106 protein-coding genes and 1 tRNA gene (1 of these 107 cut by a window edge) are annotated in these 112,069 nt (G+C 66.3%); 53 read left to right on the top strand and 54 right to left on the bottom strand.

The window, feature by feature from the left end:
* The 5 genes from HUX88_RS13150 to HUX88_RS13130 form a co-directional block, all read right to left on the bottom strand.
* Positions 1-82, bottom strand: partial view of a transposase gene (locus HUX88_RS13150; RefSeq protein WP_176362062.1) — the start only. It extends 620 nt beyond the left edge of the window; the window shows 82 of its 702 coding nt (coding positions 1-82); the start codon lies at positions 80-82; its stop codon lies off the left edge, out of view.
* Between the two features lie 57 nt (positions 83-139).
* Positions 140-1,735: a methyl-accepting chemotaxis protein gene (locus HUX88_RS13145; RefSeq protein WP_176362061.1), complete on the bottom strand. Its 1,596-nt coding sequence runs from the start codon at positions 1,733-1,735 to the stop codon at positions 140-142.
* Positions 1,736-1,840: 105 nt separating this feature from the next.
* Positions 1,841-2,521 carry a response regulator transcription factor gene (locus HUX88_RS13140; RefSeq protein WP_117012214.1) on the bottom strand — a complete coding sequence of 227 codons (681 nt, stop codon included), beginning with the start codon at positions 2,519-2,521 and terminating at the stop codon, positions 1,841-1,843.
* 55 nt (positions 2,522-2,576) lie between these two features.
* Positions 2,577-3,710, bottom strand: coding sequence for an ATP-binding protein (locus tag HUX88_RS13135; RefSeq protein WP_176362060.1), 1,134 nt, complete (start codon positions 3,708-3,710; stop codon positions 2,577-2,579).
* Positions 3,711-6,839 carry a DEAD/DEAH box helicase gene (locus HUX88_RS13130; RefSeq protein WP_117012216.1) on the bottom strand — a complete coding sequence of 1,043 codons (3,129 nt, stop codon included), beginning with the start codon at positions 6,837-6,839 and terminating at the stop codon, positions 3,711-3,713.
* Positions 6,840-7,042: 203 nt separating this feature from the next.
* On the opposite strand from HUX88_RS13130, the gene HUX88_RS13125 reads away from it, so the two are divergent.
* On the top strand, positions 7,043-9,391 hold the full coding sequence (locus tag HUX88_RS13125) for a Tex family protein (RefSeq protein WP_176362059.1): 2,349 nt from the start codon (positions 7,043-7,045) through the stop codon (positions 9,389-9,391).
* Here the strand turns inward: HUX88_RS13125 and HUX88_RS13120 are convergent.
* Both HUX88_RS13120 and HUX88_RS13115 read right to left on the bottom strand, forming a co-directional pair.
* Complete coding sequence (locus HUX88_RS13120) at positions 9,388-9,939, bottom strand: DUF2812 domain-containing protein (protein WP_147330373.1); 552 nt, start codon at positions 9,937-9,939, stop codon at positions 9,388-9,390. The genes HUX88_RS13125 and HUX88_RS13120 overlap by 4 nt on opposite strands.
* Positions 9,940-9,948: 9 nt before the next feature.
* Entirely contained in the window at positions 9,949-10,272 is a 324-nt protein-coding gene (locus tag HUX88_RS13115; protein WP_176362058.1) for a PadR family transcriptional regulator, read from the bottom strand.
* Positions 10,273-10,421: 149 nt separating this feature from the next.
* Here HUX88_RS13115 and grxD point away from each other — a divergent pair, with 149 nt between their 5' ends.
* On the top strand, positions 10,422-10,733 hold the full coding sequence (gene grxD / locus HUX88_RS13110) for a Grx4 family monothiol glutaredoxin (RefSeq protein ID WP_028819582.1): 312 nt from the start codon (positions 10,422-10,424) through the stop codon (positions 10,731-10,733).
* Positions 10,726-11,322: a UbiX family flavin prenyltransferase gene (locus HUX88_RS13105; protein ID WP_176362057.1), complete on the top strand. Its 597-nt coding sequence runs from the start codon at positions 10,726-10,728 to the stop codon at positions 11,320-11,322. The genes grxD and HUX88_RS13105 overlap by 8 nt, the downstream gene beginning before the upstream one ends.
* A gap of 15 nt (positions 11,323-11,337) precedes the next feature.
* On the opposite strand, the gene HUX88_RS13100 is transcribed toward HUX88_RS13105, so the two are convergent.
* From HUX88_RS13100 to HUX88_RS13090, 3 genes are all read right to left on the bottom strand, one after another.
* The gene (locus tag HUX88_RS13100; protein WP_020703835.1) at positions 11,338-11,508 is read right to left on the bottom strand and encodes a hypothetical protein; all 171 of its coding nucleotides are present in this window, start codon (positions 11,506-11,508) and stop codon (positions 11,338-11,340) included.
* 247 nt (positions 11,509-11,755) lie between these two features.
* Positions 11,756-12,163 carry a hypothetical protein gene (locus HUX88_RS13095; RefSeq protein WP_028819584.1) on the bottom strand — a complete coding sequence of 136 codons (408 nt, stop codon included), beginning with the start codon at positions 12,161-12,163 and terminating at the stop codon, positions 11,756-11,758.
* Between the two features lie 243 nt (positions 12,164-12,406).
* A complete protein-coding gene (locus tag HUX88_RS13090) occupies positions 12,407-13,447 on the bottom strand; it encodes an MBL fold metallo-hydrolase (RefSeq protein WP_117012221.1) in 1,041 nt (346 codons plus the stop codon).
* 88 nt (positions 13,448-13,535) lie between these two features.
* Here HUX88_RS13090 and HUX88_RS13085 point away from each other — a divergent pair, with 88 nt between their 5' ends.
* The 6 genes from HUX88_RS13085 (at position 13,536) to HUX88_RS13060 (ending at position 20,198) form a co-directional block, all read left to right on the top strand.
* Positions 13,536-13,940 carry a MerR family DNA-binding transcriptional regulator gene (locus tag HUX88_RS13085; RefSeq protein ID WP_117012222.1) on the top strand — a complete coding sequence of 135 codons (405 nt, stop codon included), beginning with the start codon at positions 13,536-13,538 and terminating at the stop codon, positions 13,938-13,940.
* A 112-nt stretch (positions 13,941-14,052) separates the two neighbouring features.
* Complete coding sequence (locus HUX88_RS13080; protein ID WP_117012223.1) at positions 14,053-15,237, top strand: isovaleryl-CoA dehydrogenase; 1,185 nt, start codon at positions 14,053-14,055, stop codon at positions 15,235-15,237.
* A gap of 120 nt (positions 15,238-15,357) precedes the next feature.
* Positions 15,358-17,181 carry a bifunctional isocitrate dehydrogenase kinase/phosphatase gene (gene aceK, locus HUX88_RS13075; protein WP_176362056.1) on the top strand — a complete coding sequence of 608 codons (1,824 nt, stop codon included), beginning with the start codon at positions 15,358-15,360 and terminating at the stop codon, positions 17,179-17,181.
* Positions 17,174-18,373: an acetyl-CoA C-acyltransferase gene (locus HUX88_RS13070; RefSeq protein ID WP_117012225.1), complete on the top strand. Its 1,200-nt coding sequence runs from the start codon at positions 17,174-17,176 to the stop codon at positions 18,371-18,373. The genes aceK and HUX88_RS13070 overlap by 8 nt, the downstream gene beginning before the upstream one ends.
* A gap of 4 nt (positions 18,374-18,377) precedes the next feature.
* Positions 18,378-19,046 (top strand): SDR family oxidoreductase, encoded by a 669-nt coding sequence (locus HUX88_RS13065; RefSeq protein ID WP_176362055.1) that lies wholly within the window; start codon positions 18,378-18,380, stop codon positions 19,044-19,046.
* A 24-nt stretch (positions 19,047-19,070) separates the two neighbouring features.
* On the top strand, positions 19,071-20,198 hold the full coding sequence (locus HUX88_RS13060; RefSeq protein WP_176362054.1) for an acyl-CoA dehydrogenase family protein: 1,128 nt from the start codon (positions 19,071-19,073) through the stop codon (positions 20,196-20,198).
* 129 nt (positions 20,199-20,327) lie between these two features.
* Here HUX88_RS13060 and HUX88_RS13055 read toward each other — a convergent pair whose 3' ends face one another.
* The 7 genes from HUX88_RS13055 to HUX88_RS13025 form a co-directional block, all read right to left on the bottom strand.
* A complete protein-coding gene (locus HUX88_RS13055) occupies positions 20,328-20,903 on the bottom strand; it encodes a flavin reductase family protein (protein WP_176362053.1) in 576 nt (191 codons plus the stop codon).
* Entirely contained in the window at positions 20,903-21,607 is a 705-nt protein-coding gene (arsH, locus tag HUX88_RS13050; protein ID WP_117012229.1) for an arsenical resistance protein ArsH, read from the bottom strand. Before arsH ends, HUX88_RS13055 begins: the two co-directional genes overlap by 1 nt.
* A gap of 9 nt (positions 21,608-21,616) precedes the next feature.
* The gene (locus tag HUX88_RS13045; protein ID WP_117012230.1) at positions 21,617-22,897 is read right to left on the bottom strand and encodes an arsenic transporter; all 1,281 of its coding nucleotides are present in this window, start codon (positions 22,895-22,897) and stop codon (positions 21,617-21,619) included.
* Positions 22,897-23,370, bottom strand: coding sequence for an arsenate reductase ArsC (locus HUX88_RS13040; RefSeq protein ID WP_176362052.1), 474 nt, complete (start codon positions 23,368-23,370; stop codon positions 22,897-22,899). The genes HUX88_RS13045 and HUX88_RS13040 overlap by 1 nt, the downstream gene beginning before the upstream one ends.
* The gene (locus HUX88_RS13035; protein WP_117012232.1) at positions 23,367-23,681 is read right to left on the bottom strand and encodes a helix-turn-helix transcriptional regulator; all 315 of its coding nucleotides are present in this window, start codon (positions 23,679-23,681) and stop codon (positions 23,367-23,369) included. Before HUX88_RS13035 ends, HUX88_RS13040 begins: the two co-directional genes overlap by 4 nt.
* A 373-nt stretch (positions 23,682-24,054) precedes the next feature.
* Positions 24,055-24,972 (bottom strand): YihY/virulence factor BrkB family protein, encoded by a 918-nt coding sequence (locus HUX88_RS13030; protein ID WP_176362051.1) that lies wholly within the window; start codon positions 24,970-24,972, stop codon positions 24,055-24,057.
* Between the two features lie 20 nt (positions 24,973-24,992).
* Positions 24,993-26,702, bottom strand: a complete 1,710-nt coding sequence (locus HUX88_RS13025) for an ABC transporter substrate-binding protein (RefSeq protein ID WP_229219329.1) — start codon at positions 26,700-26,702, stop codon at positions 24,993-24,995.
* Positions 26,703-26,810: 108 nt separating this feature from the next.
* Between HUX88_RS13025 and HUX88_RS13020 the strand changes: the two genes are divergently transcribed.
* Together HUX88_RS13020 and dacB are read left to right on the top strand one after the other, a co-directional pair.
* Positions 26,811-28,049 (top strand): nucleoside recognition domain-containing protein, encoded by a 1,239-nt coding sequence (locus HUX88_RS13020; RefSeq protein WP_117012235.1) that lies wholly within the window; start codon positions 26,811-26,813, stop codon positions 28,047-28,049.
* 11 nt (positions 28,050-28,060) lie between these two features.
* A complete protein-coding gene (gene dacB, locus HUX88_RS13015) occupies positions 28,061-29,653 on the top strand; it encodes a D-alanyl-D-alanine carboxypeptidase/D-alanyl-D-alanine-endopeptidase (RefSeq protein WP_176362049.1) in 1,593 nt (530 codons plus the stop codon).
* Here the strand turns inward: dacB and HUX88_RS13010 are convergent.
* On the bottom strand, positions 29,620-30,519 hold the full coding sequence (locus HUX88_RS13010) for a LysR family transcriptional regulator (protein ID WP_176362048.1): 900 nt from the start codon (positions 30,517-30,519) through the stop codon (positions 29,620-29,622). The two genes, dacB and HUX88_RS13010, sit on opposite strands and share 34 nt — an antisense overlap.
* 106 nt (positions 30,520-30,625) lie before the next feature.
* Here HUX88_RS13010 and HUX88_RS13005 point away from each other — a divergent pair, with 106 nt between their 5' ends.
* Positions 30,626-31,603 (top strand): aldo/keto reductase, encoded by a 978-nt coding sequence (locus tag HUX88_RS13005; RefSeq protein ID WP_176362047.1) that lies wholly within the window; start codon positions 30,626-30,628, stop codon positions 31,601-31,603.
* Positions 31,604-31,625: 22 nt separating this feature from the next.
* Here HUX88_RS13005 and HUX88_RS13000 read toward each other — a convergent pair whose 3' ends face one another.
* The 7 genes from HUX88_RS13000 to HUX88_RS12970 form a co-directional block, all read right to left on the bottom strand.
* Complete coding sequence (locus HUX88_RS13000) at positions 31,626-32,237, bottom strand: M15 family metallopeptidase (RefSeq protein WP_176362046.1); 612 nt, start codon at positions 32,235-32,237, stop codon at positions 31,626-31,628.
* A 17-nt stretch (positions 32,238-32,254) separates the two neighbouring features.
* Positions 32,255-33,127, bottom strand: a complete 873-nt coding sequence (locus HUX88_RS12995) for an N-acetylmuramoyl-L-alanine amidase (RefSeq protein ID WP_176362156.1) — start codon at positions 33,125-33,127, stop codon at positions 32,255-32,257.
* Between the two features lie 22 nt (positions 33,128-33,149).
* The gene (locus HUX88_RS12990; RefSeq protein WP_176362045.1) at positions 33,150-34,049 is read right to left on the bottom strand and encodes an N-acetylglucosamine kinase; all 900 of its coding nucleotides are present in this window, start codon (positions 34,047-34,049) and stop codon (positions 33,150-33,152) included.
* Between the two features lie 18 nt (positions 34,050-34,067).
* Positions 34,068-35,708 (bottom strand): glycoside hydrolase family 10 protein, encoded by a 1,641-nt coding sequence (locus HUX88_RS12985; RefSeq protein ID WP_176362044.1) that lies wholly within the window; start codon positions 35,706-35,708, stop codon positions 34,068-34,070.
* A gap of 43 nt (positions 35,709-35,751) precedes the next feature.
* A complete protein-coding gene (locus tag HUX88_RS12980) occupies positions 35,752-37,014 on the bottom strand; it encodes an MFS transporter (RefSeq protein ID WP_176362043.1) in 1,263 nt (420 codons plus the stop codon).
* A gap of 118 nt (positions 37,015-37,132) precedes the next feature.
* On the bottom strand, positions 37,133-38,011 hold the full coding sequence (murQ, locus tag HUX88_RS12975) for an N-acetylmuramic acid 6-phosphate etherase (protein WP_117012245.1): 879 nt from the start codon (positions 38,009-38,011) through the stop codon (positions 37,133-37,135).
* A 10-nt stretch (positions 38,012-38,021) separates the two neighbouring features.
* Positions 38,022-38,762, bottom strand: coding sequence for a GntR family transcriptional regulator (locus tag HUX88_RS12970; RefSeq protein WP_117012246.1), 741 nt, complete (start codon positions 38,760-38,762; stop codon positions 38,022-38,024).
* Positions 38,763-38,919: 157 nt separating this feature from the next.
* Here HUX88_RS12970 and HUX88_RS12965 point away from each other — a divergent pair, with 157 nt between their 5' ends.
* The 11 genes from HUX88_RS12965 to HUX88_RS12915 all read left to right on the top strand — a co-directional run bounded on the left by HUX88_RS12965 (position 38,920) and on the right by HUX88_RS12915 (position 51,040).
* Positions 38,920-39,354: a YchJ family protein gene (locus HUX88_RS12965; protein WP_176362042.1), complete on the top strand. Its 435-nt coding sequence runs from the start codon at positions 38,920-38,922 to the stop codon at positions 39,352-39,354.
* A 46-nt stretch (positions 39,355-39,400) separates the two neighbouring features.
* Positions 39,401-41,023 (top strand): carboxyl transferase domain-containing protein, encoded by a 1,623-nt coding sequence (locus tag HUX88_RS12960; RefSeq protein WP_176362041.1) that lies wholly within the window; start codon positions 39,401-39,403, stop codon positions 41,021-41,023.
* A 7-nt stretch (positions 41,024-41,030) separates the two neighbouring features.
* Positions 41,031-41,906 (top strand): dienelactone hydrolase family protein, encoded by an 876-nt coding sequence (locus tag HUX88_RS12955; RefSeq protein ID WP_176362040.1) that lies wholly within the window; start codon positions 41,031-41,033, stop codon positions 41,904-41,906.
* A 2-nt stretch (positions 41,907-41,908) separates the two neighbouring features.
* Positions 41,909-42,694, top strand: coding sequence for an enoyl-CoA hydratase/isomerase family protein (locus HUX88_RS12950; RefSeq protein ID WP_117012252.1), 786 nt, complete (start codon positions 41,909-41,911; stop codon positions 42,692-42,694).
* 18 nt (positions 42,695-42,712) lie between these two features.
* Positions 42,713-44,041, top strand: a complete 1,329-nt coding sequence (bioA, locus tag HUX88_RS12945) for an adenosylmethionine--8-amino-7-oxononanoate transaminase (protein ID WP_176362039.1) — start codon at positions 42,713-42,715, stop codon at positions 44,039-44,041.
* A 2-nt stretch (positions 44,042-44,043) separates the two neighbouring features.
* Positions 44,044-45,228 (top strand): 8-amino-7-oxononanoate synthase, encoded by a 1,185-nt coding sequence (bioF, locus tag HUX88_RS12940; RefSeq protein ID WP_176362038.1) that lies wholly within the window; start codon positions 44,044-44,046, stop codon positions 45,226-45,228.
* A gap of 1 nt (position 45,229) precedes the next feature.
* Positions 45,230-46,012: a dethiobiotin synthase gene (gene bioD / locus HUX88_RS12935; RefSeq protein ID WP_117012255.1), complete on the top strand. Its 783-nt coding sequence runs from the start codon at positions 45,230-45,232 to the stop codon at positions 46,010-46,012.
* Positions 46,013-46,029: 17 nt separating this feature from the next.
* Positions 46,030-47,079, top strand: coding sequence for a biotin synthase BioB (bioB, locus tag HUX88_RS12930; protein ID WP_117012256.1), 1,050 nt, complete (start codon positions 46,030-46,032; stop codon positions 47,077-47,079).
* Between the two features lie 64 nt (positions 47,080-47,143).
* A complete protein-coding gene (locus HUX88_RS12925; protein WP_176362037.1) occupies positions 47,144-49,183 on the top strand; it encodes an acetyl/propionyl/methylcrotonyl-CoA carboxylase subunit alpha in 2,040 nt (679 codons plus the stop codon).
* 11 nt (positions 49,184-49,194) lie between these two features.
* Entirely contained in the window at positions 49,195-50,127 is a 933-nt protein-coding gene (locus HUX88_RS12920; protein ID WP_117012258.1) for a glyoxylate/hydroxypyruvate reductase A, read from the top strand.
* Between the two features lies 1 nt (position 50,128).
* Positions 50,129-51,040 carry a hydroxymethylglutaryl-CoA lyase gene (locus tag HUX88_RS12915; protein ID WP_176362036.1) on the top strand — a complete coding sequence of 304 codons (912 nt, stop codon included), beginning with the start codon at positions 50,129-50,131 and terminating at the stop codon, positions 51,038-51,040.
* Between the two features lie 7 nt (positions 51,041-51,047).
* Here the strand turns inward: HUX88_RS12915 and HUX88_RS12910 are convergent, their stop codons facing one another.
* The 3 genes from HUX88_RS12910 to HUX88_RS12900 all read right to left on the bottom strand — a co-directional run bounded on the left by HUX88_RS12910 (position 51,048) and on the right by HUX88_RS12900 (position 56,571).
* Positions 51,048-53,402 (bottom strand): beta-galactosidase, encoded by a 2,355-nt coding sequence (locus tag HUX88_RS12910; RefSeq protein ID WP_176362035.1) that lies wholly within the window; start codon positions 53,400-53,402, stop codon positions 51,048-51,050.
* Positions 53,403-56,168, bottom strand: a complete 2,766-nt coding sequence (locus tag HUX88_RS12905) for a TonB-dependent receptor (RefSeq protein ID WP_176362034.1) — start codon at positions 56,166-56,168, stop codon at positions 53,403-53,405. It abuts the gene before it with no gap.
* A gap of 326 nt (positions 56,169-56,494) precedes the next feature.
* Positions 56,495-56,571: transfer RNA gene (locus HUX88_RS12900), tRNA-Pro, on the bottom strand.
* Positions 56,572-56,694: 123 nt separating this feature from the next.
* Between HUX88_RS12900 and HUX88_RS12895 the strand changes: the two genes are divergently transcribed.
* Both HUX88_RS12895 and HUX88_RS12890 read left to right on the top strand, forming a co-directional pair.
* A complete protein-coding gene (locus HUX88_RS12895) occupies positions 56,695-57,192 on the top strand; it encodes a hypothetical protein (RefSeq protein ID WP_176362033.1) in 498 nt (165 codons plus the stop codon).
* Positions 57,176-57,340, top strand: a complete 165-nt coding sequence (locus HUX88_RS12890; protein ID WP_176362032.1) for a hypothetical protein — start codon at positions 57,176-57,178, stop codon at positions 57,338-57,340. Before HUX88_RS12895 ends, HUX88_RS12890 begins: the two co-directional genes overlap by 17 nt.
* Here HUX88_RS12890 and rsmI read toward each other — a convergent pair whose 3' ends face one another.
* Complete coding sequence (rsmI, locus tag HUX88_RS12885; RefSeq protein WP_176362031.1) at positions 57,341-58,249, bottom strand: 16S rRNA (cytidine(1402)-2'-O)-methyltransferase; 909 nt, start codon at positions 58,247-58,249, stop codon at positions 57,341-57,343. It lies immediately after the preceding gene.
* Between the two features lie 12 nt (positions 58,250-58,261).
* On the opposite strand from rsmI, the gene HUX88_RS12880 reads away from it, so the two are divergent.
* The 6 genes from HUX88_RS12880 (at position 58,262) to cynS (ending at position 62,423) form a co-directional block, all read left to right on the top strand.
* A complete protein-coding gene (locus HUX88_RS12880) occupies positions 58,262-59,680 on the top strand; it encodes a penicillin-binding protein activator (RefSeq protein ID WP_176362030.1) in 1,419 nt (472 codons plus the stop codon).
* Between the two features lie 7 nt (positions 59,681-59,687).
* Positions 59,688-60,038 (top strand): YraN family protein, encoded by a 351-nt coding sequence (locus tag HUX88_RS12875; protein WP_117012265.1) that lies wholly within the window; start codon positions 59,688-59,690, stop codon positions 60,036-60,038.
* A 57-nt stretch (positions 60,039-60,095) separates the two neighbouring features.
* Complete coding sequence (locus HUX88_RS12870) at positions 60,096-60,692, top strand: phosphoheptose isomerase (protein WP_117012266.1); 597 nt, start codon at positions 60,096-60,098, stop codon at positions 60,690-60,692.
* Positions 60,685-61,335: a BON domain-containing protein gene (locus HUX88_RS12865; protein WP_117012267.1), complete on the top strand. Its 651-nt coding sequence runs from the start codon at positions 60,685-60,687 to the stop codon at positions 61,333-61,335. The genes HUX88_RS12870 and HUX88_RS12865 overlap by 8 nt, the downstream gene beginning before the upstream one ends.
* 50 nt (positions 61,336-61,385) lie before the next feature.
* A complete protein-coding gene (locus HUX88_RS12860; RefSeq protein WP_161099023.1) occupies positions 61,386-61,904 on the top strand; it encodes a peroxiredoxin in 519 nt (172 codons plus the stop codon).
* 75 nt (positions 61,905-61,979) lie between these two features.
* On the top strand, positions 61,980-62,423 hold the full coding sequence (gene cynS / locus HUX88_RS12855; protein ID WP_117012269.1) for a cyanase: 444 nt from the start codon (positions 61,980-61,982) through the stop codon (positions 62,421-62,423).
* Between the two features lie 96 nt (positions 62,424-62,519).
* Here the strand turns inward: cynS and HUX88_RS12850 are convergent, their stop codons facing one another.
* The 8 genes from HUX88_RS12850 to yfcF all read right to left on the bottom strand — a co-directional run bounded on the left by HUX88_RS12850 (position 62,520) and on the right by yfcF (position 73,004).
* Positions 62,520-63,827 (bottom strand): DUF3034 family protein, encoded by a 1,308-nt coding sequence (locus tag HUX88_RS12850; protein WP_373886787.1) that lies wholly within the window; start codon positions 63,825-63,827, stop codon positions 62,520-62,522.
* A gap of 4 nt (positions 63,828-63,831) precedes the next feature.
* Positions 63,832-64,260: a PaaI family thioesterase gene (locus tag HUX88_RS12840; protein ID WP_176362029.1), complete on the bottom strand. Its 429-nt coding sequence runs from the start codon at positions 64,258-64,260 to the stop codon at positions 63,832-63,834.
* A gap of 61 nt (positions 64,261-64,321) precedes the next feature.
* Positions 64,322-67,537: a TonB-dependent receptor gene (locus HUX88_RS12835; protein ID WP_176362028.1), complete on the bottom strand. Its 3,216-nt coding sequence runs from the start codon at positions 67,535-67,537 to the stop codon at positions 64,322-64,324.
* Between the two features lie 44 nt (positions 67,538-67,581).
* A complete protein-coding gene (locus tag HUX88_RS12830; RefSeq protein ID WP_176362027.1) occupies positions 67,582-68,856 on the bottom strand; it encodes a hypothetical protein in 1,275 nt (424 codons plus the stop codon).
* A gap of 136 nt (positions 68,857-68,992) precedes the next feature.
* Positions 68,993-70,477 carry a tryptophan halogenase family protein gene (locus HUX88_RS12825; RefSeq protein WP_176362026.1) on the bottom strand — a complete coding sequence of 495 codons (1,485 nt, stop codon included), beginning with the start codon at positions 70,475-70,477 and terminating at the stop codon, positions 68,993-68,995.
* 178 nt (positions 70,478-70,655) lie between these two features.
* Positions 70,656-71,642 carry a lipoyl synthase gene (lipA, locus tag HUX88_RS12820; RefSeq protein WP_117012274.1) on the bottom strand — a complete coding sequence of 329 codons (987 nt, stop codon included), beginning with the start codon at positions 71,640-71,642 and terminating at the stop codon, positions 70,656-70,658.
* Positions 71,643-71,673: 31 nt separating this feature from the next.
* Positions 71,674-72,402, bottom strand: coding sequence for a lipoyl(octanoyl) transferase LipB (gene lipB / locus HUX88_RS12815; RefSeq protein ID WP_373886618.1), 729 nt, complete (start codon positions 72,400-72,402; stop codon positions 71,674-71,676).
* A complete protein-coding gene (gene yfcF / locus HUX88_RS12810) occupies positions 72,375-73,004 on the bottom strand; it encodes a glutathione transferase (protein WP_176362025.1) in 630 nt (209 codons plus the stop codon). The genes lipB and yfcF overlap by 28 nt, the downstream gene beginning before the upstream one ends.
* Positions 73,005-73,126: 122 nt before the next feature.
* Here yfcF and gcvA point away from each other — a divergent pair, with 122 nt between their 5' ends.
* Positions 73,127-74,026 carry a transcriptional regulator GcvA gene (gene gcvA / locus HUX88_RS12805; RefSeq protein WP_176362024.1) on the top strand — a complete coding sequence of 300 codons (900 nt, stop codon included), beginning with the start codon at positions 73,127-73,129 and terminating at the stop codon, positions 74,024-74,026.
* Between the two features lies 1 nt (position 74,027).
* Here the strand turns inward: gcvA and HUX88_RS12800 are convergent, their stop codons facing one another.
* The 4 genes from HUX88_RS12800 to HUX88_RS12785 all read right to left on the bottom strand — a co-directional run bounded on the left by HUX88_RS12800 (position 74,028) and on the right by HUX88_RS12785 (position 76,566).
* Complete coding sequence (locus HUX88_RS12800; RefSeq protein WP_117012278.1) at positions 74,028-74,303, bottom strand: DUF493 family protein; 276 nt, start codon at positions 74,301-74,303, stop codon at positions 74,028-74,030.
* 79 nt (positions 74,304-74,382) lie between these two features.
* The gene (locus tag HUX88_RS12795; protein WP_117012279.1) at positions 74,383-75,195 is read right to left on the bottom strand and encodes a hypothetical protein; all 813 of its coding nucleotides are present in this window, start codon (positions 75,193-75,195) and stop codon (positions 74,383-74,385) included.
* A gap of 26 nt (positions 75,196-75,221) precedes the next feature.
* Positions 75,222-76,007, bottom strand: coding sequence for a DUF2491 family protein (locus HUX88_RS12790; RefSeq protein ID WP_176362023.1), 786 nt, complete (start codon positions 76,005-76,007; stop codon positions 75,222-75,224).
* 1 nt (position 76,008) lies between these two features.
* Positions 76,009-76,566 carry a hypothetical protein gene (locus HUX88_RS12785; RefSeq protein ID WP_229219328.1) on the bottom strand — a complete coding sequence of 186 codons (558 nt, stop codon included), beginning with the start codon at positions 76,564-76,566 and terminating at the stop codon, positions 76,009-76,011.
* On the opposite strand from HUX88_RS12785, the gene HUX88_RS32290 reads away from it, so the two are divergent.
* Entirely contained in the window at positions 76,565-76,822 is a 258-nt protein-coding gene (locus tag HUX88_RS32290) for a hypothetical protein (protein ID WP_229219327.1), read from the top strand. The genes HUX88_RS12785 and HUX88_RS32290 overlap by 2 nt on opposite strands.
* Positions 76,823-76,901: 79 nt before the next feature.
* On the top strand, positions 76,902-77,366 hold the full coding sequence (locus tag HUX88_RS12780) for a phage regulatory CII family protein (RefSeq protein WP_229219326.1): 465 nt from the start codon (positions 76,902-76,904) through the stop codon (positions 77,364-77,366).
* Between the two features lie 250 nt (positions 77,367-77,616).
* Here the strand turns inward: HUX88_RS12780 and HUX88_RS12775 are convergent, their stop codons facing one another.
* Positions 77,617-79,491, bottom strand: a complete 1,875-nt coding sequence (locus HUX88_RS12775; protein ID WP_117012283.1) for a DUF6600 domain-containing protein — start codon at positions 79,489-79,491, stop codon at positions 77,617-77,619.
* 88 nt (positions 79,492-79,579) lie between these two features.
* A complete protein-coding gene (locus HUX88_RS12770; protein WP_176362021.1) occupies positions 79,580-80,221 on the bottom strand; it encodes a LysE family transporter in 642 nt (213 codons plus the stop codon).
* A gap of 149 nt (positions 80,222-80,370) precedes the next feature.
* Between HUX88_RS12770 and HUX88_RS12765 the strand changes: the two genes are divergently transcribed.
* The 3 genes from HUX88_RS12765 to HUX88_RS12755 all read left to right on the top strand — a co-directional run bounded on the left by HUX88_RS12765 (position 80,371) and on the right by HUX88_RS12755 (position 83,981).
* Positions 80,371-81,303, top strand: coding sequence for a DUF808 domain-containing protein (locus tag HUX88_RS12765; protein WP_176362020.1), 933 nt, complete (start codon positions 80,371-80,373; stop codon positions 81,301-81,303).
* A gap of 72 nt (positions 81,304-81,375) precedes the next feature.
* Positions 81,376-81,801 carry an inner membrane protein YiaA gene (gene yiaA, locus HUX88_RS12760; RefSeq protein ID WP_117012286.1) on the top strand — a complete coding sequence of 142 codons (426 nt, stop codon included), beginning with the start codon at positions 81,376-81,378 and terminating at the stop codon, positions 81,799-81,801.
* A gap of 74 nt (positions 81,802-81,875) precedes the next feature.
* Entirely contained in the window at positions 81,876-83,981 is a 2,106-nt protein-coding gene (locus HUX88_RS12755) for an EAL domain-containing protein (protein ID WP_176362019.1), read from the top strand.
* A 9-nt stretch (positions 83,982-83,990) separates the two neighbouring features.
* Here the strand turns inward: HUX88_RS12755 and HUX88_RS12750 are convergent, their stop codons facing one another.
* A complete protein-coding gene (locus tag HUX88_RS12750; protein WP_217916315.1) occupies positions 83,991-84,782 on the bottom strand; it encodes a glutamate racemase in 792 nt (263 codons plus the stop codon).
* Between the two features lie 118 nt (positions 84,783-84,900).
* On the opposite strand from HUX88_RS12750, the gene HUX88_RS12745 reads away from it, so the two are divergent.
* The 11 genes from HUX88_RS12745 to HUX88_RS12695 all read left to right on the top strand — a co-directional run bounded on the left by HUX88_RS12745 (position 84,901) and on the right by HUX88_RS12695 (position 96,567).
* Positions 84,901-86,529: a PAS domain-containing methyl-accepting chemotaxis protein gene (locus HUX88_RS12745; RefSeq protein WP_117012289.1), complete on the top strand. Its 1,629-nt coding sequence runs from the start codon at positions 84,901-84,903 to the stop codon at positions 86,527-86,529.
* Between the two features lie 2 nt (positions 86,530-86,531).
* Positions 86,532-87,965, top strand: a complete 1,434-nt coding sequence (hemN, locus tag HUX88_RS12740; protein ID WP_176362018.1) for an oxygen-independent coproporphyrinogen III oxidase — start codon at positions 86,532-86,534, stop codon at positions 87,963-87,965.
* Positions 87,966-87,972: 7 nt separating this feature from the next.
* On the top strand, positions 87,973-88,734 hold the full coding sequence (locus HUX88_RS12735) for a sulfite exporter TauE/SafE family protein (protein WP_176362017.1): 762 nt from the start codon (positions 87,973-87,975) through the stop codon (positions 88,732-88,734).
* Entirely contained in the window at positions 88,713-91,208 is a 2,496-nt protein-coding gene (locus tag HUX88_RS12730) for a heavy metal translocating P-type ATPase (protein ID WP_176362016.1), read from the top strand. Before HUX88_RS12735 ends, HUX88_RS12730 begins: the two co-directional genes overlap by 22 nt.
* Positions 91,208-91,363, top strand: coding sequence for a cbb3-type cytochrome oxidase assembly protein CcoS (ccoS, locus tag HUX88_RS12725; protein WP_117012292.1), 156 nt, complete (start codon positions 91,208-91,210; stop codon positions 91,361-91,363). The genes HUX88_RS12730 and ccoS overlap by 1 nt, the downstream gene beginning before the upstream one ends.
* 97 nt (positions 91,364-91,460) lie before the next feature.
* Positions 91,461-92,888, top strand: a complete 1,428-nt coding sequence (gene ccoN / locus HUX88_RS12720) for a cytochrome-c oxidase, cbb3-type subunit I (protein ID WP_117012293.1) — start codon at positions 91,461-91,463, stop codon at positions 92,886-92,888.
* A gap of 14 nt (positions 92,889-92,902) precedes the next feature.
* Positions 92,903-93,517 carry a cytochrome-c oxidase, cbb3-type subunit II gene (gene ccoO, locus HUX88_RS12715; protein ID WP_117012294.1) on the top strand — a complete coding sequence of 205 codons (615 nt, stop codon included), beginning with the start codon at positions 92,903-92,905 and terminating at the stop codon, positions 93,515-93,517.
* A 1-nt stretch (position 93,518) separates the two neighbouring features.
* Complete coding sequence (locus HUX88_RS12710; RefSeq protein ID WP_117012295.1) at positions 93,519-93,689, top strand: cbb3-type cytochrome c oxidase subunit 3; 171 nt, start codon at positions 93,519-93,521, stop codon at positions 93,687-93,689.
* Complete coding sequence (gene ccoP / locus HUX88_RS12705) at positions 93,682-94,635, top strand: cytochrome-c oxidase, cbb3-type subunit III (protein WP_117012296.1); 954 nt, start codon at positions 93,682-93,684, stop codon at positions 94,633-94,635. Before HUX88_RS12710 ends, ccoP begins: the two co-directional genes overlap by 8 nt.
* Positions 94,632-96,017, top strand: a complete 1,386-nt coding sequence (ccoG, locus tag HUX88_RS12700; RefSeq protein WP_117012297.1) for a cytochrome c oxidase accessory protein CcoG — start codon at positions 94,632-94,634, stop codon at positions 96,015-96,017. Before ccoP ends, ccoG begins: the two co-directional genes overlap by 4 nt.
* 10 nt (positions 96,018-96,027) lie before the next feature.
* Positions 96,028-96,567, top strand: coding sequence for a FixH family protein (locus HUX88_RS12695; RefSeq protein WP_176362015.1), 540 nt, complete (start codon positions 96,028-96,030; stop codon positions 96,565-96,567).
* A gap of 3 nt (positions 96,568-96,570) precedes the next feature.
* On the opposite strand, the gene fnr is transcribed toward HUX88_RS12695, so the two are convergent.
* From fnr to HUX88_RS12680, 3 genes are read right to left on the bottom strand one after another with little or no spacing between them, the layout of a single operon-like run.
* Positions 96,571-97,329, bottom strand: coding sequence for a fumarate/nitrate reduction transcriptional regulator Fnr (gene fnr, locus HUX88_RS12690; protein ID WP_176362014.1), 759 nt, complete (start codon positions 97,327-97,329; stop codon positions 96,571-96,573).
* A gap of 46 nt (positions 97,330-97,375) precedes the next feature.
* Positions 97,376-97,894, bottom strand: a complete 519-nt coding sequence (locus HUX88_RS12685) for an RNA polymerase sigma factor (protein ID WP_176362013.1) — start codon at positions 97,892-97,894, stop codon at positions 97,376-97,378.
* Complete coding sequence (locus tag HUX88_RS12680; protein WP_176362153.1) at positions 97,891-98,097, bottom strand: DUF2892 domain-containing protein; 207 nt, start codon at positions 98,095-98,097, stop codon at positions 97,891-97,893. Before HUX88_RS12680 ends, HUX88_RS12685 begins: the two co-directional genes overlap by 4 nt.
* A 190-nt stretch (positions 98,098-98,287) precedes the next feature.
* Between HUX88_RS12680 and HUX88_RS12675 the strand changes: the two genes are divergently transcribed.
* The 5 genes from HUX88_RS12675 (at position 98,288) to HUX88_RS12660 (ending at position 105,930) form a co-directional block, all read left to right on the top strand.
* Positions 98,288-99,034 (top strand): alpha/beta fold hydrolase, encoded by a 747-nt coding sequence (locus HUX88_RS12675; protein WP_176362012.1) that lies wholly within the window; start codon positions 98,288-98,290, stop codon positions 99,032-99,034.
* 91 nt (positions 99,035-99,125) lie between these two features.
* The gene (locus HUX88_RS32285) at positions 99,126-101,075 is read left to right on the top strand and encodes a histidine kinase dimerization/phospho-acceptor domain-containing protein (protein ID WP_229219325.1); all 1,950 of its coding nucleotides are present in this window, start codon (positions 99,126-99,128) and stop codon (positions 101,073-101,075) included.
* Complete coding sequence (locus HUX88_RS32280) at positions 100,988-102,649, top strand: hybrid sensor histidine kinase/response regulator (RefSeq protein WP_229219324.1); 1,662 nt, start codon at positions 100,988-100,990, stop codon at positions 102,647-102,649. The genes HUX88_RS32285 and HUX88_RS32280 overlap by 88 nt, the downstream gene beginning before the upstream one ends.
* Before the next feature lie 143 nt (positions 102,650-102,792).
* Positions 102,793-105,162 (top strand): catecholate siderophore receptor Fiu, encoded by a 2,370-nt coding sequence (locus HUX88_RS12665; RefSeq protein ID WP_117012303.1) that lies wholly within the window; start codon positions 102,793-102,795, stop codon positions 105,160-105,162.
* Positions 105,163-105,249: 87 nt separating this feature from the next.
* Complete coding sequence (locus tag HUX88_RS12660; protein ID WP_176362011.1) at positions 105,250-105,930, top strand: Fe2+-dependent dioxygenase; 681 nt, start codon at positions 105,250-105,252, stop codon at positions 105,928-105,930.
* Here HUX88_RS12660 and HUX88_RS12655 read toward each other — a convergent pair.
* From HUX88_RS12655 to HUX88_RS12625, 7 genes are all read right to left on the bottom strand, one after another.
* Positions 105,927-106,562: a TMEM175 family protein gene (locus HUX88_RS12655; RefSeq protein ID WP_176362010.1), complete on the bottom strand. Its 636-nt coding sequence runs from the start codon at positions 106,560-106,562 to the stop codon at positions 105,927-105,929. The two genes, HUX88_RS12660 and HUX88_RS12655, sit on opposite strands and share 4 nt — an antisense overlap.
* Positions 106,563-106,625: 63 nt before the next feature.
* Entirely contained in the window at positions 106,626-107,015 is a 390-nt protein-coding gene (locus HUX88_RS12650) for a nuclear transport factor 2 family protein (protein WP_176362009.1), read from the bottom strand.
* Positions 107,016-107,101: 86 nt separating this feature from the next.
* Entirely contained in the window at positions 107,102-108,211 is a 1,110-nt protein-coding gene (locus tag HUX88_RS12645; RefSeq protein ID WP_176362008.1) for an ABC transporter ATP-binding protein, read from the bottom strand.
* An 11-nt stretch (positions 108,212-108,222) separates the two neighbouring features.
* Entirely contained in the window at positions 108,223-109,047 is an 825-nt protein-coding gene (locus HUX88_RS12640; protein WP_176362007.1) for a carbohydrate ABC transporter permease, read from the bottom strand.
* The gene (locus HUX88_RS12635) at positions 109,044-109,943 is read right to left on the bottom strand and encodes a carbohydrate ABC transporter permease (protein WP_176362006.1); all 900 of its coding nucleotides are present in this window, start codon (positions 109,941-109,943) and stop codon (positions 109,044-109,046) included. Before HUX88_RS12635 ends, HUX88_RS12640 begins: the two co-directional genes overlap by 4 nt.
* Complete coding sequence (locus HUX88_RS12630; protein WP_176362005.1) at positions 109,940-111,169, bottom strand: extracellular solute-binding protein; 1,230 nt, start codon at positions 111,167-111,169, stop codon at positions 109,940-109,942. Before HUX88_RS12630 ends, HUX88_RS12635 begins: the two co-directional genes overlap by 4 nt.
* A gap of 61 nt (positions 111,170-111,230) precedes the next feature.
* On the bottom strand, positions 111,231-111,902 hold the full coding sequence (locus HUX88_RS12625; RefSeq protein ID WP_176362004.1) for a hypothetical protein: 672 nt from the start codon (positions 111,900-111,902) through the stop codon (positions 111,231-111,233).
* Between the last annotated feature and the right edge of the window lie 167 nt (positions 111,903-112,069).

Genomic DNA, 112,069 nt, shown 5'->3' with positions numbered 1-112,069 from the left:
GGAAGATCGGTTGGTTGTTGTTGCCGGTCTGGATAACGTGATGCGGCTGGCCGGGGACGATCAAGCGGGGTAGACGTGCCATAAATTTCAGCAAAAGGAATCGGAAACACCGATTCTACACCACTCTGTCCCCGATTAATCAGGCGCCCAGCAAAACCGGCCTGACTCTGTCCCTGTTTTTCGGCGCAGTGCCGGAAAGTTGGAACACGCTGACCACGCGGGCCAGCGCCCCGCTCTGGTCCTGCAGCGCGGCGGAGGCCGCCGCCGCCTCCTCGACCAGCGCCGCGTTCTGCTGCGTCACCTGGTCCATCTGCGCGATGGCGCGGTTGATCTGCTCGATGCCGTTGGTCTGCTCGGCGCTGGCGGCGGTGATTTCGCCGATGATGTCGGTCACACGCCGCACGTTGACGACGATTTCCCGCATCGTGCTGCCGGCCTGGGCCACCAGGCGCGCGCCGCTTTCCACCTTGTCGACCGAATTGTTGATCAGCTCCTTAATTTCCTTCGCCGCGCTGGCGCTGCGCTGGGCCAGGTTGCGCACCTCGCTCGCCACCACGGCAAAGCCCCGGCCCTGGTCGCCGGCGCGGGCCGCCTCCACCGCCGCGTTCAGGGCCAAAATATTGGTCTGGAAGGCGATGCCGTCGATGACGGCGATGATGTCGACGATCTTGTGCGCCGACGTGCTGATCTCGCTCATGGTGTCGACCACTTCGTCGACCACGGTGCCACCCTTGACCGCCACCTCCGAGGCCGACAGCGCCAGCGTGTGCGCTTGGCGCGAGTTGTCGCCGTTCTGCTTGACGGTGGCGGTCAGCTCCTCCATCGACGAGGCGGTCTGCTGCAGCGAACTGGCCTGCTGTTCGGTGCGGGCCGACAGGTCGAGGTTGCCGGTGGCGATCTGGCCCGAGGCGGTGGCGATGGTGTCGGTGCCGCTGCGCACCTGGCCGACGATGTTGATCAGGCTGGCGTTCATGTCCTTCAGCGCCTGCAGCAGCACGCCGGTCTCGTCCTTGCTGCGCACGTCGATCTTGCTGCTCAAGTCGCCCGCCGCGACGGTCTGCGCCACCCGCACCGCCTTGTGGATGGGGCCGGTGATCGATATGCCGATCACGTACGCGAACCAGGCGCCCAGCGCCAGCGCGCCGGCCGTCAGCGCCAGCAGGAAGCGCTGGCCCGAATGGTATTGCTGCTGCACCTCCGCCGCCAGCGCGCGGCCGACGCCGGCCTCGTAGTCGCCGATTTTCTGCACGCTGTCCAGGTAGGCGTTGAATTGGGGTTCCAGCTTGCTGTCGGCCAAGGCGCGGGCGCCGGCGAGGTCGCCGCTTTTCTTGAGCTTGAACAAAACATCGCGGCTGGCCGCATAGCCCTTGCGCACCGACGCGACCGCTTCCAGCAAGGCTTTCTCCTCGGTGCTGGTCAGCAGGGGTTCGAGTTGCTTCTGGATGGCGTTGACGCGCGCGCGGGTGGCGGCTGCCTTCTCGGCAAGCGCCGGGGATTCGGCGGTTTCGGTATTGCGGGCGAAGGCCAGCACGCTCACGCCGCTGATGCTGATCTGGTTATGCCATTCGGCGGTCAGGCGCTCCTTGACGCTGGCGCTGCCCACCATCTGCTCGGTCAGGTCGCCCACCGCCTGCAGGCGCCACATGCCGGCCATGGCCATGCCGACGATGAGCAACATCACCAAGCCGAAGCCGCCGGCCAGGCGCATCCCAATTTTCCAATCGCTGTAGCGCATTGCAATTCTCCCCAGTTTTTTATACGTGGAAAATTCATGCTACGACAAAGCTGCACTTAGGAAACTCACAGATTTCCACAGTACAGAAATACTATTGAGTTTGACTCAAGATAAGTTGAAGCTGGCGGAGAGGCTGTAGCCCTCGCCATAGGCGCTGCGCAGGGGCAAGTCCTGGCCAAGGCCGGTGCGGGCTTTTTTGCGTAAACGATACACCAGCATGTCGACCCGGCGTCCGGCGTCGGGATCGTCGCCGCCGATGCCGGCCACGATGACCTGGCGCGGCACGGGACGGGTGTTAATCGTCAGCAAATGAAGGAAATTGCATTCTTTCTCGGTCAGCGTGATGGCCATGCCTTGCAGCTCCAGCTGGCGGGCGCTGACGCGCAGCGTCCACTTGCTGGGCGCGGGGACGGTTTCCTGCGGGCCGACGCGGCGGTCCAGCGCCTCGATGTGGGCTGCCAGTTCCGGGAATTTGATCGGCTTGGTCAGGTAGTGGTCGGCGCCCAGGCGCAGGCCGAGGATGCGGTTGTCGAAAGCGACCCGGCCGGTCAGCACCAGCAGGCCGATCTGCGGGTACAGCTGGCGCATCCTGGGTATCACATTGAAACCGTCTTCGTCCGGCAGACCCAGATCGAGCACCACCACGCCGACATTGCCCTGGCTGAGGGCGGACCACATTTCGCTGGCGTTGTTGGTGATGTGCACTTCGTGTTCAAGCTCAGTCAAAAACTCTGCCATTTCCTCGGCATAGTCCAGATTGTCTTCCACGATGAGTATTTGCGTCATTGATGCGCCATTCGATCGATTATTGAGCAACGGTGCTCAGTCCTGCCTTGCTGCTTCAGCTTGCGTCCAAGGAATTATCACTGCTGCCACCCGACCACGCAAGGCTTTTCCCGGCAGCGGCCCCAACCGGCAACCAAATCCGAAATTCCGCGCCGCTTTCAGAAACATTTGTTGCCGTCAGCGTGCCGCCGTGAACATCCACCACCGCGCGCGCCATGTACAGGCCCAAGCCGGATCCGGCCACGCCGACAGCGTTGCTGCCGCGGAAGGATTTGTCGAACACATGCGCCAGTTCGGCCGCCGGCACGCCGGCCCCGTGATCGCGCACAAGGAACTCGACACCACCCTCGCTTGCCATTTTGCCTATCAATTCTATCGGAGTATTGGCGCTCGTGTACTTTATTGCATTGTCCACCAAGATTTCCAGGCATAAGCGCACACCGGCCGGGTCGCAGCGCATCCATTGCGGCAGCGCATCGGTACGCACGCTGACCGCGTCGCGCCGGCGGCGCGCCTGTTCGGCCACCGATTCCAGCAGCGTGGCGGGCGAGATTTCATTCGGCTGGCGCTCGCGGCCGATGCTGGCCATGCGCTCGGGCGACAGGTACTCGTCCAGCATGGCCAGCATGCGGTCGACGGCGGTCTGGATCTTGCGGTAGCGCTTGCGCGTGCCTTCGTCGTGATGGGCGCCGGTCATTTCCAGGCGCTGCACGGCGCCGTCGATGGTCGACAGCGGCGTGCGGAATTCGTGCGACAGCATGGACGCGAACTTCTTTTGCTGCGCCGCCAGCTCGCGGCGCGCGCTCAGGTCGCGCACCACGCCCACCACCGAGACGGCGGCGCCTTGCTCGTCGAGGATCAGCGTCGATTCGATTTCCACCGGCAGCATGCGGCCGTCCGCGTGGGGCAACTCGGTTTCGCGCAGCAGGCGAACGCGGCTCGGGTCGCCGTTGGCGTGGCGCGCCAGCCGGGCCGGCAGTTGCTGCAACAGGCCGGCGGCCAGCGTCTGCGCCGACTCCAGCGTGTAGCCGAACTGGCGCCCGGCGGCGGGGCTGAGCCAGGTCAAGCGCAGGCTGGCGCAGTCGGCCATCCAGCTGACCTCGCCGCTATGCTGGAGCAGCAGGCGGTAGCGCTCCGCTTCCTCCTGCGACTGGCGCAGCGCCGCTTGCAGTTCGGCGACGGTGGCCACTTATTCCGCCAGCGGGGCGAAGATCTGCTGCAAATCTTCCTGGGTGAGCGCCATTTTCTGCGACTCGCCTTCGGCCAGGATGGATTGCGCCAAATCGGATTTCTTCTGCTGCAGCAGCTGGATTTTTTCCTCCAGCGTGCCCTTGGCGATCAGCTTGTAGACGAACACCGGCTTGTCCTGGCCGATACGCCAGGCGCGGTCGGTGGCCTGGTTTTCCGCCGCCGGATTCCACCACGGATCGTAGTGGATCACGGTGTCGGCCGCCGTCAGGTTCAGGCCGACGCCGCCTGCCTTCAGGCTGATCAGGAAGATCGGCACCGCGCCCTGCTGGAACGCCGCCACTTGGGCGCTGCGGTCCTTGGTCTCGCCGGTCAGCAAGGCATACGGGATATCGCGCGCTTCCAGTTCCTCCTCGATCAGCTCCAGCATGCTGGTGAACTGCGAGAACACCAGGATCTTGCGGTTTTCCTCCAGCAAATCCTCGACCATCTGCATCAGGTCGATCAGCTTGGCCGAGCCGGCCGTCTGCTTCTTCGACGGCAGCGACTTGACCAGGCGCGGATCGCAACACACCTGGCGCAGCTTCAGCAGCGCCTCCAGGATCACGATCTGGCTGCGCGCCACGCCCTTGCGGTCGATCTCCTCGCGCACCTTCTGGTCCATGGCCAGGCGCACCGTCTCGTACAGGTCGCGCTGGGCGCCGGTCAGCTCGACCTTGCGCACCATCTCGGTCTTCGGCGGCAGTTCCTTGGCCACGTTGTCCTTGGTCCGGCGCAGCAGGAAGGGCTTGATGCGGCGGTTCAGCAGCGCACGCCGCAACGGGTCGTCCTGGCGCTCGATCGGGTGGCGGAACACGGTGTTGAAACCCTTCTCGTCGCCGAGCAGGCCCGGCAGCAGGAAGTGGAATTGCGACCACAGCTCGCCCAGGTGGTTTTCCAGCGGCGTGCCGGACAGGCACAGCCGATGGCGCGCGCGCAGCAGGCCGGCGCTCTGCGCGGCCTTGCTGCGGGTGTTCTTGATGTAGTGCGATTCGTCCAGGATGACCAAGTGGAAATCGTGCTCGCGCAGTTTTTCCTCGTCGCGCGGCAGCAGCGCGTAGGTGGTCAGCACCAGGTCGGCCTCCTCGATCTGGTCGAACTGGCCCATGCGGTCCTTGCCTTGCAACAGCAGCACGCGCAGGCCGGGCGCGAAACGGGCCGCCTCCTCCTGCCAGTTGCCCATCAGGCTGGTCGGCGCGATCACCAGCGCCGGCGCGGTCAGGCGGCCGGCCTCCTTCTCGACCAGGATGTGGGCCAGCGTCTGCACGGTCTTGCCCAGGCCCATGTCATCGGCCAGGATGCCGGCGAAGCCGTACTCGCGCAGGAACTGCATCCACGACAAGCCGTCGGTCTGGTAGTCGCGCAGCGTGGCCTGCAGGCCGGCCGGCGTGGCGATGCGCTTGACGGCGCCGAACTGGTTCAGGCGCGCGCCCATTTCGCGCAGCTCGGCGCCGCCGGTCCAGTTGAGCTCGACGTTGCGGGCCAGGTCGTCCAGGCGCGCTGCGTCCAGCGTGGCCATGCGCAGCGAGGTCTTGATCTTGTCGTTGAAGTACAGCTCGCCCAGCGTGTTGAGGATGGGCTTGACGCGCCCCCACGGCAGCGCGACACGGCTACCGTCGGGCAGCACGGCCAGCATCTGGTCCTCGTCGCCGTGCTGGGCGATGGTTTTCGGATTGAAGTCGTTCGGCGCGCTGCGGATCATCTGCACCAGCACCGGCAGCAGCGGCACGCGGTCCTGCTCGACCATGATGCCCAGTTCCAGCTCGAACCAGGCGTGGCCGCCGTCGGCCGGATCTTCCACCACATCGGCGTACCAGTCGCCGACGTCGCTGACGTCGTAGCGGTACTTGACGGTTTTCTCGACCTTCCAGCCGGCTTGCTTGAGCGCGTCGATACCGTCGCGGGCGAAGCGTATCCATTCGGCCTGGCTCGGCAGCAACAGGCCGCCCTTGACGCTGCTCAGCGGCAGGGTGACCGGCGGGTGGAAGTGGCGCTCGGTCAGCAACGACAGGGCCAGCTCCTCGGCGGCGCTGTCGCGCTGGATGATTTCGGTCACTTCGCCCTTCTGGCGCACCACGCGCTGCGACGGGTCGAAGGAGACGCGCTCGCCGTCGTAGTCGAAGGACAGCACGGCGAAGTCGTGCCAGCGCTGCAGCGAGCCGTCGGCCAGCATGGCCGCGTCCAGCGTCAGCACCGGGCGCGGCTTGACGTCGTCGCGCACCCGCTGCGGCAGCGGCTGCGGCAGCGGCATCAGCTGTTGCAGGCCGTGGGCCAGCAGCAGTTGCGACACGCGCATCTTGTCGTTGTTGGTCAGCAGCGGGGCTTGCGCCACCAGCGCCTGCAGGTCGGCCAGCGGGATCGCCGCGCCGCCCTGGTTCAGCTGCAGCACGCCGCAGGAAAGGTTGTCGATGTACCACGGCGGATCGGTCGGCAGCATGTAGTCGACCTGGTCGGCGCCGACATGCTTGGCGTTCGGCGGCGCCTGCACCTGCCAGCCCAGCCTCAGCCCTTTGCCTTCCTCGCGCCAGGCCAGGTTGGCTTCGCGCATCACGCCGCCCTTGAGCGGGTAGACCAGGCCGTTGCCGACATCGGCCCAGGAGTTTGCCCAAAGCAACTTATCCTGTTCGGCCAGCATGTTGAGCAGGGCCGCGCCGATCTTGCCGCGCGGCTCGGTGGCGGAGCCGGTCTGGGAATTCTGTCCGCTGCGCATTGCAACAAAGAAACGGATCAAGTCCTCGTCGCCGGCCGCGAGGAAGCTCGGCGGAGCCGACAGCAGCGAAAATATCTCGCTCACCGGGCTGGCCGCGGCGACGTCGCCGTTCGAGCGCAGCCGCGCCTTGTACAGGCACAGCGCCACATGGCGGCCGCCGCTGGTGGGCGCCATCACGTAGATCAGCTTGTATTGGGTCTGCTGCTTGGGATCGTTATCGACCGGCGGCGCGTTCAGTTTGGCTTTTGGATGCGCTGCGGCATCCACACGCTGCAGCCAGGTGGCTACGGCGTACGACAATTGATTCGCGGGCGGCGCAGGGCGTACGGGGGCTGCCGGGGCAGCTGGGACATCGGTGGCGTCGTCGCGGGTAAAATCCATAGGTCGCATTGTTGGTCAGCATGGTTCAAAAACGGCAACAGGCGATATTATCCGCCATACACGCCTTCGTGTTTGCGGATTCTTCAAAAACCCGCAGATAAACGTGTTACTTCGGCCGCCCACAGTCCGTTTGGACTGTCAAGACTGGCGCATTCGCGCCGATTGCGTATCATTCCGGGCTTGACTGCTTAGGAATCGCCCACATGTTGCCTTCAATCGAACAACGTCTTGCCCTGGAACTGACTTGCAAACCGGTGCAGGTCGCCGCCGCCATCGCCCTGCTGGACGAAGGCGCCACGGTGCCCTTCATCGCCCGCTACCGGAAAGAAGCCACCGGCGGCCTGGACGACATTCAATTGCGTCTGCTCGAAGAGCGGCTGCGCTACCTGCGCGAGCTGGAAGACCGCCGCGCCGCCATCGTGGCATCGATCACCGAGCAGAATAAAATGACGCCCGAACTGTTAGATGCAGTCATGCATGCAGAAGACAAGACCCGTCTTGAAGACTTATACCTGCCCTACAAGCAAAAACGCCGCACCAAGGCGCAAATCGCCATCGAAGCGGGCCTGGCGCCGCTGGCCGACGGCCTGCTGGCCAATCCGGAACTGAACCCGGAAATGGAAGCCAACAAGTACCTGCGCGACGCCTTCACCACCGCCGAGGGCAACAATCCGGGCGTGGCCGATATCAAGGCGGCGCTGGACGGCGCCCGCCAGATCCTGATGGAACGCTTTGCCGAAGACGCCACCCTGCTGCAATCCCTGCGCGAATATGTGCAAGAGCATGGCATCGTGGAATCCAAGGTTATTGAAGGAAAGCAAGACGAGGGCGAAAAGTTCGCCGATTACTTCGATTATTCCGAAACCATCGCCACCGTGCCGTCGCACCGCGCGCTGGCCCTGCTGCGCGGCCGCCGCGAAGGCATCCTCGACGTCACGCTGCGGCTCGACACCGAGGCCGAGAAACCGAAGTGGGACGCGCCGCACAATCCGTGCGAAGGCCGCATCGCCGCCCGTTTCGGCATCAAAAACCAGGGCCGTCCGGCCGACAAGTGGCTGGGCGACACGGCCCGCTGGACCTGGCGCGTGAAGAGCTTCATGCACCTGGAAACCGAGCTGATGGGCGCGCTGCGCGAGCGCTCCGAGCAGGACGCGATCAACGTCTTCGCCACCAACCTGAAGGCGCTGCTGCTGGCCGCGCCGGCCGGCCAGCGCGCCACCATGGGCCTGGACCCGGGCCTGCGCACCGGCGTCAAGGTGGCGGTGGTGGACGCCACCGGCAAGGTGGTCGACACCGCCGTGATCTACCCGCACCAGCCGAAAAACGACTGGGAAGGCTCGCTGCACACCTTGGGCAAGCTGGCGGCCAAGCACAACGTCTCCCTGATTTCGATCGGCAACGGCACCGCCTCGCGCGAAACCGACAAGCTGGCGCAGGACCTGATCAAGCGCTTCCCTGAGCAAAAAATGAGCAAGATCGTCGTCTCGGAGGCGGGCGCGTCGGTGTATTCGGCGTCGGAATTCGCCTCGCGCGAACTGCCGGACATGGACGTGTCGCTGCGCGGCGCGGTGTCGATCGCCCGCCGCCTGCAGGATCCACTGGCCGAGCTGGTCAAGATCGATCCGAAATCGATCGGCGTCGGCCAGTACCAGCACGACGTCTCGCAAACCCAGCTGGCCCGCTCGCTGGACGCGGTGGTCGAGGATTGCGTGAACGCGGTCGGCGTGGACGTCAACACCGCCTCGGCGCCGCTGCTGGCGCGCGTGTCGGGGCTGTCGGCCTCGGTGGCGCAGGCCATCGTGGCCTACCGCGACGTCAAGGGCGCGTTCACCTCGCGCGCGGCGCTCAAGTCGGTGCCGCGCCTGGGCGACAAGACCTTCGAGCAGGCGGCCGGCTTCCTGCGCGTGATGGGCGGCGAGAACCCGCTGGACGCCTCGGCGGTGCACCCGGAATCGTATCCGCTGGTGGAGAAGATCCTCGGCGACATCAAGAAGGACATCAAGGCCGTGATCGGCGAAACCGCGCTGATCAAGACGCTCAATCCGGCCAAGTACGCCGACGACAAGTTCGGCGTGCCGACCATTTCCGACATCCTGAAGGAGCTGGAGAAGCCGGGCCGCGATCCGCGCCCCGAGTTCACCACCGCCACCTTCAAGGAAGGCGTGGAAGAGATCCGCGACCTGCGCCCGGACATGATCCTGGAAGGCGTGGTCACCAACGTGGCCGCGTTCGGCGCGTTTGTCGACATCGGCGTGCACCAGGACGGCCTGGTGCACATCTCGGCCTTGTCGAACACCTTCGTCAAGGATCCGCACACGGTGGTCAAGGCCGGGCAGGTGGTCAAGGTCAAGGTGCTGGAGGTGGACGAGAAGCGCAAGCGCATCGCCCTGACCATGCGCCTGACCGACAGCGCGCCGCAAGCCGGTTCGCAGCCGCAGCAGCGCGGCGACCGCAACGACCGCAAGAGCATGGGCCAGCACCAGAAGCAAGCCGCCAAGTCCGAGCCGATCGGCGGCAGCATGGCGGCCGCCTTCGCCAAGCTGCGGGGTTAAGCGCGCTTCAGGTTGCGGACGCGGCCGCCGATTCTGGCGATCGCATAAAGCAGCAGCAACAGCACGGCAACGTTCAGCCACGCTGTGGCGGCGGGGAAGGCGGCGATGTCCGCCTTCCGTGCCAGCAGTTCGCGCGAGTTCCGGAAGTTGATCCATATCGACGGCACCTGCGCCACCATGGCCAGCGCCAGCAGCCGGAGCACAGTCCGGTACTTGCGTATCCGGCCCGCATTGTCGGTAAAGATTTCCATCACCGCGCCAGCCTTGCGGGTCTTGCGCCAGCAATGCCAGCCCATCGTCGACGCCACGTATTCCCAGCCCGCGTCCTGGAACAGCTGCATGTATTCCGGGTCGCGCCGCTGGCGGCCCACGTCCCACCGGTAGGCCACATCCGCAGGTGCGCCGCGCACAAAGGTATGCAGGCCGATGCAGTTGGTGTCACGTAAATGCAAGCCCTGGGCCGCCATCCGCTGCAGCCATTGTTCGTGTTTCTCGTCCTGCCAGACAAACCACAACTTGAACTTCCGCACTACGGTACCGTTTTCCACACTGCCTCCCTAAGCGGCTCGCAGCAACGCATGGGCGTTGCCAACCATGATTTCCAGCCGGCGCACCTGCTCGGCCAGCACCTTGCGTCCCAACTCCGTCAGCGCATACACCTTGCGCCGTTCCTCTTCCGCCACCTTGACGATCAACGCCTGCTTTTCCAGCGTGCCGAACACGCCGTACAAGGTGCCCGGCCCCAGGGTGACGCTGCCGCCGCTCATGATTTCCACCTTCTGCATGATGGCGTAGCCGTGCAAGGGCTCGTTCAGCGCCAGCATCACGTAGAACGTGGCCTCGGACAGCGGCAGATACTTCGAGTATTGGATATCGTCCATCCCGCTCCTCTGTATCGTTAAACGGTATATCGATAGTCGATATATCGATAAACGCTATACTACCAATGATTTTCGGCTTGTCAAGCACGCGGCGGCCGCATTTCTTATAAAATGACGGCATCTAATTACATCTTTTCACTGAGGCAGCTATGAGCGACGTACAAACCTGGATCAAAGAAACCGTGACCGCCACCCCTGTGGTGCTGTTCATGAAGGGCACCGCCCAGTTCCCGCAATGCGGCTTTTCCGGCCGCGCCATCCAGATCCTGAAAGCTTGCGGCGTTGAGAACATTGCAACCGTGAACGTGCTGGAAGATCCTGAAGTCCGCCAGGGCATCAAGGATTACTCGAACTGGCCAACCATTCCCCAGCTGTACATCAAGGGCGAATTCATCGGCGGTTCGGACATCATGAACGAAATGTTCGAGTCGGGTGAGCTGAAGGCTTTGCTGGATGCCTGATCGTCCGCGGCGGATCATTATCGCCATCACCGGCGCCACCGGCGCGGTGTATGGCGTGCGTCTGCTGCAACAGTTGCAACACACCGCAGGCGTGGAGACGCATTTGATCGTCTCGGACGCGGCGGTCCTCACGCTGCACCAGGAAACCGGCTTGCAGCGGCGCGAGGTCGAGGCGCTGGCCCACGTGGTGCACAAGGTGCGCGACGTCGGCGCGGCCATCGCCAGCGGTTCTTTCCAATCGGATGGGATGATCATCGCGCCGTGCTCGATGAAGACGCTGGCGTCGGTGGCGCACGGCCTGTCGGACAACCTGGTCGCGCGCGCGGCCGACGTGGTGCTCAAGGAGCGCCGCCGGCTGGTGCTGATGGTGAGGGAAACGCCGTTCAACCTGGCGCACTTGCGCAATATGACGGCGGTGACGGAAATGGGCGGGATCATCTTCCCGCCGCTGCCCAGCTTTTACCACAACCCGCAAAGCATCGCGGAGATGGTCGACCACACCGTGGGCCGGGTGCTGGATTTGTTCAGCATCGAGCATGCGCTGGCCCCGCGCTGGAACGGCATGAAGCCCGCCAGCGAACCAAACTAACCTGCCCGTGCCACGCTAGCGTTTGTCGAACTGCGATCCGCTGGCCTTCTTCAGATCCCGTGCTTCCTCGACCATGCGGCGATGGGCGATACGCTTGCGCATCACCTCGGCGTGCTGGGCGGCGGTCATCGGGGGGACGGTCATCAAATCTTTTAGCTGCGCGACGTTGCTGTAGTTACTTTTCATAAGACGGCTCAAAAGCTAGGCTCCCGAAGTAAATGCTGCGGCTCAGCGGCGCTGATTGCCTATTGTGCCTCAAAACCGTGTCGAAACTATGACAATTCGTAAAGCCCCTCAAAATAAAAAAGGCGCCCCCTTGGGGACGCCCATTCCGAACAAAAACTTGCTTTCCCGTGAAACTAGTTTCACACGGAAACAGTCCAGTCTTCAGCCACAAACGGTAAAAATAACTCCGTAGTAGTACATAAAATGACTACTTTTGGTAGTTGACACGCACCAACATGCGTATAAATTCGCGTGCGATCTGGCGATGATGCTCGTCCAGGCGTTGCAAATCCGCGATCAACTTGACGTCGGCCGACTCGAAGCGCGACAGGCCGTTGCCGCCGTCGCCAGCCGGCGCGTCCGCCTCGGCACCGCCAAAGCGCAGCCATTCGGCCGGCACGCCCAGCCATTGCGCGATCATGCGCAGCTTTTCCTGGGTCGGAATCGCCTCGCCTACCAGCCATTTGCGGGCGGCGTGGACGGTGATGGGCCGGCCATCGAAGCGGATGTTGAATTCCCGCGCCAACCTGGTTGGACTGTCGGGGGAGTAGTGGGCGTTCTTGAGAGCCTGTTGCAAGCGCTGGCTAAAGCTTTCGCGTTCATTGGAAGAATTCATAATTGCACTATTTCACGTTGCGTCATGAAAGTCAGTCTCTTGTTTTTAAGATCTGATTGTGACGTGATGGGATTTTATAATTAACACTTTATCCTCTGTAAGTGCAAGCGCCCGCAAAAACAGGCGCCGAACTTTATTCGGTTTCCCGCTGCGAAATAGGCCTGAGCCTCGGAGCCGTTTCCAGCGGAAATAGTGAAGTTATTACAATAACACTACTGCTAGTTTACGGCCAGACTTTCGACGCTACGCGACGCGGAAGCGTATGATGCCGTCCGCCCCTGTTTGACGGCGCACGATACCGTCGTGCCACAAATTGTGCAGATGGGCCAGCGCCTCGCCCAGCGCAAAGCTCAGCTGGTGGGCGTCCAGCGGCCGTTTGAACATCAGCGGCACGATGTCGGCCGCCGACTGCCAATCGCGGCAGGCGTCCACCACTTCGGCCAGCCGCTCGACGTGGTGCTGGCGCAATTGGGCGATGCGGGTGTGCAGTCCGCGGAACGGTTTGCCGTGCGAGGGCAGCACCAATACATCATTCGGCAAGTCAACAAACTTGCTTAATGATTCTAAATACAGCGTCAGCGAGTTGGCTTCCGGCTCGACGGCGAAAACCGATACATTGGTGGAAATGCGCGGCAGCACCATGTCGCCGGAAATCAGCACGTTCAATTCCGCGCAGTACAGCGCCGCGTGTTCGGGGGAATGGCCGAAACCGGTGATCACCCGCCAGCTCCGCCCGCCGACCGCCAGCGCCTGGCCGTCCTGGATGCGCGTGTAGGCAGACGGCACCGACGGCACCAGCGTCGGATAGTAGTTTTTCCGGCCGCTCATCTTTTCCAGCATGTCCGGGTCGCGCAGGCCGTGGCGCTGGAAGTGCGGCAGCGCCGCCAGGCCATCCACGCCGGGCAGCGCGGCCGCCATCATGCGCGCGAACGCGTATTCGCCGGTGGTGGTCCACAACGGCGCGTCCCAGCGGCGGCACAGCCAGTCGGCCAGGCCGATGTGGTCGGGATGGCAATGGGTGGCGAACACCCGCCGCACCGGCAGGCCGTCCAGGCCGCTTTCGAAGATGGACTCCCAGGCGGCGCGGGTGGCGTCGCCGGCCACGCCGCTGTCGACCACGCTCCAGCCGTCGCCGTCGCGCAACAGCCAGAGGTTGATATGATCCAGCGCAAACGGCAGCGGCATGCGCAGCCAGCGCAGGCCCGGCGCGATCTCGTGCGCGGCGCCGATGGCCGGGATGGTGTCGCCCAGCGGGTAGTCCAGTTGCGATTCGAGCGGGTTCATATTTTCTTCTTTCGGAAAGTCAGGCGCGCTACAATGTGCTTGACGTTGACGTAAACGGAAATTGTACGACTTTACCGCAAACCTAGAGATGCCCACCTACACCATCACCGAACTGGCCCGTGAATTCGACATCACGGCGCGCGCGATCCGCTTTTACGAAGACCAGGGCCTGCTGAGCCCGTCCCGCGAAGGCGCCGGCGGCCGCAACCGCGTCTACACGCCGCGCGACCGCACCCGCCTCAAGCTGACCCTGCGCGGCAAGCGCCTGGGCCTGTCGCTGTCGGAAATCAAGAGCCTGGTCGACATGTACGAATCGCCCAAGGATACCAGCGCCCAGATGAACCGCTTCCTGGGCGTTCTGGCGCAGCACCGCGAAACGCTGGAACAGCAGCGCGAGGACATCGAAATGTCGCTGGCCGAGATCACCGCCCACGAGGACGAATGCAAGCGCCTGCTGGCCGCCATCGGCGAGCCCCGGCCGGCCACCATCTGACAAAAATAACAAGATTGCGTGACGGCCCACCGTCACCGCTGCTTTACGTTTACGTTAACGTCACACCGGCGTATTATTGACGCTTCCACCAAAACACAAGAATGAGGACGACATGCTCCATCTCCCAGGCCTGACCTTTGACCACGGCGAAGACATCGCCGCCCTGCGCGAAGCCGTGCAACAGTTCGCCGCCGCCGAAATCGCGCCGCGCGCCGCCGAAATCGACCGCAACGACCAGTTCCCGATGGACCTGTGGCGCAAGATGGGCGAGCTGGGCGTGCTCGGCATCACCGTCGGCGAGGAATACGGCGGCGCCAACATGGGCTACCTGGCCCACATCGTGGCGATGGAGGAAATCTCGCGCGCCTCGGCCTCGGTCGGCCTGTCGTACGGCGCCCATTCGAACCTGTGCGTCAACCAGATCAAGCGCAACGGCACCGAAGAGCAAAAACAAAAATACCTGCCCAAGCTGATCTCCGGCGAACACGTCGGCGCCTTGGCCATGTCCGAGCCGAACGCCGGCTCCGACGTGGTCAGCATGAAGCTGCGCGCCGACTTCAAGGGCGACCGCTGGGTGCTGAACGGCACCAAGATGTGGATCACCAACGGCCCCGACGCCGACGTGCTGGTGGTCTACGCCAAAAACGACCTGGAAGCCGGCCCGAAAGGCATGACCGCCTTCCTGATCGAAAAAGGTTTCAAGGGCTTCTCCGTGGCCCAGAAGCTCGACAAGCTGGGCATGCGCGGCTCGCACACCGGCGAGCTGGTGTTCGAGGACTGCGAAGTGCCGGCCGAGAACGTGCTGGGCGGCCTGGGCAAGGGCGTCAACGTGCTGATGTCCGGCCTGGACTTCGAGCGCACCGTGCTGTCCGGCGGTCCGCTGGGCATCATGCAGGCTTGCATGGATGCTGTTGTGCCCTACATCCACGACCGCAAGCAATTCGGCCAGCCGATCGGCGAATTCCAGCTGATGCAGGGTAAGATTGCGGACATGTACTCGACCATGATGGCGTGCAAGGCATATGTGTACGCCGTCGGTCAGGCCTGCGACCGAGCCAAAACCCCGGAAGCGGTCCGCCAGTTGCGCAAGGATGCAGCGGGAGCCATTTTGTATAGCGCAGAAAAAGCGACCTGGATGGCCGGCGAGGCGATCCAGACGCTGGGCGGCAACGGCTACATCAACGAGTATCCGGTCGGCCGCCTGTGGCGCGACGCCAAGTTGTATGAGATTGGCGCCGGCACCAGCGAAATCCGCCGCATGCTGATCGGCCGCGAACTGTTCGCGGAAACCAAGTAAGCATGGCCGGTTAGCGTCATTCCCGCGCAGGCGGGAATCCATGCTGAGCTGGATGAGTCGGCGCACTATGGGTTCCCGCTTTCGCGGGAACGACGGATAATCTGACTGCGAAAACTGTCCATGATCCAGGCTGCTTTCCCCAAACTGCTGCGCTCGCAGATCGCGTTCGACATCGCGCGCACCATCCGCGACGGCTTCGACAAGCACTACCGCCTGTTCCGGCTCACCAGCCAGCAGGCCAAGCAGCACTTCGAGCAGGGCGCCTGGCGCGTGGCGCAGCAGGCCGCGCGCGAACGCATCGGATTCTACGACCGCCGCGTGCAGGAATGCGTGCAGATGCTGGAGGACGAGTACGACCCGGCCGAACTCACCGACGAGGTGTGGCGCGAACTCAAGCTGCACTACATCGGCATGCTGTCCGACCACAAGCAGCCCGAGCTGGCCGAGACCTTCTTCAACTCGGTCTGCTGCAACATCCTGCACCGCCGCTACTTCCACAACGAGTTCATCTTCGTGCGCCCGGTGGTCTCCACCGAGTACATCGAAACCGAGGAAGTGGCGCCGACCTACCGCGTCTACTACCCCGGCACCGACGGCCTGCACTACACGCTCAAGCGCATCATCACCAACTTCCAGCTGGCCACGAAATTCGCCAACCTGACGCGTGACGTGGCGCAGATCGAAGGCCGGCTGCGCACGCTGTTCGGCGGCATCAAGCTTGAGCCCAACCACCAGATCCATGTGCTGTCGAGCCTGTTCTTCCGCAACAAGGGGGCCTACATCGTCGGCAAGGGCATCAACGGCAACAAGGAATATCCCTTCGTCGTGCCCATCCTGCACAACAAGAACGGCGAACTGATACTCGACACCGTGCTGTTCGACCACGAGCAGATCACCATCCTGTTCTCGTTCACGCGCGCCTACTTCCTGGTCGACATGGAAGTGCCGTCGGCCTACGTGCAGTTCCTGCGCACGCTGCTGCCGCGCAAGCCGCGCAGCGAGATCTACACCATCCTCGGCCTGCAGAAGCAGGGCAAGACGCTGTTCTACCGCGACTACCTGCAGCACCTGAAGCACTCGTCCGACCTGTTCGACATCGCGCCCGGCATCCGCGGCCTGGTGATGCTGGTGTTCGCGCTGCCGTCGTTCCCGTACGTGTTCAAGGTCATCAAGGATTTCTTCCCGGCGCCCAAGGAAACCACGCGCGCGCTGATCAAGGAAAAATACCTGCTGGTCAAGCACCACGACCGCGGCGGCCGCATGGCCGACACGCTGGAATATTCCAACGTCGCCTTCCCGCGCCACCGCTTCAGCGAGGAGCTGATCGCCGAGCTCAAGCATTTCGTGCCGTCGCTGCTGGAGGAGGAGGGCGACCAGCTCGTCATCAAGCACCTGTACATCGAGCGCCGCATGGTGCCGCTCAACATGTGGCTGACCAACGCCGAGAAGGACAACGACGACGTGCAGATCGAGCACGGCGTGCTGGAGTACGGCAACGCTATCAAGGAACTGGTGGCGGCCAACATCTTCCCCGGCGATATGCTGTACAAGAACTTCGGCGTCACGCGCCACCAGCGCGTGGTGTTCTACGACTACGACGAAATCGAATACATCACCGACTGCAATTTCCGCGTGATCCCGCAAGCGCGCACGGAAGAGGAAGAGATGGCTTCCGAGCCGTGGTACCCGATCGGCAAGTACGACGTTTTCCCCGAACAGTTCGGCCGCTTCCTGCTGGGGAACGCCAAGATCCGCAAGTATTTCATGAAGCACCACAGCGAGCTGCTGACGCAAGCCTGGTGGCAGGCGCGCAAGCAGCGCATCCTCGACGGCTACGTGGAAGACGTGTTCCCGTATCCGCAGCACATCCGTTTTTGCAATCAACACACCACCCCACCGGCGGCCATCCAGCCGCCATTTATGGAGACCTTAGAAAATGAATGATCCTATCGTAATCGTCGGTGCGGCACGCACCCCCATGGGCGCCTTCCAGGGCGACTTCTCCGGCAAGGCCGCGCACGACCTGGGCGCCGTCGCGATCCAGGCCGCCGTCGAACGCTCCGGCATCGATGGCAAGCTGGTCGAGCACGTCTACTTCGGCAACTGCCTGATGGCGGGCCAGGGCCAGGCGCCGGCGCGCCAGGCATTGTTAAAGGCCGGCCTGCCGACCTCGACCGGCGCGGTCACGCTGTCCAAAATGTGCGGCTCGGCCATGCAGGCCGCGATCTTCGCGCACGACCAACTGGTCGCAGGCAGCGCCGAAGTGGTGATCGCCGGCGGCATGGAATCGATGACCAACGCGCCCTACCTGGTGCCGAAGGCGCGCGGCGGCTACCGCATCGGCCACGGCATGCTGTTCGACCACATGATGTACGACGGCCTGGAAGACGCCTACTCGCGCAACGAGAAAACCGGCGAAGGCCGCTCGATGGGCACCTTCGCCGAAGAGTGCTCGGCCAAGTACGAGTTCACCCGCGAGGCGCAGGACAACTTCGCCATCGAATCGGTCAAGCGCGCACAGGTCGCCACCAGCGAGGGCTACTTCAAGTGGGAAATCGCGCCGGTCACCGTGACCAGCCGCGCCGGCGACACCGTCATCGACAAGGACGAAGGCCCGCTCAAGGCCAAGGTCGACAAGATCCCGACCCTGCGCGCCGCGTTCAAGAAGGACGGCACCATCACCGCCGCCTCGTCGTCGTCGATCAACGACGGCGCCGCCGCGCTGGTGATGATGCGCGAATCGACCGCCAAGAAACTGGGCGCCACCATCATCGCCAAGATCCACGGCCACGCCACCTTCGCGCAGGAACCCAACCTGTTCACCACCGCACCGATCGGCGCGGTGGAAAAGCTGTACAAGAAAATCGGCTGGGGCACCAAGGACGTCGACCTGTTCGAGATCAACGAAGCGTTCGCCGCCGTGCCGATGGCCGCCATGCGCGACCTCGACATCCCGCACGACAAGGTCAACATCCACGGCGGCGCCTGCGCGCTGGGCCACCCGATCGGCGCATCCGGCGCGCGCATCATCGTCACCCTGATCGGCGCGCTGAAGCGCACCGGCGGCAAGAAGGGCGTGGCGGCGCTGTGCATCGGCGGCGGCGAAGCGACCGCGATGGCCATCGAGCTGGCATAAGCGGATGGCGACGGCACTGATCATCGGCGCCTCGCGCGGCATCGGCCTGGAACTGGTGCGCCAGTACCTGGCCGACGGCTGGCGCGTGATCGCCACCGCGCGCAAGCCGGAGGACGTGGACGCGCTGGCCGAGCTGGGCGCCGAGGCGCACGGGCTGGACGTGACCAACGTCGAGGCCGTTGCAGGCCTGGGCTGGAAGCTGGACGGCGAGGAGCTCAACGTGGCCATCCTCAACGCCGGCGTGTACGGCCCGCGCCACGACGGCTTCCCGCTGCAGTCGGACTTCGACAATGTGATGCACACCAACGTGCTGGCGGCGATGCGGCTGCTGCCCATCGTCGCGCCGATGGTGTGCGCGGTGCGCGGCAAGCTGGCGGTGCTGTCGTCGAAGATGGGTTCGCTCAGCGAGCGCAGCAATCCGAGCGGCTCGCTGTACCGCGCCAGCAAGGCGGCGCTGAACTCGGTGCTGATCGATACCGCGCTGAGCTTCGGCAAGCAGGGTGCGACGTGCGTGGCCCTGCATCCGGGCTGGGTGCGCACGGACATGGGCGGCGGCGGGGCCGACCTCTCGGTGGAACAAAGCGCGGCAGGCATACGCGCGACGCTGGCGGCGCTACCCGCGTCCGACCGGGCGGAGTATCGCAACTACGATGGCACAAGCATCGGCTGGTGATTCAATAACGATAAACGAGACAACATGATACTGAGCGAAGAACACGAAATGATACGCGACGCCCTGCGCACTTTCTCGCAGGAGCGCCTGGCGCCCAACGCGGCCCGCTGGGACAAGGAACACCACTTCCCGAAAGAGGAGCTGAAGGAGCTGGCGGCGCTGGGCGCGTTCGGCGTCGCGGTGCCGGAGGCGCTGGGCGGCGCCGGCATGGATTACGTGTCGCTCGCGCTGGTATTGGAGGAGATCGCGGCCGGCGACGGCGGCACGTCCACCATCATCTCGGTCAACAACTGCCCGGTGTGCAGCATCGCCATGATGTACGCCAACGACAAGCAGAAGCAGCAGTGGCTGCGTCCACTGGCGCAGGGCGAGATGCTGGGCGCCTTCTGCCTGACCGAGCCGCACACCGGCAGCGACGCCGCCGCCCTGCGCACCACCGCCACCCGCGACGGCGACGAGTACGTGCTCAACGGCGTGAAGCAGTTCATCACCAGCGGCAAGTACGCGGACGTGGCGATCGTCATGGCGGTCACCGACAAGGCGGCCGGCAAGAAGGGCATCAGCGCGTTCTGGGTGCCGACCTCGGCGCCGGGCTACATCGTGGCGGGGCTGGAGCAGAAGATGGGCCAGCACTCGTCGGACACGGCGCAGATCCTGTTCGAGAACTGCCGCATTCCGGCGGAGAATCTGATCGGCGAGGAAGGCCAGGGCTACAAGATCGCGTTGTCCGGCCTGGAGGGCGGACGCATCGGCATCGCTTCGCAGGCGGTGGGCATGGCGCGCGCGGCGTATGAAGCGGCGCTGGCCTACGCGCGCGATCGCGAAAGCTTCGGCAAGCCGATCTTCGAGCACCAGGCGGTGCAGTTCCGCCTGTCGGACATGGCGACGCAGATCGAAGCGGCACGCCAGCTGATCCGCCATGCGGCCTCGATGAAGGACGCCGGCCTGCCGTGCCTGAAGGAAGCGGCGATGGCCAAGCTGTTCGCCTCGGAGATGGCGGAGAAGGTATGCTCCGACGCCATCCAGGTGCACGGCGGCTACGGCTACGTGTCCGACTTCCCGGTGGAACGCATCTACCGCGACGTGCGCGTCTGCCAGATCTACGAGGGCACCAGCGACATCCAGAAACTGCTGATCGCCCGCGCGCTGTAAGCCCACATTAGGGTTAAGCAATTTGGGGTCAAGTCTGACATTCGGACACGAGCTCTGCCGTAAGCGCACGTTTACGGCAGAGCTCGTGTCCGAATGTCAGACTTGACCCCAAGTTTATTGACCGCAAGTTTAGGTTTTGACTTTAGCGAGTTCGCCGATGGCGTAGAACGTGCCGCCGGCGATGTAGTGCAGGCTGCGCCATTCCGGGCCGGCCGATTCGAATTCCCAGTGGCCGTTGCGGAACACCCGGCTGTCTGCCCAGGCCGACACCACCTCGCCGATGAACAGGTCGTAGGTCTGCTGGTTGTGCGGCTCCGGCACCACCTTGCAGATCAGCCAGCCCGAGCAGCCCGCCACCAGCGGCGTCTCGTGGCCTTCCACATGGAACAGCTCGACGCCGCAGCGGGCCAGCTTGTCCGGCACATCGGCCAGGCTCATGCTGCCGACCGCGTGCGTCAGCTCGATCTGCGCCATGTTCGGCACCTGGAGCGCGAAATAGCCGCTCTGCTCGACCAGCCCGCGCGTGGCGGTCGACTTATCCAGCACCACCGTGATCTTCGGCGGCATGAAGTCCAGCGCACACGACCACGCGGCCGCCATCACGTCGGCAGTGCCTCCATGCGTGGCCGAGACCAGCACCGTCGGGCCGTGGTTCAGCAGGCGATACGCTTTTTCCAGTTCCACTGGCAGGATGTGCGGGTCCATCAAATCTTCCCAAGTTGTCGGTTGATCGCCTTGACCGAACGCTCGTTGCGCTCGCTGTAGCGGTCGGTCAGGTAGTCGGTCCTGCCGCGCAGCAGCAGGGTCATCTTGAACAGCTCTTCCATCACGTCCACCACGCGCTCGTAGTACGCGGAGGGACGCATGCGGCCGGCGTCGTCGAATTCCTTGTAGGCCATCGGCACCGACGACTGGTTGGGGATCGTGAACATACGCATCCAGCGTCCCAGCAACCGCAGCGTGTTGACCACGTTGAACGACTGCGATCCGCCGCACACCTGCATCACCGCCAGCGTGCGCCCCTGGCTCGGACGCAGCGCGCCTTGCTCCAGCGGGATCCAGTCGATCTGGTTCTTCATCACGGCGGTGATCGCGCCGTGCCGCTCCGGGCTGCACCACACCTGGCCCTCGGACCACAGCGACAAGGCGCGCAACTCCTGCACCTTCGGATGGTCTTCCGGCACGCTGCCCGCCATCGGCAACTCGGTCGGGTCGAAGATCTTCACCTCGGCGCCGAAGTGCTCCAGGATGCGCGCGGCTTCCTCCGTCAGAAAGCGGCTGAACGAGCGCTCGCGCAGCGAGCCATACAGCATCAGGATGCGCGGCGGATGGTCGAAGTCGCCGACCGGCGCCAGCTTGTCCAAGGTCGGCGTATCCAGCAGGGCTGGGTTGATGTTGGGCAGGTCCATTCAGACTCCTCAGTTAAGGCGCAGGGCCAGCGCCGCCAACGTCACCAGCAGCACCGGCAAGGTTAGGCAGATGCCGACGCGGAAGTAATAGCCCCACGAAATCTTGATGCCTTTGTTCTCCAGCACATGCAGCCACAGCAGCGTGGCCAGGCTGCCGATCGGCGTGATCTTCGGTCCCAGGTCGCTGCCGATCACGTTGGCGTAGACCATGGCCTCGCGCGCCGCGCCCTGCGCGGTGCTGGCGTCGATCGACAGCGCGCCGATCAGCACGGTCGGCAGGTTGTTCATGATCGACGACAGGATGGCCGTGATGACGCCGGTACCCATCGCCGCGCCCCACACGCCGTGCTGCGCGCAGGCGTTGAGCGCAGACGTCAGATAGTCGGTCAGCCCGGCGTTGCGCAGGCCGTACACCACCAGGTACATGCCCAGCGAGAAGACCACGATCTGCCACGGCGCGTTGCCGATCACCTCGCGCGTGGAGATGCGGTGCCCGCGCGCCGCCACCAGCAGCAGCATGGCCGCGCCGACGGCGGAGGTGGCGCTGATCGGCACGCCCAGGTCCTCCAGCCAGAAGAAGCCGATCAACAGCAGACCCAGCACCCACCAGCCGGTGACGAAGGTGGCGCGGTCGTGGATCGCGTCCTCGGGACGCTTGACCTGCGCCAGGTCGTAGTCGGCCGGGATGTCGCGGTGGAAGAACCACAGCAGCACCGCCAGCGTGGCGGCCACGGCGACAAAGTTCACCGGCACCATCACCGCCGCGTAGCGCGCGAAGCTGACGTTGAAGTAGTCGGCCGAGACGATGTTGACCAGGTTGGACACCACCAGCGGCAGGCTGGCCGTGTCGGCCACGAAGCCGGCCGCCATCACGAAGGCCAGCGTGGCCTTGCCGGAAAACTTCAGCTCGCGCAGCATGGCGATGACGATGGGCGTGAGGATCAGCGCCGCGCCGTCGTTGGCGAACAGCGCCGACACCGCCGCGCCCAGCAGCACGAACATCGCGAACAGCAGCTTGCCGCTGCCGCGTCCCCAGCGCGCCACGTGCAGCGCGGCCCATTCGAAGAAGCCGGCCTTGTCCAGCAACAGGCTGATGACGATGATGGCCACGAAAGTGCCGGTGGCGTTCCACACGATGTGCCACACCACGGGGATGTCGCCGACATGGATCACGCCGGCCAGCAGCGCCACGCAGGCGCCGGCCACCGCGCTCCAGCCTATGCCCAGGCCGCGCGGCTGCCAGATGACCAGGGTCAGCGTCGCCAGGAAGATCAGGGAGGCGGCCACCATCAGGACACGCTCAGGCCGCCGATGCGGTCCAGTTCCTGTTTGAGTTGATGCTTGTCCAGGCCCTGCGGCAAGGCCAGGAAGGCCTCGATGCGCGCGCGGATGATGCGGTAGGCGTGCTCGAACGCCGCCTCGATTTCCTCCTCGGTGCCGACCACATGGCTGGGATCGTCCACGCCCCAATGCGCGCGCAGCACCTGGCCCAGGTAGGCTGGGCAAGTCTCGCCGGCCGCGCTGCCGCAGACGGTGATGACGATGTCCGGCGTGACCGGCAAGTCGTTCCACGATTTGCTGTAGTAGCCCTCGGTGGAAATGCCCTTGCGCGCCAGCAGCGCCACCGCGCGCGGATGTAGCGCGCCCACAGGCTGGCTGCCGGCGCTGATGGCGCGCCAGCCCGTCGGCGCCAAATGGTTGAAGACGCCTTCGCTCAACACCGAGCGGCAGGAATTACCGGTACAAAGAAAAAGAACATTCATGGGGTGCAGTCATTGACGCCGCAGGGCAGGCCGCTGCAGCAGTTTTCGGTAAGAAAGCCGATCAGGCCGTTCATCGCCCCCACGTCGGCCGCGTAGATGATGAAGCGGCCATCCTGGCGCGAGCTGACCATGCCGGCATGGCTCAGCTCCTTCAGGTGGAAGGACAGCGACGACGGCGAGATAGCGAGCCGTTCCGCGATTTTACTGGCCGCCATGCCATCCGGCCCAGCCTGCACGAGCAGCCGGAACACGGCCAGGCGGCTTTCCTGGGCCAGCGACGACAGGGCCGCCAGAGCTTGTTTGGTATCCATGCGGCCGATGTTACCGTAAACGATTCGATATTTCAAATAATATCGAAACGAATCGACCATAAAAAAAAGCCCGCATCTCAGCGGGCTTTGTTCCAATGTATTACCAATGCTTTAATCGTATGCCGGAGTCCAGTGCTATCTGCAAAGTGACTCCAGAGTCTCGGACGCCCATGCTATCTGCGTGGTGCCTCCAACGTGTAAATCGACCATCGTATCCGGAATTACAACTCCAGGTTTCGCGTCAACTGCGGTTCGGTCTTACACATATCGAATCGCGGCGCTCCACTTGGATGTGGGACTGTTGTCCGGGATTCCTCCCTCACAACCTCAACCACGAACGTAGTGTAACACAGTTTTTTGTGCGACGCACAAATTATTTTACTTCTGTAGCTTGGGTGGTCATCGGCACCGCTTCGCCCGGCTGGCGGCGGCGGCCGACCCGCTCGAATTCGGAGATGACCTGGGCGCCGAACAGCAGCAAGGTGGCGCCGATCTCCAGGCTGAACATGACGACGATGGCGGTGGTCATCGAGCCGTACACCACGTTCACCTGCGACAAGGTTGAAAAATACCAAACCAGGATGTGGCGCGCCAGTTCCCACAGCAGCGCGGCCGTCACGCCGCCGATCAGCGCGTGCGACAGCGACAGCCGGCCCACCGGCATCACCAGGTAAATCGAGGTCAACACCAGCACCTCGCCGCCCAGGCCCAGCAGGTAAAGCAGCACGCCGGACACGCCGTGCAGCGACCAGCTGTAGCCGAGGAATTGCACGCTCTCCTCGCCCAGCACCTGCAGGCTGCCGGCCACCAGCGTCACCAGCAGCATGCCCACGCCCAGCGACAGGATGTAGCAGTAGGGCATGATCGCCGAGATCAGGAAATGCCGGCGCCGTATCTCGACCCGGTGCTTGAAGATCACGCACATGGCGTTTTCCAGCACGGTGAACGCCAGCGAGCTGAAGAAAATCATGCTGACCACCAGCACCCAGCCGATCAGGTCGCGGTGTTCCAGGAAATGGCCGACCTCGGTCACGATGGCCTTGGCCTGTCCCGGCACCAGCCAGTTCAGGTAGCGGCCCAGCGTGGCCAGCAGTTCATCCTGCGCGATCACATGCGACAGCGCGACCACCACCAGCATCACCAGCGGCACGATGGACAGCAGCGAGTAATAGGCGACCGCGCCCGCCAGCAGCAAGCCTTGATTGGCGCGGAAGCCTTTCACGCATTGCACCAGGAAAGCCATCGGGTGCGCGCTGACATGCAGCAGCGCCCTGCGGTTGAATAGTCTCATGCGGCCATTGTACGCATGACTCAGCGCGGCGTATGTGCGTCGACGTCCAGATAGCGCCAGTTGGTGAATTCGACCGGATGGCGCTGGTAGTTCTTCAGCCACGGCTGTTGCAGGTCGGCGGAAATCGGATGCGTCAGCAGCACCCACGGCGTGTAGGCGTGGATGAGCTGCGCCATCTCGTCGTACAGCGCGGTGCGCTGCGGCGAGTCGCCCATCGTGCGGCTCTGCTCGTAGCGCTGGTTGTAGGCGGGCAGGTTGAAGCGCGCATAGTTGGCGCGGCCGCTGTTGGGGCCGTACAGCAGCTGGTAGAAGTTCTCGCCGTCCGGGAAGTCGGCCACCCAGTTGGTCTCGAACATCATCACCGAGCCCAGGCGCGAGGCTTTGATGATCTCGGTTTTCTTGTCGCTCTTAAACGTGACTTTCAGGCCGATGGCGTTCAGGTTCTTGCGCCACAGCTCGTCGCGCAGGCGGCCCACGGTGGATGACTCGCTGTGCATCACCAGGGTCAACGGCTTGCCGTCGGGCTGGGTGCGGAAACCGTCGGCGCCCTTGCGGTAGCCGTAGCGCTCCAGCAGCGCGTTGGCCAGCGCGGGATCGTAGGCGACCGGGCTGCGGTAGGCGGGATCGTAGCCCAGCACGTTCGGCGGCAGCGGCGTGGCGGCCGGCAGCGCCAGGCCCTTCTTCATCAGCGCCACGTCCTCGCCGCTGTTGTAGCCCAGCGCGATGGCGCGCCGCAGGGCCAGCTTCTCCTTGCTGTAGCCGCCGATCAGCGGGTCGTCCATGTTCATCCACATGTAGTAAGTTTGCAGCACGGGGAAGGGCGACAGCACCATGCCCTGTTTGGCCAGCGCCGGCTTCAGGGTCGGCTTGGCGTCGGCGGTCAGCACCATGTCCTTCATCGATTCCGGCAGCTGTTCGAGGAAATCGAATTCGCCGTTCAGGAAGCCCAGCACGCGGGACTGGTATTCCTCGACGATCTTGATGTCGACCTGGTCCAGCAGCGGCAGGCGGCGGCCCTGGAACATCGTCGGGCGGAAGTCGCGGTTGGCCAGCAGCGTGATCTGGTCGCTGTGCTTCCATCGGCCCATCAGGAAGGGACCGGTGCCGATTGGATGGTTGCCGGCCTGCGCGCCGTAGGCCTCCATCACCTCGCGCGCGACCACGCCGGTGGAGGGCGTGGCCAGGTAAAACAGGAAGTTGGGATCGGCCGTGTTGAGCTTGATGCGCAAGGTGAACTTGTCGACCGCTTGCAGGCCGGCGATGTCGCTGTCGTAGCTGAATTTGGTCTTGAGCGCCTCGTCGCCGGCGATCTTGCCCTCCAACAGGAACAGCCATGGCGACTTCAGCGTGGGGTCGTACAGGCGCTTGAGGCTGTAGACGTAATCCTGCGCCGTCACTTGCCGGTGCTCGCCCTTGAACGCCGGGTCGGGCGTGAAGTAGATGTCCTGGCGCAGATGGAAGGTGTAGCTCAGGCCGTTGTCCTCGACGGTCGGCATGGCGCTCAGCGTGTTGGGCTGCAGCTTGATGGGGCGGGCCAGGTAGTCGTAGCGCAGCAGCGGGTCGAACAGGTTCTCCAGCAAGCTGAGGCTGGCGATGTCGGACGCCACCGCCGGATCAAGTCCGGTCTCGCCGGTGCTCAGGAAGGCGTGCAGGACTTTCGGCGCGGCGGCATCGGCGCCGCCGGCCGATAACACCAGCGCCAGCAAGACTGCGGCATAACTTTTGGTCATCAGGTCCATTCCACCTCGCATACGTAAAGCGGCAGCTTATAACTTTTTTGGCGGGCTTACCCGCTATACTTTGCGGATCGCCCACTGCTTTCAGGAAAAATACTCGATATGTCGCTCAATTACATCTGGTCCGGCTTCTTCCTGGTCGGCTTTGTGGCAGCGCTGGCGCAGTTCCTCCTGACGGGCGACACCGAGATTTTCAAACGCATCATCGACGGCACCTTCGACTCCGCCAGGGCCTGCGTGATGGACATCGCGCTGCCGCTGGCCGGCGTGATGACGCTGTGGCTGGGCATCATGAACATCGGCGAAAAGGCCGGCGCCATCGACCTGCTGGCGCGGCTGATCGCGCCGTTCTTCTCGCGCATCTTCCCCGGCGTGCCGAAGAACCATCCGGCCACCGGCCACATGGTGATGAACTTCTCGGCCAACCTGCTGGGCCTGGACAACGCGGCCACGCCGTTCGGCCTGAAGGCCATGGAAAGCCTGCAAACCCTCAACCCCAGCAAGGACGAGCCGACCGACGCGCAGATCATGTTCCTGGTGCTGCACACCTCGGGCCTGACGCTGATCCCGCTGGCGATCATGGCGCAGCGCTCGATCCTGGGCGCGGCCGATCCTTCGGACATCTTCATCCCCTGCATGATCGCGACCTACGTGGCGACCGTGACCGGCATCATCACCGTCGCCATCCGCCAGCGCATCAACCTGTTCAACGGCGTGGTGCTGAGCTGGCTGGGCGGGACGGCGGCCGCCATCGCCGGCATGGTCTGGACCTTCACGCACTACATGACCAAGACCGAGATCGAAACGTTCTCCAAAGTCTTCAGCAACCTGGTGCTGATGGTGGTGATCGCCGGCTTCATCATCGGCGCGCTGCGGCGCAAGGTCAACGTCTACGAGGCCTTCATCGAAGGCGCCAAGGGCGGCATCCAGACTTCGATCACCGTGATTCCCTACCTGGTCGGCATGCTGGTGGCCATCAGCGTGATCCGCAACGCCGGGGTGTTCGCCTACGTGGTGGACGGTTTCAACTGGGTGTTCGTCCAGCTCGGCATCAACACCGATTTCGTACCCGCGCTGCCGACCGCGCTGATGAAGCCGCTCAGCGGCAGCGCCGCCAAGGCCATGATGATCGACACCATGCGTACCTACGGCGTGGACTCGTTCGTCGGCCGCCTGGCCTGCGTGTTCAACGGCTCGGCCGACACCACCTTCTACATCGTCGCGCTGTACTTCGGCTCGGTGGGCATACGCAAGACGCGCTACGCGATCTCCTGCGGCCTGATCGCCGATTTGGCCGGCGTCATCGCCGCGATTTTTGTCGCTTACGTTTTCTTCCATTGAATCGGATAACCATGTTCCGTCGCCTCATCCTCGCCGCGCTGATCGCCGCCGGCACCGCCCACGCCGCCGACCTGCCGGAGTCCATCAGCGCGCTGCTGCAGGCCGCGAATATTCCGCCGGTGGCCGCCGGCATCGTCGTCATGCGCGGAGACACCACGCTGGTCTCGCACAACGCCCAGCAGAGCATGCAGCCGGCGTCCACCATGAAGCTGTTCACCACGATGACGGCGCTGGAGCAACTGGGGCCGGCCTTCCGCGCCCGCACCGAGTTCCGCACCAGCGCCGAGCTGGTCAACGGCGTGCTGCAGGGCGACCTGATCCTGCGCGGCGGCGGCGATGTCGACCTGAACGAGGACGTGCTGCTGCACATGCTGCAAGCGCTGCGCAACCAAGGCATCCGCAAGATCAAGGGCGACGTGATCCTGGACCGGCAGCTGTTCCAGCCGGCGCGCCCGGACATGGGCCAGCCGCCGTTCGACGAGTATCCATGGGCCTACTACAACGTGATTCCCGACGCGCTGCTGACCAACACCAATCTGCTGAAAGTGGAAATGCGCTCGACCGGCAACAAGCTGGGCCTGGTGATGATGCCGGAAATGGAAAAGGTCGGCATCCGTTCTGACATGAAGCTCAGCGACGGGCCGTGCGGATCGTGGGAGGCCGGCTGGCGTTCGCCGGACGTGACGCGCAGCGGCGACAAGATCGAGGTGGTGCTGCATGGCAGCTTCCCGAAGAACTGCATCAAGTCGACCAGCGTCGACGTGATGGACCACCACGACTACCTGGAGCGCCTGCTGCGCGCCACCTGGCGCAAGCTGGGCGGCAGCATCAGCGGCGAGGTGCGCGAGGCCGACGCGTCAGCCGCGACCACGGCTACGGCCACGCCGGCCGCCACCGTGGCCGCCTCGCCCGCCGCCAGCCCGGACTCAGACGCCAGCCCTGCCGCGAACGCCGACACTCCGTCCGCGCCGGCCACCCGCCTGCTGGCCGAGCACGTCTCCCGCCCGCTGCCAGAAATGCTACGCGACATCAACAAATTCTCGGACAACACCCTGGCCCGCACGGTGTTCCTGATGCTGGGCAGCCTGCAAGCCGACCCCGTGCTGGGCAGCCGCCCGATTCCCCCCGACGGCGGCGCCGCCAGCACGCCGATGCGCGCCGAAACCGCGATCCGCGCCTGGCTGCAAAGCCAGCGCATCGACGCCAACGGACTGGTGTTCGACAACGGCTCCGGCCTGTCGCGCACCGAGCGCGCCACGCCGGCGCAACTGGCCGGCGTGCTGCAAGCTGGCCTGAAGAGCCTGTGGATGCCGGAGTTCCTGTCCAGCCTGCCGATCGCCGCCACCGACGGCACCATGCGCAAGCGCCTCAAGGACAGCCCGGCCGCGCTGCGCGCCCGCGTCAAGACCGGCAGCCTGAAAAGCGTGATCGCCATCGCCGGCTACGTCACCGACGCCAACAACCAGCCCTGCATCGTGGTCGCCATCCTGAACGACGAGCACGTCGCCAACGGCGCCGGCCGCACCGTGCTCGATGGCGTGATCGACTGGGTGGCCCGCAGCGGCGCCAGCTACATCCCCGGCAACCCTTCCTCCACCAGATAGTCGATGAACGCCCGCACCTTCAACGCCAGGTGGGGGCCGGGCATGTAGACCGCGTGCACGGTGCCGGCGTACGGCTGGTCGAAGCTCCACTCCGGCAGCACCCGCCGCACCCGCCCCTGCGCCAGCGCCGGACGCGCCGTGAAATCCGGCACCAGGCCGATGCCGCCGCCCGCCTCCACCACCGACAGCAAGGCCCCGCTGTTGTTGATCGTCAGCCGCGACGGCACGCGGATGCTGGCCGTCTCGCCGCCGCGCCGCATGCTCCAGGCGTCGCCGAAGCGCGCGTAGCCCAGATAACTGCACTGGTGCGCCGGCAGCTCGTGCGGCGATTGCGGCTCGCCATGAGCGTCCAGGTACTGCTGCGACGCCACCAGCACATAGCTCACCGGCCCCAGCGTGCGCGCCGCCAGTCCCGGCGCCAGTTCGGTGGCGATGCGGATCGCCAGGTCCATGCCCTCCTCGATCAGGTCGATCTTGCGGTCCACCAGCTGGAGTTCGACATCGACCTCGGGATAGCGCGCCAGGAAGCCCGGCAGCCTGGGCGCCAGCCACACCTGGCCCAGCACGATGGGCGCGCTGACGCGGATGGTGCCGTTCGGCCGCGCGCTGTAGCTGCCGGCCAGCGCATGCACCTCGCGCGCCGTGCTGACCATGCGCGCGCAGGCCGCGTGTACCTGCTGCCCCAGCTCGGTCAGCGACAGCGAGCGGGTTGTCCGTTGCAGCAGGCGTCCGCCCATGTGCCCCTCCAGCCGCGAGACGTGGCGGCTGACCGCCGACGTGGTCAGCTCCAGCTGCCGCGCCGCCGCCGAGAATCCGCCGCTGTCGACCACCTGTGCAAAGATGGCCATCTCCTTCAACATTTCCATTGCCCCACCTTTGCAGCTGCATCAACAATGCTTTGCATTGTATGTGGATTGTGTATTTTTTGTGCGATCGCCATACTGAAAGCACCACATCACGCAGGGAGTCACCATGAAACAACGCACTTTAGGCAGCCAGGGCCTGACGGTATCGGCGCAGGGTCTGGGCTGCATGGGCATGAGCAATACCTACGGGCCGGCCGACCAGACCGAGGCGGTCGCCACGCTGCATCGCGCGATCGAACTGGGCATCAACTTCTTCGACACGGCCGAGCAATACGGCCCCTACGACAACGAGGCGCTGCTGGGCCGCGCCTTCGCCGGCCGGCGCAGCGAGGTGATCCTGTCCACCAAGTTCGGCTTCGACATCCGCGACGGTAAGACGGTCGGCGTGACCAGCGATCCGGCCCATATCCGCGAGAAGGTGGAGGGCTCGCTGCGCCGGCTGAACACCGACCACATCGACCTGCTGTACCAGCACCGCATCGATCCGCTGGTGCCGATCGAGGAGGTGGTGGGCGTCATGGCCGAGCTGGTCCGCGAGGGCAAGGTGCGCTACCTGGGCCTGTCCGAGGCGGGCGTGGCCAACATCCGCCGCGCCCATGCGGTGCACCCGATCAGCGTGCTGCAAAGCGAGTATTCGCTGTGGGAGCGCAACCTGGAGGCCGACGTGCTGCCGGCGCTGCGCGAGCTGGGCATCGGGCTGGTGGCGTTCAGTCCGCTGGGACGGGGCTTCCTGGCCGGCACCGCCAAGCGCGCGGAAGAATATCCGCCCAGCGATTTCCGCCATCTGGACCCGCGCCTGCAGGGCGAGAACTTCGACCGCAACATGGAGGCGGCCGCCATCGTGCGCGAGCTGGCCGATCATCGCCTGGTCACGCCGGGGCAGATCGCGCTGGCCTGGGCCATGCAAAAGGGCGACGACATCGTCACCATCCCCGGCACGCGCCGGCGCACTTTCCTGGAGCAGAACGTGGCGGCGGCGGAGATCACGCTGGATGCGACCGAGATGGCGGTGCTGGATAACGCGCTCAAGCAGGTGTCCGGCCCGCGCTACAGCAAGGAGCGCATGGCGATGGTGGATCGTTGATGCCTACCGTGCGGGGTAAAAGCTACAGCACGCGGATGTAGTCGCGTCGCACCAGCTGGCGGTCGCCGCAATCGAAGTGCCACCATTCGCTGTTGATGCCGACCCAGCCGGCCTGGAACATGGCGTCGCGCAGCAGGCGGCGGTTGGCGATCTGCTGCGCGCTCAGCTCGCCGCGCGCCAGCAATGCCGCCTCCAGCGCCGGATGCGAGCGTTCCGATAAATCATCGAAGCCGGTGCCCATGTCCAGCTCGCGGCCCTGCGCGTCCAGCAGGGTCAGGTCCAGCGCCATGCCGAAGGAGTGGATCGAGCCGCGCGCCGGATCGGCGATGTAGCCCAGCAGCTCGGTGCCCTGCAGCGCCAGCCACAGCTGCTCCTGCACCCGCTGCGGACGCAGCGCGTCCAGCACCAGCACCTTGCAGTCGGGCCGGCGCTCGGCCAGCCACGCCACCACCCGCTCCAGCGCGGCCGCCGCATCGTTGTGCAGCCAGGCGCAATCGAGCGGCGAGTACAGGTCGCGGCCGACGAAATTGTCCGGCGTGGCGTAGCGCAGGTCGACGGCGATGCCGGCGATGCTGTCGAGGCGCCGGAACTCGGGGTGGCCGGCGATTTCTTCACAGGTGATGGTGAATGCCATGCGGCGCTCCCAACGGATTATTCGGTCGGCAACGTGCCCGGCGCCGGTTGCGGCGGCGGCATCACGGTCGGTGGCACCGCCATCTGCACAGGCAGCGGGCTGGTCAGCACATCGAGGATGGCCGCCGTCTCCGCATCCGGCTCGCCGTCGTACAGCGACTGCCGATACTTGGACTGGAACACCACCATCACGTTGCGGGTAGCCTGGTCCAGCTCGCCCGTCTGCGGCACCGCGTAGCCATGCTGAGCCAGCTTGCGCTGGAACCACGCCACATCCGGCACCTGTTGCTGGAACAATTGCAAGCGCGCGGCCACGCGGCTCGGCTCCGGCCACGCGACCAGGCCGGCGTCGGCCAGCTGCTTCCACGGGAACATCGGGCCGGGGTCCTGCTTGCGCTGCGGCGCGATGTCGCTATGGCCGAGGATGTTCTCCGGCTTGATGTCGTGGCGCGCGACGATCTGCTTCAGCAGCAAAATCAGCTGGTCGATCTGCGCCTGCTTGAACGGCGCGTACACGCGGCCCTGCGGCGTGTCCACGAAGCCGGGGTTGACGATCTCGATGCCGATCGACGCCGAATTGAGCTGGTTGTAGATCTTCCAGCTGCTCAGGCCGGCATGGTTGGCCTGGCGCGATTCGTCCACCAGCGTGTAGAAGAAGGGCTGGTCGGTGTCGGTCAGCAGGTAGTGGGCGCTGACTTCCTGCTGGGTCAGGATCTTGATCGAGCGCGGCAGGTCGCTGACCGTGTAGTGCAGGATGATGTACTTGATGCGGTCGCTCTGGCTGCGCGCCGTCAGCGTGGTGTCGAGGCGCGGCCCGGGAGGCGGCACGGTGGCGCAGCCGGCCAGCAGGGCGACGGCGGTGGACAGGGCGGCAAGCGGCAGGAGCTTCATCATTAGCGGTCTCGGCAACGTTTCAATTCCGTGAGTGTAGTGCAATGCGGGCCGCCGCGTGGTGCGCCTGTGTTTCTTTTTGCCGCAGCGGCAGTTCCGGCGGTAGCGCCGCCCGCATCGCCTGCGCGATCAGCGGGTGCAGCGTGGCGGCCCGGCCGCTCAGCACCAGGGGGCGCGGTCCGTAGCGGCCCACCAGCGCCAGCCCGATGCGCGCCAGCTCGCGGCCGGCCTGTTCGAGAATGGCGCGCGCCACCGGATCGGCATCCGCGCTGGCGGCCACGGCCAGGGCCAGCCGGCCGATGGCGCCCCGGTCCTGGCCGTAGATGAACTGGCGCGACAAGGCCCAATCGCTGCCGCCGACCTGCTCGAACACCGCGCGCGCCATCGGCGATTGTTGCCAGGCGCCGGGCTGCTCGTCCTCCAGCCGCCAGATGTGGCGCATCGCTTCGCGCGCGATCCAGAAGCCACCGCCGCCGTCGTCCAGCGTCACGCCGCGTCCGCCGGCGCGGTGGAACGTGCCGTCCCCGGCGATCCAGGCCGCGATGGAGCCGGTGCCGGCGTAGACCAGGTAGCCTTCGCCGGGCGCGAAACTGTCGAGGTAGGCGATTTCCACATCGTTGCGCAGCGCGACCGACGGCGGCGCCACTTGCAGCAGCTCGGCCAGCCATTGCGCGGGCAGCGTGGCCAGGCCGTCGAAGCCGGTCAGGCCGGCGCACACGGCTTGCGGCTTGCCCACCGCCAGCACCTGCGCCGCCAGCAGCGAGAAAATGCCGCGCACCGCGTCGCGGCCGGCGGTGCTGCCCATCTGCGTGGCGGACAGGCCGGCCACCGCGCCCTCGGCCACGATCGCGCCCGCCGCGTCGGCCAGCGCCCAGCGGGTCTGCGTGCCGCCCGCGTCAATGCCCAGTCCCAGCTCGCCCATGTCGCGCTCCCGTGATGGTCAGCGCATGACACTGACGCGTTCGCTTTCATTGCCCAGGCGGTCGATCGCGCTGACCACCACCGCCTGCGCCGCGCCCGCCGCAGCGTCGTCCGGCAGCAGCAGCACGGGACGCGAGGCCGGCGCCACCGCGAAGCGCCATTCCGAACCGTAGCGCGACCAGATCGCGTAGTGCGCCACCGGCTGGCCGGCGCCGGCCGACAGTTTCAGTCCAACGCCATTGCCCTCGCGCCGCACCGCGACGGCCGGCGCCAACGGCAGTTCCGCGCCCAGCCACGGACTGGCCGGGGCCAGCGCGGCGGTCTGGTAGGTCTGCGCGCGCAGCTGGTCGGCGATGCCCTTGCGGTTCTCCATCAGCGCGGCGATGCTGAAGTGCAGGTGGCCCTGCACGCCGGCGCGGCTGCGCGTGACGCCGATCTGCTTGACGATCTCCTCCGGCGCGAAGGCCTTGGCGCTGTTGTCGATGCGGCTGGTGTACAGGCCCGGCCAGACGTGGCGCGCGCGCGTGTTCTGTACCAGCCAGTAGTCGAGCAACACGTCGAACGCCTGCGGCGCCTGCGCCACCGGCCAGTACAGCTGCGGCGCCAGGTAGTCGAGCCAGCCGTTGGCCAGCCACAGCTCGGCGTCCGCGTACAGCTTGTCGTACTGGCTGAAGCCGACGATGCCGGCCGGGCGCCGGTCCGGGCGGCCGATGCCGAAGGGACTGATGCCGAAACGCACCCAGCTCTTTTCCTTGTGGATGCCGAGGTAGAGCGCCTCGATCAGCGAGTTGACGTTCTGGCGGCGCCAGCCGGCGCGGTCCAGCGTGCCGCCGCCCAACAGGTAGCGCTGCCACGACGGCTGGTCCGGGAACTCCAGCTCCTGCTTCGGGCTGGCGCCGGCGTCCAGCACCACGCCGTCCGCCCCGGCCGTGTCGATCGGGTAGGGATAGAAATAATCGTCGATGTGGACGCCGTCGATGTCGTAGCGGCGCACCACGTCCAGCACCACGTCCAGCGTGTGCTGCGAGGCGGCGGCCTCGCCCGGATCCATCCACAGGTAGCGGCCGTAGGACTTGACCACCTCCGGATTGGTGCTGCCGATGTGGTTGCGCGCCAGCGGCGACTTGGCCGTCGCGTGGCGCGCGCGGTAGGGGTTGAACCAGGCGTGCAGCTCCAGTCCGCGCGCGTGCGCCTGTTCGATCCAGAATTGCAGCGGATCCCAGGCGGTGGCGGGTGCGCGACCCTGCTGGCCGGTCAGGAACTCGGACCACGGCTCCAGCTCGGACGGGTAGATCGCGTCCGCGCTTGGCCGCACCTGCAGCACGATGGCGTTCAGGTGCAGCGCCTGCGCGCGGTCGAGGATGGCGAGGGCCTCGGCCTGCTGCTTGGCCATGGTCAGATTATTGCGGCTGGGCCAATCGATGTTGGCCACGGTCGACACCCAGGCGGCGCGGAACTCGCGCGGCGCCGGCGGCGGCATGTTCAGGTCGACCGGCGCCGGGGGCGCGGTGTTGCCGGGCGCCGGTGGACGCGGCGCGGAGCCGGCCTCCGGGGCGGGTGCTATCGGTGTGCTGGAACAACCGTCCAGCAACACGGCCAGGGCGCCGGCCACGCCGGCAGACAGCGTCAGCCGCTTCTTTGCATTAAAAACCAAAACCATTCCCCGAATCTGTTGAGCACCCGTATTGTAATGCGCTTGCCGTTTATTTCCTGCCGAATTCGGGATCGATCCGCACCAGCGCCGTCATCGCGAACGCGGGCAGGGTCGAAATGCAGGCCCAGATGAAGAAATGTTGATAACCCAGGTGCTGCTGTATCCAGCCGCTGACCATCCCCGGCAACATCATGCCGAGGGCCATGAAACCGGTGCAGATGGCGTAATGCGCGGTCTTGTGCTCGCCGTCCGCCACCAGCACCATGTACAGCAGGAAGGCCGAGAAGCCGAAGCCGTAGCCGAACTGTTCCACCGCCAGGCAGGCGGAGATCAGCGTGGTGTCGGTGGGCAGCGCGGTGGCCAGGTAGACGAACACCAGGTCCGGCACGTGCATGATGAACACCATCGGCAACAAGCTGCGCTTGAGGCCGAAGCGGGAGATGACCACGCCGCCGGCCAGCCCGCCCAGCACCAGCGCGCACACGCCGACGGTGCCGTAGACCACGCCGAAGGTCTCGGTGCTCAGGCCCAGGCCGCCTTGCGCGCGCGGATCGAGCAGGAAGGGCGCCGCCATCTTCAGCAACTGCGCCTCGCCGAGGCGGTACAGCAGCAGGAAGCCCAGCGTGGCCTTGATGCCCGGCTTCTGGAAGAAGCTGTGGAAGGTGCGCAGGAAATCCTGCCACAGCGCGCCGCCGGCCGCGTGGCTGCGGTCGGTATCGGGGCGGGGCAGGATCAGTTGGTGATACGAACCCAGGGCCAGCATCAGGGCCGCCATCAGGCCGAACACAATGGACCAGGCCCAGGCGGGATCGCCGCTGGACGTGGCCAGCCTGCCGGCCAGGTAGACCAGGCCGCCTTGTCCGGAGATCATCGCCAGCTTGTAGAACGCGCTGCGCACGCCGACGAAGGCGGCCTGCTGGTGCTGGGTCGGCAGGCCGAGCATGTAGTAGCCGTCGGAGGCGATATCGTGGGTGGCCGAGCTGAAGGCCATCAGCCACAGCACGGCCAGGCTGACGCGGAAGAAATCGGGCAGGTGCAAGGTCAGCGCCACCGAAGCGAGCGCCGCGCCGGTCAGCAGTTGCAGCAGGACGATCCAGCGCCGCTTGGTGCCGAACAGCTCGACGATGGGCGACCACAGCGGCTTGATCACCCACGGCAGATACAGCCACGCGGTATAAAACGCCAGGTCGGTATTGGACACGCCGAGGTTCTTGTACATCACGGTCGACAGCATCATCACCGCGACGTAAGGCACAGCCTGGCTGAAGGAAATACTGGGCACCCAGGCCCAGGCATTGCGTTGTTGCTTCATACCGCCTTTCAACTTGGGGTCAAGTCTGACATTCGGACACGAGCTCTGCCGTAGACGCGCGGCTACGGCAGAGCTCGTGTCCGAATGTCAGACTTGACCCCACTTATTTTGACCCCACTTATTTGATGGCCTTGCGGACATTGCCGTCCGAGGCGTCGAGCAGGTTTTGCGCGTCTTCGATGGAGGTGTTTTTCAGCAGCGCGACGATGGCGACCTTGACGTGGAAATGGCACCGCTCCAGCACGCCCCGCGCGATGGCGGCGTCGACGCCGGTGGCGTGCATGGTCAGCCGCACCGCGCGCTCGACCAGCTTGACGTTGGTGGCGTGCATGTCGACCATCAGGTTGCCGTAGACTTTGTTCAGCCGCACCATCAACGCGCTCGACAAGGTGTTCAACACGACCTTCTGCGCCGTGCCCGCCTTCAGCCGCGTGCTGCCGGAGATTACTTCCGGCCCGGTGTCGATGGTGATGCCGATGTCCGCGCCGGCCGTCAGCGGCGTGCCGGGGTTGTTGGCGATGCCCACCGTCAGCGCGCCCACCGTGCGTGCCGCCTGCAACGCGCCCAGCACATACGGCGTGGTGCCCGACGCCGCCACCAGCAACACCACGTCGTTATACACCGGATACAGCAGCCTCAAGTCGGAGGCGCCCTTGGCGCGGTCGTCCTCGGCCCCTTCGACCGCCTCGAACATCGCGCCCAGGCCGCCGGCCAACAGGGCGACAGCGCGCTCATGCGGCCAGGAGAAAGTGGGGAACAGCTCCACGCTGTCGAGGATGCCCAGCCGCCCCGACGTGCCGGCGCCGACATAGATCAAGCGCCCGCCGGCGGCGATGCGCGGCGCCATCGCGTGCACGGCGGCGCCGATGCTGGGTTCGGCTGCCTGCACCGCGCGCAGCGCCTGCGTCTGGTCGTCGACCAGCGCCGCCACCAATGCCTCAACCGAATATTGGTCCAGCTGCGCGTGCTGTGTACTCGGCGTTTCGGTTTTTAGCATAGGTTTTATGTTACGTGGCGCGACGCATCTCCGCGACGAAATCATAGTGATCGCTGTGGCAATAAGAATGCGTCAGCTCCATCGCCTCGCCCGATTCCAGATAAGCAATACGGGTAATGTACAGCACCGCCTGCCCCTCGGGAACACCCAGTTGCTTGGCCAGCTCGGCCGAAGCGTTCATCGCGCGGATGTGCTGCAGCGCGCGCGCCGGCGCCTGGCCGATGCTCTCCAGATACTGGTACAGCGAGGCGCCCACAGCGTTCGGATCGTTGAGCACGGTCTGCGGCAGCACCGACACTTCGTACGCCATCACCACGTCGTCGGCCAGGCGCAGGCGCTCCAGCCGCGCCACCTTGGAATACGGCGACAGGCCCAGGCTCAGCTGTTCTTCCGGCGTCGGCGTCACCACCGCGCGCTTGAGCCAGCGCGAGCCGGGAATGTGGCCGCGCTGCTGCAACTGCTCGGAAAAACTGGTCAGGTTGGACAGCGGCTGCTCGATGCGCGGCGCAATATAGTTGCCCGATCCGCGGCGACGCACCACCAGTCCCTGGTCCACCAGCTGGTCGATGGCCTTGCGCGCGGTCACCCGCGACACATTCAGCAACTCCGACAAGGTCCGCTCCGACGGCAGCGCCTGGTCCACCTGATAGCGGCCGTTGTGCACATCATCGCTCAATTTGCGGGCTATCTGCATGTACAGCGGCGTACTGTCGTTGGCGTCCGCCTTGAATTCAAAACTGCTCTGGCTCATTCATATCTCCTCACGCCTCTAGTGTAATAGCGTTACAGAAAACATGTGGGGTTGAAAATAACAATATTTGTTCACATAGCAGAACGGCAAGCCCGGCGGAATGCGGCCTTTTGGCGGATAATGCTGGATCGTTACACCAGCCCCACCATCCAAACCCATGTCCAAGAAGTCCACCGCGCCCGCCACCTGCCCCTGCGGCGGCCCCTCCCTGGCGAGCTGCTGCGGCCCGTACATCGCCGGCGCCGCCATCCCGCCCACCGCCGAGGCGCTGATGCGCTCGCGCTATACCGCCTATGTGCAGCGCAACGAGCCCTACCTGATGGCCACCTGGCACGCCAGCACCCGTCCGGCCGAGCCCATCATGAGCAAGGAAGAAAAATTGCAGTGGCTGGGACTTGAGGTAAAATCTGCTTTACGTTTACGTCAACGTAAAGCAGAAGACGCCGCCCCGACCAAGGATACGGTGGAGTTTGTCGCCCGATTCAAGACCAATGGCCGGGCGCAGCGCCTGCACGAGATCAGCAACTTTGTGCGCGAGCCGGCCGAAGGCGGGCTGCGCTGGTTTTACGTTGACGGTAGTTTTCCAGAATAAATCATCAGGACGCGGCGGAGACACCGCGCAGAAAAAAGGAAAAGCAATGCCGCAGATCGAAAGCAAACTCAATCCCCGCAGCGAGGATTTCAAGGCCAACGCGGCCGCCATGCAGGCCGTCGTCGACGACCTGCGCGACAAGGTCGCCAAGATCGCCTTGGGCGGCGGCGAGGCGGCGTCGGCCAAGCACGTCGCCCGCGGCAAGCTGCTGCCGCGCGACCGCGTGCAGATGCTGCTCGATCCCGGCACGCCCTTCCTCGAACTGTCGCAGATGGCCGCCTACGGCATGTACCAGGACGCCAACGGCGTCGACGCCGCACCGGCCGCCGGCATCATCACCGGCATCGGCCGCGTGGCCGGCCAGGAGTGCGTGATCGTCTGTAACGACGCCACCGTCAAGGGCGGCACCTACTACCCGATCACGGTCAAGAAGCACCTGCGCGCGCAGGAGATCGCCGACCAGAACAACCTGCCGTGCATTTATCTCGTGGACTCGGGCGGCGCCAACCTGCCCAACCAGGACGACGTATTCCCCGACCGCGACCACTTCGGCCGCATCTTCTACAACCAGGCCAACCTGTCGGCCAAGGGCATCCCGCAGATCGCCGTGGTGATGGGCTCCTGCACCGCCGGCGGCGCCTACGTGCCGGCGATGAGCGACGAATCGATCATCGTCAAGGAACAGGGCACCATCTTCCTGGGCGGCCCGCCGCTGGTGAAGGCCGCCACCGGCGAAGTGGTCACCGCCGAAGACCTGGGCGGCGGCGACGTCCACACGCGCCTGTCCGGCGTGGCCGACCACCTGGCGCAGAACGATTTGCACGCGCTGTCGCTGGCCCGCACCATCGTCTCCAATTTGAACCGCACCAAGCCCCAGCAGGGCGCGTTGCGCGAGGCGTCGGAACCGAAGTACCCCACCGAAGAACTGTACGGCGTGATCCCGGTCGACACCCGCAAGCCGTTCGACGTGCGCGAGGTGATCGCCCGCATCGTCGACGGCAGCGAGTTCGATGAATTCAAGGCGCGCTACGGCACCACCCTGATCTGCGGCTTCGCCCACATCTTCGGCATGAAGGTCGGCATCATCGCCAACAACGGCATCCTGTTCTCCGAGTCCGCGCTGAAGGGCGCGCACTTCATCGAGCTGTGCGCGCAGCGCAAGATCCCGCTGGTGTTCCTGCAAAATATCACCGGCTTCATGGTCGGCCGCAAATACGAAAACGAAGGCATCGCCCGCAACGGCGCCAAGATGGTGACCGCCGTGGCGACGGCCGCCGTGCCCAAGTTCACCGTCATCATCGGCGGCAGCTTCGGCGCCGGCAACTACGGCATGTGCGGCCGCGCCTTCTCGCCGCGCTTCATGTGGATGTGGCCCAACGCCCGCATCTCCGTCATGGGCGGCGACCAGGCCGCGTCGGTGCTGGCCACCGTCAAGCGCGACGGCATCGAAGGCAAGGGCGGCTCGTGGACGGCGGAGGAGGAAGCCGCGTTCAAGCAGCCGATCAAGGAGCAGTACGAACACCAGGGCCACCCGTACTACGCCACCGCGCGCCTGTGGGACGACGGCGTGATCGACCCGGCCGACACCCGCATGGTGCTGGGCCTGGGCCTGTCGGCCGCGCTCAACGCCGAAATCCCGGACACCAAGTTCGGCGTCTTCAGGATGTAAGCGGACGATGACCTCGCAGACCCGATACCGACAAGGACTGGCCGCGCCGCTGCTGGCGGCGGCATGCGCTTCGGCGCAGGCCATCCATGTGCCGGCGGTCGATGCGGGCATGGGCGAGCAGGTGATCGCGATTCCCGCGAAGATCGCCGGCGCCGACATCACTCTGCAAACCACCATCTTCAAACCGCCCGGCGACGGCCCGTTCCCGGTGCTGTTCATGAACCACGGGAAGGACGGCGGCGACGCCCACCAGCAAGCGCGCGCCCGCTACCCCGTCATCAGCCGCGAGTTCGTCAAGCGCGGCTACGCGGTGGTGATACCGATGCGTATGGGCTTCGCCGGTTCCGGCGGCACCTATGTCAACTCCCATTGCCAGGCGCGGGAAAACGGCGAGGACCAGGCGGCGTCGCTGTACTCCGCGATGGCCTACGTGATGAAGCAGCCCTGGGCCGACCAGCAGCACGTGATCCTGGCCGGCCAGTCGCACGGCGGCCTGACGGCCATCGCCGCCGGCAGCCATAACATCAGCGGCGTGCGGGGCGTGATCAACTTCGCCGGTGGCGTCAACAGCCGTTCGCACTGCGACTGGCAGGCCGCGCTGGTCAACGCCTTCAAGGCCTACGGCGCGGTCGGCACCACGCCCACCATCTGGTTCTACGGCGCCAACGATACGCACTTCGGCCCCCGGCTGGCGGCCGACATGTACGCCGCCTACACCGGCGCCGGCGGCAAGGCGCAGCTGGTGGCCTATGGACCTTTCAAGCGCGACGCGCACACCATGAGCTCCAGCCCGGACGGCGTGGCCATCTGGCTGCCGGAGACCACGCGCTTCCTGCAAAGCGTCGGCATGCCGACCGAAATCAAATACAAGATCAAGGACTAGAGATGAGCTTTACCACGCTGACCATCAGCCGCGAAGGAAAAGTCGCCACCGTCACGCTGAACCGCCCCGACGTGCGCAACGCCTTCAACGAAACCACCATCGCCGAGATCACGCAAGCCTTCGGCGAGCTCGGTGCGGAGGACGACCTGCGCGCCATCGTGCTGGCCGCGAACGGCCCGGCCTTCTGCGCCGGCGCCGATTTGAACTGGATGAAAAAAATGGCGGGCTACACGCACGCCGAAAACCATGCCGACGCTCTGCAACTGGCGGAGATGCTGCGCACGATCTACCTGTGTCCCAAGCCCGTGGTGGCCAAGGTGCAGGGCGATTGCTACGCCGGCGGCATGGGCCTGGTCTCCGCGTGCGACATCATCGTCGCGGTCGACCAGGCCAACTTCTGCCTGAGCGAAGTGAAACTGGGACTGATCCCCGCCACCATTTCGCCCTACGTGATCAAGGCCATGGGCGAGAACGCGTCGCGCCGCTACTTCCTCACCGCCGAACGGTTCGGCGCGCAGGAAGCGCTGCGCATCGGCTTCGCGCACGAAGTGGTGGCCGCCGACGCGCTCGACGCCAAGGTGGCGGAGATCGTCAAGGCCTTGGTCAACAACAGCCCGAACGCCGTGCAACAAGCCAAGGTGCTGGTGCGCGAGGTGGTCGGGCAGACCGTCAACGATGCGCTGCTGGCCGACACCGCCGAGCGCATCGCCCATATCCGCGCCTCGGAACAGGGCCGCGAAGGCGTGGCCTCGTTCCTGGAGAAGCGCAAGCCAAATTGGCTAAGCTAGAAAAAGTCTGGAGCAGTTTTGGAATTGAATAAACAAAGCGACTGGGTAGCACGCAGCCTGCGCAGCGTATGGCATCCGTGCACCCAGATGCAGCACCACGAAACCGTGCCCCTGATTCCGGTCAAGAGCGGCAAGGGCGCTTGGCTGGTCGACCATGAAGGCCACCGCTACCTCGATGCGATCAGCTCCTGGTGGGTGAACCTGTTCGGCCACGCCAACCCGCGCATCAACGCGGCGCTGAAGGACCAGCTGGACACGCTGGAACACGCGATGCTGGCAGGCTTCACGCACGAACCGGTGATCGAGCTGTCGGAAAAACTGTCGGCGCTGACCGGCCATGTGCTCGGCCACACCTTCTACGCCAGCGACGGCGCCTCGGCGGTGGAAATCGCGCTGAAGATGAGCTTCCACTCCTGGCGCAACAACGGCAAGGACGGCAAGCAGGAATTCGTCTGCCTCAAGGGCAGCTACCACGGCGAGACCATCGGCGCGCTGGCCGTGACCGACGTCGCCCTGTTCAAGGACGCCTACGGCCCGCTGCTGCGCGCCTCGCAGACAGTGATGTCGCCGGACGCCAGCAACGCCGCCGAAGGCGAAACCGCCGAAGACATGGCCCGCAAAGCCGCCGCCGACGTCGAACGCCTGTTCCTCGAACGCGCCGACAAGATCGCCGCTATCATCATCGAGCCGCTGGTGCAATGCGCCACCGGCATGGCCATGCACGACCCGCTGTACCTCAAGCTGGTGCGCGAACTGTGCGACCGCCACGCGGTCCACCTGATCCTCGACGAAATCGCCGTCGGCTGCGGCCGCACCGGCACCTTCTTCGCGTGCGAGCAGGCCGGCGTATGGCCGGACTTCCTGTGCCTGTCGAAGGGCATCAGCGGCGGCTACCTGCCGCTGTCGCTGGTGATGACGCGCGACGAGATCTACCAGTCCTTCTACAGCAACGACGTCACGCGCGGCTTCCTGCACTCGCACTCGTACACCGGCAACCCGCTGGCCTGCCGCGCCGCGCTGGCGACACTGCAGATCTTCGAGGAAGACGACGTGCTGGCAACCAACCGCGTAAAGGCCGCGCGCCTGACCGCAGCGCTGCAACCGCTGGCGCAGCACCAGCAGGTGCGCCACTTCCGCCAGCGCGGCATGATCTGGGCCTTCGACGCCATCGACGCCACGCCGGACTTCTCGCGCCGCTTCTTCGCCACGGCGGTGGAGCACGAGCTGCTGATGCGCCCCATCGGCGCCACCGTCTACATGATGCCGCCGTATATCCTCAACGACGAGGAAATCGACGGCCTCGCCGCCAACACGCTGGCCGTGTTCAACCAAGTGATGGCGGGCTGACCATGGAAATGCTGAACCAACTCAAACGCCAGCTGCAGGCGCTGGAAGAACAAGACCTGATCCGCACCCGCCGCACGGTCGACACACCCTGCGGCCCGCGCGTATCGGTCGGCGGCCGCGAACTGATGGCCTTCTGCACCAACGACTACCTCGGCCTGGCCAACCACCGCAGCATCAAGCTCGCGCTACAGGAAGGCGCGGCGATGTATGGCGTCGGCAGCGGCGCCTCGCACCTGATCAGCGGCCATGGCCGCGCCCACGCCATGCTGGAGGAACGGCTGGTGGAATTCGTCGGCGCCCATCTGGAATCGCCGCGCGCGCTCACCTTCTGCACCGGCTACATGGCCAACCTGGCCATCGTCACCGGCCTGACCGCCGCCGACCGCGACGCCGACATCTTCTCCGAATCGCTGAACCACGCCTCGCTGATCGACGGCGCCCGCCTGTCGCGCGCCAACGTCAAGGTCTACCCGCATGCCGACCTGGAAGCGCTGGCGCAGCTGCTGGCCGCCTCCAACGCCGCTACCAAACTGGTAGTGACGGACAGCGTCTTCAGCATGGACGGCGACCTCGCACCGCTGCCGCAGCTGCTGGCCTTGTGCGAACAACACGGCGCCTGGCTGGTGGTGGACGACGCCCACGGCTTCGGCACGCTGGGCGCCAACGGCCACGGCGCGCTGGAGCACTTCAACCTGCGCTCGCCCAACCTGGTCTATATGGGCACGCTGGGCAAGGCGGCCGGCGTCAGCGGCGCCTTCGTGGCCGCGCACGAGACGGTAATCGAAACGCTGATCCAGAAAGCCCGCCCCTACATCTTCACCACGGCCACCCCGCCGGCGCTGGCGCACGCCCTGCTGACCAGCCTCGAACTGCTGGAAGGCGACGAAGGCCGCAGCCGGCGCGCACAGCTTCAGGCTTTGGTGGCACAATTGGACGATGGCCTGCGCCTCAAGCGTTGGCAGCGCATGCCCTCGATGACTGCGATCCAGCCCATCCTGATCGGCGATAATGCCGAGACCATGCGCGCCGGCGCGGCCTTGTACGAACAGGGCCTGTGGGTCGGCACCATCCGCCCGCCGACCGTGGCGCCGGGCACCTCGCGCCTGCGCGTGACCCTGTCGGCGGGCCATAGCAGCATGGAAGTCGCCAAGCTGATAGCCGCGATCAACGCATTGGAAAGGACTTGATATGAGTCTCGACGATCCCGTCATAGCCGTGGTCACACCTCAAACGCAGGTGCAGCCCGCGCCAACCGCCACCGGCATTCCGCCCCGGTTCAGCTGCTTCGTCACCGGCACCGATACCGAAATCGGCAAGACGCTGGTCTCATCGGCGATGCTGCACGCGCTGGTGCAGGCCGGCGTGCGCGCCTGCGGCATGAAGCCGGTGGCCGCCGGCGCCGAACTGCGCGACGGCGCCTGGCACAACGACGACTGCGACCAGCTGGCCGCCGCCGGCAATGTCCACCTGCTGCAGTCGATCACCACGCCATTCCTGCTGAAGGAGCCGGCCGCGCCGCACATCGCCGCCGCGCTGGAAGGCGTGACGATTTCGCCGGTGCCCATCCTGGCCGCCTACATCGAAATCAACGCCGCCTCCGACGCCTCGGTGGTGGAGGGCGTGGGCGGCTTCCGCGTGCCGCTCAACGACGATTTCGACACCGCCGATTTGGCCGAGCAGCTCGACCTGCCGGTGGTGCTGGTGGTCGGCCTGCGGCTGGGCTGCATCAGCCACGCGCTGCTGACGGTGGAAGCGATCGAAGCGCGCGGCTTGCGCCTAGCCGGCTGGGTCGCCAACGAAACGCAGGACGACATGGCCTTCGCCGACGAAAACGTCGCCGCGCTGGAACAGCGCATCAGCGCACCGCTGCTGGGCCGCGTGCCGCGCCTGGCCGAACCGGGCGCGCAAGCCGCCGCCGCATATATCGATTTTACGCAGCTGCCCAACTGGCCAGCTCAAAACAAACTTTGAACGAAGAAGGAAACACGATGTCCCAGAACACTCTCCAAGAACCTAAAACCGTAGCGCTGCACCGTCCGACGGCCGCCATCACCTTGCCGCCCGCCGCGACGTGGCCGCTGGAAGACGTGATGGCCCTGTTCGACCTGCCGTTCAATGACCTGATGTTCCGCGCGCAGCAAACCCACCGCGCCAACTTCCCGGACGGCGACGTCGAACTGGCCACGCTGTTGTCGATCAAAACCGGCGGCTGCGAAGAAGACTGCGGCTACTGCCCGCAGGCTGCACGCTACGACACCGGCGTCGAGGCCAAGAAGATCCTCGACATCGACACCGTGCTCGATGCGGCCCGCCAGGCCAAGGACAACGGCGCCACCCGCTTCTGCATGGGCGCCGCGTGGCGCAGCCCGAAAGACCGCGACATGGACAAGGTCGAGGAGATGGTGCGCGAAGTGAAGGCGCTGGGCCTGGAGACCTGCGCCACGCTGGGCATGCTGGAAGAAAAACAGGCCGAGCGCCTGAAGGCCGCCGGCCTCGATTACTACAACCACAACCTGGACACCGCGCCGGAGTTCTACGACAACGTGATCTCGACCCGCGAATACCAGGACCGCCTGGACACGCTGGGCCGCATTCGCGAAGCGGGCCTGAAGGTCTGCTGCGGCGGCATCGTCGGCATGGGCGAATCGCGCCTGCAGCGCGCTGGCTTGATCGCGCAACTGGCCAACCTGAATCCGTATCCTGAATCGGTGCCGGTCAACCATCTGGTGCAGGTGGAAGGTACGCCGCTGTACGGCATGGACCCGCTGGACCCGTTCGAATTCGTACGCACCATCGCCGTGGCCCGCATCACCATGCCGAAGGCGCGCGTGCGTCTGTCGGCGGGCCGCCGCCAGATGGGCGAGGCGGTGCAGTCGATGTGCTTCCTGGCCGGCGCCAATTCGATCTTCTACGGCGACAAGCTGCTCACCACCGACAACCCGGAAGCGGAAGACGACCGCGCGTTGTTGAACAAACTGGGCCTGAAAACCCGTGGCGCCGTGCTGGACTCGGCACCGAAGGAAAAGTGCGGCTGCTGATCCAGCCCGTCGATTCGCCACACTATAAAAAAACTTCCAGCCATAAGCTGCAAAGAGAGAGACCATGTTCACAAAAATACTGATCGCCAACCGTGGTGAAATCGCCTGCCGTGTGGCCGCCACCGCGCGCCGCATGGGCATCAAGACCGTCGCCGTGTACTCGGAGGCGGACGCCAACGCCAAGCACGTGGCGGTGTGCGACGAGGCGGTGCTGATCGGCCCCGCCGCCGCCAAGGAAAGCTATCTGCGCGGCGAAAAAATCATCGCCGTCGCCAAGGCCACCGGCGCGCAGGCGATCCACCCCGGCTACGGCTTCCTGTCCGAGAACGCCGAATTCGCCGATGCCTGCGCCGAAGCGGGCCTTGTGTTTATTGGTCCGCCTGCGTCGGCCATGCGCGCGATGGGTTCCAAGTCCGCCGCCAAGCAGCTGATGGAGAAGGCCAACGTGCCGCTGGTTCCCGGCTACCACGGCGAGCAACAGGACGCCGACTTCCTGCACGCGCAGGCCGACAAGATCGGCTACCCGGTGCTGCTGAAGGCTTCGGCCGGCGGCGGCGGCAAGGGCATGCGCGTGATCGAGAACTCGGCGCAGTTCAAGGACGCGCTGGCGTCCTGCAAGCGCGAGGCGATCAGCTCCTTCGGCGACGACAAGGTGCTGGCGGAGAAATACCTCCAGCGCCCGCGCCACATTGAAATCCAGGTCTTTGCCGACACCCTCGGCAACTGCATCTACCTGTTCGAGCGCGATTGCTCGGTGCAGCGCCGCCACCAGAAAGTGCTGGAGGAAGCGCCGGCGCCGAACATGCCGCCGGAACGCCGCGCGGCGATGGGCGAAGCGGCGGTAGCCGCCGCCAAGGCCGTGGGCTACGTCGGCGCCGGCACGGTGGAGTTCATCGCCAATCAGGACGGCTCGTTCTACTTCATGGAGATGAACACCCGCCTGCAGGTCGAACACCCCGTCACCGAAATGATCACCGGGACCGACCTGGTGGAATGGCAGCTACGCGTGGCCGCAGGCGAGCCGCTGCCGAAGCAGCAGCACGAGCTGGCCATCAACGGCCACTCGATCGAAGCGCGCATCTACGCCGAGAATCCGGAGAAGGGCTTCCTGCCGTCGATCGGCACCTTGCGCCACATGGAGACGCCGGGCGCGGTCGCCTTTGAGCTGGGCGGCGCCGTCAACCTGCCGGCCGGCGTGCGTATCGATTCCGGCGTGCGCGCCGGCGATGCCATCTCGCCGTTCTACGATCCGATGATCGCCAAATTGATCGTCTGGGGCGCGGACCGCAAGCAGGCCTTGGCCCGCATGGCGCAGGCGCTGTCGCAGTACCAGATCGTCGGCCTGGCCACCAACATCGCCTTCCTGAAACGCCTGGTCGAAGGCCAGGCCTTCTCGACGGCCGACCTGGACACGGGCCTGATCGAACGAAACCACGACGCGCTGTTCCCGGCCGCGCACGCGGCGCCGGACGCCGCGCTGGCGCTGGCCGCCGTGTCGCTGATCGAATCCGAGAAGGATCGCTCAGCCGCGCAATCCGGCGCCAACGCCGCCGACCCGTGGGGCCAGGCGCTGGGCTGGCGCATGAACCATCCGTACGTGCGCGCGCTGTCCTTCGGCGACGAATTCACGGCGGCGGCCCAGCCGTACGGCGTCAACGTCAGCTACCGCGCCGCCGACTGGCTGTTCAGCGTCGGCACGGCTCAGCCGCAGGTACTGAGCCTGATGTCCCAGGACGGCCACGATTTCAGCATCAAGCTGGGCGAGCAGGCCGTGCACGGCACCGTGCGCCGCGACGGCGACATGCTGCACGTGTTCACCAACGGTGCACACTATCCATTGGCCTACAATGATCCCATGGCGCACGCCGGCGAGACCGAAGCCGAAGGCGGCCGCCTGACCGCGCCGATGCCGGGCAAGGTGGTCGCGGTGCTGGCCGCCAAAGGACAGGAAGTCAAGAAGGGCGACGCCCTGGTCATCATGGAAGCCATGAAAATGGAACACACCATCGCCGCGCCGCACGATGGGGTGGTCGACGAAGTTCTGTACGGTGTGGGCGACCAGGTGGCCGATGGCGCACCGCTGCTGGCGTTCAAGACGGCGTAAAGGAGGACATCATGCGTATTCTTTTACATCGCGCGGACGGCAAGACCGAACCGTGGATCAAGGACTTTGCGAAGTACCTGCCGGAAGCCGAAGTCGAAATCTGGCACGCCGGCGAAAAAACCCAGGGCTGCGACTACGCGGTGGTGTGGTCGCCGCCGGAGGCGATGCTGCCGGAACTGGCGCAGGTAAAGGCGATCTTCGTCACCGGCGCCGGCGTGGACGCGCTGCTCAAGTTCAGCGACGCGCTGCCGCCGCACATTCCCATCATCCGCCTGGAAGACGCCGGCATGGCGCTGCAGATGGCGGAGTATGTGACCTACTCGGTGCTGCGCTACTTCCGCCGCTTCGACGAATACGAAACCCAGGCGCGCGCCGGCCAGTGGCTGCCGCTGCCCCAGCATCCGAAGGAAGACTTCTCCGTCGGCGTGCTGGGCATGGGCGTGCTGGGCACGCGCGTGCTGGAGGCATTGGCGCCGTTCGGCTTCCCGCTGCGCGGCTGGAGCCGGAGCGAGAAGAGCATGCCGGGCGTGCAGTGCTTCCATGGCGCCGATGGGCTGGACACCTTCCTGCGCGGCAGCCGCGTGCTGGTCTGCATGCTGCCGTTGACGCCGGAGACCAACAACCTGGTCAACCGCACCAATATGTGCAAGCTGCCGCAAGGCTCGTACCTGATCAACGTGGCGCGCGGCGCCCATCTGGCCGAGCCGGACCTGCTCACGCTGATCAAGTCCGGCCACATCGCCGCCGCCACGCTCGACGTGTTCCGCAACGAGCCCTTGCCGGCGCAGCATCCGTTCTGGCAGGAGCCGCGCATCACGATCACGCCGCACATCTCGGCGCTGACCTTGCGCCGCGAGAGCGTGCAGCAAATCACCGAAAAAATCCGCAAGACCGCGCAAGGCGAAACCGTCGCCGGCGTGGTCGACCGCAAACGAGGATATTGATATGAGCAGTATGCCGAAACAGGTAAAGATCGTCGAAGTCGGCCCGCGCGACGGCCTGCAAAACGAAAAAGAGAGCGTGCCCGCCGAGGTGAAGATCGAACTGGTGAACCGTTTGACCAGCGCCGGTTTCCAGAACATCGAGGCGGCGTCGTTCGTGTCGCCGAAGTGGGTGCCGCAGATGGCCACCAGCAAAGAGGTGATGGCCGCGATCGCGCGCAAGCCGGGCGTGGTCTACTCGGCGCTGACGCCGAACATGCAGGGCTTCGAGGCGGCGCTGGCGGCGAAGGCAGACGAGGTGGTGATCTTCGGCTCGGCCTCGGAGGCGTTCTCGCAAAAGAACATCAACTGCTCGATCGCCGAATCGATCGCGCGCTTTGAAGGCGTGGCGAAGGCGGCCAAGGACAACGGCCTGCGCCTGCGCGGCAGCATCAGCTGCTCGTTCGGCTGCCCATACCAGGGCGAGGTGCCGCTGGACGCGGTGGCCGACGTGGTGGGCCGCATGCGCGATTTGGGCTGCGACGAGATCGACATCGCCGACACCATCGGCGTGGCCACGCCGCGCAAGACGCAGGCGGTGATGGAGACGGCGATCCGCGCCTTCCGGCTGGACGGTTTGTCCGGCCACTTCCACGATACATATGGACAGGCGCTGGCCAACATCTACGCCAGCCTGGAGCTGGGCATCTCGATTTACCACTCGTCGGTGTCGGGCCTGGGCGGCTGTCCGTACGCGAAAGGCGCCACCGGCAACGTGGCCACCGAGGACGTGCTGTACATGATGCAGGGACTGGGAATCGAAACCGGCATCGACCTCGATATCGTGGTCGATGCCGGCCAGTTCATCTCGCAGTTCCTGGGCCGCAAAGGCGCCAGCCGCGCCGGCAACGCCATCGCGGCCAAGCGCGCCGGCTAGACCAACGTCACTCGCGTACCAGCTTGTCCGCGACGTACATGCGGTACTGCTTGATCCGCCCGGTGACGGTGTCGGGCCCCTGGCGCGGCATGTAGCGCACGCCCGCCACCTCCACCTGCTGACCCAAGTCGATGATCAGCTGGTGCGGGTGGCCGGTACCGCCGGCAAACGCCGTGTGCCAGTGGTCCGACGCCTGCCCGTTGATGGCGTTGAGCGCCGAGCCGTCCTCCTTCTTCAACTCCTCGCTGCTGGCGTAGGCGATCGTCCACGATTGCTGGTTGATCGTCTTGCCGTCCTTGCCCAGCAATGAAATCTCGGCCACCGCCGCGAACTGCTTGCCGTCGAAGGCGCTCAGCGATTCGAGGCAGAACTGCCGGCCCTTGACCGGCGCGGCGAACATCACATCCTGCGTCGCGCCACCGGGGGCGAACTCGCCCGCCTGCGCCGGCGTCACGCCTTCCAGCGCTGGTTTGACCGTGCTCGGTGGACGTGCCAGGTCCAGCTCCGGATTGAGCTGGTCGAGGATCGGCTCCGTCAGGCCGGCGATGCGGGCGGTGCGCGGGCCGGTCAGGTCCAGCACCACGATCTCGTTGCGGCCCTTTTTGATCCACGGGCCGGGCAGGTACATGGTCTGCGTCGGTCCGATGCTCCAGTAGCGGCCCAGGCATCGTCCGTTGATCCACACGATGCCCTGTCCCCAGCTCGACATGTCGAGGAAGGTGTCGGCCTGCCGACTGGCTTCAAAACCGCCGCGCCAGAAGGCCGGGCCCTTGGCGCGTCCGCGCTTGAACGACAGCGGCGGCAGCACGCCGTCGGCGTCGAAATCGATGGCGCGGATTTCCCAGTTCTCCACCGCCTGCGCGGCTCCTCCCTTGGCGGTGAACGTCACCGGACCATGCAAGCCTTTGCGGTCATGGACTTCCAGCCCGAAGTTAACCCGCGCGATGGTGTACAGCAGGATCTCCACCGTCACAGGCTTGCTGCGCGCCGGCACGGCGACCGAGAAGCGGCGATGACGCGTGTCCATCGTTCCCGTCAGCTTGCCGTCGATGTAGACCCAGGCCAGGTCGCGCACCTTGGCGGCGGCCAGCAGGCCCGCAGGACCGGCCGGCAGTTGCACGCGATAGGCGACCAGGCCTCGGCTGATGTCGTACTGCTCGATCGGCTCCGGCGACACGGCCTTGATCGCGCGCGGTGGCAGGTTGGCCAGCACCGGCGCCGATTCGCTCAGCGCGAACGCGTCGATGCTCATGACGGGATTGCGCGCCGGCGCTTCGGGCAGCACCTCGCCCGCCGCCAGGAAGGGACGCATGCCCTCGCGGTAGGCGTTGAACTTGGAGCCCATCCAACCGGCTTCGCTGATCGGCGCGTCGTAGTCGTAGCTGGTGGTGTCCGGCCGGAAGGGACGGTCGCAACCGCCCCACAGGCCGAAGGTGGTGCCGCCATGCGCCATGTAAAGGCTGAACGAGCCGTTCGCCTTCAGCATGGCCTGGATGTCGACCACGGCGCTGGTGTTGTCGCCACGGCGGTGCGGATTGCCCCAGGTGTCGAACCAGCCGGAGTAGTATTCGCCGCACATCAACGGCGCCTGCTGCACCGCCGCCAGCGCCTTGAAGCCGCCGGCCGGATCGCTGCCGAAGTTGGCCACCGAGAGCATGCCGGTGAGATGGGTCTTGGCCACCGCGTTGGTCGGATTACACTGGAACAGCGGCACGTCGAAGCGCGCGTCGAGCAGCGCCTGGCGCAGCACGCGCATGTAGTCCAGGTCTTCGCCGAAGAAGCCGTATTCGTTCTCCACCTGCACCATCAATATCGGCCCGCCCTGCGTCACCTGCATCGGCCCGAGCACGCGGCCGACTTCACGCAGGTAGCGCCGCGCCGGATCGATGAACGCCGGATCGCGCGTGCGCAGGAAGGCGTCGCCCGGATTCTTCTTCAACAGCCACCACGGCAGGCCGCCCATCTCCCACTCGGCGCAGGCGTAGGGACCGGGACGCAGGATTACCCACAACCCTTCCTGCTGCGCGAGACGGCAGAACTCCACCGCGTCGCGCTGGCCGCTCCAGTCGAACTTCCCTTCGCGCCATTCGTGATAGTTCCAGAACAGGTAGGCGCAGACCGTGTTCAGGCCCATCGCCTTGATGGCCTTCAGGCGGTGGCCCCAGTACTCGCGTGGCACGCGGGCGAAGTGCATTTCGCCGCAGCGGATCTGGAACGGCTTGCCGTCGATGAGGAAATCGCTGGCGCCGACCGCGAAGCGCGGCGCCGCTTGCGCGCCGGCGTGGATCGGCAGCAGTGCGCCACCAGCGGCGGCGGCGGCACCTTGCAGCAGGCGGCGGCGGGGCAGGTTCGCACGCATCATTTAGAAAGCCACTCGCAAGCCAACGTTGGCGCGGCGGCCGACATCTTCCAGGGTGAGGAACTGCGATTCGTTGTTGGCATATTCGTGCATCCGCGAGTTGGAGAGATTGATGAAGTCCGCATACAGCGCCATCTTCGGCGTCAGATTGTAGCGCAGGCTGGCGTCGGTCTGGCCGTAGGCCGCGCGGTTGCGCGGCAGGGTGCTGCCGCCGCCGCAATCGACGGAGAAGTGGTTGCGCCAGTTGTAGCTCACGCGCGCCATGAACTTGTCGTTCTCGTAGAACACCGAGCCGTTGTACGACTGCGGCGACAGGCCAGGGTAGCCGCAGGCCGGCGCGCTGGCGTCGGATTCGCGGGTGGCGCTGGCGTCCACGTAGGTGTAGTTGGCGGCGACGCCGAAGCCCTTCAGCCACGAGATGCTGTTGTCGAAGGCGTACTGGCCGGCCAGTTCCACGCCCTTGATCTTGCCCTCTTGCCCGTTGCGCACGCGGGTGTCGTGGACGATTTCATCGTACTGCGGAATCTTCATGTCCACCATTTTGGTCTCCAGGAAGTTGGAGACGTCCTTGCGGAAGATGGCGGCGCTGACGTAGTTGGTCTTCGACAGATACCATTCATACGACAGGTCGTAGTTCTTCGACTGCATGGGCTTCAGGTAGGGATTGCCGCCGCCGGTCTGCACGTCGCCGAAGCGGCCGCCGTAGGAATTGCTGACACCCATCTGGTTCAGCGTGGGGCGGGTCTCGGTCTTCGATGCGGCAAGGCGCAGCAACATGTCCGGCGTCAGGTCGATCTTCAGGTTGGCCGACGGCAGGTAGCTGTTGTAGCTGTTGCTGACCGTGTTGACCGCGTTCGGTCCCCAGTTCAGGATATAGGTCGTGTCGTTCGGGCTCTTGGTCGCCGACAGCAGCACGCGGCTGATGCCGGTCGACGTGGAGTTCACGTGCACCACGCGCACGCCGGCGTTGGCCGACCAGTGTTCACCTTCCCATTTCGAATCCAGGAAGAAGCTCGACACCTTTTCCTTCACGCCCCACATGTCAGGCTTGGTGTAGTCGATCGCCATCGGGCCGTTCGGGTACTTGCTCTTGTCGAGGTACAGCGCCGGATCGTTCGACTGCGCCAGCAGCGACGGCTGGTTCAGGTAGTTCATGTACTCATACGGATTGAATCTGAGATAGGCGCTTGGAATCTGCGCGCCATTGCCGAGGAAGTTATCCATCGGCGTGACCGTGAACAGCGACGACGGCAGCGAGACGTGGTAGCCGCTGAAGGCGTTCCATGCGTCGTTGTTCCATTGCGTGCGCTCGACGTTGCGCTCCGAGTGGGCCACGCCGGAATCGATGCCCCTGAAGTAGCCCATCTCGTGGTTCCACGACAGGTTGAAGCGGCCTTCCTGCAGGTCGTCCAGATTGCGGATGTCGCCATACGAGACGGCGTGCGCGCGCACGGCGGTCGGGTCGGCGATGCCGTCGCCGAACACCAGGCCTGGCGTGCTGCCGAAGGTCAGCACGTCGCCGTTCTTCGGCACCATGCCGGCCACGATCCACATGTTCGGCGACTTGGAGGTGGTGCGCGAGCTGGAGATGTCGCCTTCCAGTTTCAGCTCCGGCGCCAGCGCCCATTTCGAGTTCAGGCCGAACGCCTGCGTGGTGGACAGGCGGTCACCACCCTTGACGATCATGTCGTTCGAATTGGCCTCGCCCAGCAGCTTGCCAGCGCCGGCGATCGCCGGGTTGTTCGCGTAGAAGATCGAGCCGGGACGCAGGAAGCTGGTGACCTGGTTGTTGGAGTCGGTCTTGATGCCCAGCTGCTGCGGATTGTTCCAGTCGCTGAACGCGATCACGTCGTTCTTCTGGTCGAGGCGCGAGTACAGGGCGTCGGCCGTCAGCTTCCAGGTCGGCGACGGGTTGTATTGCACCGTCAGATTGCCGACCAGGCGCTTGCGGCTTTCGTTCTCCTGCTGGAAGCCGTAACTCTGCGGCATGTAGAGTTTTTTGGTGGTCACGTCGGCCATGGTCAACCCCTTGGAGTTGAGGTCGCCGTTGATCATCGAGACGTCGCGGTAGTTCCAGGCGTCGTTGACGGCCTTGTTCTGCTTGGACGCGCGGTCGGTGTAGGAGAGCGAGCCGGTCACGCCGAAGGTGCGGTTCTCGTTGGCGAACGAGTACATGCCGGCGATGTTGGGCGTGTTCTTCTTGGAGTTGGTGTCGTAGGAGTCCGACACGTTGACCACCGACGTGTGGCCCAGCTTGCCCGACAGCGGACGCGCGGTCTGGATGTCCACCGTCGAGCCGATGCCGCCCTCAGGCAGGAAGGCTTGCGACGTCTTGTAGACCAGCGCTTTCGAGATCAGGTCGGAGGACAGCAGGTCGAAGGAGAACTCGCGGCCGCCGGTGTCGCTGGTCATGGTGCGGCCGTTGACCAGCACGTTGTTGAACTCCGGCCCCAGGCCGCGCACGGAGATGTAGCGGCCTTCGCCGTTGTTGCGCTGGATCTGCACGCCGGTCACGCGCTGCAGCGATTCGGCGATGTTCGTGTCCGGGAACTTGCCGGCGTCCTCGGCGGAGACCGCGTCGACCACGCCGTCCTGCAGGCGCTTGGTGGTCAGCGACGACGACAGCGAGGCGCGGATGCCGCTGACCACCACGGTCGCGCCGGTGTCGAGCGGCTTGGCCTCGCTGGACGTTTGCGCCGACGCGCCCGCCATCATCAGCATCTCGGCGATGAGGGCGGCTATGACTGTCTTGGATGTATTCATTTTCATTGTGTCTCCGTGCTCTTATTAGGAATGAAAGAATGTGCGAAGGCCTGCCTGGTTCGGCATATAGCTCTGATTTTTGGATAGCAGGCGCTCGCGGGACGCGGCGAGCTAGCAGGCGATGGGGCGGCTGAACGTAATCGAATGCATGGTCTCTCCGTAATTTTTTTTATGCGCGTTTTGCCCGCGCTGATTTCATATTACGTAAGAGCTTGCTAGCTAACCAATTGCGTATTCAATCGAATCTATGATCAATTCGTATAGCTCGATGAACCGTGGAGGATAAAAAAAAGACCCAGGAGCCGAAACTCTTGAGTCTTTTTTTCTGAAACTGGTCGGAGTACAAGGATTCGAACCTTGGACCCCCTGGTCCCAAACCAGGTGCGCTACCGGGCTGCGCCACACTCCGAAGAAGCAAGATAATACAAGCTGGTTCAGTATCCGTCAAGTGCCACTATGAAATCAGTATGGACCATGGCGATTTTTTTTCAATGTGAGATTATGGCGGTGTGAGTAAATTATCTAAAAAGCCATGAGCGCGACCCTGACTTCATTCCAGCCCGCCCCGATGCGGCGGCCGGGGATTGTTGCGGGCATCGCCGTTTCGTTGGTGCTGCACGCGGCGCTGATCTTCGGCTACCGGCTGGCGGCGCCCACCGCGCCGGAACCGACGCAGCCGGCCAAGGCCATGACCGTGTGGCTGCGGCCGGCCGAGCCGCCCAAGCCCATCGTCGCCAAGGTGGAGCCGCCGCCCACGCCCAAGCCGGAACCCATCCAGCCGCGCAAGCGCGAACGGCCGCAGCTGGCCAAGCGCGCCAACCCGGCAACGCCGGAGCCGGCCAAGGCCGAGGCGCCGGCGGCCGACGGCACAGGCGATCACGCTGCCGGCGCCGGCCGCCGCGCCCGATTCGCTGCACCCGGGCTGCAACCGAAAAATTCGATTAGCGAACGCGGCGCTGAAAACCGCCCGCAAGGAAGCCAACGCCAAGGATCCGGCGCGCGCCGGCCTGCCGGTGGCGCAGCTGGATGACCATCCGCTGTATCCCGAGCAACGCGAATCCAAGCTGGGGCGCGACATCCAGGGCGCCACCCGCCCCGACTGCAGGAAGGGCGGCGGCGGCCTGCTGGCGCCGCTCATCTGGATGCTGGACAAGAAGGACAGCGGCTGCAAGTTCTGATCAGTCGCCGCCCTTGAGCTGCAGGGCGCGGTCGTACAGCGCGTTCTTCTTGCGGCCGGTGATCTGCGCCGCCAGGTTGGCGGCCTGCTTCACAGAGCACTCGGTCAGCAAAATCTTGAGGATGCGCTCGGCCTCCACGTCCTGCTCGTCCTCGGCCGCCGGCGCGCCGGCCAGCAGCACGACGAACTCGCCCTTCTCGCGGTGCGGGTCGGCCTTGATCCAGGCCTCCGCCTCGGACAGCGGGCAGCGATGGATCTCCTCGAACATCTTGGTCAGCTCGCGCGCGAACACCACCTGGCGCTCCGGCTCGAACGCCGCCGCCAGCGCCGTGGCGCAATCGAGGATGCGGTGCGGCGCCTCGTAGAACACCATCGTGGCCGTCACCGCGCGCAGCGTGGCAAGGAAGTTCTCGCGCTGCTTGGCCTTGGCCGGCAAAAAGCCGACAAAGTAAAACTGATCGTTCACCAGCCCGCTGGCCGACAAGGCCGTCACCGCCGCCGACGCGCCCGGCAGCGGCAGCACGCGCAGGCCGGCCGCCCGCACCGCGTCCACGATGCGCGCGCCCGGATCGGACACGGCCGGCGTGCCCGCGTCCGACACCAGCGCGATGCGCTCGCCGGCCTGCAGGCGGGCGATCAGCGTCTCCGCCACTTCGCGCTCGTTGTGCTGGTGGGCCGCGATCAGCGGCTTGTGCAGGCCGAAGCGGGTCATCAGCTGGGCGGTGTTGCGGGTGTCCTCGCAGGCCACGGCATCGACCAGGCTCAAAACGTGCAGCGCCCGCAGGCTGATATCCGTCACATTGCCGATCGGGGTCGCCACGACATACAAGGTTGCGCTAGGATAGGTCTGGTGCGCCGTTTCGCCCATCACGGGCAGGGTGGCGATGGAGCTGGATTCTTGTGCGGTCATTGTGGGGGTAGGATGAATAGTGTGAAGTTGTCGCTGCTGTGTGCGGTCGCGGCGCTGATGAGCGCGTGCAGCACGCCGTTCTGCAATGCGCCCGGAGGATTGTGCGCGCCCGGCTCGTCAAATACAAGTGTCGCGCCCGCCGCGCTGCCGCCGCCTGCGCCCGCGCCGCTGCCCAAGCCGCCGCCGGAACCGACGCCGCCGCCCGCCGAAACCTTCGCCGTCACGCTGCCGGGCATGGCCCCGACCGCGCCGCCGCGTGCCGGCGCCGGCCTGACCGTCACGCCCGACCAGGGTCCGGTACGCATGGCCGAGGCGCCCGCAGCCGGATCCGCCGCGCCGATCCGCATGGCGCTGCTGCTGCCGCTGCGTTCCGAGACGCTGGGCCTGGCCGCCTCGTCGGTGCGGGCCGGCTTCCTGGCGGCGTGGGAGCGCGACCGCGACAACATCACCGTGGACGTGATCGAAACCGGCGACGTGGCGCAGGACGTGCTGGCCAGCTACGCCCGCGCCCAGCAGCAGGGACGACATCATCGTCGGCCCGCTGGCGCGCTGGCCGTGGCGGCCATCGCCGCCAGTCCGCTGGTGCAAAAGCCGACCGTCGCGCTGAACTATCCGGACGGCCACGGCCTGCCGGGCGCCGCGCCGCTGCCGCCGCAGATGCTGGCCATGGGCTTGTCGATCGAGGAGGAGGCGCGCCAGGCCGCCCAGTGGGCCGCCGCCGACCAGCCCGGCAACAGCGCCCTGATTCTCAGCACCGGCACGCCCTGGCAGCGGCGCGTGGCGGCCGCCTTCGCCGCGCAGTGGCAGCGCCACGGCCTGCCGTCCAAAACGATCGAGCTGAGCGCGCCGGACGGCTACCTCAGCGATCCGGAACTGGTGCAGCTGCGCGCCCGCCTGCGCGACGATCCGCCCGGCCTGCTGTTCTCGGCCATGAGCGCCGACCAGACCCGCCAGCTGCGCGGCGCCCTCGGCGACGGCTACAGCACCGAGCCGACCAATCCCATCTTCAGCACCGCCGACGCGCTGCCGCCGCCGCCGCCGGCCGCCACGCCGGCGCCGTCGCTGCGCGGCCTGCCGATCTACGGCACCTCGGCGCTGAACCCCGGCAGCGGCAGCAACAGCCCGACCCAGGAACTGGACGGCGTGCGCCTGCTGGACCTACCGTGGCAACTGCAGCGCGACCATCCGGCGGTGATGGTCTACCCGCATCCGCTGCAATCGAACAGCGCCGACATCGAGCGCCTGTACGCTCTGGGCATCGACGCCTACCGCGTGGCGCGCGAGATCGGCCGTCATCCGGCGGGGCGCTTCCAGCTGGACGGCGTGACCGGCCGGCTGAGCGTGGAGTTCGGCGACGGCGCGGCCAGCTTCGAGCGCACCGAGCAGCCGGCCGTGTACCAGAACGGCGTGGCGCGGCCGGTCACGCCGTGAGGCCGCCATGCCGCAGACCGAACAGCAGCGCCTGGGCCGGCTCGGCGAGGATAGGGCGCTGGCCCACCTGAGCGCGGCCGGGCTGGTGCTGGTCGAGCGCAACTTCCTGTGCAAGGCCGGCGAGATCGACCTGATCATGCGGCACGGCGAGCACCTGGTGTTCGTCGAGGTGCGGCGGCGGGCGGGCAGCCGCTACGGCGGGGCGGCCGCCAGCGTCACGCCGGCCAAGCAGCGGCGGCTGATCCACGCGGCCCAGTTCTACCTGCAGCGCTACCGCAGCCTGCCGCCGTGCCGCTTCGACCTGGTCGCCATCGACGGCGAAAAGTTGTCATGGATACAAAATACGCTGGAAATGTAAGCATTTTTAACAGCGCTTGTCCGGCTCGTTGTGCGGCTGCACTATAATCAGCACACTATGAATAATCAACGCATACTCTCGCACTTCCACGAAAGTGCCGAACTCAAAATCCAGTCCGCCACCGTCCTCGCTCCGCACATCGCGCAAGCGATCGAGCTGATGTTCTCGGCGTTGTCCAACGGCAACAAGATTCTGGTGTGCGGCAACGGCGGTTCGGCCGCCGACGCCCAGCACTTCGCGGCCGAGCTGGTGGGGCGCTTCGAGCGCGAACGCTTCCCGCTGCCGGCCATGGCGCTGACCACCGACACGTCGATCCTGACGGCGGTGGCCAACGACTACAGCTACCGCGAGATCTTCTCCAAGCAGGTGCAGGCGTTCGGCCAGGCCGGCGACATCCTGCTGGCGTTCTCGACCTCGGGCAACTCGGCCAACGTGATGGCCGCGATCGAGGCCGCGCTGGAGCGCGAGATGCGCGTGGTGGCGATGACCGGCAAGGGCGGCGGCGCCATCGGCAAGATGCTGACCGACGCCGACGTCCACATCTGCGTGCCGGCCGACCGCACCGCCCGCATCCAGGAAGTGCATCTGGTGACCATACATTGCATTTGCGACGGCATCGACGTCGCGCTATTCGGAGGAGATGTGAATGACTAATCCCGGCGAAATCTGGAAAAAAGTACAGCGGCCGCTGGCCATGAGCGTGCTGTGTGGCGCCATGCTGGCCTCGCTGTCGGGCTGCGTCGCGCTGGTCGCGGGCGGCGCCATTTCCGGGACGCTGGCCGCAACCGACCGCCGCACCCTGGGTGCGCAGACGGAAGACCGGGCGATCGAAGTCAAGGGCGGCATCAAGCTCAACAACGTCGTCGGCGATGCGGGTCACATCAACATCAACAGTTTCAACCGCCGGGCGCTGCTGACCGGCGAGGTGCGCGACGAGGCCATGAAGGCCGCCGCCGAGCGCGAGCTGCGCGGCATCGAGGGCGTGCTGTCGGTGATCAACGAGCTGGAGATCGCCGGGCCGTCGAGCTACACCTCGCGCTCCAGCGACGCGCTGATCACCACCAAGGTCAAGGCCAGCCTGGTCGACAAGAAGGATATCTCGGCCAACTCCTACCAGGTGGTGACCGAGCGCGGCGTGGTCTACCTGCAGGGCCGCGTGACCCAGCGCGAAGGCCAGATCGGCGCCGACGTGGCGCGCGGCGTGAGCGGCGTGTACAAGGTGGTCAAGGTGTTCGAGTACATCACCGAGGAAGAGTGGCAGAGCCTGCAACCAGCCAAGCCGGCCGGCAACTCGTAATCCGGATGGGGTCTATAATGGCCCCATCGCCTTTTTAGCCCGAGCCCATCATGCAACAGACGAAAACTTCCCCCGGCTGGATCAAGCCGGTGCTGGCCGCCGTGGTCATCGCCGCGGCCGGCTTTGGCGGCTACCTGTCGCTGAACAAGCGCCAGGCCGCGCCCGAGGTCACCTTCCTGAGCATCAAGGGCGACAAGATTTCGCCGGAGAGCCTGCGCGGCAAGGTGGTGATGGTCAATTTCTGGGCCACCTCGTGCACCACCTGCGTGGGCGAGATGCCGAAGATGGTCGACACCTACAACAAGTTCAAGGGGCAGGGGCTGGAGTTCGTGGCCGTGGCGATGAGCTATGATCCACCCAACTACGTGCTGAACTACGCCGAGACGCGCCAGCTGCCGTTCAAGGTCGCGCTCGACACCGACGGCTCGGCCGCCAAGGCCTACGGCAACGTCGCCATGACGCCGACCACCTTCGTCATCGGCAAGGATGGCAAGATCCTCAAGCGCTACCTGGGCGAGCCGGACTTCCCGGCGCTGCACAAGCTGCTGGAAGAATCGCTGCACGGCTAAGCGCCGGGAACGCCGCGCCGCCTGGCACGGCGCTTGCATCGCATAGGGCTCTCCTCAACCACCGGAAAGCCCATCATGGATCGCAACCAAGTCACGCAAAAAATCCTGTCCGTCAAAGTCGCCAAGCAGCTGCGCTGGGCCGACCTCGCCGCCGAATTCGGCCAGAGCAAGGAGTGGACCACCGCCGCGCTGCTGGGCCAGATGACCTTCAGCCGCGCCCAGGCCGACAAGGCGCAGGCGCTGTTCGGCCTGACCGACGAAGAAGCGGCGTGGCTGCAGATCGTGCCGTACAAGGGCTCGCTGCCGACCGCGGTGCCGACCGACCCGCTGATCTACCGCTGGTACGAGATCGTCAACGTCTACGGCACCACCATCAAGGAACTGATCCACGAGGAATTCGGCGACGGCATCATGAGCGCGATCGACTTCTCGATGGACATCCAGCGCGAAGCCGATCCCAAGGGCGACCGCGTGCAAGTGGTCCTCAGCGGCAAATTCCTGCCCTACAAATCCTACTAACCCGGGTGGGGTCAAGTCTGACATTCGGACACGGCCTCTGCCGTAGCACGCCACTACGGCAGAGCTCGTGTCCGAATGTCAGACTTGACCCCAATTTTAGAAGCCGGCCTGTGCCGACAGGTAAAGGCCGCGCTGCCGCTTCGGGTTGAAGATGGTGATGTCGCCCAACGAGACATACGCGGCCGTCAATGAGAAGTTTTTGCTCGGGAACCAGGCCACGAACACGTCGTAGTACGCCTTCTCGTTGTCGACGCCCAGGTTGTGCGGCTTGCGGCGGTATTCGGCGCCCAGCACCAGCTTGCGGTTGACCAGGTACGCAACCGATGCTTCCGGCATCAGGCGCAGGCTGTCGCCCTGGTCGCCGCCGAAGCCCAACAATCCCATCTGGTTGGCGCGGGTCGCGCGCAACGTGCCGTTCAGCAGCAGGCTCTGCTCGAACAGGATCTTGGTGGCCGCCACGTAGTAGTCGTAGCCGTGGTCGTCCCTGGCGCCCAGTTGCTTCACATTGCTCACGCCCAGCGCGCCCAGTCCGTCCACGCCCTGGTTGCGCTTGTAGAGCATGCCGATCGCCACCTGTGGCATCGGGCTGTCCTGCCCGTACACCGCGTCGCCCGCCACCCTCACTTTCACGCCGACGATGTCTTGCCGGATGTCGAGCAGGTTCAGCGGCGCCAGGCTGCCTTGGAAGCGCTGCCTGGCCAGGGTCAGCTCCAGCCGGTCGGCGATGCCCACCGCCACGCCGTAGCTGTCGAGCTTGTAGTCCTGGGTGGCGAGATGGGTGTAGTGCGCGTTCGCGCCCCAGCTGTCGCGCGTGCCGTAGCCGCCGATCAGCGCCCACGGCGTGATGCCGCCGCCACCCGCCCCTTCGACCTGGCTGACGCCGCCGGTGGCGAGGAACTTGCCCATGTCCGGCCGCCCCTGCTGCGCCGCCCGCTCGGTGACGATGTCGCGCCGCATCGGCGCCAGTTTCGCGATCAGCTTGTTCGCGAAGCGGCCCGGCACCCGGTTGCGTTCCATCGCGATCTGCAAATCCTCGGTCAGCGCGTTGAACATGGCGTCGGTGATCTTCAGGTCTTGATGCACGGTGGTCATGTCGCGCACGGTGCCCACACCGTCCATGGTCCGGTCGCGGTGCTGGCCGGTGTAGCGGCACGGGCCGCCGGCGAACTCGCAGAACTGCTCCCGCAGCCGCGCGCCCACCTGATCCATGTCGAAGTCGGCGAAGCTGTCCTTGATGCGCGCGTCGGCCAGCACCAGCGGAATGAAGGTGTCGACGATGCGCTTGATGCCGTCCTTGCCGCCGAGGCCGGCGTAGGTGGCGTCGTCGGTGTAGGGCGTCTGCGCCGCCGCCAGCGGCAATGCCAGCGCCAGGCCCAGCCCGGCTATGCTGGAAAGGGACCGCATGCCGTCACGCCTGCTTCGGGAACAAAATCATCTGCGTGCAGCGGAACAGGGCGATGGTCTTGCCGGTCTCCTTGTTGCTGACGATGGCGTCCCACACCTGCGTGGTGCGTCCCAGGTGCACCGCCTTCGCGGTGGCCACCACGACGCCGTCGCGCGCCGTGCCCAGGTGGTTGGATTTGAGTTCGATGGTGGTGAAGCTCTGCCCGCCCTCCGGCAGGTGCGAGAAGCAGGCGTAGCCGCAGGCGGTGTCGGCCAGCGTGACCACGCTGCCGGCGTGCAGGTAGCCGTTCGGCGCCAGGTGGCGCGGCGTGACCGCGAACTCGGCCACGATCTCGCCCTCGCGCACGCCGGTGACGACGATCCCCAGATGATCCGGCAAGCTGCCCTTGCCGAAGCTGTTGAAGTATTCCGGGTTGAACTGGCTGGCGTCCATGTCTATCCTTCGCGAGTGGGGGCCTGGGCCCGACACCCGCGATGATAGCAATTTTCCCCGGTCAGAAGTGGTAACCCATCGCCACCTTGAAGCTGCGGCCCGGATCGAACCACGAGCGCCCCGTGTTGCCGATGAACTGCTGGTTGGTCTGCCTGGTCACCGTCTGGGTCAGGTTGCTGACGCTGGCGCTGGCCCACAGGTTGGCGGTGAAGTTGTAGTTGAGACTGGCGTCCCACTGCCCCACCGCCTCTTGCCAGACCGGCAGTCCCCAACCCACGTCCGTCGGTGCGACCCCGTTGACGAGGCGTGCCGGATCGGCGCTGACGGCATCGCCGCCGCCGGCGCCGAACGCGCTGGTCGCCAGCAGGGTGCGGGAGCGCCAGCTATACGCCAGCCGCGCCGAAATCGGCCCGCGGTCGTACATCAAGCCCAGGTTGAAGGCGTGCTTGGACAGGTTGACCACCGGCAGGTCCTTGAAGGGCAGGCCGTTGGTGTCGCAACCGTAGAGATTGGTCATATTGTCGGTGCCACCGCTCTTGGGGCAATACGGCGCCGTGTACGGGTGGTACAGGTCCTGCTTGCCGTCCAGGTAGGTCCAGTTCGCGGAGACGCCGAAGCCCTTCGCCCAGTCGGGTATCCCGGCCAGTCCCGGAACTTTATCCAGGTAGGTCTGGCCGGCGATTTCAATACCGCCCTCCCACAGCTTGGCCGCGTTGGCCGGCCCGGTGATGACAAACTCCTGCGAATTGCCGGCCAGGTCCTTGATGCTCCTGGTGTAGGTATCGGTCATGATGATGTCTTTGATCTTCTTGTAGAACACCACCGCCGTGAGCGACTGGCCGCTCTGCGGATACCATTCCAGCGACAGATCGAAGTTGTTCGATTTAAGCGGCTTCAGGTTCGCGTTGCCCGAGTTGGTGCCGACGTAGCTGACCGACTTGACGGTGCTGATGCCGTTGACGATGGCGTTGTCCACCTTCTGCTGCAGGCTGACATACTCCTGCAACTGGTCGAAGCCGGGGCGGGAAATGCCCTGCGACAGCGCAAGCCTGGACTGCAGCTTGTCGCTCAGGCTCACCTTGATGTTCAGGCTGGGGATCACGTCGACGTGACTGCCCTTGACATCCAGCGGCTCGTTGAACACCCCGAACCGCGGCAAGGAGGGATTCGTGGTGTTGGAATACTGCGGATTGAATACCGTGTAGCCGTGGGACTGTGCGCTCGACCTGACCACCCGCGCCCCCACATTGCCCTCCACCGGGTACTTCAAGTCGTCGAAGCCGAAGCGCAGCGTGCCATACAGGGACTGCGTGTCTTCGCTGGCCGTCGACAAGGCGCCCTGCAAGGGATTTTGCGGGTTGATGTCGGCGGGGTCGCTCGAGAATTTCATCGGCCGCCAGTCGCTGCCCTGCGTCGAACAATCGTTGTTGGTGTTCTTGAGGCGATTGCCGTCTTCGCATTGCAAACGCTTCACCGCCACCAGCGCCAAGTCCTGGGCCGGATAGTTGCGCACCGCGGCCATCGTCGGCACCACGATGGTGGGCGGCGTGCCCACCCTGCCGTTGAAGAAGTTGGGGAAGGCGTACTGCTGCACGGGGGCAAGGGCCGCAAACCTCGGATCGCTCAGGTAGCCGAAGTTGCCGCGTGACTGCCAGGAATTGCCGAACTCGGCGGCTGTCGGCGGGCGGCCCACCCCCGGGCTCTGCAGCACCGACCACGGCTCGGCCAGGGAATACCAGCCGCTGCCAACGCCGATCGCGTGCGACGTCGAGCGCTTCGTCAACCGCACGCCAAAGCGCAGATCGCGCAGCACGTTGCTGTCGAAGACGAACTTGGCGTCGCCCTTCCACGCATACATGTCGCCCTTGGACTTGTTGAGGTAAGGCTGGAGGTTGTTGAAGAAGTAGTTGGCGGGATCGGCCAGGGCGGCGCGGGCGGCCGCGTCGAAGCTGACCGTGGGCCGCGGGGTGGTGAGGTCGAAACTCATGCTGGGCACGAACGTGCCCATGTTGATCATGTTGCCGTCCCCGCCATTGGTGGCGTGCACCCACTGCAGATCGCTCTGGAAGCTCCAGCGCTCATCCATCCGCCATTTCGCGTTCCAGGATATATCGCGCGTGCGTCCATGTGCATTGTCGTAGGAGCTGCTCGTGCCCGCGGACAAACCGCCGGTCGCGAACTGGTTGCGGCCCAGGCCGCCCGCATAGCTCAACGTGCCCTTTTGCAGCATGCCGTTGGCGTCGTACTGGGCGTTGGTGAGCGTGAGGTCGTAGGGCGTCAAGCCGGAATTGCCGTCCGACGCGGTGCTGAAGATGCTGCTGCTTACGCTCTCCGAACGGAAACCCGAATCGAAGTAGGTCAGCGACGACTCCTTGTCGTTCTTCTTCCATTGCAGCGCGGCATAGACGCCAGCGCGCTCGGACTTGCCCTCGCCGGTGCCCCAGGAGGTGCCGTTCGGCACCCACACCGTCTGGCCGGGGACCGGCTTGGTCAGCGGATAGTAGGCGCCAAGGCTGTAGGAGTCGGAGCGGAACGCGGACTTGCCGTAGGAGACATCGATCAGCGCGCCGATCTCGCCCATGTCGGTGGACCAGCGGTTGGAGTACAGGCCGGAGAACGACGGCGTGTTCTTCTTGCCGAACGGGGTGTAGCTGTCCGAGGCGGAGAAGGCGCCGCTCTGCCCTTTGGAGTCGAACGGCAGGCGCGTGCGCAGGTTGACCTGGCCGCTGATGCCGCCCTCGATCAGTTCGGACGACGGGTTCTTGTAGACGTCCACGCCGGCCATCAGTTCCGGCGGGATGTCGCCCCAGCTCAGCTCGCGCCCCGGCCAGCCGGCCGAGAAGCCCTCGCGCCCGTTCAGCGTGGACGAGCCCCACGACAGGCCGCGGATCTGCACGCCCGAGCCCTCGACGTTGTAGGACAGCGGATTGCTGGCCGCGTTGGAGCGGGTGCGCGAGGTGTTGCGGTCCATGGTCACGCCCACCACGCGCTGCAGCACCTCGGTGATCGACTTGTCCGGCAGCTTGCCGGCCTCGTCGGCCACGACCGAGTCGATGATCTGCTCGGCCTCCTGCTTGATCCGTTGCGAGGTCTCCAGCTGCTTGCGCTGGCCGGTCACCACCACCACCTTTTCCGCCGGCATGTCCTGGGCGTCCGCCGGGGAGCTGGTCTGCGCCAGCGCGCCGCCGCTGTACATCAGCGCCAGTTGCGCCGCCGCGATCGCCAACGCGGTCATCTTCAGGGGTTTCCGGCTACCCAGTGTCTCAATCTTCTTCATTCTATTTTTCCTCTTGTCTTATGCCGTGATTGCGCGCCGCGCCGTCATTGGAAGGTGATGGCGCCGGTCAGCGTGAGCTTGGTGGTGAAGGTCAGCGCGGCCGCGCCCGGGGTCGACACCGAGGTGTTCACGCCCGCCGCCGAGAATTCGACCTTGGAGATCGGGTAGTCCTGCAGCTCGTTCCACAGGTCCAGCCCGGTCAGGCCGCACGATTCGTTGATCGTGAACTTGTCGCGCAGGCTGACGCTGTAGTCCGTGGCGGCGGCGGCGGTGGGCTTCACCACCGCGCGCAGCGTGACGTTGCAGGCCTTGCCATCTTTTAGCGCGAAGTGGCCGAGGGCCAGGTCGACATTGACCGCGTTGTTGCTGGTGCTGAACCATTCGCTGTTCATCGCCATGTTGAACTTCACCGCCGCCTGGGCGTCGATGCGCAAGCCGGTCAGCGTGTCGCCGTTCGTGGCCAGGTCGGTCAGGGTGCCGGCGAACAGCTTGATGCCCCAATAAGCGCCCAGGCCGGCCGGGTCCTTCGGCTGGATATTGTAGAAATACGTGAAGCTGCCGCCATCGCTGGAGATCGAGCTGCCGCACCAGTTCGAGCCGCAATACCAGCCGTCCGCGCTGCTGCCCGAGTAGGGGTTGACCTTGCCGAGCTCCTTGGTTTGGCTGGTGTCCTTGTAGCCGGTCAGGAACGGCACGGCGGCCGCCTGTTCGGTGCCGATCGGAATATTCTTGACCGTCGCCGCCGCCGCAAAGATGTCGCTGCCGTCCTGCTTGGCGGTGACGATGCACAGGCCATTGCCGAGCTTGGACAGCGAGGTGCCGCTGACCGAACACACCGCCGGCGTGCTGGTCGTAAAGACCACGGGCTGCCCCGTGTTGGTGGCCGCGGCCAGCGTCACCGGCTGCGCGTCCAGCGCCTGCCAACCGGGATTGCGGAAGGCCACCATCTGCGGCCGCTTGGGAATGACGAAGAGCTGGCTCTGCGAGGCCTTGGCGTAGCCCTGATAGCCGGGCTGGGTGGCGGTCACCGAGCACTCGCCCGCCACCAGCAGCGACACCGTGTCGCCGCTGATGGTGCACACCGTCGGCGTATTCGAGGTGAAGGTGATCGGTCCACCGGAGCTGGCCGTCGCCACCAGCTTGGTGGTCGCGACGGCGGGCGGGATCCCGACGACCGCCCCGCCGGGAAAGTCGAACGCAACCGTCTGCACCGCGCCGCCGCTGCTGCCACTACCGCCGCCGCCGCCGCAACCGGCCAGCAGCGCGACGCCCGCCAGGCCGATGGCCGACAGCTGGAATCCTATCGCTTCTTTTATCATAATTATTGTCTCCTCTGAGGTACTTGCTTAAATGTCCCGCCGCCGCTTGCATCGACGACCGGGAAAAACCGGACCGGCACGGCGGCTTCTGCGCGCCGCTCGTCCGATCGCTACGCTGCTTCGCGACGACGCCGCTTCAGCGCGCCACCATCCTGCGCAGATAGGCGTCGTGGGTGGGCATGGCCGCCACCACGGCCGCGATGGCCTCGCGCCGCTGGCGCAGCGCCTGCAACGCCTCGTCGCGCGGCAGCTCGGCCAGCTCCGGATCGGCGCGCTCCGGCCAGTGCCCCATGCCGGCGTGGATCGCCAGCCAGCTGTTGGCGTCGAAGCCTTCCCACTGGTACTGGTGCAGCACGCCGGCCTGGCGCCAGGCGTGGATCTTGAACTCCAGCGTTTCCGGCAGCGCCATGCCCGCCATGTCGCGCCACAGCCGGCTGTCGCGGCGCGCCGTGAGGCAGTAGTGCAGGATGATGAAATCGCGGATGCGCGCGAACTGGCGCGTCATGCCGGTGTTGTAGTCGCCGACCTCGGCCGCGGTGGGCGCGCCGCCCCGCTCCAGCAGCGGGATCAGGTGGCCCAGGCCGCTCTGGATCAGGAAGATGCTGGTCGACTCCAACGGCTCCAGGAAGCCCGACGCCAGGCCCAGCCCGACCACGTTGTGCACCCAGCAGCGCTGCCGGTGGCCGGTGGTGAAGCGCAGCAGGCGCGGCTCGGCCAGCGCCGGGCCGTCCAGCTGCGCCAGCAGTTGCTCGCGGGCGCGCTCCTCGTCGAGGTAGCGGCTGGCGAACACATGGCCGTTGCCGACCCGGTTGCTCAGCGGGATGCGCCAGGCCCAGCCCGCCTCCAGCGCGGTGGCGCGCGTGTACGGCGTCAGCGCAGCGCCGCTGGGCTCGCTGGGCACGGCCCAGGCGCGGTCCACCGGCAACCAGTGGCTGAAGTCGACAAAGGGCTCGTCCAGCGTGCGGCCCAGCAGCAGCGAGGCGAAGCCGGAACAGTCGATGAACAGGTCGCCGGCCAGCTCGCGGCCATCGGCCAGCTTGAGGCTGGCAACGCCGCCGTCGGCGCGCCGCGCCACGTCGACGATGCGGCCCTCGGTGCGGCGCACGCCGCGTTTCAGCGCCAGCGCGCGCAGGAAGCCGGCGTACAGCGCGGCGTCGAAATGGTAGGCATAGTTGAAAGGCTTGTTCTCTTCCGAGGCCAGCCCCTGGAAGCGGCCCTGGCTGGCCATCACGCTGGGCAGGCATTGCTCGCCCAGCGTGCCGAGGCCGGCGTCGCCCATCCGGCGGAAGTGGCCCCACAGGGCGTCGGGTCCGCTCAGCTCGCCGAAGTCGCCGAAGGTGTGGAAATAGCTCTCGCCCTGGATGCGCCAGTCGCGAAATTCGATGCCCAGCTTGTAGGTGCCGTTGGTGGCGCGCAGGAACTCCGCCTCGTCGATGCCCACCAGCCGGTGGAAATGGCGGATCGACGGAAACGTGGCTTCGCCCACGCCGACGATGCCGATCTCCTCGGATTCGACCAGCTCCACGGTGCTGGCGGGCAGGGCGGTCGCCAGCGCCGTCGCAGCCATCCATCCGGCCGCGCCGCCACCGACGACCACGATACGTTTGTACGCGGTGTCCATGCATGTCCCCTCTAAGTCCGGCGCCTCAAGGCCTTTGCCACAGCCAGGGCGTCAGTTCTTTATATATTGGAAACATCATTTTGAGAGATGATGCCTCCGGGGGACAATTCCAATAATTATCAAAACAACAGAGGAAATTACGTAAATGAGGAAAGGGCTCCTTGCGGAGCCCTTGTCATCAGCCTGCGGCCAGGACGTTGTGCGCCTGCTCGTCCGCGTGGTACGAGGAACGCACCATGGCGCCGACCGCCGCGTGCTTGAAGCCCATCTTGTAGGCTTCCTCCTCGAACATCTTGAACACGTCCGGGTGCACGTAGCGGCGCACCGGCAGGTGGCTGTTGGACGGCGCCAGGTACTGGCCGATGGTCAGCATGTCGATGTTGTGCTCGCGCATGTCGCGCATCACCTGCAGGATCTCTTCGTCGGTCTCGCCCAGGCCGACCATGATGCCGGACTTGGTCTTCACCTCGGGGTACAGCTCCTTGAATTCCTTCAGCAGCTGCAGCGAGTGCATGTAGTCCGAACCCGGACGCGCTTCCTTGTACAGGCGCGGCACGGTTTCCAGGTTGTGGTTCATCACGTCCGGCAGGCCGTCCTTGAAGATGTCCAGCGCCTTCTGCAGGCGGCCGCGGAAGTCCGGCACCAGCACTTCGATCTGGGTCTTGGCCGACAGCGCGCGGGTGTTCTGGATGCACTCGACAAAGTGGCCGGCGCCGCCGTCACGCAGGTCGTCGCGGTCCACCGAGGTGATCACCACGTAGCTCAGGCGCAGTTCGGCGATGGTCTTGGCCAGGTTGGCCGGCTCTTCCTTGTCCAGCGGATCCGGGCGGCCGTGGCCGACGTCGCAGAACGGGCAGCGGCGGGTGCACTTGTCGCCCATGATCATGAAGGTGGCCGTGCCCTTGCCGAAGCATTCACCGATGTTCGGGCAGCTCGCCTCCTCGCACACGGTCACCAGCTTGTTCTCGCGCAGGATGTCCTTGATCTCGTAGAAGCGGGTCGACGCCGACGCCGCCTTGACGCGGATCCACTCCGGCTTTTTCAGCCGCTCAACCTGCTCGATCGGCACGATCTTGATCGGGATGCGCGCGGTCTTGCTGGCGCCTTTTTGCTTTTCGCTCGGGTTGTAAGCCGGGGCAACGCTGGTGGTGGTTTCAGAAGTCATTTGGCTGCGTGCCCTCGCGGGCGAAGTTTGGTTATTCGTGTACTGCCGGTTCGGCCGCCTGCGCCAATACGCGGATCAGCTCCTCGGCCAGTTGCTGTTGCACGTCGGACAACACGGCGGTCGCGCCGACGCTGCGCATGTCGGTCGTTTCCAGCCCGGCATAGCCGCAGGGGTTGATCCAGGAAAACGGGGCCAGGTCCATCGCCACATTCAGCGACAGCCCGTGATAGGTGCAACCGTTGCCGCGCACTTTCAGGCCGAGCGCGGCGATCTTGGCGCCTTGCTTCGGTCCGCCGGCCATGTAGATGCCCGGCGCGCCCGCAACGCGCTCACCGGCAAGATTATACGCCCCTAACACGTTGATGATCGCCTGCTCGATTTTATTGACGAATTGCCGGGCGTACAGTTTGCCGCCCGGCTTGTTGCGGCGCAGGTCCATCAGCAGGTAGATCACCACCTGGCCGGGGCCGTGGTAGGTGACTTCGCCGCCGCGGTCGGTCTGCACCACCGGGATCGCGGACGCGCCCGCCAGCAGGTGGCCACGGTCGGCGCCCAGGCCCAGCGTGAACACGGGCGGATGCTCGACGATCCACAGTTCGTCGCGGGTGTCCGGCGTGCGCGCGTCGGTGAAGGCGCGCATCGCGGCGAACGTGCTGTCATAGTCGGAAAGGCCGAGGTGGCGGATCAGCGCCGGCTCGGTGGAGGTAGGGGACGTCATCCCGACATTATAAATCAGCCCGGCTGGTGACGCTCCAGCCATTGCTGGACGGATGGGCGCCGCCACTGGCCTGCGGCGTAGTCCTTGAGCTTTTGCGGCACCTCGTCGCCGTTGAGGATCAGGCGGTTGAGCATCAGCGCCAGATCGACATCGGCCAGCGACCAGTCGCCGAACAAGTTGGGGCTGCCTTCCTGCACGAACTGGCTGGCGGCGTGGATCAGCTTGTCGGCGGCGGCCTGGCCGGCTGCCGTCAGCGGCGCGCTGGCCTTGCCGAAAAATACGGTTTCCGTGTCCCGCTCGGCGCGCACCGGCAGCAGGTCGCTGCGCAGCCAGGCCTGGATCTGCCGCGCCTGGGCGCGCTGGCGCCGGTCCTTCGGGTACAGCGCGATGTATTCCGGCGCCGGAAAGCTCTCGTCCAGGTACTCGGTGATGGCGGTCGACTCGGTCAGCACAAAATCGCCCTCGACCAGCGCCGGCACGCGGGCGGTCAGCGCGCGGGTTGCATAGGCGCTCAGTTTCTGCTGGCCGGCCTCCAGGTCCACCGTCTTCACGGTGAACGGCAAGCCTTTTTCGGTCAGCGCGACAAAGGCGGACATGGCGTAGGGGCTGGTGAACAGGCTGTCGACGTACAGTTCAAAAGGCATGGCGGCTCCGGCTAGAGTAGATTTATTCACATGGTAAGCCTTGCCGTAGCGCCTGTATAACGTTATATTTTCGTGATTCTAGCTAATTTTATTCACATAGTTATCCACAGCATGCCGACCTGATGAGCGCCAGCCGCCGCCTGCCCAATTTTTCCGCACTGCGCGCCTTCGAGGCGGCGGCACGCCACGAGAACTTCTCGCGGGCGGCGGAAGAGTTGCATCTGACGCATGGCGCGATCAGCCATCAGGTGCGCGCTTTGGAGGAGGAATTGGGCCGGCCACTGTTCGTGCGCCATGGCCGGCAGGTGAAAATAACTAGCGATGCGCTGAAATTTGCCCAGTTTTTGGGCAAGTCCTTTGCCGACATCGCCGCCGCGGCGGATGCCATGCGGGCCTCCAGCATCAACCAGCGGCTGACGATTTCATCGATTCCATCGTTCGCCGCGCGCTGGCTGGCGCCCCGGCTGGGCCGCTTCATCGACCTGTACCCGGACATCGAGGTGGTGCTGCAATCGAGCGGCCAGCTGCAGGACCTGGCGCGCGATGGCATCGATGTCGGCATCCGCTTCGGGCGCGGCAACTATCCGGGGCTGGTGGTGCAGCGGCTGATGGGCGATGTCTACTATCCGGTAGTGAGTCCCCACTATCGCGGCGGAGAGCTGCCCGCCGCGCCGCAGGAGCTGAGCCGGCACACGCTGCTGCGCTCGGTGGAGCCGTGGTCGCCATGGCTGCGGGCGGCCGGGGTCGACATGGCAGAGCCGTCCGGCGGCTTGATGTTCGAGGATTTGTCGATGCTGATACGCTCCGCCGCCGACGGCAACGGGGTGGCGCTGGTGCGCCATGTGGTGGCGATGCAGGAGATCGCCTCCGGGCAGCTGCAACGGCTGTTCGATACCGCCACGCCGTGCCCGGATGAGTACTTCTTCGTCTCGCCACCCGGCGCGGCCGGCAGGCCGCAGGTGCAAGCGTTCCGCGACTGGCTGCTGGAGGAGATCGCCGCCTTCCAGCGCCAGCAAGCCTGAGTTACATGACGATTTTCACCATCGGATGCGCCGACAGTTCCGAATACAGCGCGTCCAGCTGCTCGCGGCTGATGGCGCGCACCACCACGGTCAGGCCGGTGTAGTTGCCCTTGGCCGAAGGACGCACTTCCATTTTGCCTTCATGGAAATCCTTGTCATGCTTTTGCACCACCAGCACGATGGTCGGGGCGAAATCGATATGAGTCGGGCCCATCACCTTGATCGGGAAGTCGCTCGGGTACTCGATGAGGGACTCTGACGGCGGGATCGCTTGCATATTCATTCCAATCAAAAAAGAAAACCGGCGGCGCCAACACGGCGCCCCCGGCCTCTATTGTAGCCAATTCAGCGCAGGCTTATGCTTTGCCCAGCGCCAGCGTGGCCGGCTCCTGCGGCGCGGCCAGCTGCGCCTGCTGCTGGCCGGACAGCCGCTGCAGCCGCGCCAGCGCCGATTCGTTGGCGATGCCAGGCTGGCTGACCGACTTGCGGATCGCCTCCAGCTCGGCCGCCTGCTCGTACGGGCGCTGGCCGATGTCGGTGACGATCTTCATGCCGGCCGCCTCGTTGCTGATGGCCTGGGCACGGCGGGTCAACGCGTTCAGCGCGCTGGAGTTGCCCTTCATGCCGGACAGCCCGGCCAGCTGGCTCTGGCGCTCGGCGCGCAGGTTCTGCAGGTCCTGCTGCGCGCGGGCCGAGGCCAACGCCTGCATCGCCTTCTTGGCCGCCGAGTCGAAGTCCGCCAGCTGCTTGGACAGCGCGTCGACGATGGTCTGCAGCTCCTGCATGTACTGGCGGGCGTCGGCCTCCTCCTGCAGCTCCTGCGGCATGCGCGCCTTGTTCGCCTCCAGCTCGTCGCAGAACAGGGTGATGGTCGCCTCCGAGATCTTGCCGGCGGCCAGGCGCTCGGCCAGCGTGCCGGCGGCCTGCTCGTCGGTCGCGATCAGCTGGCGCAGCTGGACCACGTCGGCCGCCTCCTTGTCGAAGGAGCCGCGGGCGGCGGCCAGTTTTTGTGCGGTCAGGCGCAGGCTGTCGGCCAGCCGGTCGCGGTCGGCCTCGGTGGCCGTTTCCGGATCAAAATTGGCGATCGCTTCGGAAACACGGTCGCCCAGCGCGCCAAAATGTTTGGAAATCAAGCGCGCGGTCAAACCCCAGCCATTCAAGTTGCTCATGTCAGTCGTCCTTAAAAAGTTGCGCGTCATTGGATAACGACGCGTTGCTGCTCAACCGGGATGCCAATGACGAAGTCGACATGGATCCCGCGTTTCGATCCATCGCCGTTCACGCTGCTGATGATTTCAGTCGTGATCAGCAAATATTCCTTGCCGCCGCCGCGCAATTCCCGCACGTACGGCATGAACACCATTTCCTGGCGCAGGCCGGTGCGGCCGCTGGCGTCGTCCAGCCGGGTCTCGGTGCCGGAGAACGGCGTGACGAACTCGGCGTTGGGGTCACCGGCGTCGCGCCAGTAGTCGACGCCGTCGCCCTGGCCGAACACCAGGTCAAGGTCGGACTTGTCCAGCCCGGCATCGCCCAGCTGTTCGCGCCACAGCGTGTAGCTGCGGTCGCCCAGGCCGGCGCCGCCCTGGCCCAGGTAGGCTTCCTGGTCCTCCGCCGTTTCCGGGATCACCCGCGCCAGCTGGGTGCAATACATCACCTCGGACACTTGCCCTTGGGCGTCCTGGTACACCTGCAGGAATTTCTCCTTGGCGTCCCGATCGCCGGTGTCCAGGTAGTAGCGGTACAGGCCGCCGCTCTGCTTGAGCCGGATCTGCGACACCGCCACGATGCGGTTGTCGCCCGCGTCCGGCAGAGTGATCAGCGAGCCGTCGCCGGCGGCGCGCAGCAGCGGCGACTGCTGCAACTGGATCACGCTGCCGATGCGCGCGCCCAGCGGCAAGTCCCGGTCCGTGCGCGGCGCCTCGGCCCCGCCCAGCCTGGCCGCGCCGTTGCGCAGGTAGTTGTATGCATCCGACCAGCCCATCTCAATTCCTTTCAAATGAATAATTCGTCGTATTGCCTGCCCGCAGGCGGCGCAGCTTGCGCACCGTGTACACCGCCGCCCACGCCATCACCCCCAGCACGCCCAGCCACACCAGCCAGCGCGCCACCCGGGCCAGGAAGGAAGGCGCCGGCGGCGGGGCGGCCGGGACCGGATCGCCCAGTCCCGGCATACCGTTAACCATGCCAACCTGCGCGGCGGAACTGTCGACCGGGGCCTGGCCGCCGCTGGCCACGGGAGCGGTGGCGGTCGGGTACGACACCGGCTGATGACTCTGGCTCATCGCCCGCCCCAGCATGAAGCCCAGCACGCCGTGCATCAGGCCGCTGCTTGGCTGCTGCACGATGATCGGCGCCTGCGGGTACACCGGCGGCGCCTGATACACCGGCGACGGCTGCGGCCGCGAAACCGTATCATTCAGCGGCGGCGGCGCGGTCGGCGCGGCGGCCGCGGCGCGGCGGGCGTCCAGCGTTTTCAGGGCGTTGGCCTGGGCCGCGCTCTGGTCGAGGTCGCGCGAGGCGGCCGAGGTGTTGCGTGGCATGGCCGAGGCCGGCGAACCGGCGGCCTTGCCGAACGCGCCGGGGCCGCTCTGGCGGCTGGCCGGCGGCGCGGCTGGCGTGCTCCGCGTGGAGTTGCTCTTTTGTGAAGAAAATCCACTTTTATACGACGACGATGTGCCAGAATGCGAAGACGTTCGCGCCTCCGCCACCACATTGGTGCCGAGCGCAAGGCATAACGTCAGTAACAGCGCAGATTGGAAGGACTTCATGATGTCTTTTCGCAAAGAAGTTGAATGAAAATCAGCATAGCGCCGCGCGCCGGCGACTGCATCGGTAATAAAAGGCTAGCTTCACCATGACACGCAAATACCTGGACATGAATCAACACGACGCGCTGTACAAAGTGGCGCGCAGCTATCCCGGCGGCATCGACGCGCTGGCGCAGGCGATGGGCATCTCGGTCAACGTGCTGCGCAACAAGCTGGCGCCGACCATCGCCTCGCACTACCCATCGTTCGAGGAGGTCTCGACGGTGGTGCACCTGTGCCACCAGGCCGGCGTGGCCGACGCCCACCTGCCGCTGCACGCGCTGCTGGTGCGCCACGGCATGGCCGCCTTCGTGGTGCCGACCCCGGACAACATCGGCGACGACGACCTGTCGCAGACGGTGTGCAAGGTGATGAGCCAGGTGGGGGCGGTGGCGGAGGCGGTCTCGACCGCGCTGCTCGACGGCAAGGTCACGCCGGCCGAGGCCGACCTGATCGAGCGGGAATTCCAGGGCGCGCTGTCGGCGCTGGGCGAATGGCGGGCGCGGCTGCGCCTGAAGGCGGAGCAGGGCTAAAAAAAAGCCAGCCTGGTAGGCTGGCAAAAACTATTCTCTGGTCGGAAATTGGGAAAAATCCGGAAAATAGTTGGGGCAAAGGGGAACTGTCTCGACGGTCCTGCGTGGCGGATGTCGCCATCCTTGTTTTCACGCTTCCCGCCGTGTTTGTCTATTTTGCAACATTACACTTTACAATACAGAAAGTCTATCTGTATGTGATGAACTGTTGATTTGGCGCCCTGGATGCCGCATTTTCCGGAACAGACGGTCATTGGCGGTTCTGGTTGCGGTTGTCGCCGCGCTCGCGGCCTTCCTCCTTGCGGCGCTCCTGCTGCTTGTCGTGGCCGCTGTCGCGGTTCTCGCGCGGCTGCGGCTGCGGCTGAACCTGCGGCGCCGGCCGTTGCACCGGCTGCGGCTGCTGCACCGGCTGCGGCTGCGGCTGGCGCCGCTCCTCCGGCTGGCGGAACTGGCGGCGGTTGTCGTCACGCTCGCGATCGTAACGATCGCGGTTGGCCGGGAACGGCGTCGGCACGGCCGGCGCCGGCACCGGCGCGGCCATGATCGGCGGATTGGCCTTCTGGATATTCGGCGTCGCCACGATGGGCGGATTGGCCTGCTGGATGTTCGGCGTCACCGCGATCGGCGGACTGGCCTGCTGGATGTGCGGCGGCTGCCCCGGCCGGCCGTACGGACGCACATCGATACGCACGTCGCCCGGCTGGATGGTTTGCGGCGGCGCGTCGGGCCGGCCGAACTGCCCCGGCGCCAGCGTGCTGACCTGCGGCCGGCCCGGCTGCAGCGGCGCCACCGGTTGCGGCGCCGGCGGCGCGGTCAGCACCCGCCCGGGACGATCCGGACGGCCGTCATGGTCGCGGTCTCGCCAGTCGCGGCGGTTGGTGTCGAGCGTGCGCGCGACCGCCGGTTGCGGCGGCGCCACCGGCGCGGCGGTCGCCGCCAGCGCGGAAGTCGGTATCACCTGCGGCCCGCGCGGCACCTGCACGCTGCGGTGGCGGCCCTCGAACTGGTCGCGCGGCAGCACGGTCAGGCCCTCGTGCCGCGCCGGATCCACCGCGCGCGGCTCGAACTGCCGGCCGTTGTGGGTCCACACGAGGCGCTGCTCGTGGTCGGGCGACACCCGGTAAGCCGGCACATAGCGCTCGCGCGGCGACAGCGGGAACCAGCCCAGGCCGGGCCGGTGGTCGCGCACGAAGCCGTCGCCGCCCACCCAGCCCACCAGCGCCGGCGCCCACACCGGCCGTCCAACGGGACGCCCCGGCGCCCAGCACCAGCGGCGGTTGACCACCACCCAGCGGCCGTAGTGCGACGGCGCGTAGGCCCAGGGCGCGTTGTCGACCCAGGTCCAGCCCCACGGCGCGAGCCAGACCCAGCGGCCATCGCGGTAGGGCGCCCAGTCCACCGCGACATTGCGCGGCGTCCACAGCGCGCCGTACTCGACGCTGTCGCTCCAGCTGCCGTTGCGGTCCAGTTCCTCGTAGCCGGTCATGCCGGTGGAGACGAAGCGCGAGGCCACCACCACCTCGGCGGCGCGGTCGCGCTCGTCGGACCAGACATCGAAGCCGTCGCGCCGCGCCACGCTGGTGCCGACGTCGACGCTGCTGACGTCCACATGGCGGCCGGGGCCGACCGTCACCGACGAGCCGGCGCCGTCCACCCGCGCGCTGCCGGCCAGCACGCTGACCTGGCTGGTGTCGGCCACGCGCTCGACATCGACCCGCAGCAGGCCAGGCTCGAGCAGCGTGATGCGCGCCTGCGGCGTGTTCAGCTCGAAATCGCGCAGCAGCTCCGGGCTGCGCACGCGGATGCTGACGCTGCCGTAATTCAGGCGCAGCCGCAGCAGTTCGTCGTCCAGCTCGGTGATTTCCAGGTCGGAGTCGCCATCGAGCCGCACCGCCGTCGAGCCGACCCGGAACTCGGTGCGGCCGCCGCTGGCGGTGGTGAGATGGCTGGCGCCGGTGACCGGCCAGTTCAGCCCGGCGGCGACCGGCTCGTCGTCGCCGACCAGCGTGACCTGGCCCTGCACGGCCGAAATGCGGCCGACCATGGCCGGCGGGTCCGCCAGCGCGAGCGAACACAAGCCGGCCAAGGCGGCCAGCACGGCGGAACGGATGATTTTGCGGCTCATGGCGGCGTCTCCTGGTTTGTTTTTAGATTAACGCCGCGCCGGCCGATTCGACTACCGGGATTACACCGGGTTACAAATCCCAGCCGAATCAGGCACTTGCACCGCCGCGCTTGACAAAGAACAAGGCCGCGCCGACCGCCATCAGCAGGCCGCCGAACACCCGGTTCTGCTTCTTGACGGCGCCGGCGTCGCGGAAAAAGCGCTGCATCGACGAGGCCAGGAAGGCGTAGCTGTGCATCACCACCAGGTCGATGCAGCACATGGTGGCCGCCATGATCAGCAATTGCGGCAGCAGCGGCGAGCCCTGGGTGATGAACTGCGGCAGCACCGCCACCATGAAGATGATGCCCTTCGGATTGGTGGCATTGGTCAGGAAGCCGGTCAGGAAGCGCTTGCGCACGGTCGGTACCACCACCTCGGCGCGGTCCTGTTGGGCGCTGACGCTGACCTTGGCGCGCCACTGGCTCAGGCCCAGGTAGATCAGGTACAGCGCGCCCACCGTCTTGACGATGTTGAACGCCACCTCGGACGCCAGCAGCAGCGAGCCGACGCCGGCACCGGCGATGAAGAACAGCAGCATCAGGCCGCTCTGCAAGCCGAGGATGGTGGCGGTGGTGCGGCGCACGCCGAACGACAGGCCGTGCGACATCGACAGCACCGCGCCCGAGCCGGGCGAGACGGCGATGATGCAGGCGGCGATGAAAAAGGTGATCCAGGTGGCGAAGCTCATGATGGTCCCGTGCGGTGGGCCGCAGCACCGTGCTGCGAGGCAAAGCACATTGTAGCGGGCTTGGCGTGTCGCCGCCCGGCCGATCATCGGGTAAGATTGCTAATCAACCAAGGAATCCACATGACCCACCACCCGCAGGAGCAACGTTAATGGCCGGCACCAGCCTGTTGGCGCTGATCGACGACATCGCCACCATCCTCGACGACGTCGCCCTCATGAGCAAGATGGCGGCCAAGAAGACCGCCGGCGTGCTGGGCGACGACCTGGCCCTCAACGCCCAGCAGGTGGCCGGCGTGCGCGCCGAGCGCGAGCTGCCGGTGGTGTGGGCGGTGGCGCTCGGCTCGCTGAAGAACAAGGCCATCCTGGTGCCGGCCGCGCTGGCCATCAGCGCCTTCGCGCCGTGGGCCATCACGCCGCTGCTGATGGCCGGCGGCCTGTACCTGTGCTTCGAGGGCTTCGAGAAGATCGCCCACGGCCTGCTGCACAAGGACGAGGAGGACCGCCACCTGGGCGAGCTGGCCGACGCCGTCAGCGATCCCGACGTCGACCTGGTGGCGCTGGAAAAGGACAAGATCCAGGGCGCCATCCGCACCGACTTCATCCTCTCGGCCGAGATCATCGTGATCGCGCTGGGCACGGTGGCCGGGGCCGGCTTCCTGCAGCAGGTGACGGTGGTGGCCGGCATCGCCCTGGTGATGACGGTGGGCGTGTACGGCATCGTGGCCGGCATCGTCAAGATGGACGACGCCGGCCTGTACCTGAGCCGGCGCGGCGGCGGCGCGGTGCGCGCGCTGGGCCGGGTGCTGCTGGCGGCCGCGCCCAAGCTGATGAAGCTGCTGTCGGTGGTGGGCACGGCGGCCATGTTCATGGTCGGCGGCGGCATCCTGACCCACGGCCTGCCCGGCGCCCACGACCTGATCCACCACGCCACCGAGGCGGCGGCCACGGTGCCGGCCGCCGGCCCGCTGCTGGCCTGGGCCGCGCCGGTCGCGCTGGACGCGCTGGCCGGGGTCGCCGCCGGCGCGCTGACCCTGGCCGTGGTGATGCTGGGCGGAAAACTGTTGCGAATTATCAGGAAATAACATTGGCCTTTTTGATATGATCCCGCAGCGGGCGCCGTCCGGCGCCGCCACACCCCACTGCAAGGAGCACACATGGCCCATCCCACCCACCAAGGCCCGACCAGCGCCTTTATCGCCGCCTCCTGGGTCGCCCTGATCGCCGGCGCCCTGACCTACCTGTTCGGCCTGTGGAACGCCACCATGGCGCTCAATGAAAAAGGCTATTACTTCACGCTGCTGATGTACGGCCTGTTCGCCGCCGTCTCGCTGCAGAAATCGGTGCGCGACCGCAGCGAGGGCATCCCGGTCAGCGGCCTGTACTTCAGCCTGTGCTGGACCTCCATCCTGCTGGTCATCGGCCTGCTGGGCGTGGGCCTGTTCAACGCCACGCTGGCGCCCAGCGAAAAAGGCTTCTACGCCATGGGCTTCGCGCTGAGCCTGTTCGCGGCGGTGGCGGTGCAGAAGAACGTGCGCGACGTCGCCGCCGTCAAGGCCGGCGGCGCCGGCGAACCGGGCTGATCCGGCGCTAAAAAATTCGGCAAACCGCGGAACTCCGAGCCGCCTTTTCACTCAAAAGGCGTAGGAGGTCCGCAATGGAGCAAACACAACGACATCTGCGCATGGCGCTCGACGCGGCGCGCATGATGATCTGGGATTCCGAGCTGTCGGGCGGCAAGGTGCTCGACAGCACCGTCAAATGGGTGGGCGCCGGCACCAGCCTGCTGGGCCTGCCGCCGGGCGACCGGCAGCAGCCGTTCGCCACATTTTTGCAGATCGTCTGCCCGGAAGACCGCGACCATCTGCTCGACACCATGCAGGACGCGGTCGACAAGTGCACCGGCTACGAGGTCGAATACCGCGTGCAGTGGCCCGACCGCAGCCGCCACTGGCTGGCGGCCAAGGCCCATGTGTTCTGCGACGACGATGGCGTGCCGCTCGGCACGCTGGGCATCGTCTGGGACATCACCGAGCGCAAGGAAACCGAGCAGGCCGTCGCGCGCCAGCGCGAGCTGGCCGCCGTCACGCTGCGCTCGATCGGCGAGGGCGTCATCACCACCAACGCCAGCGGCGAGACCGACTACCTCAACTACATCGCCGAACAGCTGACCGGCTGGCCGCTGGAGCAGGCGCGCGGCCTGCACATCTCCACCACGCTCAAGCTGATCGACGACGCCGGCGCCCCCATCCCCGAGCACGCCGCGCTGCAATGCCTGCGCCTCAAGCAGGCGATCGGCACCTCCTCGCACAACCAGCTGGTCACGCGCGACGGCCGCCACGTGGCGGTGGAGGAATCGGCCGCGCCGATCTGGTCCGACTGCGGCCAGCTGCTGGGCGCGGTGGTGGTGTTCCGCGACGTCAGCCACGAGCGCAAGCTCAGCAAGCAGCTGTCGTGGAACGCCAGCCACGACACGCTCACCGGCCTGATCAACCGGCGCGAGTTCGAGGTGCAGATCGCCGCCGCGCTGCACAGCGCCAAGCAGGACGAGCACGTGCACGCGCTGCTGTACATGGACCTGGACCAGTTCAAGATCGTCAACGACACCTGCGGCCACAGCGCCGGCGACCTGCTGCTGCAGCTGCTGGCCAAGATGCTGCAGACGCAGATGCGCGACAGCGACATCCTGGCCCGCCTGGGCGGCGACGAGCTGGGCGTGCTGCTGCCGCACTGCCCACCCGACCAGGCGCTGCTGATCGCCGACCAGCTGCGGCAGTCGATCAAGAACTTCCGCTTCGTGTGGGACGACCACACCTTCGAGCTGGGCGTGAGCATCGGCCTGGTCGAGATCAACCACCTGAGCAAGTCGATGACCGAGCTGCTGATCGCGGCCGACCAGGCCTGCTACCTGGCCAAGGAGCGCGGCCGCAACCGCGTGCACCTGTACCAGGACTCGGACCTGCGGCTGGCGCGCCGCCAGGGCGAAATGCAATGGGTGTCGCGCCTGAACGAGGCCTTCGAGCACCAGTACTTCCGGCTGTACGCCCAGCCCATCGTCGGCCTGGGCGCGCAAGGCGGCGGGCACGACGAGGTGCTGATCCGCATCCAGCCGGCCAAGGGCGAGCTGATCCTGCCCGGCGCCTTCATCCCCGCCGCCGAGCGCTACGACATGATGACCGCCATCGACCGCTGGGTGATACGCGCCGTGTGCCGCCACGTGCAAAGCGTGCGCGAGAGCCTGGGGCCGCAGCAGGCCTATGTGGCGCAGCGCCAGCCGGCGCCGGCCCAGTACTCGGTCAACCTGTCGGGCAGCTCGCTGAGCGACGAGGGCCTGCGCGACTACATCATCGAGCAGTTCGTCGAGCACGACGTCGCGCCCGAGCAGATCTGCTTCGAGATCACCGAGACCGCCGTGATCGCCAACCTGATCAAGGCGCAGGACTTCATGGCCGGGCTGAAGGCGCTGGGCTGCCGCTTCTCGCTGGACGACTTCGGCAGCGGCCTGTCCTCGTTCGCCTACCTGAAGGCGCTGCCGGTGGACTACCTGAAGATCGACGGCGTGTTCATCCGCGACATCGCCAACAACGCCATCAACCGCGCCATGGTCAAGGCGATCAACGAGGTGGGCCACGTGATGGGCATCAGCACCGTGGCCGAGTACGTGGAGGACGAGCCGACGCTGGCCGTGGTGCGCGAGCTGGGCCTGGACTACGCCCAGGGCTACGCGGTCGGCACGCTGCGCCCGCTCAGCGTGAGCGACTGAGGTGGACGACTAGGCGACGGCGGCCAGCTCGGCCTGCAGCGGCGTGCCCAGCGCGCGCAGCGCGGTGTTGAAATCCTCCAGGCTCAGCTCGGCGCTGGCGGTGGCCAGGCAGCGCGTCAGGCCGGCGCCGGCGCTGGTGTGGGGCGCCAGCTCGTCCAGCACGCTGTCGGCCGGGTCGAGGAATTGCACGTCCGGCGCGGCCGCCTCGAAGAAGGGCTTGAGCCACGGCAGATGGGTGGACGACATCGTCATCACGTCCACCAGCGGATGGGCGGCGCGCAGTTCGCCGATAAAGCGGTCGATGGCGGCCTGGGTCGCCTGCGGCCTGTGGACAAAGTCGAAGTTTTCCACAAGCTCCACCAGCGCCGAGGCGTTCGCCAGCAGCACCTCGCCGGCGCCGCGATGGGCGGCCGCGTAGGCCTGCATGGCGGCGCTGTCGACCATCGAGCGCACGCCCAGCACCGCCACCTTGCCGCTGGCCGAGCGCCGCACCGCCTCGGCCACCGGCGGGAAGATGCCGATCACCGGCACCGCCGCCGCCGCCCGCAGCGGCTCCAGCACCACCACGCTGGGCGCGTTGGACGCCAGCACCACCGCCACGCAGCCCTGGTCCTGCAGGAATGCGGTAGCACGTTGCACCACTTCCAGCAACTGCTGCGGCGATTTCGCGCCGTAGGGAAAACTGGCGCGGTCGGCGAAATACAGCACGTCCTGCGCCGGGAAGGCCGCGCGCACGCGCTCGACGATGGCGTAGCTGCCGATGCCGGCGTCGAAAATGCCGATGGGACGATGAAGTTTCATGATTTCCTTGGCAACCCCAATCCGGGGAATTTTGATCCACATCAATAAAATTGGCGACCGGACTCCGTAAACTGATCGTATCAATTGCGATAAAGCAATATATCCCTCGGAGCCTCGTATGCGCAACAATCAGCCCGTCAGCAACCGCGAAGTGGAAGTCCTGGATGACCAGGCCATCGTGTCGAAGACTGACCTAAATGGCAATATTGTCTATGTAAATCCCTACTTCACGCAAGTGAGCGGTTTCAGCGAGGCGGAACTGCTGGGTTCGCCGCAAAACATCGTGCGCCATCCGGACATGCCGGCCGAGGCCTTCGCCGACCTGTGGAGCTCGATCCAGGGCGGCATGCCGTGGACCGGCATCGTCAAGAACCGCTGCAAGAACGGCGACTTCTATTGGGTGCGCGCCAACATCACGCCCATCCGCGACAACGGCAAGACCACCGGCTACATGTCGGTGCGGGTCAAGGCCGAGCGCCACCAGATCGAGAAGGCCGAGCAAGCCTACCGCGCCATCCGCGCGGGCGGCAAGCACGGCCTGCGCATCAAAAACGGCCAGCTGATCCGCACCGGCGCCGGCTCCCTGTTCTCGCGCCTGGGCCATGTGTCGCTGGCCATGCGTATCTGGCTGGCCACCAGCGTGGTCAACGTGCTGCAGGTGATCGTCTGCGCGGCCGCGCTGATGGGCGGCGGCGGCAACAGCTACGGCATCTTCGCCGCCACCTTCGTCGGCCTGCTGATCAACGTCTTCCTGTGGTACACGCTGCGCGTGTCGGTGCTGCAGCCGCTGGGCCGCGCGCTGCAGGGCGCGCGCTCGATCGCCGCCGGCGACCTGTCCTGCTCGTTCGAGACCGACGCCACCGACGAGGTCGGCCAGCTGGTGCGCGCGCTGCAGCAGATGAACAGCAACCTGATCGCCACCATCCGCGACGTGCGCAACAACGTCGAGACCATGGCCGTGGCCACCCGCCAGATCGCCGCCGGCAACGCCGACCTGTCCGGCCGCACCGAGGCGCAGGCCGCCAGCCTGGAGGAGACCGCCTCCAGCGTCGAGCAGTTCTCGTCCACCGTCAAGCAGAACGCCGACAACTCGGCCCAGGCCAACGAGCTGGCGCAGAACGCCTCCAACGTCGCGGTGCAGGGCGGCGAGATCGTCGCCGACGTCATCGCCACCATGGACGAGATCAACACCTCGTCGCGCAAGATCGTCGACATCATCGGCCTGATCGAGGGCATCGCCTTCCAGACCAACATCCTGGCGCTCAACGCGGCGGTCGAGGCGGCCCGCGCCGGCGAACAGGGACGCGGCTTCGCCGTGGTGGCCGGCGAGGTGCGCAACCTGGCCCAGCGCAGCGCCACCGCCGCCAAGGACATCAAGAACCTGATCGACGTCTCGGTCGGCAAGGTCAGCGCCGGCATGGTGCAGGTCGACCGCGCCGGCGCCACCATGAAGGAGGTGGTGGCCTCGGTGCAGCAGGTGACCGCCATCATGCATGAAATCTCGGTGGCCTCGCACGAGCAGAGCATCGGCGTCGACCAGGTCAACTCCGCCATCGCCCACATGGACAAGGTCACGCAGCAGAACGCCGCGCTGGTCGAGGAGGCGGCCGCCGCCACCGCCAGCCTGGCGATGGAGGCGGGCGGCCTGATCCAGGCGGTCAGCCTGTTCAAGTTCGGCACCACGCGCAAGGTGCGTCCGCTGCGCGCCACCTCTCAACCTCAACCGATGAAACGCCTCGCGGCATGACCATGAACACCACTGCAAGCCACACCGGAGCCGCATTCCCAGACGTCGAATTCGACGCCGCCATCATCGGCAAGCTGAGCCAGTCCGGCCCGCGCTACACCTCGTACCCGACCGCCGACCGCTTCCAATCGGAATTCGGCTACGGCCAGTTCCTCGAGGCGGTGGCCGGCCTGCGCATGCGCCGCAGCCAGCGGCCCTTGTCGCTGTACATCCACATCCCGTTCTGCGACACCATCTGCTACTACTGCGGCTGCAACAAGATCGTCACCAAGGACCACAGCAAGGCCGCCACCTACCTCGGCTACCTGAAGCAGGAGATCGACATGCAGGGCCGGCTGTTCGCCGGCATGGGCCAGATCGAGCAGCTGCACTTCGGCGGCGGCACGCCGACCTACCTGAGCGACCGCCAGATGGGCGACCTGATGACCCACCTGCACGAGAACTTCCAGTTCGCCTCCGACGCCCAGGGCGAGTACTCGATCGAGATCGATCCGCGCACCGTCAGCGTCGAGCGCGTGCACTCGCTGCGGGCGCAGGGCTTCAACCGCATCAGCCTGGGCGTGCAGGACTTCGATCCCGAGGTGCAGAAGGCCGTCAACCGCATCCAGCCGGAGGCCGAGACGCGCGCCGTGATGGACGCGGCGCGCGCGGCCGGCTTCCGCTCCATCAGCATCGACCTGATCTACGGCCTGCCCAAGCAGACCATGACGAGCATGGAGCAGACGCTGGACAAGGTGATCGCCGCCAACCCCGACCGCATCGCGCTGTACAACTACGCCCACCTGCCGCACCTGTTCAAGCCGCAGCGCCGCATCGCCGAGGCCGACCTGCCGACGCCGGCCGTCAAGCTGGACCTGCTGGCGCTGTGCATCCGCCGCCTGTGCGCGGCCGGCTACGTCTACATCGGCATGGACCACTTCGCCAAGCCGGACGACGAGCTGGCCGTGGCGCAGCGCCAGGGCCGCTTGCAACGCAACTTCCAGGGCTACTCCACGCGCGCCGAGGCCGAGCTGATCTCGTGCGGCGTGTCGGCCATCAGCGCGGTCGGCGCCACCTACAGCCAGAACGAAAAGACGCTGGAGGCGTACTACGAAAAACTCGACGACGGCAGGCTGCCGGTCACGCGCGGCATCAAGCTCGACACCGACGACCTGCTGCGCCGCATCGTCATCCAAAAACTGATGTGCAATTTCGAGCTGTCGATCTCGTCCATCGAGCAAGCCTATCCGATCCGCTTCCCGCAGTACTTCGCCGCCGAGCTGGACAAGCTGCGCGCCTTCGAGGACGACGGCCTGGTGCAGGTCGACGACCAGTGGATCACGGTCACGCCGAAAGGCCGCCTGCTGATCCGCAACATCTGCATGGTGTTCGACCGCTACCTGAGCCTGCCGCGCAGCGAAGGCCCGCAACCGCTGCGCTACTCCAAGACGATCTGAGCGGGCCATGAACGCACTCCAGCTCTTGCCGGTGATGGTGGTGGGCCTCGCGGGCAGCGTCCACTGCGTCGGCATGTGCGGCGGCATCGTCGGCGCGCTGTCGGTCGGCACCGCGCCGCCGCCGCGCACCGTGATCCCCATCGTCGCCGTCCCGCAGACCAGCGCGCTGACGCGGGTGCTGTCGTACAACGCCGGCCGCATCGCCAGCTACATGACGGCCGGCGCGCTGGCCGGTGGCTTGGCCGGCGGCGCCCACAGCATCGCCTCGCTGGCCGGGCTGCAGCTGGGCTTCTACTGGCTGGCCAACCTGATGCTGGTGGCGCTGGGCCTGTACCTGATGGACGCCTGGCGCGGCCTGGCCGTGCTGGAGCAGGGCGGCCGCGTGCTGTGGACGCGCGCCCAGCCGGTGATCGCGCCGATGATGAAATCGCTGATGCCGGCCACCCGCCCGCACCAGGCCTTCGCGCTGGGCGCGCTGTGGGGCTGGCTGCCGTGCGGCATGGTCTACAGCGTGCTGCTGACCGCCATGCTGAGCGGCTCGGCCGGCGACGGCGCCGCCGTCATGCTGGCCTTCGGCCTGGGCACGCTGCCCATGCTGACCGGCCTCGGCCTGGCCGGCGCCCGCCTGCAACGCGCCCTGCAACAGCGCCGCGTGCGCATCGCCTGCGGCCTGCTGGTGCTGGCCTTCGGCGTGCTGGGCCTGGCCCGCGCGGCCGGCGGCATCGCGCCCGACTGGATGGATACCCTATGCCTGACACCACATCAATGAGCGCCGCCATGGGCAACTTCGCGCCGCCGGCCGCCGCCGCCGGCGTCTGCTACCACTGCGGCCTGGCCCTGCCGGCCGAGCTCAACCCCGCCTGGACCGTACGCATCGCCGGCGCCGAGCACGCCATGTGCTGCCCCGGCTGCGCGGCGGTGGCGCAGACCATCGTCGACCTCGGCCAGGAATCCTACTACCGCGAGCGCTCGGCCTTCGCCGCCAGCGCCGAGGGCGCGCAGATGCTGCCGCCCGAGCTGCGCCTGTACGACAACGCCGACCCGCGCTTCGCGCTCGACGAGGACAGCCGCGAAACCACGCTCACCGTCGAAGGCATCCGCTGCGCCGCCTGCGTGTGGCTGATCGAACAGCGCCTGGCCAAGCTGCCGGGCGTGGAAAGCGCCCAGCTCAACGTCGCCACCGAGCGCCTGTACGTGCGCTGGCGCAGCGAGGCCTGCCAGCCCGGCGACATCCTGGCCGCGCTGCACACGATCGGCTACGCCGCCTATCCGTACGACGTCGACCGCCACAGCGAGCAGCAGCGCAAGGCCGCCAAGACGCTGGGCCGCCAGCTGTTCGTGGCCGGGCTGTCGATGATGCAGGTGATGATGTACGTGGCGCCGGCCTACCTGGCCGACGCCGGCACGCTGGACGACAGCATGGCCACGCTGATGCGCTGGGCCAGCCTGCTGCTGACGGTGCCGGCCATCTGCTACTCGGCGCTGCCGTTCTGGCGCGGCGCCTGGGCCAGCCTGCGCGCGCACACGCTGGGCATGGACGTGCCGGTGGCGCTGGGCATCGCGGCGGCGTTCGGCGCCAGCGTGGTGGCCACGGTGCGCGGCCAGGGCGAAGTGTATTTCGATTCGGTGACGATGTTCATCTTCCTGCTGCTGTGCAGCCGCCATCTGGAGCTGCGCGCGCGCCGCAAGGCCGGCGCCGCGCTGGAGCGCCTGCAGCACGCGCTGCCGGCCTCGGCCACGCTGCTGGAACACTACCCGGACAGCCACGCCGCCAGCCTGGTGAAGGCCGCCGCGCTGGCGGTGGACGACGTCATCATGATCAAGCCGGGCGAGGCGGTGGCGGCCGACTGCGTCATCGTCGACGGCCGCACCGTGCTGGACCTGTCGCTGCTGAGCGGCGAGAGCGCGCCGGTGGCCAAGGACGTGGGCGACGCGCTGCCGGGCGGCGCCATCAACGCCGGCTCGGTGATCCTGGCGCGCGTGACGCGCATCGCCCAGGACAGCACCATGTCGCGCCTGGTGCAGCTGATCGACCGCGCCGGCCGCGACAAGCCGCGCATCGCCCAGTGGGCCGACGACGTGGCCGGCTGGTTCGTGCTGGCGCTGCTGCTGTTCGCGCTGGCCACCTTCGCCTTCTGGTTCTGGCTGGACGGCGACAGCGCCCGCCGCGCCTGGCCGATCGCCATCGCGGTGCTGGTGGTGTCGTGCCCGTGCGCGCTGTCGCTGGCCACGCCCACGGCGCTGGCCGCCGCCACCGACGCCCTGCTGCGCCAGGGCGTGCTGGTGACCGGACCGCAAACGCTGGAAACGCTGCACCGCGCCACCCATGTGGTGTTCGACAAGACCGGCACGCTGACCTACGGCCGTCCGGTGTTGCAGGAAATTCAGCAGCTGGGCCTGATGCAGGCCGACTTCTGCCTGCAGGTGGCGGCCGCGCTGGACGCCGGCAGCGGCCATCCGCTGGCGCGCGCCATCGTCCACGCGGCCGCCGAGGCGCAGGGCGGCGCGCGCGCCGACTGGCAGCCGGCGGCGTCCAAGGAAATTCCCGGGCGCGGCATCGAAGGCGTGCTGCACAACCGGCGGTATCGGCTGGGCAGCGCCGGCTTCGTGGCCGAGCTCAGCGGCGTGGCGCCGCCGCACGATCCGGGCGTCGGCGTCACGCCGGTCTACCTGGGCGTGGCCGGCCAGTGGCTGGCCTGCTTCCAGCTGCACGACGGCCTGCGCCCCGAGGCCCAGGCCACGGTCGACTACTTCCGCCAGGCCGGCAAGACGGTGGTGCTGCTCAGCGGCGACCACGACCTGCTGGCGCGCCAGGTCGGCGACCAGCTCGGCATCCGGACCACCATCGGCGGCTACCTGCCCGATGAGAAGCTGGCCTTCGTCAAGCGCCTGCAGGAAACCGGGGCGGTGGTGGCGATGGTGGGCGACGGCATCAACGACGCCGCCGTGCTCAGCGCGGCCGACGTCTCGTTCGCGATGGGCGCCGGCGCCGCGCTGGCGCAGGCCCACGCCGACGCGGTGCTGCTGTGCGGCCGCCTCGACGCGGTGGCCGACAGCGCCCGCGTGGCGGGACGCACCATGCGCGTGATCCGCCAGAACCTGGGCTGGGCCAGCGTCTACAACGCGGTGGCGATCCCGGCGGCGGCGATGGGCCTGCTCAATCCCTGGCTGTCCGGGGTCGGCATGGCGCTCAGCTCGGCCGTGGTGGTGGCCAACGCGCTGCGCCTCAGAAGGAGTGCATGATGGAAGCCTTGTACCTGCTCATTCCGCTCAGCGTGCTGCTGGTGTTTGTCGCGCTGTGGATCTTCTTCAGCGCCTCCGACAACGGCCAGTTCGACGACCTGGTCGGCCCCGGCCTGCGCATCCTGCAGGATGACGACAAGCCGCAAGACGATTGACCAGATCCGGAAAATTTTGATTCACATCAAGGTTTTTTAAGTCTCACCTAAGTAACCTTTGACTCACATCATCAAAGCGTTCTTGGGAGAACTTCAAGTGGACCTTGCACAGAACTACAACTACAAGATTGTGAAGCAATTCGCAATCGCCACCGTGGTCTGGGGTATCGTCGGCATGCTGGTAGGCGTCATTATCGCCGCCCAGCTGGCATGGCCGGCGCTGAACCTGGACATTCCATGGTTGACCTACGGCCGCCTGCGGCCTTTACACACCAATGCCGTCATCTTCGCGTTCGGCATCTGCGGACTTTTCGCAACCTCCTACTACGTGGTACAGCGCACCTGCCAGGTGCGGCTGTTCTCGGACAAACTGGCCGCCTTCACCTTCTGGGGCTGGCAAGCGGTCATCCTCAGCGCCGTCGTCACCCTGCCGATGGGCCTGACCCGCGGCAAGGAATACGCCGAGCTGGAATGGCCGATCACCTTGCTGATCGCCGTGGTGTGGGTGTCCTACGCCATCGTGTTCTTCGGCACGCTGATCAAGCGTAAGGTCAAGCACATCTACGTCGCCAACTGGTTCTTCGCCGGCTACATCATCGCCGTGACGATCCTGCACGTGGTCAACGGCGCCAGCATGCCGGCAACCTTGTTCAAATCCTACTCCGCCTACTCGGGCGTGCAGGACGCCATGATCCAGTGGTGGTACGGCCACAACGCGGTGGGCTTCATCCTGACCGCCGGCTACCTGGGCATGGTCTACTACTTCATTCCGAAGCAGGCCGAGCGTCCGGTGTACTCGTACCGCCTGTCGATCGTGCACTTCTGGGCGCTGATCTTCACCTACATGTGGGCCGGCCCGCACCACCTGCACTACACCGCGCTGCCGGACTGGACCCAGTCGATCGGCATGGTGTTCTCGCTGATCCTGCTGGCGCCAAGCTGGGGCGGCATGATCAACGGCATCATGACCCTGTCGGGCGCCTGGCACAAGCTGCGCACCGATCCTATCCTGAAGTTCATGATCGTCTCGCTGTCGTTCTACGGCATGGCCACCTTCGAGGGCCCGATGATGTCGATCAAGACCGTCAACGCACTGTCGCACTACACCGACTGGGGCATCGCCCACGTCCACGGCGGCGCACTGGGCTGGGTGGGCTTCATCACCATGGGTTCGATCTACTACCTGCTGCCGCGCCTGGCCGGCCAGCAAAAAATGTATAGCACCAAGCTGATCGACCTGCACTTCTGGGTCGCCACCATCGGCATCGTGCTGTACATCGCCGCGATGTGGATCGCCGGTGTGATGCAGGGCCTGATGTGGCGCGCAGTCAATGCCGACGGCACGCTGACCTACACCTTCGTCGAAGGCGTCAAAGCCACCTATCCGTACTACGTGGTGCGCTTCACCGGCGGCCTGCTGTACCTGACCGGCATGTGCGTGATGGGCTACAACACCTGGATGACCTTGCGTAACCGCGAGACCGCCGTGGCGCGCATTCCCGCGCTCAACGCCGGCCACGCCTGATATCGGAGCAAAGCATGAAATTTTCACATGACTGGATCGAGAGAAATCCCTGGCTGCTGATCGCGCTGGTGACGCTGGTGGTCAGCGTCGGCGGCGCCGTCGAGATCGTGCCGCTGTTCTTCCAGAAGTCCACCACCGAGCCGGTGGCCGGCTTGAAACCGTACTCGCCGCTGCGCCTGGCCGGCCGCGACATCTATGTGCGCGAAGGCTGCTACAACTGCCACTCGCAGATGGTGCGTCCGTTCCGCGCCGAGACCGAGCGCTACGGCCACTACTCGGTCGCCGGCGAGTTCGTCTACGACCGGCCGTTCCAGTGGGGTTCCAAGCGCACCGGGCCGGACCTGGCGCGCGTGGGCGGCCGCTACAGCGATGAATGGCACCGCACCCACCTGAACAATCCGCGCGACGTGGTGCCGGAATCGAACATGCCGAACTACCCGTGGCTGGCCAAGACCTCGCTGGTGCCGGAATCGATCGTGCCGCACATGAAGGCGCTCCAGCGCCTGGGCGATCCGTACACCGACGCCGAGATCGCCGCCGCGCCGGCCGAGCTCAAGGACAAGACCGAAGAAGACGCCCTGATCGCCTACCTGCAAGGCCTGGGCACATTAATCAAGACGAGGAACTAGCATGGCTATCGATAACCTGTTTGACCGCGCCAGCAGCGTGATGACGGTGATTTCCTTCATCACCTTTGCCGGCATCCTGTGGTGGGCTTTCATCCACAACAAGGAAGCCGATTTCGCCACGGCGGCGCAGCTGCCGTTCGACGACGACGACAAGGAGACTAGCCATGGCTGATTTCACCAACGGCTTCTGGGACCTGTACATCGTGGTGCTGACTCTGCTCGGCATCGCCGGCTGCGGCATCCTGCTGTTCTCGCAATCCCAGATCAAGGGCAAGGCCGGCGAAACCACCGGCCACGTGTGGGACGAGGACTTGAGCGAGCTGAACACGCCGATGCCGCGCTGGTGGATGTGGCTGTTCTACATCACCATCGTGTTCGGCCTGGCCTATCTGTTCCTGTATCCGGGGCTGGGCAGCTACGCCGGCAAGCTGGGCTGGAAATCGTCGGGCCAGTACCAGGCCGAGCTCAAGCAGGCCGAGACCGAATACGGCCCGCTGTTCGCGCAATACCAGAAGCAGGACCTGAAAGCGGTGGCGGCCGATCCCAAGGCCCACGCCATCGGCGAGCGCCTGTTCCTGACCTACTGCGCGCAGTGCCACGGTTCGGACGCGCGCGGCAACAAGGGCTTCCCCAACCTGACCGACAAGGACTGGCTGTTCGGCGGCGCCCCCGAGACCATCAAGGAAACCATCCTGCACGGCCGCACCGGCATGATGCCGCCGATGGGCGCCGCGCTGGGCTCGGACAAGGATGTGGAGAACGTCGCGCACTACGTGCTGAGCCTGTCCGGTTCGACCTCGGATCCGATCAAGGCCTCGTTCGGCAAGGACAAGTTCGGCGCCTGCATGGCTTGCCACAGCGCGGGCGGCACCGGCAACCAGGCCATCGGCGCGCCTAACCTGACCGACAAGATCTGGCTGTTCGGCGGCAGCGCCGAGACCATCATGGAAACCATCCGCAAGGGCCGCACCACCACCATGCCGGCGTTCGAGGACTTCCTCGGCGACGCCAAGGTGCACGTGCTGGCCGCCTACGTGTGGAGCCTGTCGAACGACGTGAACCACGTTGAAACCTCACCGGTCGCGGCGGCGACAGAACCCGCCCCGGCAACAAAATGAACGATCCTGCGCCACAAGTCATCAAGATGTATGCGAAGCGCGAGCAAATCTACCCGCGCGAAACCACGGGCCGCTACGCCCGGCTGCGCTGGCTGTTTGTCTGGCTGACGCAGCTGGCCTTCTACTGCAGCCCATGGATGCAGTGGAACGGCCGCCAGGCCCTGCTGTTCGACCTGGTGGCGCGCAAGTTCTACATCTTCGGACTGGTCTTGTGGCCGCAGGACTTCATCTATCTGGCCGCGCTGCTGATCATCTGCGCCTACCTGCTGTTCCTCGCCACCGCGGTGGCGGGGCGGGTATGGTGCGGCTTCGCCTGTCCGCAAACGGTTTATACCAAAATCTTCCTGTGGATAGAACTGAAGATCGAAGGCCCGCGCAGCGCGCGCATGGCGCTCGACCGGCAACCGCCGTCGGCCGCCAAGTTTGGCAAGAAAACCGCCAAGCACCTGGCCTGGGGCGCGGTCGCGCTGTGGACCGGCTTCACCTTCGTCGGCTACTTCACGCCGATCAAGCTGCTGGGCAACGAGGTGCTGACCTTGAGCTTCGGCCCGTGGGAATGGTTCTGGGTGCTGTTCTACAGCCTGGCCACCTACGGCAACGCCGGCTGGCTGCGCGAGCAGGTGTGCAAATACATGTGCCCGTATGCCCGCTTCCAGAGCTCGATGTTCGACCGCGACACCCTGATCATCACCTACGACAGCGAACGCGGCGAACCGCGCGCGCCGTTGTCGAAACGCGAGGAACTCAAGGGCGGCTCGTGCATCGACTGCAGCCTGTGCGTGCAGGTCTGCCCGACCGGCATCGACATCCGCAATGGCTTGCAATACGAATGCATCGGCTGCGCCGCCTGCGTCGACGCCTGCAACGGCGTGATGGACAAGATCGGCGAGCCGCGCGGCCTGATCCGCTACAGCACCGAGCGCGCGCTGCTGATGCACTACACGCCGACCGAGATCCGCCAGCGCACGCTGCGCCCGCGGGTCAAGATCTACTCCGGCATCCTGGGCCTGATCGTGATCGCGGTGGTCACCGCGCTGTCGCTGCGCACGCCGCTCAAGCTGGACGTGATCCGCGACCGCGGCGCCATGGGGCGCGAGGTCGAGGAGGGCATGATCGAGAACGTCTACCGCCTGCAGATCATGAACACCTCGGAGCAGGCCCACACCTACCGCATCCGCGTCAGCGGCATCGACACGCTGACGCAGGTGACGCCGGACCAGGTGCGGGTGGAAGGCACCGAGACCAAGGCCTATCCGATCCGCCTGCGCAGCGCGCACGGCGCCGGCAAGCCGGGCTCGAACAAGATAGAGATCGAACTGACCGCAGTCGACCAGCCGTCGCTGCATGTGGAAGAACACGCGGTATTCTTCGTGCCGCGCTAAGGGGAAGCATATGACCGTATCGATGATGACGCCGCCCGCCACGCCGTGGTGGAAACAACGCTGGCCGTGGCTGCTGATGCTGGGCCCGGCCGTGGTGGTGGTGGCCGCCAGCTACACCGGCTGGCTGGCCTACTCGCGCCAGGACGCGCTGGTGGTGGGCGACTACTACAAGCAGGGCAAGGCCATCAACCAGGACTTGCGGCGCGACCGCCTGGCCGCGTCGATGGGCTTGTCGGTGGAGGTGGGCTACGACGCCACCCAGGGCGCGCTGACCGGCCAGCTGCGCCGCACCGCCAGCGACCAGGGCAAGACCGAGCGCCTGTTCGTGCACCTGTCGCACGCGACCTTGCCGGAAAAGGATATCCAACTGGTGGTGCAGCCGGACGAGTTCGGCGCCTTCCAGATCAACCTGCCGATGCTGGAACGCAGCCGCTGGGTGGTGCTGGTGGAGGGCGAGCGGCGCGACTGGCGCCTGGCCGGCACCTGGAGCTGGCCGGCGCAGCGCTCGGTGACCTTGCACGCCGACCTGCCGCAACCGGCGGACAATTAATTCTCAACTACAGGTCTGCGTGCCCGCCGTGATGGCCTTGAGCCGTATCGGCTCGAGCAACTCGATTTCGCGGTTGCTCACGCGCAGCAGACCTTCCTTCTTGAACTTGGACAGCAGGCGGCTGATGCTCTCGATGGTCAGCCCCAGGTAGTTGCCGATCTCCTCGCGCGACATGCGCAGCTGGAACACATGCGGCGAATAGCCGCGCGCCTCGTAGCGCGACGACAGGTTGACCAGGAAGGCGGCGAACCGCTGGGTCGCCTGCATATTCCCCAACAACAGCATCACGCTTTGCTCGCGGGTGATTTCCTGGCTCATCATGCGGTGGAAATGACGCAACAGTGTCGGCATGTCGGCCAGCAGCTGCTGCAGGCTGCCAAACGGGATCTCGCACACCTCGCTGTCTTCCAGCGCCACGCCGGTGCAATGGTGCTGGTCGGCGCTGATGGCGTCCATGCCCAGCAGCTCGCCGGCCATCTGGAAGCCGGTGATCTGCTCCACGCCCTCGCGGTTGACCTGGTAGGTCTTGAAATGGCCGAGCCGGATCGCATACAGGCTCTGGAAGGAATCTCCGATGCGGAACAGCGGGGCGCCGCGCGGCACCTTGCGGCGGCGGCCGATGATCTGGTCCAGCCGGTCCATATCGTTGTTGTCCAAACCCATCGGCAAGCACAGCTGGTGCATGCTGCACGACGCGCAACTGGCCTTGAGGGTGTCAAGGGTGGCGCTCGGCAGCACCAACTCGGGAAGTTCTCGTATCATGGCCCCAGTGTAGACCATTTGTCGCTAATCGGGGCTGATGCCGCAGTTAGCCGATCAGGTATTCGCGCGCCATGGTGCGCGCCCGGTGCAGCCGGCTCTTGACGGCGGCGCTGCTGTCGCCCACCTCGGCGGCGATCTCGGCGATGGACATTTCGGCGAAATCGCGCAACAACACCACTTGCAGATAATCGGCCGGCAGCGATTCCAGCGCGTTGACCAGTTCCAGCCGCAGGCCGGCCGTGTCCCGGTTGGCCAGCCACTGGTCGGCGCGCTCGTCGTCCCACGGATCGTGGCCCAGCGCGGCGCGGCCGAGCCGGCGGCAGGCGCGCTTGACCACCTGGAACATCCAGCCGGAAAACGCCGCCAGCGCGCGCACCGACGACAGCCGCCGCGACAGCACCAGCAAGGCTTCCTGCACCGCGTCGTCGACGTCGGCCACCAGGCAGTTGCGCTGGGCGTAGCGGCGGATGTCGGGCTGGCACAGCCGCAGCAGCTGCGCCAGCGCGGCCGGATCGCCACGGTGGGCGGCGTCCAGCACGGGCAGGTGTTGTGTTGCAAGACTCATGATTTCCTGTCGAGACGGCGGCCGACCAGCGCGCACATCGGGCAAAAGCCGAACAGCCCGGACGCCACGATCCCCGCCGCCGAGGCCGCCAGCACCAGCCCCCACGCGCCGCCCAGCAGGGCGATGCCGGCCCAGGCCGCGATCGCGCCGGCCACCACGCGCAGCGCGCGTTCCCAGTTCGGTACGTTTTTCACATAAAACATCATGCACTCCTAATTGTCGCAGAGGAAGTCCCTCGGCAGCTAAGAGGCGCGGCGGCGCCGTTTGGATTCGCGGGATATCACAAAATATTTTAGATTTTTATCTTGCACACGATTAAATTGCGAGCTATAGTTCAACTCATCAAGTAGCACACTATTTGATAGCCAACTACTCAACCACAAGGACAACATCATGAAACGCACTCTGATCGCTACCGCACTGCTGGCCTCCGCACTGGGCGCCCAAGCCGCCACCCCTGCCGCCGACACCACCGTCGTGCTGGTCCACGGCGCCTTCGCCGACGGTTCCAGCTGGAACCAGGTGATTCCGCTGCTGCGCGCCAAGGGCTACAAGGTCGTGGCCGTGCAAAATCCGCTGAGCTCGCTGGCCGACGACGTCGCCTCCACCCAGCGCGTGATCGATGCGCAGAGCGGCAAGGTGGTGCTGGTGGGCCACTCGTGGGGCGGCACCGTGATCACCCAGGCCGGCACCAGCGACAAGGTGAAGGCGCTGGTCTACGTGGCCGCGTTCGCACCGTCCGAGGGCGAGGCCACCGCCGACCTGGGCAAGGACTACGCCGTGCCGCCCGGCATCGCCACGCTGCAGGCCGACGCCGGCGGCTACCTGTGGCTGCCTGCCGACTCGGTCGCCAAAAACTTCGCGCCGGACGTGCCGCCGGCCACCGCCGCCCTGATCGCCGCCACCCAGGGCCCGATCAGCGCCAAGGCCTTCGCCGACACCACCAGCGTGGCCGCGTGGAAGACCAAGCCCAACTACTACATCGCCGCCGCCGACGACCGCATGATCGCGCCGGCGCTGCAGCAGGCCTTCGCCAAGAAGATCAACGCCACCACCGTCACGCTGAAAACCAGCCACGTGCCGATGGTGTCGCAGCCGGCCAAGGTGGCCGAGGTGATCATCGCCGCCGCCCAGCGTTAATCCTATTGCCAAGGCGGGGCTTTGATAGGAGAATTTGCTGTCAGTTTTGCATTCTTCCTATCGCAGCCCCGACCCCGCCCACAAGGACGAAATGAAGTCACCCGGCATCAAGGCAAAAGTTGCGCTGGCCACCAGCATCACCTCGGTCCTGATGATCGCGCTGGTGACCGTGCTGCAGACCCACCGCATGCGGGAGGACTACACCAAGGTCCTGTTCACCCAGCAGACCGCCCTGATCAACCGCGCGGCCGAGGAGCTGGACGACAAGCTGACCATGCTGCTCGACATCATCGCGCTGTCGGCGCGCAACCAGCCGCCCGCGCTGGCCGGCTCCAGCGCGCAATTGCGCGCCTACTACCAGGACCGCGCGGTGCTGTCCCTGTTCGACGACCTGCTGGTGCTGAGCCCGCAAGGCACCATCGTCGCCGACCTGCCGCAGCAGGCGGGCCGGGTCGGCATCGAGGCCGCCGACCGCGAATACTTCAAGACCGTGATGCGTACCCGCCAGCCGATGATCACCGAGCCGCTGATCGGCCGCGGCAGCGGCCAGCCCATCGTACAGATCGTGGCGCCGGTGCTGGACGCCAGGGGCGAGGTGGCCTGCGTGCTGGTCGGCGTGCTGCGGCTGTACAAGGACAACCTGCTGGGCCACCTGCGCAAGGCCAAGGTCGGCCGCACCGGCTACTACTTCGCGCTCACCCGCGGGCCGGCGCCGGTGTACGTGCTGCACCCCGAACAGGGCCGCCTGCTGCAGCCGCGCCTGCCCAACGCCAACGCCGCCACCACGCGCGCGCTGGAGCACGACTTCGAGGGCACGGTCGACAGCATCAACGGCGCCGGCGAGCGCACCCTCAACAGCTACAAGGCGCTCAAGGCGGTCAACTGGGTGGTGGCCAGCTCGCTGCCGGCCGAGGAGGCGTTCGAGCCCTTCACCGGCGTGCTGTACCGGCTGATGCTGTGGGGCGGCCTGGCCTCGCTGCTGGCGGCCGCGCTGATCGGCTGGCTGACCTCGCGCCTGCTGGCGCCGCTGGTGCGGCTGCGCGATGCCATCGTCGCCCTGCGCGACCAGCCCAGCCGCTACACGCCGCTGCCGGCCCACGCGCAGGACGAGGTGGGCCAGCTGACCACCGCCTTCAACGAGCTGATGCATGAACGGCTGGCGGCCGACGCCCGCCTGCAAAGCCTGCTGGAATTCGCGCCCAACGCCATCGTGGTGGTCGGCGTCGACGGCCGCATCGAGACCTTCAACCGCGAGAGCGAACGCTGCTTCGGCTACCCGCGCGACGCGGTGCTGGGCCAGCCGCTGGAGCTGCTGGTGCCCGAGCGCCTGCGCGGCCAGCACGCGGGCCACCGCGCGCGCTTCTTCACCGACCGCCTGAGCGCCGAGCCGGTACGCATGGGGCGCGGCACGGTGCTGTTCGGCCTGCGCCGCGACGGCAGCGAGTTCCCACTCGAGATCAACCTGAGCGCGGTACGCACCGACCAGGGCACCAAGGTGCTGGCGGTGATCTCCGACATCACCGAGCGCCACCGCCTGCAGCTGGAGGTGGAGGCGCGCGCGGCCGAGCTGGAGCGCGAGCGCGACCGCGCCGAGGCCGCCAACCGCGCCAAGAGCGAGTTCGTGGCCAACATGAGCCACGAGATCCGCACGCCGATGAACGCGGTGCTGGGCATGGTCTACCTGCTCGGCAACACGCCGCTGACGCCGCAGCAGCGCAAGTACCTGAGCATGGTGCGGGTGTCGGGCCAGTCGCTGCTGGGCATCCTCAACGACGTGCTGGACTTCTCCAAGATCGAGGCGCGCCACATGGAGCTGTCGCCGGTGGAGTTCACGCTGGACGACACCATGAACTCGCTGGCCACGCTGATGACCATGAACGCCGGCGACAAGGAACTGGAGCTGGCCATCAGCGTCGACCCGGCGGTGCCGCGCCACCTGGGCGCGGCGACGCCATGCGCCTGCAGCAGATCCTGGTCAACCTGGCCGGCAACGCCATCAAGTTCACCGAGCAGGGCGAGGTGGTGGTGGAAGTCGAGCTGAGCGCGCGCGACGCCGGCCACGCGCTGCTGCGCTTCGAGGTGCGCGACACCGGCATGGGCATGACCGCCGACCAGCTGGCGCAGCTGTTCCAGGCCTTCTCGCAGGGCGACCAGAGCATCACGCGGCGCTTCGGCGGCACCGGCCTGGGGCTGGCCATCACCAAGCGGCTGATCGAGCTGATGGGCGGACAGATCGCCGTCCACAGCGCGCCCGGCCAGGGCAGCCGCTTCTGGTTCAGCCTGCCGTTCGACGTGCTGCCCGAGCTGCCGGACGAACGCCGCAAGCCGGCGCTGGGCAATCTGCGCCTGCTGGTGGCGGACGACAACCGCACCAGCCGCGAGGTGATCGCCAAGCTGATCCGCGCATGGGGCTGGCAGGCCGACGAGGTCGACTCCGGCGCGGCCGCGCTGCAGCGCTACCGTCAGAGCCAGCAGGCGCGCCAGGTGTACGACGTGGTGCTGGCCGACTGGCACATGCCCGGCATGGACGGGCTGGCCACGGCCAAGGGCATCCGCGAGGCGGCGGCCGGCGCCAGGCAGCCGATCGTGGTGATGGTCAACGCCTTCGCCCGCGACCACGCCGAGGAAATCTCCAACGCGCCGGAGGCCGACGTGGTGCTGGTCAAGCCGATCACCAGCTCCAACCTGTTCGACGCGCTGCACCAGGCGCTGGTGGCCAAGAGCGACGGCCAGCCGCAGCCGGTGGCCGATCCCGGCATCGCCGGCAGCCTGAGCGGGCACCACTTCCTGCTGGTGGAGGACAACACGCTCAACCAGATGGTGGCGCGCGGCATCCTGGAGCACGCCGGCGCCACGCTGGACGTGGTGGGCGACGGCCGCCAGGCGGTCGACCTGCTGCGCACCAGCGCCAGCCGCTACGACCTGGTGCTGATGGACATGCAGATGCCGGTGATGGACGGTTTCACCGCCACCCGCGTGCTGCGCCAGCAGCTGGGCCTGACGCTGCCCATCATCGCCATGACGGCCGGCGTGCTCGGCTCCGAGCGGCTGCGCAGCCAGGAGGCCGGCATCACCGATTTCATTCCCAAGCCGATCGAGGTGGACGAGATGCTGGCGGTGCTGCAGCGCCACCTGCCGTCCGGGGCGCCCGCGCAGGACGAGCTGCTGGCCGCCATGGCCGCCGCCGCGCAGCCGGCGCCGGCTGCGGCTGCGCCAACCCCGCCCGCCCCGGCAGCGGCGCCATCGCCGCCCGCCGACGTCACCGCCTTCAACATGGACAGCCTGATGCGGGTGATGGGCAAGGACGCCAAGGGCCGCGCCGTGATGGTCAAGATGGTGCGCGACCTGGTCGACATCGGCATGGAGCCGGCCGACCAGGCCGGCCAGGCGCTGCGGGAAGGCCGGCTGCGCGACGCCGCCCGCCAGTTCCACAGCCTGCGCGGCGCGGTCGGCGTGCTGGGCGCCAAGCGCCTGATCCAGGCCACCGTCGAGGCCGAAACCGCCATCAACGACCAGCGCGACGAGCTGCTGGACGCGCGCTACCAGGCCGTGCGCGCCGAGCTGGAACAGACGCTGGCGCTGGCCCGCGACTGGCTGGCCGGTCAGGCCTCCTGACCCCCATTTTCATATAACGGAACGCTATTGATAATAATTCGCATTTACATAAGTTAACTTCATTGTTACAATTCTCCGTCACGATCCGGCAGCCAGACGCGCGCAGCGCAGCCCGCCGCTTACATTCTCGGAGAAAGTTGCAAATGATTAAGAGTCGCAAACACGCGCAGTCGCGCTTCAACCAACAGATGAGCGCGGCGTTGGCCGTGATGCTGCTGCCGGTGGCCGCCCACGCGGCCGACACCGGCGCCGACCCGGTCATCGTGGCCGGCAGCAACCAGACGCTGCAGGAAGTCAAGGTCCGCGGCGAAGCCATCAACGACTTCAAGGCCGAGAAGGCCTCGTCCGCCAAGTACACCGAGAAGCTGGTCGACACCGCCCAGACGCTGACCGTCATCAAGAAGGAACTGATCGAGCAGCAGGGCGCCGTCACGCTGACCGAGGCGCTGCGCAACACCCCCGGCGTGGGCGCCTTCTTCCTGGGCGAGAACGGCAGCACCAACACCGGCGACGCCGTCTACATGCGCGGCTTCGACGCCTCCGGCAGCATCTACGTGGACGGCGTGCGCGACGTCGGCTCGATCTCGCGCGACACCTTCAACATCGAACAGATCGACGTGCTCAAGGGCCCGGCCGGCACCGACAACGGCCGCAGCTCGCCCACCGGCTCGATCAACCTGGTCAGCAAGAAGCCGCTGATGGAGGACGCCTACCAGGGCGCCGTCACCGCCGGCAGCGGCCGGCAAAAGCGCGTCACCGCCGACCTGAACAAGATCATCAACGCCGACACCGGCACCGCCTTCCGCCTCAACCTGCTCGACCAGGACAGCGGCAACCCGGCGCGCGACGTGGTCAAGAACAAGCGCTGGGCCATCGCGCCGTCGGTCGCCTTCGGCCTGAACGGCCCGACCCGGGTCTACCTGAACTACCTGCACGTCGACCAGGACAACATCCCCGACGGCGGCGTGCTGACCATCGGCCTGCCGGGCTGGACCCCGCCGGCGCCGGTGGTGCTGAAGGCGGCCACCGCCACCACGCCGGCCGTGCTGGGCCCGAGCTTCGCCTTCATGGCGGGCGCCGCGGCGGTCGATCCGAAGAACTTCTACGGCTCGGTGCTGGACTTCGACCGCGTCAAGGCCGACATGCTGACCGTGCGCGTCGAACACGACTTCGCCGGCGGCGCCAGGCTGCAAAGCACCACCCGCTACGGCCGCACCAAGCAGGACTACCTGCTGACCTCCTTCATGTCGACCGGCGCCAACCTGCGCAACGTCGTGGCCGGTTCGAATCCGGACAGCTGGATGATCGCGCGCACCAACCTGACCTACAAGGACCAGCTCAACGAGATCGTCACCAACCAGACCACCGTCACCGCCGACTTCGACGGCGGCGCGCTCAAGCACACCGTGGTGGCGGGCCTGGAACTGGTCAACGAGAAGCAGACCAACTACACCAACGTCAACGCGCCGGGCGCGACCGGCCTGCCGCTGGTGAGCATCTACCATCCGGACAGCAGCCAGCCGGTGACGCCGGCCCAGGTCAGCCTGGTGCGCAACGGCGCGCGCGGCGACGGCACCACCACCACCGAGAGCGTGTACGTGTTCGACACCGCCAAGCTGGGCGACAAGTGGATCTTCAACGCCGGCGTGCGTCTGGACCACTACAACACCACCTACAACGGCGTGACCGTGCAGGCGGCGGCCACGCCGCAGACCATCCCGGTCGGCACGCTGCTGGCGAACTCGCTGACGGCCTCGGACAACCTGCTCAACGGCAAACTGTCGGCGCTGTACAAGCCGACCGCCGACAGCAGCGTCTACGCCCTGGTGGCGACGTCGAAAGCGCCGCCCGGCGGCACCAACTTCACGCTGAGCTCGGCCGCCAACAGCTCGGCCAACCCGAACTACGATCCGCAAATCACCACCAACTACGAGCTGGGCACCAAGTGGGACCTGCTCAAGCAGAAGCTGTCGCTGTCGGCCACGGCCTACCGCACCGACGTGCGCAACGAGATCGAGGCCGACCCGAACAACGCCGCCAACTTCTACCAGACCGGCAAGAAGCGCGTGCAGGGCATCGAGCTGGGCGTGACCGGCGAGATCCTGCGCAACTGGCTGGTCAGCGCCGGCTACACCCGCATGTCGACCCAGGTGGTGTCGGGCAAGGTGGTGACCGCCGCCGGCGACAACCTGCTGAGCTACACGCCCAAGCAGGCGTTCACGCTGTGGACCTCGTACACGCTGCCGATGGGCCTGCAACTCGGCGGCGGCGCCCGCTTCAGCGACAAGCTGGCGCGCGGCACCGACGGCGCGGTCGGCACCCCGGCCTACGCCGATTCGTACTGGGTGTACGACGCCATGGCCTCGTATCCGATCAACAAGCACGTCGACCTGCGCCTGAACGTCTACAACCTGGCCGACAAGCAGTACGTGCAGGCGATCAACAAGTCGGGCTACCGCTACACGCCGGGCGCGCCGCGCTCGGCCAGCCTGACCGCCAACTTCAAGTTCTAAGCGCCAGCCATGCTGTGACGGTTCGTCTGAAAAGACGAACGCCCCGCCCACACCGGCGGGGCTTTTTTTTATTCAAGGAGAGTTACGATGATGCTGCACATCCCCGGCGTACTGAGCCGCGAACAAGTGGCCGCCATGCGGCGCCGGCTGGACCAGAGCGACTGGGTCGACGGCCGCACCACGGTCGGCGCCCAGGGCGCGCAGGTCAAGCAGAACCGGCAGCTGGCCGAGGGCTCGCCGCTGGCGCAGGAGCTGGGCGCGGAAGTGCTGGCGGCCTTGGCGGCCAGTCCGCTGTTCTTCGCCGCCGCGCTGCCGCTGCGCACCTGTCCGCCGCTGTTCAACAGCTACGCCGGCGGCGAGCACTACGGCTCCCACGTCGACGGCGCGCTGCGCCGCGTGGCGGCCAGCGGGCAATGGCTGCGCACCGACGTGTCGTCGACGCTGTTCCTCAGCGACCCCGAGGACTACGACGGCGGCGAGCTGATCGTCACCGACGCCTACGGCGAGCACGAGGTCAAGCTGCCCGCCGGCGACCTGATCGTCTACCCGTCGACCAGCATCCACCGGGTGCAGCCGGTCACGCGCGGGGCGCGGGTCTGTTCCTTCTTCTGGACCCAGAGCATGGTGCGCGACGACATGCGCCGCTGCATGCTGCTCGAGCTGGACCAGAACATCCAGAGCCTGCGCGCGCGCCTGGGCGACTGCGAGGAACTGGTCAACCTGACCGGCCACTACCACAACCTGCTGCGGCAGTGGAGCGAGGTCTAGGCCAAGCTCATGCGGCGCTCGACGCGCGCGCCCAGCGGGCGCAGGACGGCCATCAGCGCGAACACATAGTTGGCCTTGCCCGGCACGACATGGCTGATGAGCAGCGCCAGCGCCGCGATCAGCATCACGCCGCAGCCGCGCACCAGGGTGGCGCGGTAGGTGCCAGCCGACATCGGATGGGCGCACAGGCCGGGGTGGCGGTGGATGTGACGCGCCACCAGCAGCGTGGACACGCTCAGCCAGATCATCACGCCGGAATAAATCGCCTGCCCCGTGCTGGAGACGAACTGGCTGTTGACGGCGGACGCGAACGGCAGCAGCGAGGCGCCGGACAGGCTGAGGATGGTCAGCCACAACAGGCGCGCATCGGCGTGCCGCACGTAGCTGTACAGGCGGTGGTTGGCGATCCAGAAGATGGCCAGCACGAAAAAGCTGATCAGCCACGAGATCAGGTTGGGCACCAGCGCCGCCAGCGCCTCGCGCAGCGCGGCCTCGCTGGCCAGGTGCGCGTGCTCGGGCAGGCGCAGGTCGATCACCAGCAAGGTCATGGCGACGGCGAAGATGCCGTCCACCAGGGCTTCGATACGGTGCTTGCTCAGCTGCGGCTGGCCATCCTGGCTCAGGTCGGTCATCGGGGATCCTGTTGTGAATGAGACAGCCGCCATTCTTGCCGCACGCTGCGGAAATTGCAACATTCAGCGCGCGACCAGGCGGGTCGCGTGGTAGCGGTCGATGCGCCAGGCGCCGCCCTCGCGCTTGAGGACCGCCGTCTCCAGGAAACCGTAGGGGGTTTGCGCGCCGTCGGTGGCGATCCACACCGCATCGTTGCGCGCCGTGGTCCAGGCCACGTCGCCCTGCACCCGGGTGCGGAAATCGTACAGGCTGGCCCGCTGCCGGCCCAGCGCGGCGCTGCCCGTCAGCAGCGCCAACAAGGCGGCCCGCTCCAGGATGCGGTCCTGCTCGATCATGACGAACTCCGCCGTCAAGCCGGCCTCGACCGCGCCCCAATCGTGCTGCTCCAGCGCGCGGTGCCAGTCGCTCAGGGCCGCCTCGGCGGCGAGGGTGTCGGACTGCGTGGCTTGCATGGACGCTCCTCTCTGTATAGGGCCATGCCTGGCCCCGATGCCGAAAAGCTTAGCATGCGGCGCCCACCAGCGGTGCGCCGGCCTGCTTAGCGGCTCACCACCCTGCGCAGCGCCAGGCCATCGTCGCGGAAGGCGTGCAGCGCGGCGGCCGGCAGCGCGAACGCCACCGTCGCCCCCGCCCGCAGGCTGTCGTCCTGCGTCTTGGCGACCAGCAGCGGCTGGTCGTCGGCCCAGCGCAGATGCACATAGCTGTGCTCGCCCAGCGCCTCGATGTGGACGATCTGCGCCTGCCACGCGCCCTGTCCCAGCACCACGTGCTCGGGCCGGATGCCCAGCGTCAACGCGGCGCCCGGCGCCAGGCCGGCGCCATCGACCGCGGCGTCGCAGGCGCGGCCCCGCAGCGTGGCGACGATGCCCTGCGGCGTCGCGGCAGACAGGCTGGCGTCCAGGAAGTTCATGGCCGGCGTGCCGATGAAGCGGGCCGCGAACAGGTTGGCCGGATGGTGATACAGCTCCAGCGGCGTGCCGATCTGCGCCACATTGGACTGGCCCGGCGCCTCGGCGGCCGGCCGCAGCAGCACGATCTTGTCGGCCAGCGTCATCGCCTCCACCTGGTCGTGGGTCACATAGATCATGCTGGCCGAATTCAGGTCGCGGTGCAGGCGCGCGATCTCCAGCCGGGTCTGGGCCCGCAGCGCGGCGTCCAGGTTGGACAGCGGCTCGTCGAACAGGAACACCTTGGGCTTCTTGACGATGGCGCGGCCGATCGCCACCCGCTGGCGCTGGCCGCCGGACAGCGCTGCCGGCTTGCGCGCCAGCAGCGCGTCCAGCTGCAGGATGCGCGACGCCTCCGCCACGCGGCGTCCGATCTCCGCCTTGTCCAGCCGCTGGCGGGTCAGGCCGAACGCCATGTTGTCGTACACCGTCATGTGCGGGTACAGCGCGTAGCTCTGGAACACCATGGCGATCTGGCGCTGCGCCGGCGGCACATCGTTGATGGTCAGGCCGTCGATGGTCACGGTGCCGGCGCTGACCGGCTCCAGTCCCGCGATCAGCCGCAGCAGGCTCGACTTGCCGCAGCCGGACGGACCGATGAACACGCAGAACTCGCCCGCCGCGATGTCCAGGTTGATGTCGTTGAGGACGTGCTGGCCGTTGTAGGCCAGCGCGATATGGTGGAGGCTAACTTGCGTCATGGGGTTCCGTTTTACTTGATGCCGCTGGACTGGTCGTTGATGTTCAGGAAGTGCCGGTTGAGCACGATGTACATGATCAGGATGGGCAGGATGGAGATCACCGAGCCGGCCATGATCAGGTTCCAGGACGACGCCTTGGCGTACTGCTTGGCCACCGCGTTCAAGCCCTGCGTCAGCAGGTACCGGTCGACGCTGGAGATGAACAGCAGCGGCTTCATGAACTCGTTCCAGATGCCCATGAAGACGAAGATGGCCTGGGTCGCCAGCGCCGGCTTGGCCATCGGCAGCACGATGCGGAAGAAGCGGTGGAACGGCCCCGAGCCGTCCAGCGTGGCCGCCTCCTCGATCTCGACCGGGAAATTGATGAAGAACTGGCGCATCATGAAGATGTAGGCGATCGACACGGCCGAGGTCAGGATCACCGACAGATGCGTGTCCACCAGGCCCATGCGCGCGACGATCATATAGGCCGGGATCATGGTCACCTGGCTGGGCACCATCACCAGCAGCATCAGCGTCTGGAACAGCAGGCCGCGGCCGCGGAAGCGCATGCGCGCCAGCGCGTAGCCGGCCATGGTGTTGAACAGCACGTTGAGCACGGTGACCGCCAGCGCCACCGTGAACGAGTTCCACAGCCACTGGTAGAACGGGCCATGCAGGATGGTCTCGTAGGCCGCCAGCGTCGGCGCCTGCGGCCAGACATGCTCGGCGCCGGCGATCTCGCGGGTGCTCTTGAGCGAGGTCAGCACGGCCCAGGCGAACGGCGCCAGCGTCAGCAGGCTGTAGCCGGCCAGCACCGCGTACAGCGCGCCGGCGGAATAGGAACGGCGGCTCATCGGTTGGCTCCGTCCGGTCGCACAAAGCGGTTCAGGATCAGCGTGGCGCAGAAGATGATCGCGGTCAGCACCACCGCCAGCGCGCACGCCAGGCCCATGGTGTTGTAGTTCTTGAAGGCGAAGTGGTAGATCAGCAGCGTGAAGGTCAGCGTGGCGTTCTCCGGCCCGCCCTCGCCGCCGGACAGGATGAAGGCCTGGTCGAACACCTGGAAGCAGCCGATCAGCCCCATCGTCAGCACATAGCAGGTGACCGGCGTCAGCTGCGGCACGCTGATCTCCCAGTGGCGGCTGAACGGGCCGGCGCCGTCCAGCAGCGCGGCCTCGTACAGCGCGGCCGGGATCTCCTGCAGGCCGGCCAGGAACACCACCATGTAGCCGGGGATGGTGGAGAACACGTTCATCAGCATGATGATGCCCAGCGCCCACCTGGGGTCGCCCAGGAAATTGACGCTGTGGCCGAAGTGCTGCTGCAGGAACTGCACCACCAGGCCGTTGTTATTGAACAGCCACATGAAGATCATGGTCATTGCCGCCGACGAGGTCAGCGTCGGCAGGAACAGCAGCGTGACGAAGCTGCGCTTGAAACGGATCCTGCCGTTGAGGGCGCAGGCCAGCGCCATCGCGATCGCCGTCTGCAGCGGCACCACCACCGCCACGTACACCATGGTGTTGTGGCAGGCGGCCCAGAACTTGTCGTCCTCGACCAGGTAGGCCAGGTTGCGCAGGCCGACGAAGCTGTGGCGTCCCGACACCAGGTCCATCTTCTGCACCGAGACAAACAAGGCATAGGCGATCGGCGCCAGCGTGAACAGGCCGATCACCAGCAGCGCCGGCAGCAGGAAGGCATAGGCGCCGATGCTGGCGCCGCGCGGGATTTTGGGCAGGGTGGACATCATCGCTGGCGCTCGATTTCACGGTTGGAGACGGTTTCGGCCTTCTCCAGCGCCTGCTGCAGCGACTTGTTGCCGTTGAAGGCGGCCAGGAACTGGTTGCCGAAATTGGTGTTGAGCACCGGCAGCTCGATGCCGCGCGACCACACCGTCGCATAGGCCGCGCCGGCCACGTGCGCCGCCAGCGCCGGCGCGGCGCGCACCTGCATGGCCGCCTCCACGCTGCGCCGGGTCGGCAGCGTGCCCGAGGCGCCGGCCCACAGGCGCATGCCCGGTCCGGTCATGTAGCGCGCGAAGCGCAGGCCGGCCGCCTTGTTCCTGGCGCCGCGCGGCACCGCGTAGCCGACCACGAAGGCCATGGTCTGCCGGCGCTGGTTCACGGTCGGCATCTCGCGCGTGATGAAGGGCACGTCGCCGTAGTCGTGCCTGAGCGCCGGCTGTACCCAGTTCCCCTCCATCATCATCGCGGCGCGGCGCGTGCCGAAGGCGGCGCCCGGCCAGTCGGCGCCCAGGTCGTCCTTGGGCGAGTACAGGTACTTCAGCACATGGCCGGTGACCAGCTGGTTCAGGTAGGCGTAGGCGACCGCGTTGCCGGTGAAGTGGGCGTGGCCGTCGGCGCCGATCAGCGGCTGGCCCGACGTTTCCAGCGCCGCCAGATGGCGCGCCAGGTCCTTCTCGATGATCATGGCCGCCACGCCGCGCGGCAGGCGCGCCTGCAGGGCCTGGGCAAAGCGCATCAAGCCGTTGAAGTCGCGCGGCACCTCGTCCGGACGGTGGCCGGCCTGCTTCAGCAGCTGCGGGTTCAGGTACAGCGCCAGCGTCGAATAATCCTTGGGCAGGCCGTACAGCTTGCCGTCGCGGCCGCGGAAGGCTTGCAGGAACTGCGGATAGAAATCGGCCTGGTCGGCCGCGTCCAGTTCCAGCGGCTCCAGCACGCCGCTTTCGATCAGCACCGGCGCCTCGGACGCGTCCAGGTAAAACACGTCGGGCGGGTTGTTGGCGGCGAAGCGCGACTTCAGCACGTCCTGGTACTTGTCCTCGATCACCTGCTTGCGCACGGCGACGCCGGTGCTGGCGGTGAAGGCGGCGGCGGCCAGGTCGAAGGCCGCCACCTCGGCGGGCGACGAGCCCCAGACGGCCACCGTGACCGCCTCGGCGGCCCGTCCCGGCGCCGCCAGCGCCAGCGCGGCGCACAGCGCGGCCGCGCGCAGGCGGCCTGGTAGATCGTTCATTGCTTGGTCTCCTGATACTGCGGTGGCCGTGATCGGCGCATGATGGTGGACGGCATGGCGGCTACGCGGACATTGTACCGGCGGCCAGCGGCGGCCGGACCGCCAGGTAGACCGTGCTCCACAGCTGCGCCGCGTTCGATTCGTCGGCGGTGGCCGCGCCCGGCCCGAACGCCTGCATGCGGTAGGCGCCGTCCGCCCAGGTCCAGGACCACAGCTCGGAATTGCTCTGCGCCTGGGTCGGCAGGATGACGGCCCACAGCGCCTGCTGCGCCCCGGCCAGCAGGGCGCGCGTGCGGTCCGGCAGGTCGCCGCGCGCCAGTTGCCGCGCCAGGCCCGCCGCCAGCAGCGCCTGCTGCCACGACCACACCACGGCGCCATGGTAGCGGTCCGGCCCGAACAGCGGCCGCAGCGCGGCGTCGGTGTAGGCGCCGTTGGCCACCACCATGCCGACCCCGGTCATCAGTCCGGCCGGGAAGGGCCGCATGACGGCCGCCAGTTCGCGCTCGATCAGCTCGGCCGGCGGCTGCTGCAACATCAGCGCGAAGCCCAGGTCGGAATGCAGCACCGGCACCGGCCGGCCCTGGGCGTCGAGCGCGATGGCGTTGAACGCCAGCTCGCCGGCGGGCAGGCTGGCCAGGGCCGGCGCGGCGTCCACGCCCAGCTCGGCGGCGCAGGCGCGCACGCCGGCGCGCGCCGCCCCGGCGTCCAGCCGCACCGTGAAGTGGGCCGGCACCTGGTCCTCCCACAGCCGCGCCAGCGCGGCCGCCGTCGCGTCGTCCGCCAGATAGGGCGCCAGCAGGCCGCTGGCGTGCAGCGCGGCGAGGGGGCGCCCCCCCCGCCCCCCCCCCCCGCGACGGCGGCGCGCTGTGGATGTACGAGCCGATCAAGCGCCACCTGATC

The sequence above is a fragment of the Duganella sp. BJB1802 genome, assembly GCF_013369445.1.
Taxonomy (GTDB): Bacteria; Pseudomonadota; Gammaproteobacteria; order Burkholderiales; family Burkholderiaceae_D; genus Rugamonas; species Rugamonas vulcania_A.
This window is presented reverse-complemented; position numbering and strand designations above follow the sequence as displayed.

What these genes read in the sequence shown, in the direction of transcription:
- HUX88_RS13070 (WP_117012225.1), top strand. Translation starts at nt 17,174, where the DNA reads ATGAATGATCCTATCGTAATCGTCGGTGCGGCACGCACCCCCATGGGC.
- HUX88_RS13005 (WP_176362047.1), top strand. Translation starts at nt 30,626, where the DNA reads ATGAAACAACGCACTTTAGGCAGCCAGGGCCTGACGGTATCGGCGCAG.
- HUX88_RS12840 (WP_176362029.1), bottom strand. Translation starts at nt 64,260, where the DNA reads ATGGACGCCAGCCAGTTCAACCCGGAATACTTCAACAGCTTCGGCAAG.
- ccoP (WP_117012296.1), top strand. Translation starts at nt 93,682, where the DNA reads ATGGCTGATTTCACCAACGGCTTCTGGGACCTGTACATCGTGGTGCTG.
- HUX88_RS32280 (WP_229219324.1), top strand. Translation starts at nt 100,988, where the DNA reads ATGCGCCTGCAGCAGATCCTGGTCAACCTGGCCGGCAACGCCATCAAG.
- fnr (WP_176362014.1), bottom strand. Translation starts at nt 97,329, where the DNA reads ATGATACGAGAACTTCCCGAGTTGGTGCTGCCGAGCGCCACCCTTGAC.
- HUX88_RS13115 (WP_176362058.1), bottom strand. Translation starts at nt 10,272, where the DNA reads ATGGACGATATCCAATACTCGAAGTATCTGCCGCTGTCCGAGGCCACG.
- yfcF (WP_176362025.1), bottom strand. Translation starts at nt 73,004, where the DNA reads ATGCCTTTTGAACTGTACGTCGACAGCCTGTTCACCAGCCCCTACGCC.
- dacB (WP_176362049.1), top strand. Translation starts at nt 28,061, where the DNA reads ATGTTCCGTCGCCTCATCCTCGCCGCGCTGATCGCCGCCGGCACCGCC.
- grxD (WP_028819582.1), top strand. Translation starts at nt 10,422, where the DNA reads ATGAGCGACGTACAAACCTGGATCAAAGAAACCGTGACCGCCACCCCT.
- HUX88_RS12680 (WP_176362153.1), bottom strand. Translation starts at nt 98,097, where the DNA reads ATGTTTTATGTGAAAAACGTACCGAACTGGGAACGCGCGCTGCGCGTG.
- ccoO (WP_117012294.1), top strand. Translation starts at nt 92,903, where the DNA reads ATGAAATTTTCACATGACTGGATCGAGAGAAATCCCTGGCTGCTGATC.
- HUX88_RS12865 (WP_117012267.1), top strand. Translation starts at nt 60,685, where the DNA reads ATGACTAATCCCGGCGAAATCTGGAAAAAAGTACAGCGGCCGCTGGCC.
- HUX88_RS12880 (WP_176362030.1), top strand. Translation starts at nt 58,262, where the DNA reads ATGAATAGTGTGAAGTTGTCGCTGCTGTGTGCGGTCGCGGCGCTGATG.
- HUX88_RS12635 (WP_176362006.1), bottom strand. Translation starts at nt 109,943, where the DNA reads ATGATGTCCACCCTGCCCAAAATCCCGCGCGGCGCCAGCATCGGCGCC.
- HUX88_RS12655 (WP_176362010.1), bottom strand. Translation starts at nt 106,562, where the DNA reads ATGACCGACCTGAGCCAGGATGGCCAGCCGCAGCTGAGCAAGCACCGT.
- HUX88_RS13065 (WP_176362055.1), top strand. Translation starts at nt 18,378, where the DNA reads ATGGCGACGGCACTGATCATCGGCGCCTCGCGCGGCATCGGCCTGGAA.
- ccoG (WP_117012297.1), top strand. Translation starts at nt 94,632, where the DNA reads ATGAACGATCCTGCGCCACAAGTCATCAAGATGTATGCGAAGCGCGAG.
- arsH (WP_117012229.1), bottom strand. Translation starts at nt 21,607, where the DNA reads ATGGACCTGCCCAACATCAACCCAGCCCTGCTGGATACGCCGACCTTG.
- HUX88_RS13030 (WP_176362051.1), bottom strand. Translation starts at nt 24,972, where the DNA reads ATGAGACTATTCAACCGCAGGGCGCTGCTGCATGTCAGCGCGCACCCG.
- HUX88_RS12645 (WP_176362008.1), bottom strand. Translation starts at nt 108,211, where the DNA reads ATGACGCAAGTTAGCCTCCACCATATCGCGCTGGCCTACAACGGCCAG.
- HUX88_RS12650 (WP_176362009.1), bottom strand. Translation starts at nt 107,015, where the DNA reads ATGCAAGCCACGCAGTCCGACACCCTCGCCGCCGAGGCGGCCCTGAGC.
- HUX88_RS12955 (WP_176362040.1), top strand. Translation starts at nt 41,031, where the DNA reads ATGACCTCGCAGACCCGATACCGACAAGGACTGGCCGCGCCGCTGCTG.
- HUX88_RS12790 (WP_176362023.1), bottom strand. Translation starts at nt 76,007, where the DNA reads ATGGGCTGGTCGGATGCATACAACTACCTGCGCAACGGCGCGGCCAGG.
- HUX88_RS12985 (WP_176362044.1), bottom strand. Translation starts at nt 35,708, where the DNA reads ATGGTTTTGGTTTTTAATGCAAAGAAGCGGCTGACGCTGTCTGCCGGC.
- HUX88_RS12825 (WP_176362026.1), bottom strand. Translation starts at nt 70,477, where the DNA reads ATGGACACCGCGTACAAACGTATCGTGGTCGTCGGTGGCGGCGCGGCC.
- HUX88_RS12735 (WP_176362017.1), top strand. Translation starts at nt 87,973, where the DNA reads ATGAACGCACTCCAGCTCTTGCCGGTGATGGTGGTGGGCCTCGCGGGC.
- HUX88_RS12980 (WP_176362043.1), bottom strand. Translation starts at nt 37,014, where the DNA reads ATGAAGCAACAACGCAATGCCTGGGCCTGGGTGCCCAGTATTTCCTTC.
- HUX88_RS13055 (WP_176362053.1), bottom strand. Translation starts at nt 20,903, where the DNA reads ATGGACCCGCACATCCTGCCAGTGGAACTGGAAAAAGCGTATCGCCTG.
- HUX88_RS13080 (WP_117012223.1), top strand. Translation starts at nt 14,053, where the DNA reads ATGCTCCATCTCCCAGGCCTGACCTTTGACCACGGCGAAGACATCGCC.
- HUX88_RS12850 (WP_373886787.1), bottom strand. Translation starts at nt 63,827, where the DNA reads ATGCGGTCCCTTTCCAGCATAGCCGGGCTGGGCCTGGCGCTGGCATTG.
- HUX88_RS12765 (WP_176362020.1), top strand. Translation starts at nt 80,371, where the DNA reads ATGGCCGGCACCAGCCTGTTGGCGCTGATCGACGACATCGCCACCATC.
- HUX88_RS13125 (WP_176362059.1), top strand. Translation starts at nt 7,043, where the DNA reads ATGTTGCCTTCAATCGAACAACGTCTTGCCCTGGAACTGACTTGCAAA.
- HUX88_RS12870 (WP_117012266.1), top strand. Translation starts at nt 60,096, where the DNA reads ATGAATAATCAACGCATACTCTCGCACTTCCACGAAAGTGCCGAACTC.
- lipA (WP_117012274.1), bottom strand. Translation starts at nt 71,642, where the DNA reads ATGACTTCTGAAACCACCACCAGCGTTGCCCCGGCTTACAACCCGAGC.
- HUX88_RS13010 (WP_176362048.1), bottom strand. Translation starts at nt 30,519, where the DNA reads ATGGAAATGTTGAAGGAGATGGCCATCTTTGCACAGGTGGTCGACAGC.
- hemN (WP_176362018.1), top strand. Translation starts at nt 86,532, where the DNA reads ATGAACACCACTGCAAGCCACACCGGAGCCGCATTCCCAGACGTCGAA.
- rsmI (WP_176362031.1), bottom strand. Translation starts at nt 58,249, where the DNA reads ATGACCGCACAAGAATCCAGCTCCATCGCCACCCTGCCCGTGATGGGC.
- HUX88_RS13040 (WP_176362052.1), bottom strand. Translation starts at nt 23,370, where the DNA reads ATGAATGTTCTTTTTCTTTGTACCGGTAATTCCTGCCGCTCGGTGTTG.
- HUX88_RS13000 (WP_176362046.1), bottom strand. Translation starts at nt 32,237, where the DNA reads ATGGCATTCACCATCACCTGTGAAGAAATCGCCGGCCACCCCGAGTTC.
- HUX88_RS12800 (WP_117012278.1), bottom strand. Translation starts at nt 74,303, where the DNA reads ATGCAAGCGATCCCGCCGTCAGAGTCCCTCATCGAGTACCCGAGCGAC.
- HUX88_RS13145 (WP_176362061.1), bottom strand. Translation starts at nt 1,735, where the DNA reads ATGCGCTACAGCGATTGGAAAATTGGGATGCGCCTGGCCGGCGGCTTC.
- HUX88_RS13020 (WP_117012235.1), top strand. Translation starts at nt 26,811, where the DNA reads ATGTCGCTCAATTACATCTGGTCCGGCTTCTTCCTGGTCGGCTTTGTG.
- HUX88_RS12750 (WP_217916315.1), bottom strand. Translation starts at nt 84,782, where the DNA reads ATGAAACTTCATCGTCCCATCGGCATTTTCGACGCCGGCATCGGCAGC.
- HUX88_RS12770 (WP_176362021.1), bottom strand. Translation starts at nt 80,221, where the DNA reads ATGAGCTTCGCCACCTGGATCACCTTTTTCATCGCCGCCTGCATCATC.
- HUX88_RS12745 (WP_117012289.1), top strand. Translation starts at nt 84,901, where the DNA reads ATGCGCAACAATCAGCCCGTCAGCAACCGCGAAGTGGAAGTCCTGGAT.
- HUX88_RS12835 (WP_176362028.1), bottom strand. Translation starts at nt 67,537, where the DNA reads ATGAAGAAGATTGAGACACTGGGTAGCCGGAAACCCCTGAAGATGACC.
- bioB (WP_117012256.1), top strand. Translation starts at nt 46,030, where the DNA reads ATGTCCCAGAACACTCTCCAAGAACCTAAAACCGTAGCGCTGCACCGT.
- HUX88_RS13130 (WP_117012216.1), bottom strand. Translation starts at nt 6,839, where the DNA reads ATGGATTTTACCCGCGACGACGCCACCGATGTCCCAGCTGCCCCGGCA.
- HUX88_RS12785 (WP_229219328.1), bottom strand. Translation starts at nt 76,566, where the DNA reads ATGCCACGCAACACCTCGGCCGCCTCGCGCGACCTCGACCAGAGCGCG.
- yiaA (WP_117012286.1), top strand. Translation starts at nt 81,376, where the DNA reads ATGGCCCATCCCACCCACCAAGGCCCGACCAGCGCCTTTATCGCCGCC.
- HUX88_RS13105 (WP_176362057.1), top strand. Translation starts at nt 10,726, where the DNA reads ATGCCTGATCGTCCGCGGCGGATCATTATCGCCATCACCGGCGCCACC.
- cynS (WP_117012269.1), top strand. Translation starts at nt 61,980, where the DNA reads ATGGATCGCAACCAAGTCACGCAAAAAATCCTGTCCGTCAAAGTCGCC.
- HUX88_RS12755 (WP_176362019.1), top strand. Translation starts at nt 81,876, where the DNA reads ATGGAGCAAACACAACGACATCTGCGCATGGCGCTCGACGCGGCGCGC.
- HUX88_RS12910 (WP_176362035.1), bottom strand. Translation starts at nt 53,402, where the DNA reads ATGATGCGTGCGAACCTGCCCCGCCGCCGCCTGCTGCAAGGTGCCGCC.
- HUX88_RS12925 (WP_176362037.1), top strand. Translation starts at nt 47,144, where the DNA reads ATGTTCACAAAAATACTGATCGCCAACCGTGGTGAAATCGCCTGCCGT.
- HUX88_RS12960 (WP_176362041.1), top strand. Translation starts at nt 39,401, where the DNA reads ATGCCGCAGATCGAAAGCAAACTCAATCCCCGCAGCGAGGATTTCAAG.
- aceK (WP_176362056.1), top strand. Translation starts at nt 15,358, where the DNA reads ATGATCCAGGCTGCTTTCCCCAAACTGCTGCGCTCGCAGATCGCGTTC.
- HUX88_RS12630 (WP_176362005.1), bottom strand. Translation starts at nt 111,169, where the DNA reads ATGAACGATCTACCAGGCCGCCTGCGCGCGGCCGCGCTGTGCGCCGCG.
- HUX88_RS13100 (WP_020703835.1), bottom strand. Translation starts at nt 11,508, where the DNA reads ATGAAAAGTAACTACAGCAACGTCGCGCAGCTAAAAGATTTGATGACC.
- HUX88_RS13090 (WP_117012221.1), bottom strand. Translation starts at nt 13,447, where the DNA reads ATGAACCCGCTCGAATCGCAACTGGACTACCCGCTGGGCGACACCATC.
- HUX88_RS13085 (WP_117012222.1), top strand. Translation starts at nt 13,536, where the DNA reads ATGCCCACCTACACCATCACCGAACTGGCCCGTGAATTCGACATCACG.
- HUX88_RS12965 (WP_176362042.1), top strand. Translation starts at nt 38,920, where the DNA reads ATGTCCAAGAAGTCCACCGCGCCCGCCACCTGCCCCTGCGGCGGCCCC.
- HUX88_RS12675 (WP_176362012.1), top strand. Translation starts at nt 98,288, where the DNA reads ATGAAACGCACTCTGATCGCTACCGCACTGCTGGCCTCCGCACTGGGC.
- HUX88_RS13140 (WP_117012214.1), bottom strand. Translation starts at nt 2,521, where the DNA reads ATGACGCAAATACTCATCGTGGAAGACAATCTGGACTATGCCGAGGAA.
- lipB (WP_373886618.1), bottom strand. Translation starts at nt 72,402, where the DNA reads ATGGCTGGAGCGTCACCAGCCGGGCTGATTTATAATGTCGGGATGACG.
- ccoS (WP_117012292.1), top strand. Translation starts at nt 91,208, where the DNA reads ATGGAAGCCTTGTACCTGCTCATTCCGCTCAGCGTGCTGCTGGTGTTT.
- HUX88_RS12665 (WP_117012303.1), top strand. Translation starts at nt 102,793, where the DNA reads ATGATTAAGAGTCGCAAACACGCGCAGTCGCGCTTCAACCAACAGATG.
- HUX88_RS12710 (WP_117012295.1), top strand. Translation starts at nt 93,519, where the DNA reads ATGGCTATCGATAACCTGTTTGACCGCGCCAGCAGCGTGATGACGGTG.
- HUX88_RS12640 (WP_176362007.1), bottom strand. Translation starts at nt 109,047, where the DNA reads ATGAGCCGCCGTTCCTATTCCGCCGGCGCGCTGTACGCGGTGCTGGCC.
- HUX88_RS12905 (WP_176362034.1), bottom strand. Translation starts at nt 56,168, where the DNA reads ATGAAAATGAATACATCCAAGACAGTCATAGCCGCCCTCATCGCCGAG.
- HUX88_RS13095 (WP_028819584.1), bottom strand. Translation starts at nt 12,163, where the DNA reads ATGAATTCTTCCAATGAACGCGAAAGCTTTAGCCAGCGCTTGCAACAG.
- murQ (WP_117012245.1), bottom strand. Translation starts at nt 38,011, where the DNA reads ATGCTAAAAACCGAAACGCCGAGTACACAGCACGCGCAGCTGGACCAA.
- HUX88_RS12660 (WP_176362011.1), top strand. Translation starts at nt 105,250, where the DNA reads ATGATGCTGCACATCCCCGGCGTACTGAGCCGCGAACAAGTGGCCGCC.
- HUX88_RS12730 (WP_176362016.1), top strand. Translation starts at nt 88,713, where the DNA reads ATGCCTGACACCACATCAATGAGCGCCGCCATGGGCAACTTCGCGCCG.
- HUX88_RS12775 (WP_117012283.1), bottom strand. Translation starts at nt 79,491, where the DNA reads ATGAGCCGCAAAATCATCCGTTCCGCCGTGCTGGCCGCCTTGGCCGGC.
- HUX88_RS12860 (WP_161099023.1), top strand. Translation starts at nt 61,386, where the DNA reads ATGCAACAGACGAAAACTTCCCCCGGCTGGATCAAGCCGGTGCTGGCC.
- gcvA (WP_176362024.1), top strand. Translation starts at nt 73,127, where the DNA reads ATGAGCGCCAGCCGCCGCCTGCCCAATTTTTCCGCACTGCGCGCCTTC.
- HUX88_RS12795 (WP_117012279.1), bottom strand. Translation starts at nt 75,195, where the DNA reads ATGAGCAACTTGAATGGCTGGGGTTTGACCGCGCGCTTGATTTCCAAA.
- HUX88_RS12695 (WP_176362015.1), top strand. Translation starts at nt 96,028, where the DNA reads ATGACCGTATCGATGATGACGCCGCCCGCCACGCCGTGGTGGAAACAA.
- HUX88_RS12875 (WP_117012265.1), top strand. Translation starts at nt 59,688, where the DNA reads ATGCCGCAGACCGAACAGCAGCGCCTGGGCCGGCTCGGCGAGGATAGG.
- HUX88_RS12830 (WP_176362027.1), bottom strand. Translation starts at nt 68,856, where the DNA reads ATGATAAAAGAAGCGATAGGATTCCAGCTGTCGGCCATCGGCCTGGCG.
- bioF (WP_176362038.1), top strand. Translation starts at nt 44,044, where the DNA reads ATGGAAATGCTGAACCAACTCAAACGCCAGCTGCAGGCGCTGGAAGAA.
- HUX88_RS12895 (WP_176362033.1), top strand. Translation starts at nt 56,695, where the DNA reads ATGAGCGCGACCCTGACTTCATTCCAGCCCGCCCCGATGCGGCGGCCG.
- HUX88_RS12970 (WP_117012246.1), bottom strand. Translation starts at nt 38,762, where the DNA reads ATGAGCCAGAGCAGTTTTGAATTCAAGGCGGACGCCAACGACAGTACG.
- HUX88_RS12995 (WP_176362156.1), bottom strand. Translation starts at nt 33,127, where the DNA reads ATGAAGCTCCTGCCGCTTGCCGCCCTGTCCACCGCCGTCGCCCTGCTG.
- HUX88_RS12920 (WP_117012258.1), top strand. Translation starts at nt 49,195, where the DNA reads ATGCGTATTCTTTTACATCGCGCGGACGGCAAGACCGAACCGTGGATC.
- HUX88_RS12990 (WP_176362045.1), bottom strand. Translation starts at nt 34,049, where the DNA reads ATGGGCGAGCTGGGACTGGGCATTGACGCGGGCGGCACGCAGACCCGC.
- HUX88_RS12915 (WP_176362036.1), top strand. Translation starts at nt 50,129, where the DNA reads ATGAGCAGTATGCCGAAACAGGTAAAGATCGTCGAAGTCGGCCCGCGC.
- HUX88_RS32290 (WP_229219327.1), top strand. Translation starts at nt 76,565, where the DNA reads ATGGCCGAGGCCGGCGAACCGGCGGCCTTGCCGAACGCGCCGGGGCCG.
- HUX88_RS13045 (WP_117012230.1), bottom strand. Translation starts at nt 22,897, where the DNA reads ATGGTGGCCGCCTCCCTGATCTTCCTGGCGACGCTGACCCTGGTCATC.
- HUX88_RS13060 (WP_176362054.1), top strand. Translation starts at nt 19,071, where the DNA reads ATGATACTGAGCGAAGAACACGAAATGATACGCGACGCCCTGCGCACT.
- HUX88_RS12950 (WP_117012252.1), top strand. Translation starts at nt 41,909, where the DNA reads ATGAGCTTTACCACGCTGACCATCAGCCGCGAAGGAAAAGTCGCCACC.
- bioD (WP_117012255.1), top strand. Translation starts at nt 45,230, where the DNA reads ATGAGTCTCGACGATCCCGTCATAGCCGTGGTCACACCTCAAACGCAG.
- HUX88_RS12685 (WP_176362013.1), bottom strand. Translation starts at nt 97,894, where the DNA reads ATGAGTCTTGCAACACAACACCTGCCCGTGCTGGACGCCGCCCACCGT.
- HUX88_RS13035 (WP_117012232.1), bottom strand. Translation starts at nt 23,681, where the DNA reads ATGGATACCAAACAAGCTCTGGCGGCCCTGTCGTCGCTGGCCCAGGAA.
- HUX88_RS13025 (WP_229219329.1), bottom strand. Translation starts at nt 26,702, where the DNA reads ATGACCAAAAGTTATGCCGCAGTCTTGCTGGCGCTGGTGTTATCGGCC.
- HUX88_RS32285 (WP_229219325.1), top strand. Translation starts at nt 99,126, where the DNA reads ATGAAGTCACCCGGCATCAAGGCAAAAGTTGCGCTGGCCACCAGCATC.
- HUX88_RS12780 (WP_229219326.1), top strand. Translation starts at nt 76,902, where the DNA reads ATGAATCAACACGACGCGCTGTACAAAGTGGCGCGCAGCTATCCCGGC.